At 58.5% G+C, this 112,350-nt stretch carries 112 protein-coding genes and 2 pseudogenes (2 of these 114 cut by a window edge); 71 read left to right on the forward strand and 43 right to left on the reverse strand.

From position 1 onward, the window contains the following. From ACRZ95_RS07095 to ACRZ95_RS07105, 3 genes are all read left to right on the forward strand, one after another. Positions 1-405 carry the end of an MFS transporter gene (locus ACRZ95_RS07095; protein WP_170677021.1) on the forward strand. It extends 828 nt beyond the left edge of the window, so 405 of the gene's 1,233 nt are visible here — the last part of the coding sequence; its start codon lies off the left edge, out of view; its stop codon occupies positions 403-405. Between the two features lie 66 nt (positions 406-471). Further along, positions 472-1,344 carry a 50S ribosomal protein L11 methyltransferase gene (locus ACRZ95_RS07100; RefSeq protein WP_170665744.1) on the forward strand — a complete coding sequence of 291 codons (873 nt, stop codon included), beginning with the start codon at positions 472-474 and terminating at the stop codon, positions 1,342-1,344. A 108-nt stretch (positions 1,345-1,452) separates the two neighbouring features. Further along, positions 1,453-1,797: a hypothetical protein gene (locus ACRZ95_RS07105; protein WP_170677023.1), complete on the forward strand. Its 345-nt coding sequence runs from the start codon at positions 1,453-1,455 to the stop codon at positions 1,795-1,797. Between the two features lie 96 nt (positions 1,798-1,893). Here the strand turns inward: ACRZ95_RS07105 and ACRZ95_RS07110 are convergent, their stop codons facing one another. Next, positions 1,894-2,109, reverse strand: a complete 216-nt coding sequence (locus ACRZ95_RS07110) for a DUF1127 domain-containing protein (protein WP_170677025.1) — start codon at positions 2,107-2,109, stop codon at positions 1,894-1,896. A gap of 332 nt (positions 2,110-2,441) precedes the next feature. Here ACRZ95_RS07110 and ruvC point away from each other — a divergent pair, with 332 nt between their 5' ends. From ruvC to ACRZ95_RS07200, 18 genes are all read left to right on the forward strand, one after another. Then, positions 2,442-2,939 carry a crossover junction endodeoxyribonuclease RuvC gene (gene ruvC / locus ACRZ95_RS07115; RefSeq protein ID WP_170677027.1) on the forward strand — a complete coding sequence of 166 codons (498 nt, stop codon included), beginning with the start codon at positions 2,442-2,444 and terminating at the stop codon, positions 2,937-2,939. Next, positions 2,936-3,613: a Holliday junction branch migration protein RuvA gene (gene ruvA, locus ACRZ95_RS07120; RefSeq protein ID WP_170677029.1), complete on the forward strand. Its 678-nt coding sequence runs from the start codon at positions 2,936-2,938 to the stop codon at positions 3,611-3,613. The genes ruvC and ruvA overlap by 4 nt, the downstream gene beginning before the upstream one ends. 4 nt (positions 3,614-3,617) lie before the next feature. Continuing rightward, complete coding sequence (gene ruvB / locus ACRZ95_RS07125) at positions 3,618-4,637, forward strand: Holliday junction branch migration DNA helicase RuvB (protein WP_170677031.1); 1,020 nt, start codon at positions 3,618-3,620, stop codon at positions 4,635-4,637. A 63-nt stretch (positions 4,638-4,700) separates the two neighbouring features. Then, positions 4,701-5,324, forward strand: a complete 624-nt coding sequence (locus tag ACRZ95_RS07130) for a hypothetical protein (RefSeq protein ID WP_170677033.1) — start codon at positions 4,701-4,703, stop codon at positions 5,322-5,324. Then, positions 5,321-5,704 (forward strand): tol-pal system-associated acyl-CoA thioesterase, encoded by a 384-nt coding sequence (gene ybgC, locus ACRZ95_RS07135; protein ID WP_170472006.1) that lies wholly within the window; start codon positions 5,321-5,323, stop codon positions 5,702-5,704. The genes ACRZ95_RS07130 and ybgC overlap by 4 nt, the downstream gene beginning before the upstream one ends. Before the next feature lie 107 nt (positions 5,705-5,811). Further along, positions 5,812-6,507, forward strand: coding sequence for a protein TolQ (gene tolQ, locus ACRZ95_RS07140; RefSeq protein WP_170377803.1), 696 nt, complete (start codon positions 5,812-5,814; stop codon positions 6,505-6,507). Positions 6,508-6,509: 2 nt separating this feature from the next. Then, positions 6,510-6,980: a protein TolR gene (tolR, locus tag ACRZ95_RS07145; RefSeq protein ID WP_170472004.1), complete on the forward strand. Its 471-nt coding sequence runs from the start codon at positions 6,510-6,512 to the stop codon at positions 6,978-6,980. 15 nt (positions 6,981-6,995) lie between these two features. Further along, the gene (locus ACRZ95_RS07150; protein WP_170677035.1) at positions 6,996-8,099 is read left to right on the forward strand and encodes an energy transducer TonB; all 1,104 of its coding nucleotides are present in this window, start codon (positions 6,996-6,998) and stop codon (positions 8,097-8,099) included. Beyond that, complete coding sequence (gene tolB / locus ACRZ95_RS07155) at positions 8,096-9,415, forward strand: Tol-Pal system beta propeller repeat protein TolB (protein WP_170677037.1); 1,320 nt, start codon at positions 8,096-8,098, stop codon at positions 9,413-9,415. Before ACRZ95_RS07150 ends, tolB begins: the two co-directional genes overlap by 4 nt. Before the next feature lie 84 nt (positions 9,416-9,499). Continuing rightward, complete coding sequence (pal, locus tag ACRZ95_RS07160) at positions 9,500-10,006, forward strand: peptidoglycan-associated lipoprotein Pal (protein WP_170462258.1); 507 nt, start codon at positions 9,500-9,502, stop codon at positions 10,004-10,006. 4 nt (positions 10,007-10,010) lie between these two features. Then, a complete protein-coding gene (ybgF, locus tag ACRZ95_RS07165; RefSeq protein ID WP_170677039.1) occupies positions 10,011-10,835 on the forward strand; it encodes a tol-pal system protein YbgF in 825 nt (274 codons plus the stop codon). Further along, positions 10,826-12,085 (forward strand): tRNA lysidine(34) synthetase TilS, encoded by a 1,260-nt coding sequence (tilS, locus tag ACRZ95_RS07170; protein ID WP_480554729.1) that lies wholly within the window; start codon positions 10,826-10,828, stop codon positions 12,083-12,085. The genes ybgF and tilS overlap by 10 nt, the downstream gene beginning before the upstream one ends. Positions 12,086-12,161: 76 nt before the next feature. Beyond that, the gene (gene ftsH / locus ACRZ95_RS07175) at positions 12,162-14,078 is read left to right on the forward strand and encodes an ATP-dependent zinc metalloprotease FtsH (RefSeq protein WP_170677043.1); all 1,917 of its coding nucleotides are present in this window, start codon (positions 12,162-12,164) and stop codon (positions 14,076-14,078) included. 94 nt (positions 14,079-14,172) lie between these two features. Further along, positions 14,173-14,748 (forward strand): MOSC domain-containing protein, encoded by a 576-nt coding sequence (locus ACRZ95_RS07180; RefSeq protein ID WP_170677300.1) that lies wholly within the window; start codon positions 14,173-14,175, stop codon positions 14,746-14,748. A 165-nt stretch (positions 14,749-14,913) separates the two neighbouring features. Next, complete coding sequence (locus ACRZ95_RS07185; RefSeq protein WP_170471992.1) at positions 14,914-16,590, forward strand: formate--tetrahydrofolate ligase; 1,677 nt, start codon at positions 14,914-14,916, stop codon at positions 16,588-16,590. A gap of 60 nt (positions 16,591-16,650) precedes the next feature. Continuing rightward, complete coding sequence (locus ACRZ95_RS07190; protein ID WP_170471991.1) at positions 16,651-16,956, forward strand: chorismate mutase; 306 nt, start codon at positions 16,651-16,653, stop codon at positions 16,954-16,956. A gap of 51 nt (positions 16,957-17,007) precedes the next feature. Then, the gene (gene folD, locus ACRZ95_RS07195; protein WP_170677045.1) at positions 17,008-17,898 is read left to right on the forward strand and encodes a bifunctional methylenetetrahydrofolate dehydrogenase/methenyltetrahydrofolate cyclohydrolase FolD; all 891 of its coding nucleotides are present in this window, start codon (positions 17,008-17,010) and stop codon (positions 17,896-17,898) included. A gap of 202 nt (positions 17,899-18,100) precedes the next feature. Next, positions 18,101-18,853, forward strand: coding sequence for a LytTR family DNA-binding domain-containing protein (locus ACRZ95_RS07200; protein WP_170677047.1), 753 nt, complete (start codon positions 18,101-18,103; stop codon positions 18,851-18,853). A gap of 24 nt (positions 18,854-18,877) precedes the next feature. Here the strand turns inward: ACRZ95_RS07200 and pdeM are convergent, their stop codons facing one another. The 15 genes from pdeM to ACRZ95_RS07275 all read right to left on the reverse strand — a co-directional run bounded on the left by pdeM (position 18,878) and on the right by ACRZ95_RS07275 (position 34,493). Next, on the reverse strand, positions 18,878-19,540 hold the full coding sequence (gene pdeM / locus ACRZ95_RS07205; RefSeq protein WP_480554732.1) for a ligase-associated DNA damage response endonuclease PdeM: 663 nt from the start codon (positions 19,538-19,540) through the stop codon (positions 18,878-18,880). Between the two features lie 41 nt (positions 19,541-19,581). Further along, positions 19,582-21,993 (reverse strand): ligase-associated DNA damage response DEXH box helicase, encoded by a 2,412-nt coding sequence (locus ACRZ95_RS07210; protein ID WP_170677051.1) that lies wholly within the window; start codon positions 21,991-21,993, stop codon positions 19,582-19,584. A 40-nt stretch (positions 21,994-22,033) separates the two neighbouring features. Further along, entirely contained in the window at positions 22,034-23,341 is a 1,308-nt protein-coding gene (locus ACRZ95_RS07215) for an ATPase (RefSeq protein WP_170471981.1), read from the reverse strand. 117 nt (positions 23,342-23,458) lie between these two features. Beyond that, positions 23,459-24,004 carry a prepilin peptidase gene (locus tag ACRZ95_RS07220; RefSeq protein WP_170677053.1) on the reverse strand — a complete coding sequence of 182 codons (546 nt, stop codon included), beginning with the start codon at positions 24,002-24,004 and terminating at the stop codon, positions 23,459-23,461. 3 nt (positions 24,005-24,007) lie between these two features. Then, positions 24,008-24,859 (reverse strand): tetratricopeptide repeat protein, encoded by an 852-nt coding sequence (locus ACRZ95_RS07225; RefSeq protein ID WP_170377835.1) that lies wholly within the window; start codon positions 24,857-24,859, stop codon positions 24,008-24,010. 30 nt (positions 24,860-24,889) lie between these two features. Then, on the reverse strand, positions 24,890-25,471 hold the full coding sequence (locus ACRZ95_RS07230) for a tetratricopeptide repeat protein (protein WP_480554734.1): 582 nt from the start codon (positions 25,469-25,471) through the stop codon (positions 24,890-24,892). A 10-nt stretch (positions 25,472-25,481) separates the two neighbouring features. Then, the gene (locus ACRZ95_RS07235) at positions 25,482-26,456 is read right to left on the reverse strand and encodes a type II secretion system F family protein (RefSeq protein WP_170639316.1); all 975 of its coding nucleotides are present in this window, start codon (positions 26,454-26,456) and stop codon (positions 25,482-25,484) included. 10 nt (positions 26,457-26,466) lie between these two features. Next, entirely contained in the window at positions 26,467-27,435 is a 969-nt protein-coding gene (locus tag ACRZ95_RS07240; protein WP_170471973.1) for a type II secretion system F family protein, read from the reverse strand. Positions 27,436-27,446: 11 nt separating this feature from the next. Then, entirely contained in the window at positions 27,447-28,877 is a 1,431-nt protein-coding gene (locus ACRZ95_RS07245; RefSeq protein WP_170677055.1) for a TadA family conjugal transfer-associated ATPase, read from the reverse strand. A gap of 24 nt (positions 28,878-28,901) precedes the next feature. Continuing rightward, complete coding sequence (locus ACRZ95_RS07250; protein ID WP_170471969.1) at positions 28,902-30,137, reverse strand: CpaE/TadZ family protein; 1,236 nt, start codon at positions 30,135-30,137, stop codon at positions 28,902-28,904. Between the two features lie 199 nt (positions 30,138-30,336). Beyond that, positions 30,337-30,963: an OmpA family protein gene (locus ACRZ95_RS07255; RefSeq protein ID WP_170471968.1), complete on the reverse strand. Its 627-nt coding sequence runs from the start codon at positions 30,961-30,963 to the stop codon at positions 30,337-30,339. Positions 30,964-30,980: 17 nt separating this feature from the next. Continuing rightward, the gene (locus ACRZ95_RS07260; protein ID WP_170677057.1) at positions 30,981-32,387 is read right to left on the reverse strand and encodes a type II and III secretion system protein family protein; all 1,407 of its coding nucleotides are present in this window, start codon (positions 32,385-32,387) and stop codon (positions 30,981-30,983) included. Positions 32,388-32,580: 193 nt separating this feature from the next. After that, a complete protein-coding gene (gene cpaB / locus ACRZ95_RS07265) occupies positions 32,581-33,489 on the reverse strand; it encodes a Flp pilus assembly protein CpaB (protein WP_170554675.1) in 909 nt (302 codons plus the stop codon). A 236-nt stretch (positions 33,490-33,725) separates the two neighbouring features. Beyond that, positions 33,726-33,962, reverse strand: coding sequence for a hypothetical protein (locus tag ACRZ95_RS07270; RefSeq protein ID WP_170554673.1), 237 nt, complete (start codon positions 33,960-33,962; stop codon positions 33,726-33,728). Between the two features lie 288 nt (positions 33,963-34,250). Beyond that, positions 34,251-34,493, reverse strand: coding sequence for a hypothetical protein (locus ACRZ95_RS07275; protein WP_170471960.1), 243 nt, complete (start codon positions 34,491-34,493; stop codon positions 34,251-34,253). Between the two features lie 353 nt (positions 34,494-34,846). Here ACRZ95_RS07275 and ACRZ95_RS07280 point away from each other — a divergent pair, with 353 nt between their 5' ends. Next, the gene (locus tag ACRZ95_RS07280) at positions 34,847-35,716 is read left to right on the forward strand and encodes a lytic transglycosylase domain-containing protein (RefSeq protein WP_170677059.1); all 870 of its coding nucleotides are present in this window, start codon (positions 34,847-34,849) and stop codon (positions 35,714-35,716) included. A gap of 33 nt (positions 35,717-35,749) precedes the next feature. Here ACRZ95_RS07280 and ACRZ95_RS07285 read toward each other — a convergent pair whose 3' ends face one another. From ACRZ95_RS07285 to tldD, 5 genes are all read right to left on the reverse strand, one after another. Next, positions 35,750-36,376 carry a CoA transferase subunit B gene (locus ACRZ95_RS07285; protein WP_170554670.1) on the reverse strand — a complete coding sequence of 209 codons (627 nt, stop codon included), beginning with the start codon at positions 36,374-36,376 and terminating at the stop codon, positions 35,750-35,752. Further along, complete coding sequence (locus tag ACRZ95_RS07290) at positions 36,376-37,080, reverse strand: CoA transferase subunit A (protein WP_170640390.1); 705 nt, start codon at positions 37,078-37,080, stop codon at positions 36,376-36,378. Before ACRZ95_RS07290 ends, ACRZ95_RS07285 begins: the two co-directional genes overlap by 1 nt. A gap of 101 nt (positions 37,081-37,181) precedes the next feature. Further along, positions 37,182-39,833, reverse strand: coding sequence for a type I DNA topoisomerase (gene topA, locus ACRZ95_RS07295; RefSeq protein ID WP_170677061.1), 2,652 nt, complete (start codon positions 39,831-39,833; stop codon positions 37,182-37,184). Between the two features lie 180 nt (positions 39,834-40,013). Then, a complete protein-coding gene (dprA, locus tag ACRZ95_RS07300; RefSeq protein ID WP_170677063.1) occupies positions 40,014-41,138 on the reverse strand; it encodes a DNA-processing protein DprA in 1,125 nt (374 codons plus the stop codon). 239 nt (positions 41,139-41,377) lie between these two features. Next, positions 41,378-42,799 (reverse strand): metalloprotease TldD, encoded by a 1,422-nt coding sequence (gene tldD / locus ACRZ95_RS07305; RefSeq protein WP_170677065.1) that lies wholly within the window; start codon positions 42,797-42,799, stop codon positions 41,378-41,380. Positions 42,800-42,975: 176 nt separating this feature from the next. Here tldD and coxB point away from each other — a divergent pair, with 176 nt between their 5' ends. The 11 genes from coxB to ACRZ95_RS07360 all read left to right on the forward strand — a co-directional run bounded on the left by coxB (position 42,976) and on the right by ACRZ95_RS07360 (position 52,931). Further along, the gene (gene coxB / locus ACRZ95_RS07310) at positions 42,976-43,887 is read left to right on the forward strand and encodes a cytochrome c oxidase subunit II (protein WP_170471948.1); all 912 of its coding nucleotides are present in this window, start codon (positions 42,976-42,978) and stop codon (positions 43,885-43,887) included. Positions 43,888-43,968: 81 nt separating this feature from the next. Continuing rightward, a complete protein-coding gene (gene cyoE, locus ACRZ95_RS07315; RefSeq protein WP_170677067.1) occupies positions 43,969-44,925 on the forward strand; it encodes a heme o synthase in 957 nt (318 codons plus the stop codon). Continuing rightward, a complete protein-coding gene (locus tag ACRZ95_RS07320) occupies positions 44,922-45,083 on the forward strand; it encodes a hypothetical protein (RefSeq protein ID WP_170377873.1) in 162 nt (53 codons plus the stop codon). The genes cyoE and ACRZ95_RS07320 overlap by 4 nt, the downstream gene beginning before the upstream one ends. Continuing rightward, on the forward strand, positions 45,083-45,658 hold the full coding sequence (locus ACRZ95_RS07325; protein ID WP_170377874.1) for a cytochrome c oxidase assembly protein: 576 nt from the start codon (positions 45,083-45,085) through the stop codon (positions 45,656-45,658). The genes ACRZ95_RS07320 and ACRZ95_RS07325 overlap by 1 nt, the downstream gene beginning before the upstream one ends. A gap of 22 nt (positions 45,659-45,680) precedes the next feature. Continuing rightward, complete coding sequence (locus ACRZ95_RS07330) at positions 45,681-46,496, forward strand: cytochrome c oxidase subunit 3 (protein WP_170471942.1); 816 nt, start codon at positions 45,681-45,683, stop codon at positions 46,494-46,496. A 154-nt stretch (positions 46,497-46,650) separates the two neighbouring features. After that, a complete protein-coding gene (locus ACRZ95_RS07335; protein WP_170639326.1) occupies positions 46,651-47,328 on the forward strand; it encodes an SURF1 family protein in 678 nt (225 codons plus the stop codon). Continuing rightward, the gene (gene thrC / locus ACRZ95_RS07340) at positions 47,325-48,713 is read left to right on the forward strand and encodes a threonine synthase (protein ID WP_170677069.1); all 1,389 of its coding nucleotides are present in this window, start codon (positions 47,325-47,327) and stop codon (positions 48,711-48,713) included. Before ACRZ95_RS07335 ends, thrC begins: the two co-directional genes overlap by 4 nt. Then, positions 48,710-49,972: a M16 family metallopeptidase gene (locus ACRZ95_RS07345; protein WP_170677071.1), complete on the forward strand. Its 1,263-nt coding sequence runs from the start codon at positions 48,710-48,712 to the stop codon at positions 49,970-49,972. The genes thrC and ACRZ95_RS07345 overlap by 4 nt, the downstream gene beginning before the upstream one ends. After that, a complete protein-coding gene (locus ACRZ95_RS07350) occupies positions 49,972-50,556 on the forward strand; it encodes a GNAT family N-acetyltransferase (protein WP_170677073.1) in 585 nt (194 codons plus the stop codon). The genes ACRZ95_RS07345 and ACRZ95_RS07350 overlap by 1 nt, the downstream gene beginning before the upstream one ends. A gap of 102 nt (positions 50,557-50,658) precedes the next feature. Next, complete coding sequence (locus tag ACRZ95_RS07355; RefSeq protein ID WP_170677302.1) at positions 50,659-51,477, forward strand: MBL fold metallo-hydrolase; 819 nt, start codon at positions 50,659-50,661, stop codon at positions 51,475-51,477. Positions 51,478-51,515: 38 nt separating this feature from the next. Next, positions 51,516-52,931 carry an FAD-binding oxidoreductase gene (locus tag ACRZ95_RS07360; RefSeq protein WP_170677075.1) on the forward strand — a complete coding sequence of 472 codons (1,416 nt, stop codon included), beginning with the start codon at positions 51,516-51,518 and terminating at the stop codon, positions 52,929-52,931. Positions 52,932-52,986: 55 nt separating this feature from the next. Here the strand turns inward: ACRZ95_RS07360 and ACRZ95_RS07365 are convergent, their stop codons facing one another. Next, entirely contained in the window at positions 52,987-53,469 is a 483-nt protein-coding gene (locus ACRZ95_RS07365; RefSeq protein WP_170377886.1) for a fasciclin domain-containing protein, read from the reverse strand. Between the two features lie 169 nt (positions 53,470-53,638). Further along, a complete protein-coding gene (locus ACRZ95_RS07370) occupies positions 53,639-54,178 on the reverse strand; it encodes an adenine phosphoribosyltransferase (RefSeq protein WP_170462186.1) in 540 nt (179 codons plus the stop codon). Between the two features lie 324 nt (positions 54,179-54,502). Between ACRZ95_RS07370 and ACRZ95_RS07375 the strand changes: the two genes are divergently transcribed. Next, on the forward strand, positions 54,503-54,676 hold the full coding sequence (locus tag ACRZ95_RS07375; protein ID WP_170377890.1) for a hypothetical protein: 174 nt from the start codon (positions 54,503-54,505) through the stop codon (positions 54,674-54,676). Here the strand turns inward: ACRZ95_RS07375 and ACRZ95_RS07380 are convergent. Beyond that, positions 54,673-55,302 (reverse strand): LysE family translocator, encoded by a 630-nt coding sequence (locus tag ACRZ95_RS07380; protein ID WP_170665669.1) that lies wholly within the window; start codon positions 55,300-55,302, stop codon positions 54,673-54,675. The two genes, ACRZ95_RS07375 and ACRZ95_RS07380, sit on opposite strands and share 4 nt — an antisense overlap. A 167-nt stretch (positions 55,303-55,469) precedes the next feature. On the opposite strand from ACRZ95_RS07380, the gene ACRZ95_RS07385 reads away from it, so the two are divergent. Then, a complete protein-coding gene (locus tag ACRZ95_RS07385) occupies positions 55,470-56,306 on the forward strand; it encodes an alpha/beta hydrolase (RefSeq protein ID WP_170677077.1) in 837 nt (278 codons plus the stop codon). A gap of 2 nt (positions 56,307-56,308) precedes the next feature. Here the strand turns inward: ACRZ95_RS07385 and ACRZ95_RS07390 are convergent, their stop codons facing one another. Further along, complete coding sequence (locus tag ACRZ95_RS07390; RefSeq protein ID WP_170677079.1) at positions 56,309-57,181, reverse strand: S-methyl-5'-thioadenosine phosphorylase; 873 nt, start codon at positions 57,179-57,181, stop codon at positions 56,309-56,311. 218 nt (positions 57,182-57,399) lie between these two features. Here ACRZ95_RS07390 and ACRZ95_RS07395 point away from each other — a divergent pair, with 218 nt between their 5' ends. After that, complete coding sequence (locus tag ACRZ95_RS07395) at positions 57,400-59,034, forward strand: SulP family inorganic anion transporter (RefSeq protein WP_170677081.1); 1,635 nt, start codon at positions 57,400-57,402, stop codon at positions 59,032-59,034. Between the two features lie 141 nt (positions 59,035-59,175). Here ACRZ95_RS07395 and ACRZ95_RS07400 read toward each other — a convergent pair whose 3' ends face one another. Continuing rightward, the gene (locus ACRZ95_RS07400; protein WP_170377900.1) at positions 59,176-59,781 is read right to left on the reverse strand and encodes a flavin reductase family protein; all 606 of its coding nucleotides are present in this window, start codon (positions 59,779-59,781) and stop codon (positions 59,176-59,178) included. A 72-nt stretch (positions 59,782-59,853) separates the two neighbouring features. Between ACRZ95_RS07400 and ACRZ95_RS07405 the strand changes: the two genes are divergently transcribed. The 5 genes from ACRZ95_RS07405 (at position 59,854) to ACRZ95_RS07425 (ending at position 62,898) form a co-directional block, all read left to right on the forward strand. Next, positions 59,854-60,348, forward strand: a complete 495-nt coding sequence (locus tag ACRZ95_RS07405; protein WP_170471917.1) for a GNAT family N-acetyltransferase — start codon at positions 59,854-59,856, stop codon at positions 60,346-60,348. 53 nt (positions 60,349-60,401) lie between these two features. After that, positions 60,402-61,145, forward strand: a complete 744-nt coding sequence (locus tag ACRZ95_RS07410; protein ID WP_170677083.1) for an EcsC family protein — start codon at positions 60,402-60,404, stop codon at positions 61,143-61,145. Positions 61,146-61,266: 121 nt separating this feature from the next. After that, the gene (locus ACRZ95_RS07415) at positions 61,267-61,728 is read left to right on the forward strand and encodes an NUDIX hydrolase (RefSeq protein WP_170677085.1); all 462 of its coding nucleotides are present in this window, start codon (positions 61,267-61,269) and stop codon (positions 61,726-61,728) included. Between the two features lie 72 nt (positions 61,729-61,800). Then, the gene (locus ACRZ95_RS07420; protein WP_170471911.1) at positions 61,801-62,256 is read left to right on the forward strand and encodes a DUF1178 family protein; all 456 of its coding nucleotides are present in this window, start codon (positions 61,801-61,803) and stop codon (positions 62,254-62,256) included. Between the two features lie 3 nt (positions 62,257-62,259). After that, positions 62,260-62,898 (forward strand): SDR family oxidoreductase, encoded by a 639-nt coding sequence (locus tag ACRZ95_RS07425; protein ID WP_170677086.1) that lies wholly within the window; start codon positions 62,260-62,262, stop codon positions 62,896-62,898. Here the strand turns inward: ACRZ95_RS07425 and ACRZ95_RS07430 are convergent. Next, entirely contained in the window at positions 62,892-63,248 is a 357-nt protein-coding gene (locus tag ACRZ95_RS07430; protein WP_170377907.1) for a hypothetical protein, read from the reverse strand. The two genes, ACRZ95_RS07425 and ACRZ95_RS07430, sit on opposite strands and share 7 nt — an antisense overlap. A gap of 165 nt (positions 63,249-63,413) precedes the next feature. On the opposite strand from ACRZ95_RS07430, the gene ACRZ95_RS07435 reads away from it, so the two are divergent. The 6 genes from ACRZ95_RS07435 to ACRZ95_RS07460 all read left to right on the forward strand — a co-directional run bounded on the left by ACRZ95_RS07435 (position 63,414) and on the right by ACRZ95_RS07460 (position 72,235). Further along, the gene (locus tag ACRZ95_RS07435) at positions 63,414-64,652 is read left to right on the forward strand and encodes an aspartate kinase (protein WP_170377908.1); all 1,239 of its coding nucleotides are present in this window, start codon (positions 63,414-63,416) and stop codon (positions 64,650-64,652) included. A 46-nt stretch (positions 64,653-64,698) separates the two neighbouring features. Beyond that, positions 64,699-66,942: a phosphoenolpyruvate--protein phosphotransferase gene (ptsP, locus tag ACRZ95_RS07440; protein WP_170677088.1), complete on the forward strand. Its 2,244-nt coding sequence runs from the start codon at positions 64,699-64,701 to the stop codon at positions 66,940-66,942. Positions 66,943-67,103: 161 nt separating this feature from the next. Continuing rightward, a complete protein-coding gene (gene zwf / locus ACRZ95_RS07445) occupies positions 67,104-68,549 on the forward strand; it encodes a glucose-6-phosphate dehydrogenase (RefSeq protein ID WP_170677090.1) in 1,446 nt (481 codons plus the stop codon). 2 nt (positions 68,550-68,551) lie between these two features. Further along, positions 68,552-70,357 carry a phosphogluconate dehydratase gene (gene edd, locus ACRZ95_RS07450; protein ID WP_170677092.1) on the forward strand — a complete coding sequence of 602 codons (1,806 nt, stop codon included), beginning with the start codon at positions 68,552-68,554 and terminating at the stop codon, positions 70,355-70,357. Positions 70,358-70,360: 3 nt separating this feature from the next. Then, positions 70,361-70,993, forward strand: a complete 633-nt coding sequence (locus tag ACRZ95_RS07455) for a bifunctional 4-hydroxy-2-oxoglutarate aldolase/2-dehydro-3-deoxy-phosphogluconate aldolase (protein ID WP_170677093.1) — start codon at positions 70,361-70,363, stop codon at positions 70,991-70,993. Positions 70,994-71,044: 51 nt separating this feature from the next. Beyond that, on the forward strand, positions 71,045-72,235 hold the full coding sequence (locus ACRZ95_RS07460; protein ID WP_170677094.1) for an aminotransferase class V-fold PLP-dependent enzyme: 1,191 nt from the start codon (positions 71,045-71,047) through the stop codon (positions 72,233-72,235). Positions 72,236-72,317: 82 nt separating this feature from the next. On the opposite strand, the gene ACRZ95_RS07465 is transcribed toward ACRZ95_RS07460, so the two are convergent. Continuing rightward, the gene (locus ACRZ95_RS07465; RefSeq protein WP_170677095.1) at positions 72,318-73,427 is read right to left on the reverse strand and encodes a pyridoxal phosphate-dependent aminotransferase; all 1,110 of its coding nucleotides are present in this window, start codon (positions 73,425-73,427) and stop codon (positions 72,318-72,320) included. Positions 73,428-73,552: 125 nt separating this feature from the next. On the opposite strand from ACRZ95_RS07465, the gene ACRZ95_RS07470 reads away from it, so the two are divergent. Further along, positions 73,553-74,335: a crotonase/enoyl-CoA hydratase family protein gene (locus ACRZ95_RS07470; RefSeq protein ID WP_170677096.1), complete on the forward strand. Its 783-nt coding sequence runs from the start codon at positions 73,553-73,555 to the stop codon at positions 74,333-74,335. Here the strand turns inward: ACRZ95_RS07470 and ACRZ95_RS07475 are convergent, their stop codons facing one another. The 3 genes from ACRZ95_RS07475 to ACRZ95_RS07485 all read right to left on the reverse strand — a co-directional run bounded on the left by ACRZ95_RS07475 (position 74,336) and on the right by ACRZ95_RS07485 (position 79,173). After that, positions 74,336-74,668, reverse strand: a complete 333-nt coding sequence (locus ACRZ95_RS07475; protein ID WP_170677097.1) for a DnaJ family domain-containing protein — start codon at positions 74,666-74,668, stop codon at positions 74,336-74,338. It abuts the gene before it with no gap. Between the two features lie 39 nt (positions 74,669-74,707). Next, complete coding sequence (locus ACRZ95_RS07480; RefSeq protein WP_480554748.1) at positions 74,708-75,871, reverse strand: benzoate/H(+) symporter BenE family transporter; 1,164 nt, start codon at positions 75,869-75,871, stop codon at positions 74,708-74,710. Positions 75,872-76,011: 140 nt separating this feature from the next. Continuing rightward, positions 76,012-79,173: a valine--tRNA ligase gene (locus ACRZ95_RS07485; protein ID WP_170677098.1), complete on the reverse strand. Its 3,162-nt coding sequence runs from the start codon at positions 79,171-79,173 to the stop codon at positions 76,012-76,014. 589 nt (positions 79,174-79,762) lie between these two features. On the opposite strand from ACRZ95_RS07485, the gene ACRZ95_RS07490 reads away from it, so the two are divergent. Next, a complete protein-coding gene (locus ACRZ95_RS07490) occupies positions 79,763-80,839 on the forward strand; it encodes a DUF2235 domain-containing protein (RefSeq protein ID WP_170471890.1) in 1,077 nt (358 codons plus the stop codon). Between the two features lie 1,095 nt (positions 80,840-81,934). On the opposite strand, the gene ACRZ95_RS07495 is transcribed toward ACRZ95_RS07490, so the two are convergent. Beyond that, entirely contained in the window at positions 81,935-82,510 is a 576-nt protein-coding gene (locus tag ACRZ95_RS07495) for a GcrA family cell cycle regulator (protein WP_170377923.1), read from the reverse strand. A gap of 125 nt (positions 82,511-82,635) precedes the next feature. On the opposite strand from ACRZ95_RS07495, the gene ACRZ95_RS07500 reads away from it, so the two are divergent. After that, positions 82,636-83,439 (forward strand): ABC transporter permease, encoded by an 804-nt coding sequence (locus tag ACRZ95_RS07500; RefSeq protein ID WP_170471887.1) that lies wholly within the window; start codon positions 82,636-82,638, stop codon positions 83,437-83,439. Here the strand turns inward: ACRZ95_RS07500 and ACRZ95_RS07505 are convergent. Beyond that, on the reverse strand, positions 83,421-84,311 hold the full coding sequence (locus ACRZ95_RS07505; protein ID WP_170677099.1) for a DMT family transporter: 891 nt from the start codon (positions 84,309-84,311) through the stop codon (positions 83,421-83,423). The genes ACRZ95_RS07500 and ACRZ95_RS07505 overlap by 19 nt on opposite strands. A gap of 302 nt (positions 84,312-84,613) precedes the next feature. On the opposite strand from ACRZ95_RS07505, the gene ACRZ95_RS07510 reads away from it, so the two are divergent. Continuing rightward, positions 84,614-85,801 (forward strand): aspartate aminotransferase family protein, encoded by a 1,188-nt coding sequence (locus ACRZ95_RS07510; protein ID WP_170677100.1) that lies wholly within the window; start codon positions 84,614-84,616, stop codon positions 85,799-85,801. 75 nt (positions 85,802-85,876) lie between these two features. After that, a complete protein-coding gene (gene argF / locus ACRZ95_RS07515; RefSeq protein WP_170677102.1) occupies positions 85,877-86,803 on the forward strand; it encodes an ornithine carbamoyltransferase in 927 nt (308 codons plus the stop codon). Here the strand turns inward: argF and ACRZ95_RS07520 are convergent. Both ACRZ95_RS07520 and ACRZ95_RS07525 read right to left on the reverse strand, forming a co-directional pair. Then, the gene (locus ACRZ95_RS07520; protein ID WP_480554782.1) at positions 86,800-87,396 is read right to left on the reverse strand and encodes a ferric reductase-like transmembrane domain-containing protein; all 597 of its coding nucleotides are present in this window, start codon (positions 87,394-87,396) and stop codon (positions 86,800-86,802) included. The two genes, argF and ACRZ95_RS07520, sit on opposite strands and share 4 nt — an antisense overlap. A gap of 8 nt (positions 87,397-87,404) precedes the next feature. Beyond that, on the reverse strand, positions 87,405-87,884 hold the full coding sequence (locus ACRZ95_RS07525; protein ID WP_170677106.1) for a peptidase associated/transthyretin-like domain-containing protein: 480 nt from the start codon (positions 87,882-87,884) through the stop codon (positions 87,405-87,407). Between the two features lie 283 nt (positions 87,885-88,167). Here ACRZ95_RS07525 and ACRZ95_RS07530 point away from each other — a divergent pair. The 11 genes and pseudogenes from ACRZ95_RS07530 to ACRZ95_RS07580 all read left to right on the forward strand — a co-directional run. Next, positions 88,168-88,320: pseudogene (locus ACRZ95_RS07530) on the forward strand (pirin family protein); the annotation flags it as partial. A 242-nt stretch (positions 88,321-88,562) separates the two neighbouring features. Continuing rightward, positions 88,563-90,194 carry a recombinase family protein gene (locus tag ACRZ95_RS07535; RefSeq protein ID WP_170677108.1) on the forward strand — a complete coding sequence of 544 codons (1,632 nt, stop codon included), beginning with the start codon at positions 88,563-88,565 and terminating at the stop codon, positions 90,192-90,194. 263 nt (positions 90,195-90,457) lie between these two features. Continuing rightward, a complete protein-coding gene (locus ACRZ95_RS07540) occupies positions 90,458-90,589 on the forward strand; it encodes a hypothetical protein (protein ID WP_480554751.1) in 132 nt (43 codons plus the stop codon). 550 nt (positions 90,590-91,139) lie between these two features. Next, complete coding sequence (locus tag ACRZ95_RS07545; protein WP_170677110.1) at positions 91,140-92,096, forward strand: hypothetical protein; 957 nt, start codon at positions 91,140-91,142, stop codon at positions 92,094-92,096. Positions 92,097-92,108: 12 nt separating this feature from the next. Continuing rightward, the gene (locus ACRZ95_RS07550; protein WP_170677112.1) at positions 92,109-92,795 is read left to right on the forward strand and encodes a hypothetical protein; all 687 of its coding nucleotides are present in this window, start codon (positions 92,109-92,111) and stop codon (positions 92,793-92,795) included. Between the two features lie 28 nt (positions 92,796-92,823). Then, positions 92,824-93,588 carry a hypothetical protein gene (locus ACRZ95_RS07555; RefSeq protein WP_170677114.1) on the forward strand — a complete coding sequence of 255 codons (765 nt, stop codon included), beginning with the start codon at positions 92,824-92,826 and terminating at the stop codon, positions 93,586-93,588. A gap of 144 nt (positions 93,589-93,732) precedes the next feature. After that, a complete protein-coding gene (locus tag ACRZ95_RS07560; protein ID WP_170677116.1) occupies positions 93,733-94,059 on the forward strand; it encodes a hypothetical protein in 327 nt (108 codons plus the stop codon). Between the two features lie 7 nt (positions 94,060-94,066). Continuing rightward, positions 94,067-94,456 carry a peptidoglycan recognition protein family protein gene (locus ACRZ95_RS07565; RefSeq protein ID WP_170677118.1) on the forward strand — a complete coding sequence of 130 codons (390 nt, stop codon included), beginning with the start codon at positions 94,067-94,069 and terminating at the stop codon, positions 94,454-94,456. 32 nt (positions 94,457-94,488) lie between these two features. Beyond that, positions 94,489-94,953, forward strand: a complete 465-nt coding sequence (locus tag ACRZ95_RS07570; protein ID WP_170677120.1) for a hypothetical protein — start codon at positions 94,489-94,491, stop codon at positions 94,951-94,953. 165 nt (positions 94,954-95,118) lie between these two features. Then, positions 95,119-95,550, forward strand: coding sequence for a hypothetical protein (locus tag ACRZ95_RS07575; RefSeq protein WP_170677122.1), 432 nt, complete (start codon positions 95,119-95,121; stop codon positions 95,548-95,550). A 239-nt stretch (positions 95,551-95,789) separates the two neighbouring features. After that, positions 95,790-96,110, forward strand: coding sequence for a hypothetical protein (locus tag ACRZ95_RS07580; RefSeq protein ID WP_170677124.1), 321 nt, complete (start codon positions 95,790-95,792; stop codon positions 96,108-96,110). A gap of 67 nt (positions 96,111-96,177) precedes the next feature. Here the strand turns inward: ACRZ95_RS07580 and ACRZ95_RS07585 are convergent, their stop codons facing one another. Next, the gene (locus ACRZ95_RS07585; RefSeq protein ID WP_170677126.1) at positions 96,178-96,798 is read right to left on the reverse strand and encodes a thermonuclease family protein; all 621 of its coding nucleotides are present in this window, start codon (positions 96,796-96,798) and stop codon (positions 96,178-96,180) included. A 391-nt stretch (positions 96,799-97,189) separates the two neighbouring features. Between ACRZ95_RS07585 and ACRZ95_RS07590 the strand changes: the two genes are divergently transcribed. The 3 genes from ACRZ95_RS07590 to ACRZ95_RS07600 are packed head-to-tail and all read left to right on the forward strand — an operon-like array spanning position 97,190 to position 99,668. Continuing rightward, the gene (locus ACRZ95_RS07590; RefSeq protein WP_152457318.1) at positions 97,190-98,470 is read left to right on the forward strand and encodes a hypothetical protein; all 1,281 of its coding nucleotides are present in this window, start codon (positions 97,190-97,192) and stop codon (positions 98,468-98,470) included. Further along, positions 98,470-99,249: a Clp protease/crotonase-like domain-containing protein gene (locus ACRZ95_RS07595; RefSeq protein WP_170677128.1), complete on the forward strand. Its 780-nt coding sequence runs from the start codon at positions 98,470-98,472 to the stop codon at positions 99,247-99,249. The genes ACRZ95_RS07590 and ACRZ95_RS07595 overlap by 1 nt, the downstream gene beginning before the upstream one ends. A gap of 23 nt (positions 99,250-99,272) precedes the next feature. Next, positions 99,273-99,668: a thermonuclease family protein gene (locus ACRZ95_RS07600; protein ID WP_170677130.1), complete on the forward strand. Its 396-nt coding sequence runs from the start codon at positions 99,273-99,275 to the stop codon at positions 99,666-99,668. A gap of 260 nt (positions 99,669-99,928) precedes the next feature. Here the strand turns inward: ACRZ95_RS07600 and ACRZ95_RS07605 are convergent, their stop codons facing one another. The 4 genes from ACRZ95_RS07605 to ACRZ95_RS07620 all read right to left on the reverse strand — a co-directional run bounded on the left by ACRZ95_RS07605 (position 99,929) and on the right by ACRZ95_RS07620 (position 103,255). Further along, entirely contained in the window at positions 99,929-100,756 is an 828-nt protein-coding gene (locus ACRZ95_RS07605) for a hypothetical protein (RefSeq protein ID WP_170677132.1), read from the reverse strand. 126 nt (positions 100,757-100,882) lie between these two features. Further along, positions 100,883-101,824, reverse strand: coding sequence for a pirin family protein (locus ACRZ95_RS07610; RefSeq protein WP_170677134.1), 942 nt, complete (start codon positions 101,822-101,824; stop codon positions 100,883-100,885). A 174-nt stretch (positions 101,825-101,998) separates the two neighbouring features. Then, a complete protein-coding gene (locus tag ACRZ95_RS07615; RefSeq protein WP_170677136.1) occupies positions 101,999-102,907 on the reverse strand; it encodes a hypothetical protein in 909 nt (302 codons plus the stop codon). 36 nt (positions 102,908-102,943) lie between these two features. Then, positions 102,944-103,255 carry a hypothetical protein gene (locus ACRZ95_RS07620; RefSeq protein ID WP_170677138.1) on the reverse strand — a complete coding sequence of 104 codons (312 nt, stop codon included), beginning with the start codon at positions 103,253-103,255 and terminating at the stop codon, positions 102,944-102,946. Between the two features lie 292 nt (positions 103,256-103,547). Between ACRZ95_RS07620 and ACRZ95_RS07625 the strand changes: the two are divergent. Both ACRZ95_RS07625 and ACRZ95_RS07630 read left to right on the forward strand, forming a co-directional pair. Continuing rightward, positions 103,548-104,360: pseudogene (locus ACRZ95_RS07625) on the forward strand (pirin family protein); the annotation flags it as partial. A gap of 74 nt (positions 104,361-104,434) precedes the next feature. Further along, positions 104,435-105,409 carry a 2-dehydropantoate 2-reductase gene (locus tag ACRZ95_RS07630; protein ID WP_170677140.1) on the forward strand — a complete coding sequence of 325 codons (975 nt, stop codon included), beginning with the start codon at positions 104,435-104,437 and terminating at the stop codon, positions 105,407-105,409. Positions 105,410-105,471: 62 nt separating this feature from the next. Here ACRZ95_RS07630 and ACRZ95_RS07635 read toward each other — a convergent pair whose 3' ends face one another. The 3 genes from ACRZ95_RS07635 to hrpB form a co-directional block, all read right to left on the reverse strand. After that, positions 105,472-106,950 carry an inorganic phosphate transporter gene (locus ACRZ95_RS07635; protein ID WP_170677142.1) on the reverse strand — a complete coding sequence of 493 codons (1,479 nt, stop codon included), beginning with the start codon at positions 106,948-106,950 and terminating at the stop codon, positions 105,472-105,474. Positions 106,951-107,031: 81 nt separating this feature from the next. Continuing rightward, a complete protein-coding gene (locus tag ACRZ95_RS07640) occupies positions 107,032-107,490 on the reverse strand; it encodes an NUDIX hydrolase (protein ID WP_170640323.1) in 459 nt (152 codons plus the stop codon). Positions 107,491-107,652: 162 nt separating this feature from the next. Further along, a complete protein-coding gene (gene hrpB, locus ACRZ95_RS07645; RefSeq protein WP_170677144.1) occupies positions 107,653-110,103 on the reverse strand; it encodes an ATP-dependent helicase HrpB in 2,451 nt (816 codons plus the stop codon). A 120-nt stretch (positions 110,104-110,223) separates the two neighbouring features. On the opposite strand from hrpB, the gene meaB reads away from it, so the two are divergent. The 3 genes from meaB to ACRZ95_RS07660 form a co-directional block, all read left to right on the forward strand. Further along, positions 110,224-111,195: a methylmalonyl Co-A mutase-associated GTPase MeaB gene (meaB, locus tag ACRZ95_RS07650; RefSeq protein ID WP_170677146.1), complete on the forward strand. Its 972-nt coding sequence runs from the start codon at positions 110,224-110,226 to the stop codon at positions 111,193-111,195. A 221-nt stretch (positions 111,196-111,416) separates the two neighbouring features. Next, positions 111,417-111,704 carry a 50S ribosomal protein L28 gene (gene rpmB, locus ACRZ95_RS07655; RefSeq protein ID WP_170677148.1) on the forward strand — a complete coding sequence of 96 codons (288 nt, stop codon included), beginning with the start codon at positions 111,417-111,419 and terminating at the stop codon, positions 111,702-111,704. A 397-nt stretch (positions 111,705-112,101) separates the two neighbouring features. Beyond that, positions 112,102-112,350: the 5' portion of a glycosyltransferase family protein gene (locus tag ACRZ95_RS07660; protein WP_170677149.1), read on the forward strand. The gene runs 102 nt beyond the window's last position; only the first 249 of its 351 coding nucleotides appear in the window; it begins with the start codon at positions 112,102-112,104; its stop codon lies off the right edge, out of view.

Below are 112,350 nucleotides of genomic sequence, written 5' to 3' on the forward strand. Positions count from 1 at the left end.
GAACGTCGGACGCTGATCTTCGAATATGCCGGGCTGGCCATCGTTTTCGCAGCCTATGGTGGCATCTACTGGTTTGGGTGGGGCGTGGTTTTAGCCGCGACACTCTATGTGATCGACCATGTACTGTTCGCGCTGGCTTTGGCCCTGAAGACCTATTTCCAGAAAATCGCCGATCCCGCCGATATCGCACCGACGGCCGCCGTGGCGTTTACCATCAACCATATCGCGGCCGTGTTCCTGCCTGCGCTGCTTGGGTTGCTTTGGGTGGCCTCACCGGGTGCAGTGTTTGCACTGGCGGCGGCGATGGCAATGATCTCGCTCGCCCTGTCTCTGCTGATCCCGCGCCATCCTGAACGGGGCAATGAGACGATCCTGACCAAGTACGCGCCGGCCCCCGCCGAATAGGCGCAAGAGCTTGACCTTGGCGGGCCCACGCCCTAGGCGCTGTCGTGACCCAGACAGGAGGCCCCCATGCCCACATTCACCGCTCTTACCACGCTGACCGGCAAAAAACCCGCCGAAGGTCTTGGCGAAGCGATGGAGCGTCTGGATCCCGAACCCACTGGCGTTGGCGTTTTTGAGGTCGAAGATGGCTCAGGCCTGTGGGAGGTTGGCGGGTATTTCACCGAAGCCCCTGATGAGACGGCGCTGGCCGTGCTGGCTGCGGCGTTTGAGGCCAAGCCCTTTGTGGTGTCTGAACTGCCCGAAACCGACTGGGTCGCCCATGTGCGCCGCGAACTGGCCCCGGTCGAAGCGGGTCGGTTCTTTGTCTATGGCAGCCACGATGCCGACAAACTGCCCGAAGACCGCATCCCCCTGTTGATCGAGGCCGCGATGGCCTTTGGTACCGGCCACCACGGAACCACTCTGGGCTGTCTGAAGGCGCTGGATCAGTTACTGGACGAAGGGTTCTCGGCCAGCAAAGTCGCCGATATCGGGTGTGGGACTGCCGTGCTGGCCATGGCGGCTGCGCGTGTCTGGGAAGGCGACATCATCGCCAGTGATATTGATCAAGTTGCCGTTGATGTGGCCGAAGCGAACCTGAAGGCCAATGGCATGTCCGGTCAGGTTCACTGTGTCGAGGCCGCTGGCTTCGATCACCCGGACCTGAACGCGCACGCGCCCTATGACTTGATTTTCGCCAACATCCTGAAGGGTCCGCTGGTCGCTCTGTCGCCGGAAATCTCGGCGAATCTGCGGGCTGATGGCTTTGCGATCCTGTCGGGAATCCTGAACGAACAGGCCGATGATGTTGTGAATGTTTATTCCCAGAATGGCTTCAATCTGCATCATCGAGGTGAGATTGGTGAATGGACGACGCTAATCTTAAGTAAACAGGGCTAAATCGGGGCCATTTACAGGAGTTTTCTAGAGTCGCGCCACGTTTTTGTCGCAATCTATGCTTACCCTTTTTTAATCATTTTGATGGGGGGCGGTTTTGTGGAGGCTGCCATGGCGGGAAAACAACTGGAATTTGATCAGCGCGTTCAGCGTCTGAACAAGAAGCACTCGAAACTCAGCAAAGGCTATCGCGCAACGATGCGCAAAGATGGTCTGGTGGTGATGAAGCCGCAAAGGGTCCGCTCAGCGGTTCCGGCTAAAGTATTGGTGTTTACAATTCTTGCGGTTTTCGGCTTCAAGGCGTTTCTTTTGTCCAGCCTCGGTCCCTCAGGATATCAATACCGCATCGACAGCTTGAAAGAAGGCACCCAAGTCGAACAGGCAGGCGCTTGGATCATGCAGATCGACCCGGTTTCACAGTTCCTCTCGGTTCAGCTCAACAAAGTTCTCTATTAAGCACAAGCTGAAACAGAAAACACCGCGGCCTTTCGGCTCGCGGTGTTTCTTTGCGCCCCACAGGGAGGAGAAAGGGCGTATAGCGAGGGGGTCGTCTTACCGGCGGCCTTCGGCGATGACGTCGATGTCGCCGCGGCACAGGCCGATATCATCCAGTTCGCGGTCGCTCAGACCGGTCAGCACGTTGCGTGTTACGCGGGCGTCATTCCAATCGCCGGCGGCATGTGCAACCGATGTGAAAAATGTGCCGATACGGCCAACGAGGCCGAATGAGCCAGTGGTGGCGATGCGGGTCGAGTCCAGTGCGGCCATATCCTGTTTCCTTCTGGTTTGTGTGAACATTTGATCTTGCGATCTGAGCGGCATCTAGTGTCGAAGATTTGCCCGCGCAATAGCATTTTTTGCATGTGTCCTATGCAGTTTTTGCAACGCTTGCCAAATCTGTAAGCACCTTAAAAACATGGTTAAATTGGGTTCATATAAGTGTCGATTTCAGACTTTTCGAAGTCGCAAACCGTCCTTTGTGTCGCGCACGGGATGGCGGTGTCGTTTTCAGACTTAGGGTCAATTCGCTTGGAAAATGTTCACGCTTCGTGCTATCCGTTGAAAAAAGATCACAAAACCCGAGCGGGCTGAGGCGAAGCATGCGAATTCTGGGCATTGATCCGGGGCTTAGGACCCTGGGATGGGGCGTCATCGAATCAAATGGCAGCCGGTTGAGCCACGTTTCGAACGGTTTGTGCAAATCTGACGGGGATGATCTGGGCGAGCGGCTGCTGTCTCTGTACAATCAGATTGTCGAGGTCATCGCCGAATACAGGCCCGACCAAGCTGCGATCGAGCAGACTTTCGTGAACAAGGATGGTGCCGGGACGCTCAAACTGGGTCAGGCGCGAGGTGTTGCATTGCTGACGCTGGCGCAGGCCGGGCTGCCGGTGGGGGAATATGCTCCGAACCGGGTCAAAAAAACCGTCGTTGGCGTTGGGCATGCCGAGAAAGAGCAGGTCCTGCACATGGTCAAGCTGCAGCTGCCAGGGTGTTTGCCCAAGGGTGCGGACGCGGCGGATGCATTGGCGATCGCGATCTGTCATGCGTATTACGGCAAGACACAGCAGCCGCGTGTGAAAGAGGTGAGGGCATGATCGGTAAACTGACAGGGCGTCTAGATTATCGCGCCGCAGATCACATCCTGATCGACGTGCGGGGCGTGGGTTATATCGTCTATTGCTCGGACAGGACCATGGCTGCGTTGCCAGGCGTGGGTGAGGCTGTCTCGATCTATACTGACATGGTCGTGCGTGAAGATCTGATGCAGCTTTATGGTTTTCTCTCCCTGATCGAGAAGGAATGGCATCGACTGCTGTGTTCGGTTCAGGGCGTCGGGGCCAAGGTCTCGCTGGCTATTCTCAGCGCGTTGGGGTCGGATGGGGTAAGCCGCGCGATTGCTCTGGGCGATTGGGGCGCGGTGAAGGCTGCCAAGGGGGTCGGTCCGAAGACCGCTCAGCGCATCGTGCTGGACCTTAAGGACAAGGCGCCGGGAGTAATGGCGATGGGCGGCACCGTGACCGAGGCGATGGACGGCCCAGCGTTGGAGGTTGTTGAGACCGTCGAGCCGCAATCAGCGCCGAAGCGGACCGCGAAACCGGCCTCGGGATCGGCGGCGGCCTCTGCGGGGGCGTTGTCGGCTTTGTCGAATTTGGGATATGGCCCATCCGAGGCGGCCTCAGCCGTGGCGGAGGCGGCGGCCAATCTGCCCGACGCGGGTGAGGCTGAATTGATCCGCGCGGCGCTCAAGCTGCTGGCTCCGAAAGGGTGATTGAATGGTAGATGCCAATCCCACGCTGCGGCCTGACCCTCTGCCCGAGGACAATGACCGCGCCCTTCGTCCGCAAGGGCTGGATGAGTTCATTGGTCAGGCCGAGGCGCGTGCAAACCTGCGCATCTTCATCCAATCCGCCAAGCAGCGCGGCGAGGCGATGGATCATACCCTGTTCCATGGTCCTCCGGGTTTGGGGAAAACCACGCTGGCGCAAATCATGGCGCGCGAGTTGGGGGTGAATTTCCGTATGACCTCTGGTCCGGTTCTGGCCAAGGCGGGCGACCTAGCGGCGATCCTGACCAATCTGGAAGCGCGGGATGTGTTGTTTATCGATGAAATCCATCGCTTGAACCCGGCGGTCGAGGAAGTTCTCTATCCCGCGATGGAGGATTTTGAACTCGATCTGGTAATAGGCGAAGGTCCAGCTGCCCGTACCGTTCGGATCGAGTTGCAGCCGTTTACGCTGGTTGGAGCCACCACGCGGATGGGTCTGCTGACCACGCCGCTGCGCGACCGTTTTGGTATCCCGACCCGGTTGCAGTTCTACACGGTCGATGAATTGCACGAGATCGTCACCCGCAACGCCCGCAAGCTGGGCGCGCCATCAGACGACGACGGCGCGCGCGAGATAGCGCGGCGGTCGCGCGGCACGCCCCGGATCGCAGGGCGGCTGCTGCGGCGTGTGGTGGATTTCGCGATCGTCGAAGGCGACGGGCGGATTACGCGTGAATTGGCCGATGGGGCGCTGACCCGATTGGGCGTCGATCATCTCGGGTTGGATGGCGCAGACCGCCGGTATCTGAAACTGGTCGCCGAGAACTATGGCGGTGGTCCGGTTGGGATTGAGACGATGTCGGCGGCCTTGTCGGAAAGCCGAGACTCGCTTGAGGAAGTGATCGAACCATATTTGCTGCAGCAGGGACTGATCCAACGCACGCCGCGCGGGCGGATGTTGGCGCAGAAGGCGTGGACGCATTTGGGCATGGCTGCACCAAAGGGTCAGAGCGATCTGTTTGGTTGAAGGCATCACCCAGAAATTTTAAGTCTTCGGTGAGAGCATTGTTAAAATGATGAAAGGCTGGGCGTGACACCGGACGAGATCGAGGCGCTGTTTACGCGCGAAAGCGGAGAGTTCCTGTTTGCGCGGTGGGGTCGTCCCATTGTACCGATCGTTTTCGGTGTCGAGGATGAGACGCTGGCAACCGTCAAAGGCGCGTTCGAGGCCGTGGTGACGCTGGCCGGTCACAAGATGGCCGAAACGGACCCAGAGCTGGGCGCCAATTGCATGGTCTTTTTCTTCCGCGACTGGCAGGAGTTGCTGGAGGTTCCGGATCTGGATCGTCTTGTCCCCGATCTTGCGCCTTTGGTTGAGCGTCTGGTGGCAGCGGATGCCAATCAATACCGCATCTTCCGGTTCGAAGAAGACGGCGCGATCCGCGCGGCCTTTGTGTTTCTGCGCGTGGATAAAGAGCTGTCCAAAGTCCCGGCCGAGACTCTGGCGCTCAGTCAAGTGGTGCAGACCATTCTGCTCTGGTCGGATACGGCGTTTCGAAAGCAATCGCCTCTGGCTGTGGCGGGTGAGGCGACGATCCTGCGCCCGGATATTGCGGGCCTGATCCGGGCCGCTTACGATCCGATTTTGCCGGGGTCGGCGCAGGATGCCTCGTACGCGCTTCGCCTGTTTGCCCGGTTGGAGCTGCCGCAATGAAGCACATCTTTCCAGTTCGCGTTTACTATGAGGACACCGACATGGGCGGGGTCGTCTATCACGCGAACTACCTGCGCTACATCGAACGTGCGCGCTCGGACTGGGTGCGCCGTTTGGGCAATGACCAGAACGCCATGCGGGATGAGGGGATCGTCTGGGTCGTACGGCGGGTCGAGGCGGACTACCTGTCACCCGCCAAGTTTGACGACGAATTGATCGTCGAAACTGAAGTGACCGAGATTTCCGGCGTGCGCCTGACCATGGCGCAGCTTGTGAAACGGGGTGAGACCGATATTTTCCGCGCTTCGGTCACGGCGGTTTGCATCAACAAAGACGGCAAACCAATCCGCCTTCCGGCAGAGATTCGCGCATTGATGTAACATTTTCGCAGCCGGGGGTGGTTCTGTTGGCTTTTCAACCCCAACTGCGTTAGCGTTTGGCAAAACAAGGCCAAACAAACGGCCATCAGGCAAAAAAGAGCAGGTTCATGGAAGCTGAAACGCTGGCGCTGGCGCAGGAGATCGATTTCTCCATGTGGGGGTTGTATGCCCGCGCGACCTTTATCGTAAAATTGGTGATGCTAATGCTGATCGCGGCGTCGATCTGGTCTTGGGGCATCATCATCCAGAAGCTCATCAACTACCGTGCGGCTCGGCGTGAGGCGCAGAAATTTGATGAGAGCTTCTGGTCTGGCAACCCGCTCGATGAGTTGTTTGAGCAGATCGGCTCGCAGCCCGATGGCAGTTCTGAGAAGATCTTTGCGGCAGGTATGATCGAATGGCGCAGGTCGCATCGCACGGATGGCGGTTTGATCGCCGGGGCGACGGCTCGGATCGACCGGTCCATGGATGTGGCAATCGCGAAAGAAGCGGAGACACTGCAGAAAGGTCTGCCGATCTTGGCGACTGTCGGCTCAACCGCTCCGTTCATTGGTCTGTTTGGTACGGTCTGGGGCATCATGAACGCCTTTATCGAGATTGCCGAGCAGCAGAATACCAACCTCGCCGTTGTGGCCCCCGGCATTGCCGAAGCTTTGCTGGCAACTGGTCTTGGCCTGCTGGCCGCGATCCCAGCTGTGATTTTCTACAACAAGCTCAGCGCCGATAGTGACCGAATCGTCGGAGGCTATGAGGCCTTTGCCGATGAATTCGCCACCATCTTGTCGCGCCAGTTGGACAGCTAACCATGGGGGCCGCGGTTCAGCAAAGCTCGGGCGGGAACGGACGTAGGCGCGGACGGCGGCGTGGTCGCGCCCAGCCGATGGCTGAGATCAACGTCACGCCGTTTGTCGACGTCATGCTGGTGCTGTTGATCATCTTCATGGTCGCAGCGCCTCTGCTGACCGTTGGTGTGCCGGTTGACCTGCCCAAGACTGCCGCAAGCGCCTTGCCCGGCGATAGTGAGGAACCGCTGACCGTCACGCTGACCGCCGATGGCCGTATTCAGATCCAGACTACGGATATCGCGCGCGAAGAGCTGATCGGACGTTTGCGCGCCATAGCGGCTGAGCGCAGCAGTGACCGTGTCTTCCTGCGGGCGGATGGGGCGATCCCCTACGCGCAGGTGATGCAGGTGATGGGCGCGTTGAATGCGGGCGGGTTTTCGAATGTGGGTCTGGTGACGGATACCGGCGGGCCGACGCTGGACGATGGGTAAAGGTGGGGTCGCGCGGTGGATACCGGCACCAAGATTTCAGCGATTGCGCATGTCAGCCTGATCGGCTGGGCGTTGTTCGGCGGCACCTTCCGATCCGAGCCGCTGCCGACACAAGTGCAGGATGTTTCCGTGATTTCGGCTGAGCAATTCGCAGCGCTCACGGCGCAGCGCGATGCGCCTGAGTTGCCGGAGTCGCCGGGTACTCTGGAACAACCCGACGCGCCGGAACCTGAGGTCAGCACCCCCGAGGTGACACCGGAAGAACAACCACGTCCTGAACCGGTGACGCCCGCAGAGCCGGAGCCTGAGACTGTCCCCGAAACGGTCGAGGTTCCGCCCGAGCCTGAGCTACCCGAAGAACCTCCGACATTGACGGAACCGGAAACGGCCGCCTTGCCGGTGCCGCCGGGACCTGAAGCGCAACCCAGCCCGGCTGAGCGTGTCGCCCCAGAGGCCATCGCGCCGCCTCCGCCCGAGGCTGAACCGGCCGAGGTGGAAACGCCCCCGGTCTCACTGGATGAAGGCGCTGAGACGCAGCAAGAGCAACAAGATCAGACGGCCCCGGAAGAAGCCGCGCCCGAGATCGTGACTGAGGCCGAAGAGACCAACGAGCCAGCGCCTCTGACCTCGCCGCGTCCGCGTGTGCGGCCCAACCGTCCTGAACCCGCGCCTGAGGTTGCAGAAACCCCCGAACCGGCCCCGGAAAAGCCCACGCCAACGCCTGCGCCGGACAATAGTGACGCCATCAATGACGCGTTGTCCGAAGCATTGGCGGGTGGAACTGAACCCTCCGGCCCACCGCTCACCAGCGGTGAAAAGGACGCGATGCGCGTTGCGGTCTCGCGTTGCTGGAATGTTGGATCGCTGTCGACCGATGCGCTGAACGTGGTGGTAACGGTTGCGTTCTCACTCAATCGAGATGGCACGATTATCAGCGAGAGTATTCGTTTGCTGAATAGCTCTGGCGGCGCTTCGGGTGCCGAAAATCAAGCCTATCAGGCGGCCCGACGCGCAATTTTGCGCTGTGGCGCGCGTGGATATGATCTGCCTGCTGACAAATACAATCACTGGCAGGATATTGAGATTACATTCAATCCCGAGAGGATGCGGATCAAATGATGAAATTTCTGACCAGCCTCTTTCTTGGGCTGACCCTCGTGTCGGCTCCGGTTTACGCTCAGAACAGCCCCCTGCGGTTGGAAATCGACGAAGGCATCATCGAGCCGATGCCCTTTGCGGTTCCCAACTTCGTGCCCGATGGCCCGGCAGCGACGCAGTACGCCAACGATATCTCGCGTGTCGTCGCAGCGGATCTGACCGGAACGGGGTTATTCCGCGAAATCTCCTCGGACGCGTTTATCAGCCGGGTCAGCAGCTTTGACGCTCCGGTCCAGTTTGCCGATTGGAAAGCGATCAACGCGCAGGCTTTGGTGACAGGGGCGGTGAACGTCTCGGGCAAGCGGCTGACGGTTCGGTTCCGGGTCTGGGATGTGTTCTCGGGACAGGAGCTTGGAAACGGCCTGCAGTTGGCGGGCACCACAGATGGCTGGCGGCGCATGGCGCATAAAGTCGCTGATCAGGTTTACAGCCGGATCACCGGTGAGGGCGCCTATTTCGATAGTCGCGTTGCGTTTGTGTCAGAAAGCGGCCCGAAGAACCAGCGCCTCAAACGGTTGGCTATCATGGATTATGATGGGGCCAATGTTCAGTATATGACGGATAGCGCGGCCATCGTTCTGGCCCCGCGCTTTTCGCCGACTGGCGAGCAACTGCTCTATACCAGCTATGAAAGCGGCAGCCCGCGGATCTACATTCTGGATGTCGGTCGTGTGCAGCGGCGCGAGCTGCAAACGCAGGACGGCACCATGAGCTTTTCTCCGCGTTTTTCGCCGGACGGGCGGTCGATTGTGTATTCGCTGATTCAGGGCGGCAACACCGATCTTTGGCGGATGGATCTGGCCTCAGGCCAAAGCAGCCGCCTGACCAACACGCCTGCGATTGAAACCGCGCCCAGCTATTCGCCGGATGGAAGCCAGATCGTGTTTGAAAGCGACCGCTCGGGCACGCCGCAGCTTTACGTGATGGCGGCAAATGGGGGTGAAGCGACGCGGATCAGCTTTGGTCAGGGGCGGTATGGTACGCCGGTCTGGTCGCCACGCGGTGATTTGATTGCCTTCACCAAGCAGAACAAAGGTCGGTTCCATATCGGCGTGATGCGCACCGATGGCAGCGAGGAGCGCCTGCTGACATCGTCCTTCCTCGACGAAGGCCCGACGTGGTCGCCAAACGGCCGCGTCATCATGTTCACGCGCGAGACGCAGGGCGCAAGTGGACGGGCGACGCTCTATTCCGTGGATATCTCGGGTCGAAACCTGCGCCCCGTGCGCACGCCGGATGGCGGCAGCGACCCGTCCTGGGGGCCATTGCAGAATTGATCGCCGCCACTGCGCGGCAAAGTTCACAAGAAACAGTCGCTGTGATAGACAGGCGGCAACAAACAAAACAACGAGGCACTTGAGATGAACGTATTGGGCAAAATCCTGGCCTTGGGCGCGCTGAGCGTGGTCGCGGCCTGTACCAACAATGATCCTTCGGCTTTGGGTGGCAGCGGCGCTGGTGGTAGCGGCTCGATTGTCGCGGGCTCTCCTAGTGATCCGCGCTCACCCGCCTATTTCCAGCAGACGGTCGGGGATCGTGTCCTGTTCGCGGTCGATCAATCCACCCTATCGCCGCAGGCACAGACGGTGCTGCAAGGGCAGGCGGAATGGCTGCTGGCCAACCCGGATTACGTGGCAACCATCGAAGGTCACGCGGATGAGCAGGGCACGCGTGAGTACAACCTTGCGCTGGGCGCACGTCGGGCCAATGCGGCGCGTGAATACCTGATTTCGCGTGGGGTCGCAGGCAATCGTCTGACGACGGTCAGCTTCGGCAAAGAACGCCCGATCGAGATTTGCAGCACCGAAGATTGCTATTCCAAAAACCGCCGCGCGGTGACGGTGCTGACCGGTTCAACCTTGGGGTAAGACGATGAGAGTTGCAGGATGGGTTCTGGCCGCAGTTGTGGCAACAGCGGGCGTGGCGCAAGCACAGGATCAGCAGACCCTGGCGGATATCCGGCAGGAGCTGACGGTGCTTCATGTCGAGATACAGCGCCTTAAGCGTGAGTTTTCGACCACCGGCTCTCCCGCGCCGAACCTGTCCGGAAGCTCGATCCTTGAACGGGTCGATGCGATAGAGGCCGAGCTGCAGCGCCTGACCCGTCAGACCGAGCAACTGAACCAGCGTGTCCAGAACATCGTGACCGACGGCACCAACCGGATCGGCGATCTTGAGTTCCGTCTGGTTGAGCTGGAAGGCGGCGATCTATCGACACTGGGTGAGACCTCGACTTTGGGTGGTGAAGGGGAATCCACCGCTGCGGTAACACCCGCGCCGACGGAGCCGAACACTTCGGACCAGGGCGAGCTGGCCGTTGGCGAGCGAGCGGATTTTGACGATGCGTCGCAGGCGCTGGCCGATGGTGATTTCCAGACTGCTGCCACGATGTTCGCACAATTTGACACTTCATATCCCGGTAGCCCGCTTGCACCCGAGGCGCATTTGAACCGCGGTAAAGCGCTCGAAGGGCTCGGGGATACGCGCGAGGCCGCGCGTGCATTCCTCGCCAGCTTCACCGGAGATTCCGAAGGTGCCGTGGCGCCCGAAGCTCTGTTCGAACTTGGCGCAGCTTTGGGCCGTTTGGGCCAGACCGATCAAGCCTGCATCACCTTGTCCGAGGTTGGCGTGCGCTTCCCTTCCTCGGGTCAAGCCTCAAGTGCGGTGCAGGAAATGGCCTCCTTGGGGTGTTCTTGACCCCGCCACTCGACACACTGACATCCGACCTGCGCGCCCGGTTGCCTGAACGTTTGCCGGAGCGTCTGGGCATCGCGGTCTCGGGCGGAGGGGACTCGGTTGCCCTGATGCACCTTTTGCACCGTATTGCGTCGGATGAGGGGGGGGAACTATTCGCCGCCACGGTCGACCACGGTTTACGCGCTGAGTCCGCGGATGAGGCCCGAACGGTTGCAAAACAGGCCGCCGCGTTGGGTATCCCCCACGACACTTTGCGTTGGCAGGGCTGGGATGGTGCAGGCAACCTGCAGGATCAGGCTCGGCAGGCGCGGTATGCCATGCTGACCGATTGGGCGAAGCGCAACGACATAAAAGCGATTGCGTTGGGCCATACGGCGGATGATCAGGCCGAAACGCTTCTGATGCGACTGGCCCGTTCAGCCGGCGTCACGGGGTTGTCGGGTATGCCAAGCGCTCGGACCCGCGATGGGATCGACCTGTTGCGCCCCATGCTGGGGATCACTCGGGACCGGCTGCGGGCCTATTTGATCGAGATTGGCACGCATTGGGTCGAGGACCCCTCGAATCAGGATACCAGCTTTGATCGGATCAAGGCGCGGCAAGCCGTGTCGGATTTAAAGCCGCTTGGTATTTCGGCCGAAACCCTGACGCGCGTCGCCGACAACCTTACACAAGCGCGTGAGGCGTTGGAACGTTATGCGCAGGACTCCGCCCAACGGGTTGCTACGGTCGATGCCGGGTCCGTTGTGCTGGATCGCGATTGCTTTGCCGCGCTGCCCGAAGAAATCCGCCGCAGGGTTCTGGTTGGCGCAGTGGCGTGGATCGCAGGGGCGGGTTACCCGCCGCGCCAATCAGCAGTGGATCAGGCCTTGCAGGCCATTCTGAACGGAGATTCTGGTGCAATTGGGGGCTGTTTGCTGTTTTCTCAGGCAGAAAAACAGTGGATCTGCAGGGAATTCAACGCGGTTGATGGCCTGACCGCGAAAATCACGGGTACATGGGACGCGCGATGGGTGCTGTCCGGCCCCGATATTCCGGGCGCTGAGATTCGGGCACTTGGTGAAAACGGCTTGCAGATGTTGCCCGACTGGCGCGCCACCGGGCGTCCACGGCTTGCTTTGCAAGCGTCCCCAGCGGTTTGGAGGGGCGACATTCTTGAGGCCGCACCCCTAGCCGGATTCGCCAATGGCTGGCGCGCTGATCTGGTCCCTGATTGGCCTGAGTTTCACGCATCTTTTTTATCGCATTGAACCTCAGCCAATCCTCTCTATTTTAAGAAGCAACCCGGCAGGTCCTTGTCTGCCGAAATCTTTTAGGAGAATTTCCTTGGGCAACGCTCGTAATATCGCCTTCTGGGTCGTTCTGTTCCTGCTGATCCTTGCACTGTTCAACTTGTTCAGCGGACCTGGCGGGACACTTCAGGGCAATGAACGCACCTATTCCGACTTTGTCAGCGCCGTTCAAAGCGGTGAGGTCAAGAACGTCACGCTGGATGGTGAGCAAATTCGCTACACCACACAAAGCGGCGCGAATTACACCACAATCAAACCCGGCGACGCCGAGGTCACGAAACTGCTGATCGATGAACAGATCCCGGTCGAAGCGGTCAAGCAGCAGCAATCAGGCTTCCAGTCGTTCCTGATCACTCTGCTGCCCTTCCTGCTGCTGATCGGTGTCTGGGTCTATTTCATGAACCGGATGCAGGGCGGCGGCAAAGGCGGCGCGATGGGCTTTGGCAAGTCCAAGGCCAAGATGCTGACCGAAAAGCACGGCCGCGTGACCTTTGATGACGTTGCTGGCATCGACGAAGCCAAGGAAGAGCTGGAAGAGATCGTTGAATTCCTGCGCAACCCGCAGAAATTCAGCCGTCTGGGTGGCAAGATCCCAAAAGGTGCGTTGCTGGTTGGCCCTCCGGGTACCGGTAAAACGCTTCTGGCCCGTGCGATTGCGGGTGAGGCGGGTGTGCCGTTCTTCACCATCTCAGGCTCTGACTTCGTTGAAATGTTCGTGGGTGTCGGTGCGAGCCGTGTCCGCGACATGTTCGAGCAAGCCAAGAAGAACGCGCCTTGTATTGTGTTCATCGACGAAATCGACGCTGTTGGTCGCCATCGTGGTGCCGGCTATGGCGGTGGTAACGATGAGCGCGAACAGACCCTCAACCAGTTGCTGGTCGAGATGGACGGTTTTGAGGCCAATGAAGGTGTGATCATTCTGGCCGCGACCAACCGTAAAGACGTTCTGGACCCGGCTCTGCTGCGTCCCGGACGTTTCGACCGGAACGTGACCGTTGGGAACCCCGACATCAAAGGCCGTGAGAAGATCTTGGGTGTTCACGCGCGCAAGACGCCTCTGGGCCCTGATGTTGACCTGCGCATCATCGCGCGCGGTACTCCGGGCTTCTCGGGTGCGGATCTGGCAAACCTCGTGAACGAGGCCGCGCTGATGGCCGCCCGTGTGGGCCGCCGCTTTGTCACCATGGAGGACTTCGAGAACGCCAAGGACAAGGTGATGATGGGGGCTGAGCGCCGCTCGATGGTGCTGACCCAGGATCAGAAGGAAAAGACCGCGTATCACGAGGCCGGCCACGCCGTTGTTGGTCTGGAACTGCCGATGTGCGACCCAGTTTACAAGGCAACGATCATTCCGCGCGGTGGCGCGCTAGGTATGGTTGTCTCTCTACCGGAGATGGATCGCCTGAACTATCACCGTGATGAGTGTGAGCAGAAGCTGGCCATGACCATGGCGGGCAAGGCGGCCGAAGTCATCAAATATGGCGAAGACCATGTCTCGAACGGCCCGGCGGGTGACATCATGCAGGCGAGCCAGTTGGCGCGCGCGATGGTGATGCGCTGGGGTATGTCGGACAAGGTCGGCAATATCGACTACGCCGAAGCCCATGAAGGCTACTCGGGCAACACTGCTGGTTTCTCGGTCTCGGCCCATACCAAAGAGCTGATCGAGGAAGAGGTGAAGCGCCTGATTCAGCAGGGCTATGAGCGCGCTCACCAGATCCTGACCGACAAGAGTGAGGAATGGGAGCGTCTGGCGCAGGGCCTGTTGGAATACGAAACCCTCACCGGCGACGAGATCAAGCGTGTCATGAACGGGGATGCGCCGACCGAAGGCGATGACGAGGGCGACAGCCCGGATCAGGGCAGCGCGCTCAGCGTCACGGCTATTCCCAAGACCAAACCCAAGAAATCTCCGCCCGAAGGTGGGATGGAGCCGGAGCCAACCGCTTAAACATATAAACCCGAGGTCCAGACCTCGGGTTTTTTCTTTTCATCCACCAACTGCTGGTCATTATGCGGGCAAATGGATGAAGAAGGAAAACCCCATGCCGTTCCTGCGTGAAACCGAATACTCTGCCGAGGTCGTCTGGTTGGGGCGCGTCCCGGCCGGTCAGTCGCTGCGCGCTCAGCCCGTTGAGACGTTGGAGTTTGGCTTTGAAGGGGTGCAGGGCGAACGGCACGAGGGGCTCAACCGTGCTTCATGTGTGCGTGTCAGCAATGTCTACCCGAAAGGCACCGAGATTCGGAATGTCCGTCAGGTGTCGATTCTGTCAGCCGAGGAGCTGTCCGAGATTGCCGCCGCGATGGAGATGGACCATCTTGATCCGTCCTATTTGGGGGCCTCGATCGTGTTGAATGGCATCCCTGACTTTTCTCATATCCCGCCGTCCTCGCGCCTGCGGTCCGAGGCGGGTTTGACGATTACAGTGGATATGGAAAACGCACCTTGTGTCCTGCCCGGACGTGAGATCGAGGCGGATCACAGCGGCTACGGTGCCGCCTTCAAACCGGCCGCGCAGGGGCAGCGGGGGGTCACCGGCTGGGTCGAGCGGCCGGGGGACCTGCATATCGGCGATCGTTTGCAGCTGTTTGTTCCCGATCAGCCGCTCTGGCAGCCATAGCGCTCATTCGTTTCCGATTGGAAACGCTTGAAATTAAGCGACGCCGTTTCGCGGCACGAATATGTCGGAATCCTTAGCCACTGCTTGGGTATGCAACTGTATGGGTTTCACAGCACCGACGCGCCGCGTCGGTTTTGCACGGCATTCAATCAGGGACCCTGCCCAATGAGCTACAAATCTGACATCGAAATCGCGCGCGAAGCGAACAAAAAGCCGATTCAGGAAATCGGCGCAAAGATCGGCATCGAATCCGCCGATCTGCTGCCTTACGGCCACGACAAAGCGAAGGTCAGCCAGGACTTCATAAACTCGGTCCAGGACCGCGAAGATGGCAAGCTGATCCTGGTCACCGCGATCAACCCGACCCCTGCGGGTGAAGGCAAGACCACCACCACCGTGGGTCTGGGCGATGGCCTGAACCGCATCGGCAAAAACGCGATGATCTGTATACGTGAAGCTTCGCTTGGCCCGAACTTCGGCATGAAGGGCGGCGCTGCAGGTGGTGGTTACGCTCAGGTTGTTCCGATGGAAGAAATGAACCTGCACTTCACAGGTGACTTCCACGCGATTACTTCGGCGCACTCGCTACTGTCGGCGATGATCGACAACCATATCTACTGGGGCAACGAAGCTGAGATCGATGTTCGCCGCGTTGCATGGCGTCGTGTGGTCGACATGAACGACCGCGCTCTGCGTCAGATCACGGCCTCTCTGGGTGGCGTGTCGAACGGCTTCCCGCGTGAAGCAGGCTTTGACATCACCGTTGCGTCCGAAGTTATGGCGATCCTCTGTCTGGCAAACGACCTGAAAGACCTGGAAAAGCGTCTGGGCGACATCATCGTTGCTTACCGCCGCGACAAGACCCCGGTCTACTGCCGCGACATCAAGGCAGAAGGCGCAATGACCGTTCTGCTGAAGGACGCCATGCAGCCGAACCTGGTGCAGACGCTGGAAAACAACCCGGCCTTCGTCCACGGCGGCCCGTTCGCAAACATCGCGCACGGCTGTAACTCGGTCATCGCGACCAAAACCGCGCTGAAAGTTGCTGACTATGTCGTGACCGAAGCGGGCTTTGGTGCTGACCTGGGTGCCGAGAAATTCATGAACATCAAGTGCCGCAAAGCCGGCATCGCACCGTCGGCCGTTGTTCTGGTTGCCACCGTGCGCGCTATGAAGATGAACGGCGGCGTTGCCAAAGCCGATCTGGGTGCCGAAAACGTCGACGCGGTTCAGTCTGGCTGTGCCAACCTCGGCCGTCACATCGAGAACGTGAAGTCCTTCGGTGTGCCGGTTGTTGTCGCGATCAACCACTTTGTCACCGACACCGACGCCGAAGTTGAAGCGGTCAAGAGCTACTGCGCCGATCACGGTGTTGAGGCGGTTCTGTCGCGTCACTGGGAACTTGGCTCAGAAGGCTCGGCGCCTCTGGCTGAGAAAGTTGTTGAAATCGTTGAAGGTGGCACCGCGAACTTCGCGCCGATCTACCCCGACGACATGCCTCTGTTCGAGAAAGTCGAAACCATCGCCAAGCGCATCTACCGCGCGGACGAGGTTCTGGCAGACAACAAGATCCGCAACCAGCTGAAGGAATGGGAAGCCGCCGGATATGGCAACCTGCCAGTCTGCATGGCGAAAACCCAGTACTCCTTCTCGACCGACCCGACCCTGCGTGGCGCACCGACCGGCCACTCGGTTCCGGTACGTGAAGTTCGTCTGTCCGCAGGTGCTGGCTTCATCGTGGTTGTCTGCGGTGAGATCATGACCATGCCGGGTCTGCCGCGCAAACCTGCCGCTGAGACAATCCGTCTCAACGAAGAAGGTCAGATTGAGGGCTTGTTCTAAGCCGATTTTTAAACCATCTCGTGGTCCGGGGATTACACCCCGGGCCATGAGGAGATCACGATGCCCACTCTGACACCGCCGCAAGACTGTGAGACGATGCAGGACTTGCGCGTTCAGATCGACAAGCTGGACCGCCAACTGATCGAGATGTTGGTGACGCGCGCGGGATATATCGATCGCGCCTCGCAGTTGAAGCCAGGCGAAGGCCTTCCGGCCCGAATCCCGGACCGTGTCGAAGAGGTGGTGCAACGTGTGCGCGCAAGCTCGGATCAGTTGGGGATGGACCCGGATCTGGCCGAAAAGCTTTGGCGCATTTTGATTGATTGGTCGATTGCCCGCGAAGAGCGTGTGATTGGACCCGACTGAACACCCGGGCGCTCTGCGCCCGATCCGTTTTTGGAAAGAAGGGATCACAGGATGGTAGCCCAGGTTATCGACGGCAAAGCCTTTGCGGCGAAAGTGCGCGCGCAAGTGGCCGATCAGGTTGCAAAGCTGAAAGAAGAAAACGGCATCACGCCCGGTTTGGCCGTGGTTCTGGTGGGCGAAGACCCTGCAAGCCAGGTTTATGTACGCTCAAAGGGTAAACAGACCGTTGAGGTCGGCATGAACTCCTATGAGCACAAGCTGGACGCCGACACCTCGGAAGAGGACCTGCTGGCGTTGATCGACGAGCTGAACAACGATCCTGCGGTTCACGGTATTCTGGTGCAGCTGCCTCTGCCCAAGCACCTGAACGAAGACCTGGTGATCAACTCGATCGACCCGGCCAAAGACGTCGATGGCTTCCACATCTCGAATGTTGGCCTGCTGGGCACCGGTCAGAAATCGATGGTTCCCTGTACCCCTCTGGGCTGCCTGATGATGCTGCGCGACTATCACGGTTCGCTGTCGGGTATGGATGCGGTTGTGATTGGCCGCTCGAACATCGTGGGTAAGCCGATGGCGCAACTGCTGCTGGGTGACAGCTGCACCGTAACCATAGCGCATTCGCGCACCAAGGACTTGCCGGACGTCGTGCGCCGCGCTGACATCGTTGTGGCCGCCGTAGGCCGCCCTGAGATGGTTCCGGGTGACTGGATCAAAGAAGGCGCGACCGTGATCGACGTTGGCATCAACCGCATTGAGCGTGACGGCAAAAACAAGCTGGTCGGTGACGTCGACTACGCCAGCGCCGCTGAGCGTGCGGGCGCGATCACTCCGGTTCCGGGTGGCGTGGGTCCGATGACCATCGCCTGCCTGCTGGCCAACACTCTGACCGCGTGCTGCCGTGCCAACGGCCTGCCAGAGCCCGAAGGCCTGACAGCCTGATCACTATCGTGTCGGATCGCTCTTAGCGGTCCGACCCTGACGAGACGCGGGCCGGAGCAGCGGCCTGCGCCCAAACCCATGCATGAATTGTGTTTTACAGGACCTCAATTCATGATATCCGTTATTTCCCAGTCAGTTGCCGAGTAAATACCGTGGCCGTCCAAGATGTCCTGACTGGGTCTTGGGCCGCTGTTCTGTAAGTATGACGTTAAACATCGGGCTATTGCGTTCTCATTGCACTCCACAGCGGGTGGTCGCAGGTGTTGTTTTCCTGCCTTTGCTTGCCTACGTATTCCCTCCATTTCTGGCCGCAGAGCTGTCTTTTCCCCTGCGTTTGCTGTTCTGGGCCGGTGTTATGGTGTTGGCATTGGCCGCCATTTGGGGCGCCCGGAGTGTGATTGAACGACACCAGGTTTTGGAGCAGTTGCCTGCGCGCGATCTGGCCTATGCGGTCGTGATTCTTATGATGTTCACTCCGACCCTCTGGCTAATGGCGTGGTTGCTGTTCACCTGGGGTGGTCATATGGCGCCCGAGATGGCGACTGTTGCCAGTTACGGTATATTGTTTGCCACAGGCCTGTTGCTGGTGCGTCGGGCTGAATGGCATGATGGCCAGGTCGAAGCCGAGCCTGAGCTAAAGCCTATGCCACGGCTCGCGCGCCGTCTGCCCGAGAGTTTTCAGGGTGAGTTCTACCGCCTGACCGTGCGTGACCACAATGTGGACGTCGTTACCTCCGAGGGGACTTTTACGATCCGCTCACGCTTTACCGATGCCATAGACGAGATGGAGCCTGTTGCAGGCCATTGCTCGCACCGGTCGCATTGGGTGTGCGATGAGGCTGTGGCGGGTGGTGTACGGTCCGAGGGCAAGATCTTCCTGCGTCTCGTCAATGGCGATCTTGTTCCGGTCAGCCGTAAGTACCGGCCGATGCTGGAAGAGGACGGCCTGATCTGAGGCGCTGCACGACGTCCTTCCGTCTCAGCGAGGCATTGGGATCATCTGCGGTTTAGGGCCCGTTAGGATTGCCAATGCCTTCGGTCCCATCAGACCAGTCAAAACCTGATCCGAGCTGCGCAACCCGCCTGTGTAGGTGCCAAAGGCGGGCAGGATCAGACGATTTGAATCGAACAGAAAAGCCGGGCGTGTAATGCTGCGGCCACGCGCGCGCAGCGTGGCCTTTGGGTGATAGTGACCCGAAATCTCGCCTTTTGCCTCGGACTGCGCGATATGGCGAAAGGTGAGTGTGGCGCAGTTCCACTCGGCCAGATGCGTGCCGCCGAGCTCCACCGGGCCGGGATCGTGATTGCCTTCGATCCAGATCCAGCGACGCCCGGCTTGCAGGGTGGCAATGCGCAGCCTCTCGGCGCTGGGAAGCGATAGAGAGGCATCCAGATCATCAAAGCTGTCTCCCAGGCAGATTACGGTTGCGGCCCGCGTAAACTCCAGATCTTTGGCCAGCCTGTCCAACGTGTCCTGACTCTCATAAGGCGGCAGGATCGCGCCACCGCGCCGGGCCATGCGTTCGGATTTGCCGAGATGCAGGTCGGAGACACACAGCAATTGCCGCTCGGGCCACCACAATGCGCCTGAGGGTAGGGCGCTCAGGTTCTGCCCGGCAAAGGAAAACTCAGTCTTGTTCATGGAACGTTCTTCGCGCGTTTTGCGTGCCCGCGCAAGGTGGATCAGAGCGTATCCAGCCCGGCCGCCTGCAGCAATCGCGCGCTTTCTTCTGCCAGCAAGCGTTCTTCGGCGACCCCTTTGACCGGGATTTTTCCAACTTCAAGGAACAAGGGCGCGGCCAGAGGCGATACGCGGTCCAGCCGAACCAGATCAATGCGGTCGCCAATCCGTTCCACCATCGCCTCGATCCGGCCAAAATCGACGAGGCCGCGCATCGCTTCTTCTCGGGTGATCTGCATCAAAAGGTGGTCGGGGTCGTATTTCAGTAGCGTATCGTAGAGGATATCTGACGAAAACGTGGCTTGCCGCCCGCTTTTGCGTTGCCCGCCGGTGTTGCGCTCGATCAGGCCCGCGATGGTGGCCGAGGCGCGAAAGGTGCGTTTCATGACGGCATTGCCCGCCAGCCATGTGTCCAACCCGTCGCGCAGCGCATCAAGCCGAAACAGAGGCGTTGGATCGGTCACGGCATCCAATCCCCAGATCAGGGTCGCGTAGTCGGTCGCAACAAATCCGAGAGGGGCAAGGCCTGTTTCCTCCATCCGCTTGGTGAGGAGTAGGCCCAAGGTTTGTTGCGCGTTGCGTCCGGCGAAGCCGTAGACACAAATATGCTCGCGCCCGTCGCTGGGAAAGCTCTCGACCAGCAGGCGGTTGCGTTGGGGCAGGCGAGAGACATGCCGCTGCAACTTCAGCCAGCCGGCCGTGTGTTGCGGCAGCTGAGGCCAGTCGGCCTGCGCGAACATGCGCAGGATACGGTCGCTCAACTGCGTTGAAGTAGCGAACTTGGTCCCCGCAAACGTGGCGATCTTGGGCTTCTTGTCGGCACGGCGGCTGACTTCGACCACAAGCTCGCGCAGGCCTTCGTAGCGCACGATCTGACCACCGATCAGGAAGGTGTCGCCGGGGGTCAGAGTGGCTGCAAAGGCTTCCTCAACCTCGCCCAGCGGCTTGCCGCCCCGACTGCGTTTCAGGCGAACTTTCAGGGTATCGCTGTCCTGAATGGTGCCGAGGTTCATCCGAATGCGGGCTGCAGCGCGGGGGTCTCGTAGCTGCCACAAACCGTCTGAGCGTTGCTGCAACCGTTGCCATCGGTCGTAGGCCCGCAGGGCATAGCCGCCGGTCGCGCAGAAATCGAGACAGTCGTCAAACTCGGGCCGGGTCAATTGCGCGAACGGCCCGGCCGAGGTCATCTCGGTAAACAGTGCATCTGCATTGAATGGCCCCGCGGAGGCTGCGATCAGAATATGTTGGCACAGCACGTCTCGGGGGCCTGCGCCGCGCGGCTCTCCGTCCAGATCATGGGCTTTTGCGGCCTCAAGGGCGGCCACGCATTCGACCACCTCAAACCTGTTGGCAGGGACCAGCAAGGCTTTGGACGGCGCGTTGTAGCGGTGATTTGCCCGTCCGATTCGCTGCACCAGCCGTTTGACGTTCTTTGGCGCGCCGATCTGGATGACCAGATCAACGTCACCCCAGTCGATGCCTAGATCGAGGGAGCCGGTGCAGACGATGGCGCGCAGATCACCTCGGACCATGGCGGCCTCGACCCTCTCGCGTTGCTGGCGATCCAGACTGCCGTGATGGATTCCGATGGGCAGGCTGTCCTCGTTTGCAAGCCACAGATTGTGAAAGAAAATCTCGGCCTGCGCGCGGGTGTTGTGGAAGATCAGAGTCGTCTTGTGTTGGCGGATTTGGTCCAGCACTGCCGGGATCGCATAGGCCGCGCCTCCGCCCGACCATGGCGGCATCTCGGCCGTTTCCAGCATCGCGATGTCGGGATCAGGGCCGGGGTCGGCTTGAATGATCTGACACGGGTCGGGGTGACGGGCCAGAAAGCGGGCAATGGCCTGAGGGTCCTCGACCGTGGCTGACAAGCCCACACGGCGCATGTTCGGGCACAAAGTCTGGAGCCTCGCCAGCGCCAACATCAGTTGATCCCCGCGTTTGCTTTCGGCCAAAGCGTGGATTTCATCGACGATCAAACGCTGCACCCCATCAAACATGCGCGGAGCGTCCTCATATGAGGTCAGCAGAGCCAGACTCTCAGGCGTGGTGAGTAGGATATGCGGCGGGTCGGCGCGCTGGCGTTTTTTCTGCGTGGCTGAGGTATCGCCGGTGCGGTCCTCGATGCGGATGGGCAAGCCAATCTCTTCCACGGGCGTGCGCAGGTTCCGTTTGATGTCTGCTGCAAGGGCCTTGAGGGGCGACACGTAGATCGTATGCAACCCGCTTTGCACACCATCCGAAAGCTCGGCCAATGAGGGCAGAAACCCCGCCATCGTTTTGCCGCCGCCAGTGGGTGCAATCAGCAAAGTGGCCGGGTCTTGCGCCCGGTCGAACATGTCCTGCTGATGAGGGTGGATGGTCCAGCCCTTGGTGCTGAACCAAGTGCCGATCCAGGCGGGAATCTGCGTCATGTGCGCAGACTACCTCTGTCATCCCGGAAATGGCACGACGTTATTTGACGATTTTCTCGTCTTTGACGAACATGTTGGCCCAGGCGCGGTCGATCAGGTCGGGGCTCATCTGATAAGGAATGCCCTCGAACTCACAGATCGAGATCATCTGGTCGATCAGGAAGATCGGCTGGTAGTTCGCATAGATGTTGTCGATGGTCGGGTATTTCACCTTCAACAGATGCACCAACGCGGCCTCATCCAGCGGCATTCCGCGTTTGCGGGCGACCATGGCGAAGATCTTCAGGAAGTTCTCTTGGTTAGGACCATCAATCTTGATCTTGAAGAAGATTCTGCGCAGGGCCGCCTGGTCGAAGATCTCATTCGGGTGGAAGTTGGTCGAGAAGATCACCAGCGTGTCGAAGGGAACCTCGAACTTTTCACCCGATTGCAGACCGAGGATATCCTTGTTCTCTTCCAGCGGAACAATCCAGCGGTTGACGAGGGCCTGAGGGGGTTCGGCCTGTCGTCCAAGGTCGTCCACGATAAAGATACCGCCGGTCGATTTCAGCTGCAGCGGGGCCTGATAAGTCCGCGCGGTGGGGTTGTAGACCAAGTCCAGCATGCTCAGCGACAATTCACCACCGGTCACCACGGTTGGGCGCTCGCACTGAACATAGCGCGAATCGAACCTCTTGCGGCGGCGCAGGCTGTTGGGGTCGTCAGGCTCCTGTTCAATCGCAGTATGTACGATTGGATCATAAACGGTGATTACCTGACCGGCATACTCGATGGCGTAGGGGACATAGACATTGTCACCCAACGCGTCGCGAATACCGTTCGAGATCGAGGACTTACCATTCCCCGGAGGGCCATACATCAGGATCGAGCGGCCCGCGCTGACCGCGGGGCCGAGGTGATCCAGCAGGCTGTCGGGCAAAACCAGATGGCCCATCGCATTGGTCAGCTGGTCTCGCGTGACTTGAATATTGCGGATCGACTGGCGTTTGACCTGCTCGCGATACACATCCAGTGGTACGGGCATCGCACCGAAATACTCCGACTGGCTTAGAGCGTCCAATGCTCGGGCCTTGCCAGCGTCGGTCAGCTGATAGCCCATTTCATTGCCACTATTGGCGTTAAGGGTGCCTGTGGCTTCAAGCAGTTTTTGGTCACGCGCAATGTCGATCAGTTCCTGCGTGACAGAACCGGGCAGGCAGACGGCCTCGGCCACTTCGGTCACGGTGCTGGCGTTCTTGCGAAAGATCGTCTTCAGCAAAATGTCCCGCATCATCACCAGCGGGAGCTGCATTTCACCCAAACCCTTCGGGGCTGGGGGCGCCATAACTGCGGAGGTCTGCATATTCATGAGCGGGACTCGTCTGTTCTGATGTCACACCAAAAGCCCCAAAGCGGGCCAGTTGTGTGAAATCTGGCGCAGCTTTGTGGCGGGACCAAGGCAGTGACAAGGCGCGCAGATGATAGTTTACGATCCGAGAACAGTCCCAAGAATCAGATACATGGCAAGCGAACCGGACAGGGCCAGCCCCATCGGGAACTTTTTGCCTTTGTCCCAGCTCTCCCAATGTGGGGCAATCGTGCGAAGCCTTGTGTGCTTGGCCAAACGGTGGGTCGCTACGGCCCCCAAAGTACAGGCCATCAGAATAGCCATGAGTAGAATCATATCTGCGAACCAGATGAACGGAGCGGCTGCGGCCAGAAATTTGGCATCGCCCGCGCCCATCGCTCCGGCGGCGTTCAGGATGATTCCGGCGAGGAGAACGATGAATATGTGTAGGAATTGCCAGACATAGATAGGCAATGCGATACCAAGAGGGCCGATCTGCCCTCCAATCAGTCCCGTCGACCACGGAGGCAGCACAAACAGCCCAATGACGACATAGACCAGAACCAGCGCCGAGACGGCGTGGTTCTTTATCTTCATTTCACGCATATCCGTGAACGCGACGTAAAAGCAGATCGGCAGCACAAAGGGCAGAAACCATGCTGCCGCATAGGCCGGTATCGCCATGTGTCAGCTTTCCTCGAGCGCGCGAAGCGAGCGGACGGCTTCATCGAAATGCTGGGGATGGGTCGCAATCGCCTCGCGGAGGAGGTTCTTGCCAGTTGTCGTATCCCCTTGTTTCACCGCAGAAATTGCCATCGTATTCAACAGCCGGGCGCGTTCAACCTGTGTCATGGGCACCACCGGCAGGCTGTAATTCCCCTGCGCCGACCGGGCCAGAACCAGATTGTTCTTGGCTGTAAACAGGCTCTTGTCCTGGCGGACGGCCTCGGTGAACAGGCGTTCGGCCTCAGCATATTGTCCGCGGGTCAGCTTGGAATAGCCCCAGTTGTTCATCACACCACCCGGGCGCGTGGTCAGGCCCACGGCCGTTTCATAGAAGTGATCGGCGCGTTTCCATTCCTTGCGGGAATCCGCGACGACGGCTTCAAGCCGGTAGCGCTTGAACGACTCATGAGTCGGGGGGACCGAGTTCAAAACGGTGTGGGCCGTGTTCCAATCCCCATTGCGCACCAGCGCATCCGCGTATTCGACCCGGTCGGCCGCATTGGCGCCGTTCATGGTCGTCACGCGTTTCCACGCGGCGGCCGCCTCGGTCGAGCGTTTGGCGCGACCCAGCGAGATCGCAAGCCCGCGCTGCAGGTCGATCCGGTCGGGGTTTTTGGCGGCGGCATTGTGGAAATAGGTGACCGCCTCGTTGGGGTCGGCCGCGGTCAGAAGCACGTCGTTCAGGTTGGTTTCGTCAATGACGTTCACTTCCTGAAACGTACGTTCAACCTTTTCCTCTTCGGTTTCTTTTGCACAGGCGGACAGGATCAACCCAGTGACCACGAGTGACGGAATCAAGAATTGTTGGCGCATTTTTGCGTCCTTTTACTGCTCTTGCCTCGATTACTGGATTTTGCGTAGCGAAAATTGCCCGTCGCCTAGCTGCTCCAGCGTATATTCTTGTTCTTGGTCAGTATTATTAACAGGATTTTCCATTTTTGCGATAGCTAAGCGAAGATTGTCGCGGATTGCGTCACTTTCGCCATTGTCCAAGGCAAACGCCCGTCGAAACACCTGTTCCGCTTCGGGGTATTGTCGCGTCTCCATCAGCAGGACACCCAAATTGTTCCAGGCGATGGGCCAGTCCGTGTCATCCTCGACCGCGCGGCGCAGAAGGGTTTCGGCCTGCCCCAAACGACGCAGCCCCAGATTTGCCGTTCCCAATGAGGTCAGAACCTGCGGCGTCATCCCTTGTTCCAGCGCGGCGCGGGTAAAGCTGTCGAGGGCCAGCTCATATTCTCCGGCGGCCATCAGGCGGTTTCCTACGGTGATGTTGTCTTCGGCTTGTCCCGTCGGATCTATACCCGGCGCATCGAGGTCATCCGACAGGCTCCCTTCCGTGCAAGAGGCCACCATGGCGAAAACCATGATGGCCTGAAAACTTCGGCGAAGCCTAAGCAAGGCACAGCCTTTTTCTGGGAGCATCGAAGTTACATCATCCTCCGAAGTTCGAAATGACGCTTGCAGAAGGCCCCACCAGAATTATCAATAGAGGCGGTACCGTTAGGGTCATTGTGACCAGAGTCATCTTGGTAGGCAACTTGTTTGCGGCTTCTTCTGCACGCATCACACGTTTGTCACGCATTTCGGCAGCATAAACACGCAGAGCCTCAGCAATAGAGGTACCAAACGTGGCTGATTGGATCATCACGGTCACAAACGCTCTCACATCCTGAACGCCGCAGCGCGTTCCAAAGTCACGCAATACCGTATCCTTGTCCTTACCAGCTTTCATTTCATAGGCAACGACTTCGAATTCCTGCGCAATCTCCGGGTAAGAGCTTTTCATTTCCGATGCAACGCGCACGATCGCTTGGTCGAGGGACTGACCGGCTTCCACGCAGACCAGCATCAAGTCCAACGTGTCCGGAAAGGCAGATGTAATGGCTTCACGTCGCTCTTCAACGCGACGAGTAATCCAGTATTTCGGTATGAAATACCCAATCCCGCCCGGAACCAGAACACGGATCAACAATTGGGTTCCAGTGAACTCCTGATCGCCAGCAAATACCGTGACCCATACAACTCCGAGGAGAATACCCAGGATACCCAGAGCGAATTGAGCGAAGTGAAAGAACCGGACCGCGTCCTTGGATTGATACCCCGCTTGACGCATTGTTAGCTGAATGGCCGACAGCTCTTCTTCGCTTTTGGGCTCAAGGAAAGTCGCAAACTTTTCCAGCTGCTCGTTTCGACCGCTTTGACGCAGTTGATCCTTTTTGGATTTCTTCGGCGTTTTTGGCGGGGCGTTCGAACGTTGAAGTTTTTTGAGGGGATCCTCAGGCTGGTTCAGCATCAACAGAACCGCCACGGCTACCAGAACCACGCCGAGTACACCGACCACGATCAGGGGGCCGAACTCTCCCAGGTGCTGCGCCAAAGTATCATTGATGGAGGCTAGAAATTCCATGACACAGACCTCAAACCTTAATGTTGGTGATCATTTTCATAACGATCAGGTTCAGTGTCAGCATGATGCCAACGATGAAACAGCATGGGATAAACCAGGGGTGGTCAAGAACTTCGTCATAGTAGTCTGGCGATTTTACCAAAATAAAGACCAGACAGAACAACGGGAATCCCGAAAGGAATTTGCCGGACCATTGCGCCTCCGCGGTGATTGCCTTGACACGGCGGAACAGGCGGAAACGTGCACGGATCACCTGGGCCAATCCAGCCAGAATTTCGGCCAGGTTACCACCTGACTGCTGCTGGATGCCAACTGCGACCGCTAGAAAGCGCAAGTCTTGCATGTCCAGTCGCTCTGCCATGTCTTTGAGGGCCTCGCCCACGTCACGACCATAGGCGCACTCATCTGCAATTACACCAAATTCGGTTCCAAGGGGGTCCTGAACTTCGTTTGCAGCGATCTGAATTGAAGACACGAAAGGGTTACCGACGCGCAGTGAGCGGACCATAAGCTCGACTGCGTCGGGCAGTTGTTCTTCGATCATGCTCATGCGTTTTTTGGCTTTGCTACTGACCCACATGAAGACGCCACCAACACCGATGGCGATCGAAATAGCCGCGCGCAGCACAGTTTCAGTTGCCGTGCCAATACTCAAGCCAACAAAGGCAAAAGCCGAAACAAGACCCATGATCATGATCAGTTGTCTTGGCGTGAACGCGATGGCGGCCTTTTGGGCCTTGTCAGCAAGCAGCGAATACAGAGGGATGCTCTGCGTTTTCATATGCTGCTGCATTTCCTTGCGCAGCTGTTCCAGAACTTGCTCGCGGCCCGCGCCCTTGTCGAGCATGTCCAGACGACGGTTGACCCGGCTGTTCAGGCTGATGGATTTGCCGAACGCCACAAGATAGATGCCTTCCACCAGGGCAAGAACGCCCACGAAGATGGCGACATAGATGAGAGCCTCCATAGGCAATTGCATGTCGTAATCTCCTACATTGTGGTTGGGTCGTAGATGGACGAGGGCAGGTCAAAGCCCCACAGGCGGAAGCGCTCGGAATAGTGGCTGCGCACGCCGGTGGCGGTGAAGTGACCGATGATTTTGTTATCGGGTGTCAGGCCAACGCGTTGGAAACGAAAGATTTCTTGCATCGAAATCACATCGCCTTCCATCCCGGTGATTTCGGTGATCGAGGTCATGCGGCGCGAGCCATCCTGGAGACGGCTGGCCTGAACGATCAAGTTCACAGCGCTTGAGATCTGGCTGCGAACCGCCTTGATCGGCATTTCGATCCCCGCCATCGCGATCATGTTCTCGAGACGCGAGATACCATCCCTTGCCGAGTTTGCGTGGATTGTGGTCATTGAGCCGTCGTGGCCGGTGTTCATCGCCTGCAGCATGTCGATCACCTCGGCGCCACGAGTCTCACCCACGATGATGCGGTCGGGACGCATCCGCAGGGCGTTTTTCAGACAATCGCGGGGGCTGACCTCACCTTTTCCTTCAACGTTTGGCGGGCGGCTTTCCATCCGGCCGACGTGAGTCTGCTGAAGTTGAAGTTCCGCCGTATCCTCGATGGTCAAGATACGTTCAGCGTCGTCAATAAAGCTCGAAAGCGCGTTCAGAGTAGTCGTTTTACCGGAACCCGTACCGCCCGAGACGATGATATTCAGGCGTGTCGAAACGGCGGCTTGAAGATAGGCGGCCATTTCTTCGGTGAACGCGCCGAAATTGACCAGATCATCGATACCCAGCTTGTCTTTTTTGAACTTACGAATCGACACCAGCGAGCCGTCAACAGCGATCGGAGGGACCATCGCGTTGAAACGCGAGCCATCGGCCAAACGGGCGTCGACATAAGGGTTGGATTCGTCAACACGACGACCCACTGCGGACACGATCTTGTCGATAATCCGCATTAGGTGTTTTTCGTCTTTGAACGTGATATCGCTGATTTCAAGCTTACCCGCACGTTCGACAAAAATCTGTTGTGGGCCGTTCACTAGAATATCGTTGACCGTGTCGTCGCGAAGCAGGGCCTCAAGTGGGCCGAGGCCTGTGACCTCGTCGTAAAGTTCCTTGTTCAGCTGCGCGCGGTCGTCGCGGTTCAGCACGATGCTTTTGGCTTCCAGTACCTCGCTGGCAATCGCGCTGATCTCAGTGCGAAGCTCGGCCTCACCCGCGTTTTCAAGGGCGGCGAGGTTCAGGTTTTCCAGAAGCTCCCGGTGCAGCTCAATCTTGATCTCACTCAGGCGCTCTTTCCGTTTGCGGTCGCGGTCGGCGCTCGTGACTTCGCCAGTTTTCTTCTGAACGGGCTTGCGTGCAACTGCTGTTGCCGTTGGCGCTGCGGGGGCCGCTTCGGGCGCTTTGGCCGGAGTTTCGACCGGCTGCGCATCAGACGCTTTCTTATATCTGGAAAACATGGCGGCTCTTCCCTTAGGGTTGTATTATGCGGCCTCGGCGTCGTTGCTGCCGAGGCTGTGGAGCGACTTTGCAAGCTTGGCAATTTCGCGACGCAGCGGGTTTTTAGCGGCCGAACTGGCCAATGGCAGGCCATGATCGCCGCTTTGCATCACCGGCTTGCCCCCATCGGGCAATTGCAGGTCGATTGAAATTCCGAGACTTTCGCCCATACGTTTTATGCGCCCCTTGCCGTTTAGATCGGTGAACTTGGGGGCCCGATTTAGGGCGAAGCGCAATTTGTTGAACGGCAGCTCTTCGGCCTGCAAGGCGCGTTTCAAACGCAATGCGTTCTGAGCCGAGCGCATGTCCAGCTCGATCATGGCGAAATAAACATGAGCGGCCTGAAGAACGGTTTCTGACCACAAAACCAATGTCTTGGGCATGTCCACGATCACGTAGTCAAAATGCTTACGCGCCGTATCTATCACGCGCTGGATGTCTTCGGGTGTGATCAAATCCAACGGCACCATGTCGGATGGGGCCGTCAAAACCTGCATTTTTTCTTCATAGCTTTGAAGGGCTTGCGAGAAGACCTCATCATCCATTGACGCTGTGTCGGACAGCATCTCGAACACGGTTTCACGGCGTGGCAGGTCCAAATAGGTCGAAACCGTGCCGTATTGCAGATCCAGGTCGATCAGACAGACAGAAGGTGCGTCCTTGTCCGAGATTGTGGCTAGTTCCCAGGCCAGGTTCACAGCCAGTGTCGTGGAACCAACGCCGCCCGCCAGACCTTGTACAACGAACAGAGCGCCTTCTTTTGATTCGCCACTGGTCAGAGTGGCAGCGGCTGCTTGTGCTGCAACCACAGGATCGGGCTTGTTCATTCGCTCGATCGCTTCGTTCAGTTCGCCTTCGGGAAGCGGGTAAGGGACAAATTCATCCGCGCCTTTGCGCAAAAGCTGGTGTAGCGAGGCGGGGGTCACGTCCTCGGCAATAAGCACCACTTTGATCTTCTTGTCTTTTGCCTGGGTGATGATTTCGCCCATCAACGAGAGGTTGTCTTCATCTTCACCATCAATGGCCAGGGCAACGAATTCCAGTGTTTCTGCCTCAGGTTGGCTGAAAAACGCGAGAGCTTCGGCAAAGCCAAGATCGCCCCAACGCTCACCCAGAATTGTTTCCATGTCTTCGATCAGCAGATCGAAGTTTTGGACGTCCCGGCTGATCGTGCAGGCCAGAATTCCCGAGTCGTTGTCTTGCGGCGTCGCGCTACTCATATACACAATCCTCGTAGAGAGGGCTTGGCATTTCATGCGAACGTGTACGCTCGGGTAGATTTGCTGTCGCCCCAATGCGGTCAATTTTGGCCGCAGGTCACCCTATTGTTCACAATGTCGCTTGGAAGTTGGGCGAGAATTTGGCGCAAAAGAACCAATTGTAGGGAAACGGGCGACGATGTCGCCCGTTCAGATGGGATTATCCACCGCCGCCGCCAGTTGCGTCGACTTGTTCGACTGTAGAACCGGAAGCTGCGCTTTCGACGTATTCGCGATAGATGACATCAGCATACTTGCCGTCCAGCGTTTGTGGTGCGCGATCCACAAAGCCCGAAACCTCGGTCACTGTCCGGCGATTCCGGCGATCGCGGTTCGTTGTAGCAACCAATGGGCGCGTTTTGCCGAAAGAAACCACCGCCTCTAATCGAGACCGCGAGATTCCCTGTTGGGCAAAGAAGGACACAACAGCCTGTGCCCGACGCAAGCCAAGGCTCTTGTTATAGCTGGCTGAGCCCACTGCGTCCGTGTGGCCATACACACGGAACCGTGCTTCAGGGAATTGTTTGATCCAATCCGCCTGCTGCAACAGAATACGTTGGGCCGACGCATCGAGCTGTGAACTGTTGAAGGCAAAGTTCACTTGGCTGGGGACTTCAGCGGCGAACCGGCGGCTCAGAATCTGAGCGTATGTCAGCTCACCGTTCATGACCTGCGAATTGTTCAGCGTCGCGTTGCCAAAGGTTCCCGCATCAATTTCATACCCGGCTTCGCGTGTACATGCGGTAACTGCGACCGAAAGACCTAAGGTGAGTATCAACGTTTTCATTGGTCCTAACCTCCTCATCAATCCAGAATATAGCCGTAAGAACTGCCAAAATCTTGCTTGGCGACTTCCGATGCGCCACCTGCGCCTGCGCGCTCGGTCCGAGCAACGCGACCGTTGATAAACAGATCAAACTCACTGGGGGGTTTTACTCGATCTGTCGGCAAAGCAAGCGTTTCCCCACGGGTCGGTGAGACCAAGTGCGCGGTGATGATGATAACCAACTCACTTTGTTCTCGCTGGTACTGTGCGCTGCGGAACAGGGCGCCCAGAACAGGAACGTCGCCCAACCATGGCACCTGATTGCTCAGATCCGTGAAGTCATCCTGAATCAGGCCTGCGATCGCAAAGCTTTCACCGTCGCGCAGCTCAATTGTTGTTGAGGTCTGGCGGGTAATGAAACTTGGGACCGAATCGCCGTTAATCGTAAAGTCCGAAGACGTATCAATACTCGATACCGCTGTACCAAGTTCCAAGTTGATAAGATCACCGTCGACTACGCGCGGAATGAAGTCGATTTCAACACCGAACGCGCGGTATTCGATCGCGACAACACCGTCATCTGCTGGCACAGGAATCGGGACCTCACCACCGGCGAGGAACGTTGCCTGCTGACCGGACAGAGCGGATAGGTTCGGTTCGGCGAGCGTACGCGCAAGACCTTTGGTTTCGAGTGCCTCAAGCAGTAGCCTAACTTGGGTCGAACCGGCGCCAAAACCGAACAGAATTGCACCCGTATTTGCTTGCGCGATCGGAATGTTATTGGCCAGCGCATTGTTCAACGCACCTTGCGTGTTTAGGGTGTTGAAACCGGCTGTGACGTCGCCGCCTCCAAAGCCAAGAGATGTCGACAGGTTCTTTGCGACCGAGCGGTTCATCTCGGCAAAGCGAACCTTCAGCATGACCTGCTGCACACCGCCGACCGACATCAGGTTCGAGACCCGGTCGGGGGCATAGCGTTCGGCTAGCTCCAATGCGCGGGCTAGCTTGGCCGCTCCTGAAACCGTGCCGGACAAGACGATGCCGTCGTTCGCAGTACGCACTTCGATTTGTTCGTTTGGCAAGATCTGCCTCAGACGCTCTTTAAATTCAGTCACGTCAGGGGACACGCGTACGCGGACATTCGCCAAAAGCATACCGGCCCCATCGAACAGTGTAAGAGTAGTTAGGCCGGGTGCTCTGCCCAAGACATAGATCGTTCGCTCTGAAAGCGACGAGATGTCGGCAATACCGGCATTCGCGATACTCAGTTCGGCAAACGGCTCTTCACTTTCAACAACGATCGCGCGGTTTACAGGTACTTCCAGCGTTTCCACTGTGCCCTTCTTCACCACGCGAAGAGTTTCGGCCCAAGCGGCATCGCCGACTGGGCTAACAACGAGCGACAACCCCAGCAGGGTTGCGCTGATCCAGGAACGTATTTTCATGTGACCTGCCTCTCCGATCACGCCTCGTTTTTATGGGTCTTATGCCCTATAGGCGAAACTCTGCGCGAAAACGGAATTTATTGCAATAATCAAGGGTTTCTGGAAGTTTCCTTATGTGGGCAATTGGCAACATAGGAATCAAATGAGCCGCGCAAAATGCGCGGCTCAGCAGGTGTAACGTCCTGAATAGGCGTCAGTTTGTACAGGCGATCACACTATCGGCAACTTCGCTGTTACCGCGACGAATGCGCGTCTTGCAAACTTGTTGCTCCACACGTTCAGGGACGGGGGCGGCTTCTTCCTCGACGACACCCAGCAACGCGCGTTGATCGATTTCGATGACTTCTGACGACACCGTTTCATCTTCAATCCCGACAAGCGCCAGAGTCAGTCTGCCCGTGTTTTGCGCTTGCGTAAGTACAGCAACCTGTTCACGTGTGACTGCAACGGTGATCGTTCGCGCGATGGTTGTTCCAGTCACGTCCGTTCCTGCGATCTGGTCAACGGCGATAAGTTCAACCCGGGGCTGGATCAGGCGGGTGATCTCGCCATCCGCTTCGGCGGTTGTCCCACGACGCGAACCGGTCCAGTACACGTCCACAAAATCTCCGGGGCGCAAGAAACCGGAAACGCCCGAAGCCACATCAACCCGAATAGCGAAAGCGCGCATACCTTTGTCCAGCTGAGACGTCAGACCCGCCCCTTCGCCGGGCTGAGTGATTTTGACCTCCATCAGCGCTTCATCTTTTTCCATTGTGCGAAGAACGAAACGATCTTTGCTGCCTGACTCGGGGAAAAGAACCGCAAGGTCGGTAAAGCTGCCTTCCGGGATCGCGTTTTCTGGCCATTCAACGACGCGCACGTCGTCTTCTGCCAGGCGTTCTCCGTATTTCAGGGTTCGATTTGATACAATAACACCTACGGTTGGAATCACTTCGATCGCAGCGTTTTCTGCCGCGGCGGCCTCTAACGCGGCGGCTGCTGCTTGCCGTTCGCGTGCGAGTTCCTGTTGATAAGCAGAGATATAGTTCTGCGCCATGTAGACAGCACCACCGGCCAGAGCTAGTCCGACAATCAGGACAAGTCCGAATATCGCTCGCATACATACACCTCTTTCTGTGCTAGTTGGGCAATTTGCGCCCAACAAGAAGTTCTGAAACAGCGACCTGTTTAACGGGGAATTGTGTCGAAATCTGGGGCAAAAGCGTTTTTCGATGCAAAAACTTTTCTGTTCATCTGCGACGCTCGCGCACAAATCTCTGACGTCAAAGCAATCGCGCGCCGGACAGAAAACTCGTTGCAAACTGTCACAGGCGCACGATTTTTAGTTCAAAGATATCATTCGCCGTTTACAGTTCCGGCTGAAGTGATGCCGCCAGCGTTGTCATTGTCACCAGTGCTGACTGTCGCCGTTGACAAGGCTTGGTCCACGTTTCCACCGAAATTGTCCATTCCGGTCCTCATCACAAGTATGAGTGCAGAGCTGAGTCCGATGATCAAAGCAACCAAGACGACCCAATCAACCGTGATTGCGCCCTCTTCGCTTTTCGCAAAGCGGTTGTGAAACTGTTTCATGTGTCGTCCTTCCAAGAGCCTCTTCTACCCAAGCCATTGCCAGCCCAAGTGCAGATAATTCGATCCATACAGTTTTAGCTGACGTGGATGGCGGAAATTGGGCCAGAAAAAGGAGGTCATGCCAAATTGCCACTGCTTTCGCATTGGTCACGGAACAAAAACTCATTTTTGACGGTGACAAAAAGCGCTTGTTAAAATAGCGCCTTGTAGACTTTGGGTGTATTTACCTCAAAAAGAAAAGCCGCACCAAGATCTTGGTGCGGCCTAGCAACTTAGCTGTAAGCTAAATTATTCGTCGGTGCCGGTCGCAGAGCCTGCTGCGGTGATGCCGCCTGCGTTGGTGTTGTCGCCAGTCGAAACAGTAGCGGTGCTCAGCGCGGTGTCTACGTCGTCCGCCAGGCTGGTCGCGCCGCCTTCGATTTGCTGGTATGCAACGGCTGCCAGGCCGATGACTGCTGCGGTCAGAACAACCCAGTCAACTGTTACTGCGCCGTCTTCGTCTTTGCGGAAGTTCTTGATGAACTTGATCATGTTACGTCCCTCCTAAAGGATCTAAAAAAGTATTCTAAACCTCGGCGTCTTTCAGAGCTTCCTCTCTCAGTCCGCTCCCGATCGTCTCGGTATGCATCTATGTTTGCCTGTTGTGCGTGGCAGGAATTGGGCCAAACAGGGAAAAATTCGCCCGATGCCTAACTTTTTGGTTATTTAGTTTTTAAGATATTGAAAATAAATGTAAAAAAACAAATCTGGTTGTTTGGGGTCGTCTTTTAGCGATGCAAATTTGCGGCAAATGAGGCGAAACTGCCCCAATTTGCTTGGTTTTTCTGGCTTTACGCGAAGATTCGAGGTTCAAATCAATCAAAACGAAAACATGAGGCAGGCAAATGAATCTCCGGGACGCAGTTGCATGCGCCGGCGTATTGGCGTTTCTGGTATGCACGCCAGACACCGTGCGCTCGGATCAGGTCGAACCGCGTGGTGTCTATAAAAGGATCAAGGCGCCTCAGCCGGGTCAGCGGCCCAAGGTTAACATTCGGATTACCTCCGAAGAACATGCAGCCCGCCCCTCGGCGCCCAGCACCGGATCTGAGCTTGCGGTCCCCGAGGTCATCAAACGCGCCAAAGTGCCGCCGGCGGAGGACGCCCCCGTAGTCGCGACCAAAGCGCCGCCGAAAGGCGCCTATAAAGCCTTTTGGGAGAAGATCTCTCCCGAACTGGCACAAGCCGGACCAGGTAGGCTGGATTCGGCGATCAACGCCCTGGCCGCTACAAGCGTCTCGACACCCCGTTTGCAGACCCTGCAGGGCATCGTGAAAAATCAGGGCCGCGATATCCTACGCTCGACCATTGGCACCAATGTTTCGCCTGCACTGGTGCTGGCGGTTATCTCGGTGGAATCGGCTGGGCGGGCCGACGCGGTCAGCTCGGCCGGGGCGCAGGGATTGATGCAGCTGATGCCCGCAACAGCCGAGCGGTTTGGCGTGCAGGACAGCTTCCAGCCCTCACAGAATATCTCGGGTGGGGTCAAATATCTGGATTGGCTGATGGGTGAGTTCGACAATGACCCGATATTGGCGCTTGCCGGGTATAATGCCGGAGAGGGGGCCGTTCGCAAACACAGCGGTGTGCCTCCCTATGCAGAGACGCGGGACTACGTGCCCAAGGTGCTTGCGGCTTTTCAGGTCGCGCGTGCGCTCTGCGCAACGCCGCCGGTCTATGCCTCGGATGGGTGCGTATTCCAGACGCTGAACTAGGGCCTGCCTATATCAGCAGGCCCTGATCTTGGTCTAGTTGACGATGTTCGCCTCGGTTGCGGCACGGATCTCGTCTTCGGTGACGCCTTCAGCGATCTCGACGATCTTCAGGCCACCCTCAACCACATCCAGAACCCCGAGGTTGGTGATGATGCGATTCACCACCTTTTTCCCGGTCAGCGGAAGGGTGCATTTCTTCAGCAGCTTGGATTTGCCGTGTTTGTTGGTGTGGTCCATCACAACGATCACGCGGCCGACACCAGCCACGAGGTCCATCGCGCCGCCCATGCCTTTGACCAGAACGCCGGGAATCATCCAGTTGGCCAGGTCGCCTTCTTCATCCACTTCCATCGCGCCCAGTACCGCCGCAGCGATCTTGCCGCCCCGGATCATCGCGAACGAGGTCGCGCTGTCGAAATATGCGGTGCGCGACAGCTCAGTGATGGTTTGCTTACCCGCGTTGATCAGGTCGGGGTCTTCTTCGCCTTCGAACGGGAAGGGGCCCATACCCAGCATACCATTCTCGGATTGCAGGGTGATGTCCTTGTCGCCCACATAGTTTGCCACCAGCGTCGGAATACCGATGCCGAGGTTCACATACATGCCGTCTTCAAGCTCTTGCGCCGCACGGGCGGCCATCTGGTTCCGATCCCAAGGCATTATGCTTCCTCCTTCTTACGGGTGGTGCGCTGTTCAATGCGCTTTTCGTGATCGCCCTGAATGATCCGATGCACATAGATGCCCGGCAGGTGGATCGCATCCGGGTCCATTGAGCCTCGGGGGACAATCTCTTCGACTTCGGCGATGCAGATTTTGCCACAAGTCGCCGCAGGCACGTTGAAGTTCCGGGCGGTCTTGCGGAAGATCAGGTTGCCGGTGTCATCGGCCTTCCATGCTTTGACAATGGCCAGATCGGCAAAGATGCCTTCTTCCAGAATGTAGGTCTCGCCGTTGAAGTCTTTGTGTTCCTTACCCTCGGCGATCACAGTGCCCACGCCGGTTTTGGTATAGAAGCCGGGGATGCCTGCGCCACCTGCGCGCATCCGTTCGGCCAGAGTGCCCTGCGGATTGAATTCCAGCTCAAGCTCTCCGGCCAGGTACTGACGCATGAATTCCGCGTTTTCGCCGACGTATGAGCTGATCATTTTCTTGACCTGCTTGGTTTGCAGCAGGATGCCGATGCCGAAATCGTCGACACCCGCATTGTTTGAAGCAAAGGTCAGGTCCTGAGCGCCCGAGTCCTTGATCGCCTCAAGCAGCAGTTCCGGGATGCCGCACAGGCCGAAACCGCCCGCCGCGATCATCATGCCATCCGACAGCACTCCGTCGAGCGCGTCAGAGGCATTGGCATAGATTTTCTTCATGGAAAACTCCCCCAATGACATGGTGATGGGCAGGTTGTGCCGCCGCGTCAGGGGGAAGTCAACGAATCCAAGGGGCTGGTGGTATTTCTACCTACCCAACCCTAGCTCGCCGTTTTCTTCGTTGTTTTCTTGGCGGCGGCCTTCTTCTTCGGGGCAGCCTTTTTCTTCGTGCCTTTCTTTGCGGCGCGTTCATTGACCAGTTCGATGGCCATTTCCTGCGTCACATCTTCGGGCTTGATGTCTTTGGGAATAGTGGCGTTGACCTTTTCCCACTTCACATAAGGCCCATAGCGCCCATCAAGAACCTGCATGGCGCCACCATCAGGATGTTCGCCCAGCTCTTTGAGGGGGGCGGCCGCCGCGCGCCGACCACGTCCCGGATTGGCGCGTTTTTCTGCCAGCATCTCGACGGCGCGGTTCATGCCGATCTCGAACACGTCATTGGGGTCTTTGACATTGACGTAGACCGGTTTCGCCTCTTCCGGCAGTTGGTGCATGATATACGGCCCGAACCGCCCGAAGTTCGAGCTGATCATACCGCCTTCGGGGTGTTCACCGATTTGGCGGGGCAGGGACAGCAGGGTCAGGGCCTTCTCAAGGTCCATGTCATCCTTGCTCCACCCACGGGGCAGAGAGGCGCGCGGGGGTTTCTTGTTCTCGGGCGTCGGCTCTCCGCGCTGGACATAGGGACCGAACCGGCCGGATTTCAGCCAGATCTCGTCGCCTGCATCCTCACCCAGAAGACGCTCATCCCCTTCGGCCCCTTCGCCCGCGATGGGGCGCGTATAGGTGCATTCCGGATAGTTGCCGCAGCCCACGAATCCGCCGGTCCGAGAGGTTTTCAGATGTAGTTGCCCCGTCCCACATTTCGGGCAAATGCGCGGGTCCGACCCGTCCTCACGAGGCGGATACAATTGCGGAGCCAGCGCCTCGTCGAGCTTATCCAGCACTTCCGAGATGCGCAGCTCAGACGTTTCGCCAATCGCGGCCGAGAAATCGCGCCAGAATTTGCCAAGCAGATCCTTGTAGTCGCGATCGCCGGCGCTGACGTCGTCCAGCTCTTCTTCCAGATTCGCGGTGAACTCATAGCCCACGTATTGGCGGAAGAAGTTCAGCAGAAAGATCGTAACGATCCGGCCCTTTTCCTCGGGGATCAGGCGGTTCTTGTCCTTACGCACATATTCGCGGTCCTGAATCGTGGTCACGATTGAGGCATAAGTGGAAGGACGGCCGATCCCCAGTTCCTCCATCCGCTTGACGAGTGTGGCCTCAGTATAGCGCGGAGGCGGTTGGGTGTGGTGCTGCAACGCCAGAACGGCTTCGTTTTCGGACAGAATTGCTTCTTTCGCGGTTTTTGCGCCTTCTGTGACCTGAGCCTCACCTGTCGACTTTTCGAATTGGCCAATCAGAGAGTCCTTGGCAAACCGCGCGGGATCGCCCTGCATGATCTGAGGCAGGCGCTTTTCGTCGTCATCTGCCACATCGTCGCGGCCCTCTTCGTAGACACGCATAAAGCCGTCAAACAGCACCACCTGACCGGTCGCGCGCAGGCCGACCTGAGCATCGTCGCTACCGATTTCAACGGTTGTGCGTTCCAGGCGCGCAGCAGCCATCTGGCAAGCAATCGTGCGCTTCCAGATCAGATCGTAGAGCTTGCGCTGATCTTCATCGGCCACCTTCAGCTCTTTTGCATCGCGCGTCATGTCCGTCGGGCGGATACACTCGTGCGCTTCCTGCGCGTTCTTGGCCTTGTTCTTGTAGATACGCGGGTTGTCCGGCACATATTCGGCGCCAAAACGGTCCGAGATCGCATCGCGCGTGGCGGCGACCGCTTCGGGGGCCATGTCGATGCCGTCAGTTCGCATATAGGTGATGTAGCCTGCCTCATAGAGACGTTGCGCCACTTGCATCGCGTGCCGCGCACCCATACCGAACTTGCGGCTGGCCTCCTGTTGCAGGGTTGAGGTCATGAAGGGCGCGCTGGGGTTGCGTGCCGCAGGTTTCGCCTCGACCGAGGTGACACTCAGCGCGCGGCTGGTGATGGCCTGAACAGCCAGCTCCGCCTGTGTCGCGTCTTTCAGATCGTGCTTGTCCAGCTTTTTGCCGGCATAGGTGACCAGGCGCGCCTCGTAGGTCTGGCCGCGCGGTGTTTCGAACAGGGCCTTGACCGACCAGTATTCAACCGGCTTGAAAGCTTCGATCTCCATCTCGCGTTCGACGATCAGCCGCAGGCAGACAGATTGCACCCGGCCAGCCGATTTCGCGCCGGGTAATTTACGCCACAGAACCGGCGAAAGGTTGAAGCCCACCAGATAGTCCAGCGCGCGACGGGCCAAATAGGCCTCGACCAGAGGCATGTCGACCTCGCGCGGGTTTTGCATCGCCTGGGTGACGGCCTCTTTGGTGATCGCGTTGAAGGTCACGCGGCTGACTGGGGTATCTTTCTTGATCGAGCGCCGCTTGGTCAGCGCTTCCTGCAAGTGCCAACTGATCGCTTCCCCCTCGCGATCGGGGTCGGTTGCGAGGATCAGGGCGTTGTCTTCTTTCAGCGCATCGGCAATCGCCTTGACGTGTTTTTTACTGTCGTTGCCGACCTCCCACTTCATCTCAAATTCGTGGTCGGTATCGACCGATCCGTCCTTGGGCGGCAGGTCCCGCACATGGCCATAGGAGGCCAGAACCGTGTAGTCGGGGCCGAGATATTTATTGATTGTTTTTGCTTTGGCCGGAGATTCTACAACAACTACGGGCATTTAAAGGGAAACCTCGCTCGACGAATAGGGCGCCTGTTATGGTCGTGCAAAATGTGTGGGGCAAGGCCGGAATGTCAATGCGTTCCTTTTGCAGCGTGGAAAACTCCAATATTTCAGCGTCCTATAGGCCTTTGGGGCAGCCGAAGCCTTACAGGGGTGTCACGTGGCGGCACGCCCATTTCAGCTTGCTAGCGATAAAAGCCCACCGGGTTGGCGCTGGATTCGGCCCTCAAGTTCCAGATCTACCAAAGCCGGACCAAGATCACCGGCCGAAGCAGCGATATCGCGCAGCAGTTGGTCTTCGGCGATGGGCGATGGGCCGAGTCGTTCTAGGATTTGATCGTGCAGCGCCACAGCGGGTGTGGGTGTTGGCGGAGCAGGGGGCTCACTGCGCGTTTGGGAGAGGTCTTCTTCCTTGGGCAGGGCTTCGATCACATCTTCCGCAGATCGGATCAAGGTCGCGCCGTCCCGAATCAACGAATTGCATCCGGAGGCCCTTGCATCGAAGGGATGGCCGGGAACGGCCAGAACCTCGCGCCCTTGGTCCAGCGCGTCTCGTGCGGTGATCAGGCTGCCTGATTTAGCTGCAGCCTCAACTACCACGACCGCCTGTGCCAGCCCCGATACAATCCGGTTGCGGCGCGGAAAGTGGCGGGCTTGTGGTGTCAGCCCCATAGGTTGCTCTGAGAGGCGCAGGCCTGTTTCGCCGATCTTATGCGCCAGGTCCGTGTTCTCGGCCGGGTAGATGACATCAACCCCTCCGGCCATCACGGCGATGGTGCCGGTGTCAAGCGACGCCAGATGGGCCGAAGTGTCGATCCCCCGGGCAAGACCAGAGACAATAACATGGCCGAGATCCCCGAGTTCCTTCGCCAGACCACGAGCCATACGCGCGCCGAGCGAGGAACAATTGCGCGCGCCCACCATTGCGATTGCGGGTTTCTGCAGCATGGAAAGATCGCCAACGGCCCAAAGAAGCGGCGGCGCGTCAGATACATCCTGCAAAGCTTTTGGAAAATCGGCGGACCCAAGGCACACAAGCCGCGCTTTGGCGGCTTGTGCGGCCTTGAGTTCAGCCTCAATCACGCCGGGGGGGCAGATTTCATACCCGTTTATTCCGGCAACGCGTGCCATTTCAGGCAGCGCGGCCAGCGCGTTCTGCGCTGAGCCATGTTCGCTTAGCAGCCGACGAAACGTCGCCGGACCAACCTTGCGTGAGCGCAACAGGCGGAGCCACGAAAACCGATCCTCTTCCGTGGTGGGTGGGAGTGGGGGGTGATTGGAAGAATGCTGCTCTTCGGTCATCCGATGCTCCGCCTAATTGCAGAACTGGTTTACGTGTGTCGGGGTTAACAGCCTGTAAATCGTTGAAAATTAGATGCAATTTTTTGGGCGTGTTCTCCAGGGAATGCTGTTAAGCAATTGTATTGTAAGTATAAAACTTCTGCCAAGGTGAATGAGGCGCAATTCCAATTGACTTCAGCCACTCTAGCGAAAAGGCGCAGTGTTAACCCTGCGCCTTTCCTACTTCAGGTGATTCCGACTCAGGCGGCGGAACCTCCAACGGTCAGTCCGTCCATCAGAACCGTTGGCTGGCCGACGCCTACGGGCACCCATTGACCATCTTTGCCGCAGGTTCCCATTCCCGGATCCAGCGCCATATCGTTTCCCAACCCACGGATGCGGTTCAGCGCAGAGGGTCCGTCCCCGATTAGTGTCGCGCCTTTGACCGGAGCGCCGATCTTGCCGTTTTCGACCCGGTAGGCCTCGGTACAGGAAAAGACGAATTTACCGTTGGTGATGTCGACCTGACCGCCACCGAAACCCACGGCCCAGATCCCGTCCTTGATATCAGCGACCAGAGCAGCCGGGTCGGCATCGCCACCCAGCATCACCGTATTGGTCATGCGCGGCATCGGTTTGTGCGCGTAGCTTTGCCTTCGTCCATTGCCGGTAGGGGCGACGCCCATCAGGCGCGCGTTCTGTCGGTCTTGCATGTACCCAGTCAGGATACCGTCCTCGATCAATACTGTGCGAGAGCTTGGCGTTCCCTCGTCATCCACAGTGATAGAGCCACGCCGATCAGCAATCGTGCCGTCATCCACCACTGTCACTCCTTTGGAGGCAATCTGCTGCCCCATCAGACCCGCAAATGCCGAGCTGCCCTTGCGGTTGAAATCTCCTTCCAGCCCGTGCCCAATGGCTTCGTGCAGCAGGATACCGGGCCAGCCGGGGCCTAGGGCGACCTCCATCACTCCGGCTGGGGCAGGGACGGCTTCGAGGTTGATCAGTGCGATCCGCAGGGCTTCACGCGCTTTGTTCTGCCAGTCAGCGGGGTCGATCAGTCCGCTCAGGCCGACGCGACCTCCTCCACCAGCCGAGCCGCTTTCACGTCGGCCATTCTGCTCGACGATGACCGAGACATTCACTCGAGTCATCGGGCGCACGTCGCGCACCAGCACGCCATCGGGGCGCAGAATCTCGACCTCTTGCACCGCGGCGGCGATAGTGGCGCTGACTTGCACAACGCGGGGGTCAAGATCGCGGGCGAAGGCGTCGATCTCTCGCAGGGTATCAACTTTGACCGGGAAGCTGGCGGTTTCGATGGGATCTTCATCGGTATAAAGGCGTTTATTGGTCGCCATAGGGGCCTCGGCCAGGGTGCCCCCTCCGTCACCAACGGCCAGCCGAGCCGTCTCGGACGCGCGCTTCAATGCGGGAATCGAAACGTCTGTCGAATGTGCATAGCCTGCGACCTCACCCTGTACGGCCCGCAGCCCGAATCCCTCAGACGCATCGTAGGAGGCGGTCTTCAACCGGCCATCGTCAAAGACCAAAGACTCGGATTTCCGTCGTTCGACAAACAGTTCTCCGTCCTCGGCCCCGGCGGTCGCTGATTGTAAAATGGACAGCGCTTCATTATGTGGAAGAGCGCTTTCAAAAGGGCGAAACGGGGCCTGAGTCATGGGTTGTGACCTTTCCGGTTTGATCCAGATCAAAAATAGCGTCTGTTTGACGCAAGCATTTTGCTTTATCTACCCGCAGGAATATGGTTTTTAACGCGGCCAAAGACAACGGGTGTGGTTTCACCGATTCATACCTTTTCGCCAGAGACGCAAAGATCAAACGATCAGGACAAGACATGAAGAATGCTTTGATGCTTTCCGGGCTTGCTACGGCCCTCTCCAGCCTTCCCGCCATGGCTCAGGAGCTTGAGATAATTGGCAAGCCGGTTGACGGTGGAATGGGCTTTCAACCCGCAGCGACCAGCCTTGCAGACGGGATTCACAGGCTGGACGCGATGATTCTGGTGATCATCACCGTGATCTGCCTGTTTGTTGCTGCGCTGCTGGTTTACTGCATTGTTCGCTACAATCAGCGCGCCAACCCGACACCCGCGCGGTTCTCGCACTACACCCCGGTTGAAATCGCGTGGACTTTGGGTCCGATCCTGATTCTGGTGTTCATCGGCGCTTTCTCTTTGCCGGTTCTGTTCAAGCAGCAGGAAATCCCCGAAGGTGACGTGGTTATCAAAGTGGTCGGCAACCAGTGGTACTGGACCTACGAATATGTTGATCACGATTTCGCATTCGACAGCTACCTGCTTGGCCACCCCGCCACGCTGGATGAAGGCGCACGCCCTGCAGACGCGGATGTGACCCCCTTCGTTCTGGATGACGCCATGCGCGCCAAACTGGCTGATGCGGGCTATAGCGACGACGAATGGCTGCTGGCCACTGATACCGCTGTTGTGGTTCCGGTCGGCAAGGTCATCGTGATGCAGGTCACCGCATCTGACGTGATCCACTCGTGGACGATCCCGTCCTTCGGCGTGAAGCAGGACGGCGTTCCCGGTCGTCTGGCCGAGTTGTGGTTTGAAGCTGACAAAGAGGGCGTCTATTTCGGCCAGTGTTCCGAGCTTTGCGGCAAGGACCACGCGTACATGCCGATCACCGTCAAAGTGGTCAGCGAAGAGGCCTACGAACAGTGGCTGAATGGCGCGATCGAAGAATATGCGGGCACGCCGCAGAACTTTCAGGTGGCCTCGAACTGAGCGTAGACTGGGCGTTCGCGCCTTAGAATACTCGTTGGCTGCGCGCTAGAGCGCGCAGCTTTCGCCCCAAAAGGACCCAAGATGACCGACGCAAGCATCAATGCCAGCACATCGACCGCCAAGGCATACGCGGATGAGGCCAGCTTTGGCGATTATTTCGCCCTGCTGAAGCCGCGTGTGATGTCTCTGGTCGTGTTTACGGCTCTGGTCGGCTTGCTGGCGGCTCCGGCGTCGGTGCATCCGTTCGTGGGTTTCTGCGCCATCCTGTTTATCGCCATCGGTGGCGGCGCGTCTGGTGCACTGAACATGTGGTGGGATGCGGATATCGACCGGGTTATGAAGCGGACCAAAGGCCGTCCGATTCCCGCCGGTAAAGTACAGGAAGGCGAGGCGCTTTCCCTGGGCCTGGCTCTGTCGGGCCTGTCGGTGATCATGCTGGGCCTTGCGACCAACTGGTTTGCAGGGGCGTTTCTTGGCTTCACCATTTTCTTCTACGTTGTGGTCTACACGATGTGGCTGAAACGCTCGACGCCGCAGAACATCGTGATCGGCGGCGCGGCAGGTGCGTTCCCTCCGGTGATCGGCTGGGTTGCCGCAACCGGGTCAATGACGCTTGAGCCTTGGTTGATGTTTGCCCTGACCTTCATGTGGACGCCGCCACATTTCTGGGCATTGGCGCTGTTCATGCGCTCGGACTACGACGATGCGGGCGTGCCCATGCTGACCGTGACCCATGGCCGTCGCGCGACCCGTAAGCATATTCTCGTTTACACCGGCCTTCTGGCTGTTCTGGCCGTTGGCACCGCGTTCTCAGACATCGGTGGACCAGTCTATCTGGTAGTGGCCTTGGTGCTGAACGCCCTGTTCCTGCGCGGCGCTTGGCAGATCTCGCGCCGTACCGAAGACGACGCGGAAGCAGACAATTTCAAGGCCGAGCGGAGCTTTTTCAAGCTGTCCCTGCTGTACCTGTTCCTGCATTTCGGCGCGATTCTGGTTGAGGCGCTGCTGAAACCCTACGGTTTGGGAGGGTGGTCATGAGCCTGCGAAAAAGCCACGAAATTCATGAACGCCGTTTCAGCCGAAATCTGGGTGTTGGCCTGACACTTGCGGCCTTCATCGTGATCATCTTCGGCCTCACAATCGTCAAGGTCTCGGGCACCAGCCTGGGACAACCCGTGCAGGAGGTGCAAAACTGATGGCTCTGTCCGGTCCTCAGAAAACTGTTGTGCAAACCGTGGGTGTGGTTGTCCTGATGGGCAGCCTCGCTTGGGCGGCTGTGCCGTTCTATGACTGGTTCTGCCGTGTCACAGGGTTCGGAGGCACGACCGGCGTTGCCGAAGCCGCGCCTGATGATATCCTCGACCGCAAAGTGACGGTCCGTTTCGACGCATCCAAAGCCAAGGACATGGCGTGGGAGTTCAAGCCCGTCGAGCGTGAGATGGAGGTGCGCATCGGTGAAACCGGGCTGGCCTTTTATGAGGCCTACAACCCGACCGATCGCCCGATTGCGGGACAGGCGTCTTACAACGTCGCGCCGTATTCGGCAGGTGGCTATTTCCAGAAAATCGCCTGCTTCTGCTTTGAAGAGCAGGTTTTGCAACCCGGTGAGCGGGTAGAGATGCCGGTCAGCTTCTTTGTTGATCCGGAAATGGTCGAAGACCTCGAAGCGAAATATGTGCATACGATTACTCTGTCGTATACATTCTACGAAATTGACCTGCCCGAGGGCTATGCCGCCCTTGAAACGCAGGAAGACACAAACACGAACTAACGCCTTTAGGTGAGGGACGCTGATGGCACACGCAAAAAACCATGATTATCACATTTTGGCCCCGTCGATCTGGCCGCTGATCGGCGCTGTCGGTGGCTTTGTGATGCTGTTCGGAGCCGTCCTTTGGATGCACGGTGTGACGCCGTGGCTGTTCTGGGCCGGTCTCGTTGCCGTGCTGTACACCATGTTCGCCTGGTGGTCCGAAGTTGTGGTGGAAAGCCGTCAGGGCGACCACACGCCGGTTGTGCGCATCGGTCTGCGCTATGGCTTCATCCTGTTCGTGATGTCCGAGGTAATGTTCTTCTTTGCCTGGTTCTGGTCGTTCTTCAAACATCGGATGTACCCGATGTACGACTATGCGGGCACCGAATACATTCAGCCGGATATCCACGCGGTTGATCCGTTCCACCTGCCGCTTATCAACACCCTGGTCCTGCTGCTGTCGGGCTGTGCGATCACCTGGGCGCACCACGCTCTGGTTCACGACAACGATCGCAAGGCGCTGATCAACGGTCTGGCCATCGGTATCGTGCTGGGTATCCTGTTTACTGCACTTCAGGCGTATGAATACTATGAATTGCTGGCCCATGAGGACTGGCAGTTCGGCGGTGACCAGTTCTACTCGAACTTCTTCATGGCAACTGGCTTCCACGGCTTCCACGTCGTCATCGGCACGATCTTCCTGACTGTGTGTTTGATCCGCGCGATGAAAGGGGACTTCACCCCCGAGAAGCACGTCGGTTTTGAGGCCGCAGCCTGGTACTGGCACTTCGTTGACGTGGTCTGGCTGTTCCTGTTCTTCGCAGTCTACATCTGGGGACAGGCGCCGCTGTTCTAAGCGGCTCTGGTATTGAACTGCAAAAGCCGCTCTTCGGGGCGGCTTTTCCGCATTTTCGAGGGCAGGATTGCGCCCCATACAATTGCGTGGTTGCATTCTCGTGCCTGCCCCCCTTAACAAGACGCCGGTTCCTGCAACGAGCGATAGTCCTTCCATGCGCCGCACTCTGTTTCTGCTGATCTTCAGTCTCGCCGGTTTGGGCGTCTTGCTGTGGCTTGGTACTTGGCAGGTCCAGCGTCTGGCTTGGAAACAAGAGATCCTGTCCGAGATCGACAGCCGCATCGCCGCCGAACCAGTTCCGCTGCCGCAACAGGTGTCAGAGGATGAAGACAAATATCTGCCTGTGACGATCTCCGGTGATATGGAGCCTGGCGAGATCCACGTTCTGGTCTCAGTCAAGCAGGTCGGTGCCGGGTATCGCATCATCCAGTCATTCAGTACCCAGGATCGCACCATTCTGGTTGACCGCGGTTTTGTGCCCACCACGGCCAAGCAGACTGATCGTTTGACCGGCCCGATGGAGGTGACAGGCAACCTGCATTGGCCCGATGAGATCGACAGCTACACGCCCGAGGCCGATATCGACAGCAACATCTGGTTCGCCCGCGACGTGCCCAATCTGGCCGCCGCTCTGGGGGCCGAGCCGATCCTGCTGATCGCCCGGACTCAGACCGATCCGGGCGTGACCCCACTACCTGTCGACACGGCCGGGATTCCCAATGATCACCTGCAATATGCAATCACATGGTTTGGATTGGCCCTCGTCTGGGCCGCGATGACCGGATACTTCCTGTGGCGCAATCGCGCCCCTTCTGAGAGTGACCCGCAATGAAATACATCTCGACCCGTGGCCAAGCGCCTGAACTGAGCTTTGAAGAGGCGATGCTGACTGGACTGGCCCGTGACGGTGGCTTGTACCTACCCGCCGAAATCCCAACGCTCAGCCATGATGAGATCGCCGCCATGGCCGGGCTTTCCTACGAGGAGATCGCGTTCCTCGTGATGTGGCCCTATGTCAGCGGTTCCTTCGCAGAGGATGAGTTCAAACAGATCATCGCCCGCGCCTATGAAGGCTTCGGCCACGACGCCCGCGCGCCTTTGAAGCAATTGAACGAAAACCACTTCCTGTTGGAACTGTTCCACGGGCCCACTCTGGCCTTCAAGGACTTCGCCATGCAGTTGATCGGCCAGCTATTCCAGGTGGCCCTGAAACGCCGCAATGACCGCGTGACCATCGTTGGCGCGACCAGTGGCGATACCGGCTCGGCCGCGATTGAGGCGTTTCGGGGACTGGATGCGGTGGATGTGTTCATCCTCTATCCGCACGGACGGGTGTCTGAGGTGCAGCGCCGCCAGATGACGACGCCAGCGGATAGCAATGTCCATGCGCTCGCCGTGGATGGCGATTTTGACGACTGTCAGGCCGCGCTGAAGGACATGTTCAACGATTTCGATTTCCGAGATGAGGTCAAACTGGCCGGAGTGAACTCGATCAACTTTGCCCGCGTTCTGGCGCAGATCGTGTACTACTTCTCGGCTGCTGTCAGCGTTGGCGCGCCGCATCGCAAGGTCAGCTTCACCGTGCCCACCGGCAATTTCGGGGACATCTTCGCAGGCTATCTGGCCAAACGCATGGGCTTGCCCATCGACCGGCTGGTCGTAGCGACGAACCAGAACGACATCCTGCATCGTTGCCTGTCGGGTGAGGGGTATTTCAAGGGCGAGACCATCCCCTCGATCAGCCCGTCGATGGATATTCAGGTCAGCTCAAACTTCGAACGCGCGCTGTACTATGCCTACGGCGAGGATGGCAGCGCGGTCGCTCAGTTGATGGACGAGCTGAAATCCGGCGGCTTCAACGTCAGCCAAGGCGCGATAGAGGCCCTGCGCGAGAGTTTTGATTCGAGCCGCGTGTCCGAGGATGAGACGCTTGAGACGATCAAACACACTCTGGCCCATAGTGCCGAGCTGGTCTGCCCGCATTCGGCCATCGGCATCAAAGTGGCTGAGGACCACCGCGCAGCGGATGTGCCGATGATCACTCTGGCCACCGCGCACCCGGCGAAATTCCCGGCTGCGGTCGAGAAGGCGAGCGGGGAACATCCGCCTCTTCCATCCCGCATGTCTGATCTGTATGAACGTCCGGAACGGGTGACGCGGATTGCCAATGATCTGGGTGCCCTCGAGGATCATATCAGAAGGCATATAGCTGAGTGACAGTCAGACAAGACCAGCTGAAGAACGGCTTTCGTATCGTCAGTGAACATATGCCGGGGCTGCAATCGGCGGCCATCGGCATCTGGGTGACCGCCGGTGGTCGGCATGAGCGGATCGAACAGAACGGAATCGCGCATTTCCTTGAGCATATGGCGTTCAAGGGAACCGAGCGGCGTTCTTCGCTTCAAATCGCTGAGGCGATCGAGGATGTAGGTGGGTACATCAACGCTTATACCTCGCGCGAGGTGACGGCCTACTACGCCCGCGTTCTGAAAGATGACGTGGCGCTGGCGATGGACGTGATCGGTGACATCGTTCTGAACCCGGTTTTTGATCCGCGTGAGATCGAGGTCGAACGTGGGGTGATCCTGCAGGAAATCGGTCAGGCCTATGACACGCCCGACGATGTGATTTTTGACTGGTTGCAGGAGCAAAGCTATCACGACCAGCCAATGGGTCGCACCATTCTCGGTCCGTCTGAACGGGTGAGTTCCTTCTCGCGAGAGGATCTTTCCGGCTTCGTGGCCGAGCATTATGGCCCTGAGCAAATGATCCTGTCTGCGGCGGGTGCTGTGGATCACGATGCGCTGATGAAAATGGCCGAAGAGATGTTTGGCCACTTGCAACCGCGCAAGGGCCTGATCCCGGAAGCTGCCCGCTTCACTGGCGGTGAGGCGCGGCAAGAAAAAGATCTGGAGCAGGCGCATTTTGCGCTAGCCCTTGAAAGCCCCGGCTATCGCGATGATGGGATCTATACCGCTCAGATCTATTCGACGGCTTTGGGCGGCGGCATGTCTTCGCGCCTGTTCCAGGAAGTGCGCGAGTCGCGCGGGCTCTGCTACACGATCTTTGCGCAGACCGGGGCCTATGCGGATACTGGGACGACTACGCTTTACGCGGGCACGTCTGCCGATCAGGTCGCAGAGCTGGCAACCATCACGATAGACGAAATGAAGCGCGCTGCTGAAGACATGAGCGAAGAAGAGGTCGCTCGTGCCCGTGCGCAGATGAAAGCCGGGATGCTGATGGGTCTGGAAAGCCCCTCGAACCGGGCCGAGCGTCTGGCGCGTCTGGTGCAGATCTGGGGGCGGGTGCCTTCGTTGGAAGATACCGTCGCCAAGATTGATGCGGTCAGCACTGAGGATGTCCGGGCCTTCGCCGAACGCATGGCCGTTAAGGCCCCGGCGGCCTTGGCGCTCTATGGTCCGGTCTCGGGCGCGCCAACACTGGCAGATTTGCAGGAGAGGCGTGCAGCGTGATGCTGTTGGGCAGGCGCAAGCTGAAACTTGAAACCGCGCGGCTAAGGCTGCGCCCGCCTGTGCATTCCGACTTCAACGAATGGGCCGCTCTGCGTCGCGCCTCAGAGGAGTACCTTACCCCCTGGGAGCCGATCTGGGCGAGGGACCATTTAAGCCGCAAGTCTTTCACCAACCGGGTCTATTGGGCGCAGCGCTCGGTCGCCAGCGGAACCGCGATACCGCTGTTTCTGTTCCGCCGTTCGGATGACGTGCTGGTGGGGGCGATCACGCTGGACAACATCCGCCGCGGTCCTGCGCAGGCTGGAACGCTGGGCTATTGGACCGGGCAGAGCTTTGCGCGCAACGGCTATATGCGCGAGGCTATCGGCGCAGTCGTTCATCACGCCTTCACCCGTCTGGACCTCAGCCGGATTGAGGCGGCCTGCTTGCCTGAAAACAAACCCTCACGCGGGTTGTTGGAAAGCTCGGGTTTTAAATACGAGGGCGTGGCACAGTCCTATCTGCAGATCAACGGACGGTGGCGGACGCATGTTCTTTACGCCAGCTTGCGGTCGGACCGGCGGGGCAGGACGGACGCAGGTTAGGGGGCTCTGCCCCCGTCGCGGCAAGCCGCGCCTCCCCCGGGATATTTTTGGCCAGATGAACAAGGGGCATGACTCAGCGGTGGGATGCGCTACACTCCTCCTATGCGCTGGATTGTGGCTGTATTGATATTTCTCTCGGGTGCGGCTGCGGCGCAGGAGCGGCGGCCAAGCCATTGTATTGCCCTCGCCGACGCAGCACCTGGGATTGAATATCTGCACAAGGCCGCGTGGCAGGATCCGGTGCCGGAGTTTTCGGTGCGGATCAGCTATGTCGCGCATGCCTCCTTTCTGATCCAGACTGCGGGTGGGTTGAACGCGGTCACGGATTTCACCGGGTTCATCGGCAGCGCTGATCTGATCCCTGATGTCGTGACGATGAATCACGCACACAGCACCCATTGGACGGCGCATCCGGACCCGGCCATTCCCCATGTGCTGCCGGGGTGGGGTGAGTTTGGGCAGGGGATCGACCATCATCTGGATCTGGGCGAGATGCTTGTTCGCAATGTCTCGACCGATATCCGGTCGTCCTTTGGTGGGGTCGAGGAGAAGGGGAACTCGATTTTCGTGTTCGAGGTCGAAGGGTTGTGCATCGGTCACTTGGGGCATTTGCATCACGTGCCTTCGGATGAACAGTTTGCTGCTTTGGGGCGTCTGGATGTTGTGATGGCGGCCGTGGATGGCGGGACGACCATGCCTCTGCCCGAGATGATCTCGGTCCTCAAGCGGCTGAAAAGCTCGGTGATTATTCCCATGCATTGGTTTTCAGGGTTCTCGCTGGATCGCTTTCTCGTCGATATTCGCAATGACTTCCCGGTTGTACGCGAAGGTGTGTCAGAGCTGACCGTCTCGCTGCGCAGTTTGCCGGACCGGCCCACAGTTGTCGTGCTAGAGCCGCAATATCTGATCGATCTGGAATAGGGCTTGCCGGTCGCGCGCATGTTGGGCAAGGAAGGCGAATGGATTTGAACCCCGCAGATGCCAAGCTTGCTGACGCCATTCGCGCTGAATTGGGCGATGATGTGTTGCGTCCGGTTTCTGAACGTTACCTGGAAGAGCCGCGCAACAGGTTTGCGGGCGAAATTGGGTTGTTGGCCCTGCCGCGCAACGTGCAGGACGTGGCGGCGCTGGTACGGCTTGCCTCGGGTGCGCGCGTGCCGGTTGTGCCCTATGGCGGCGGCACGGGCTTGGTAGGTGGGCAGGTCATGACCTCTGGTCCGGCACCTTTGTTGATCTCACTGGAGCGTATGACCGCCATTCGCGCGGTTTATCCAACTGAAAACGTAATGATTGCCGAGGCTGGGGCCGTTCTTGAGGACGTGCAGGCCGCAGCAGAGGCGGCGGACAGGCTGTTTCCCCTGTCTCTGGCCGCGCAGGGATCGTGTCGGATCGGGGGCAACCTCGCGACCAACGCCGGGGGCGTCAACGTGCTGCGATATGGTAATGCACGTGATCTGTGTCTGGGGCTAGAGGCGGTGTTGCCCTGCGGTGAAATCTGGCATGGGCTGAGCCGGTTGAGAAAAGACAACACGGGCTATGATCTACGCAATCTGTTGATCGGGTCCGAGGGGACGCTGGGGATCATAACCGCCGCCTCCCTTAAGCTGTTTCCACGTCCGGCTGAGGTAGGGACAGCGATGTTTCAAGTGGCCTCGCCCGAGGCCGCGATCGACCTGCTGGCCCTTGCGCGCGATTTGGTGGGCGAGACGGTCAGTTCGTTTGAACTGATCCACCGGCAAGGGTTGGATTTCCTGACCGAGGTGCTGCCCGATGTGCGCCAGCCATTCGATACGCCGCCCGAATGGAGCGTGCTTATCGAGCTTGGATTGGCGGCCGGGCAGACCGCGTCTGAGCGTTTGGAGGCGATTTTCGCTGCTGCGGAGCCTCGGGGTCTTGTCCAAGATGGCGTGATTGCCCAGAGCGAGGCGCAGCGCCGCGCGCTTTGGGCCGCGCGTGAGCGTATCCCTGAGGCTAACCGCCTGATCGGGTCCGTCTCGAGCCATGATATATCGGTCCCGATCTCGACCATCCCCGTGTTCATTCGGCAAGGGGCCGAGGTGATCGGCGCCCTGGGTCCGTTCCGTATCAACTGTTTCGGGCATTTGGGCGATGGCAACCTTCACTACAACGTCTTCCCGCCAAAGGGTCAGAGCCGCGATGCCTTTGATGGCCACCGCAAAGCGGTGAAGAGCGCGGTTCATGATCTGGTTCAAGCGTTTGACGGCTCGGTCAGCGCGGAACACGGGGTAGGGCGGTTGAAGGTCGAGGACCTAGAGCGCTATGGCGATCCCGTCAAACTTCAGGCGATGCGAGGGATCAAGGCTGCGTTGGACCCAAAAGGGATCATGAATCCCGGAGCGATCCTGAAGGCGTAGACACGGCCCGGACGATGGACGACCCGGACCGTGTCTGCTTGCTTTACGACTTGCTTTACGATGCGGGCAGAATGACCTTGTCGATCACGTGGATCACGCCGTTTGATGTCTCGATATCGGCCTGAACGACGTTGGCGTCATTCACCATCACGCCCGAATCCAGATCAATCGTGATATCGCCGCCCTGTACCGTGGCTGCGGTCATGTCGTCAGACAGATCGCCCGACATCACTTTGCCCGGCACCACATGGTAGGTCAGCACGGCGACCAACTGGTCTTTGTTTTCGGGCTTCAGCAGGTCGGCCACTGTGCCTTCAGGCAGAGCTGCGAACGCTTCATCCGTAGGGGCGAACACGGTGAAGGGACCTTCGCCTTTCAGAGTGTCTACAAGTTCGGCGGCCTGAACGGCGGCGACGAGGGTTTCAAAGCTACCGGCTGACACGGCGGTATCGACGATGTCTTTACCATGGCCGTCTGCCATTGCGGATGTGCCCAACAGAATCGTTGCGACGCTGGCGACTGCGAGTTTGCGGAACATTTTGTGGTCTCCCAAATTAGAAATGCTTCAAGCAGCATCAATCGGGATACGGCGCACAACACGTTCGGATCACGCCATCTGCGCAAAGAATTGCCTTGAACGATCGCGAAACAGCGCTAAGCCAACGCTGTTTCAAATTTCAATACAATAATATGTGAGTTTTTTCGGCTCACAGTCCTTCGAATTCACATAGGACATGAACATCCATGCCCATATCCTCAAGCACTTTGCGCCCGCCCAGTTCCGGGAGGTCCACTATAAACGCGCAAGAGATGATCTCCCCCCCCAGCCGCTCGATCAGTTTGATGCCAGCGCCAGCGGTGCCGCCGGTTGCCAAGAGGTCATCGACAACCAAGACCTTCTCGCCGGCTTGGATGGCGTCATCATGGATCTCGACGATCGCTTCGCCATATTCCAATTTGTAGTCCTGGCTGATCGTGGTGCCGGGCAGCTTACCCTTTTTGCGGATGGGAACGAATCCGACGCTCAACTGATGCGCAATGGCGCCACCCAAGATGAAGCCGCGCGCCTCAAGTCCGACGACCTTGTCGATCCGCTCGCCCGCATAGGGGTGCAGCATCTGGTCGATGGCCATGCGAAATCCGCGCGGATCGGCAAACAGGGTGGTGACATCGCGAAACATGATCCCTTCGTGGGGGAAATCGACGATGGTTCGGATGTAATCCTTGACCGAGCTGTTTCTGGACATAAGGCACCCCTTTGGCATCAGAACACGCGGGGGTGTTTGGCCTATTGGGGTCAGCCTTGCAAGGAGAGAATGCCGCCTGCGCCTATCTGCGCCGGTTCGGGACGGCCTTTGATAGCCCGTAGTACCGGTACAGCGTGGCGGGCAGCCACGACAGGTGAGGTTTGCGCCAATTGCGCTGGTCTCTCAAAAGAAATGCCTGAGCCGCATGAAGGTTCATTGCCAAAATCCTTTTTTTGTTGTTAGGTGCCCGATATCTACATCCTATATGCTATGTATATACATTGCATCGCGGAGAGAATCAAGTAGTTTGCGGGATCAAGGCGCGTGGCGAAGAAAGACGGTAAGGGTTCTACCAAGAAAAACAGTCAGTTGGTGTTGCGTCTGGACAAGGACGAACGTGATGCTTTTGTCGAATTGTGCAAAGAGCTGGACACGTCAGCTGCACGCGAAATCCGCCGCTTTATCCGCGGATTCATGAAGGAACACGCAGACGATTAGGCGGGTCGCCGCAGAACAGCCGTTGCCACTCCCATACCGATCAGAGCCAGACCTCCGAACCGTGTCATTGCGTTGATCACGCCAGCGCGGCCTATCATGAGCCGCAGTCGATCAGCCAAAAACGCATAGGCCAGCGCGTTCAGCCACGCGAGACCCACGAAGGTCGCGATCAAGATTGCGAATTGAGGACTCAAGGGCTCGGCCGGGCGCAGGAACTGCGGGACGAAAGCGATGAAAAAGGCGATAGATTTCGGGTTCAGGGCGGTAACCGCCGCTGCATGCCCGAAAACTCCACGCGCAGTGACGTCTCGCCCTGTATCGACCGGGTTCAAACCGCTCGATGGTGCGCTGCGCAATAGTTTGATGCCCAGCCAGACCAGATAGGCGGCCCCGATCCATTTTAACACGGAAAACAACGTGGCAGAGGCCAGAACCAATGCGCCCAGCCCCAATAGAGACGCTGTCATCGCGACAAGATCACCAACGGCGACACCGGTGGCCGAGGCAACCGCCACGCTGCGCCCTTTTGATAGCGCATAGCTGAGAACCAACAGCACGGTCGGTCCGGGAATCAGCAGCAACGCGGTCGATGCGGCCACAAAGGCCAGCCAGAGTTCTAAAGACATGGTTCTTCCTGTTCCTGTTCGCCTCGCAGCAAGCCCTCACACAGGGCAGGCGTCAAGCGGTTTCAGCCTCGCGCAGAAATTCTAAAGGCCGGATTAAGCCTTATACATCTCTCTTGAATCCCGCGCATCAATGCCCAGACTGGTAAGACGGATGAACGGAGGCCCCGATGGAGCAGACTCAAAACCTGACGCACGACCACACAGCGCGGCTGAGAAAAGGCGCGTTTGTCCTGATTGTGGTGATCGCGGCGCTCTATGTGTTGGCCGTGGTTTATATGTATGTGAATCAGCGCGATCTGCTGTTCAAACCATCCGGCGTGTTACCTGAACCCAGCTCGGTCGGTTTGGCGGATGTCGAGGTTCTGTCGCTGCCCATGTCGGATGGCACCGATCTGACGGTCTGGTCCGCGCCTACAGTGGCTGAGGATGCGCCGACCGTTCTGTTTTTCCATGGACAAAGCGGTAACCTGGGGGACCGCGCCGACCGGCTACGTGAAATCCTGAACAGCGGCTTCGGTCTGCTTGCGCCAAGTTATCGAGGGTTCCCCGGCAGCGATGGCACTCCGTCCGAGGCCGCTTTCGTCGCTGACGGTCTGGCCCTTTATGACCAGTTAATCGCACAGGGCCAATCGGTTGTGCTCCACGGTCAGAGCCTTGGAACCGGCGTCGCGGCCGCTGTTGCTGCGCAGCGCCCCGAAGCGGAACTGCTGGTCTTGGAAGCACCCTTTACGGCAACCGTTGATGTCGCGGCCGAGCGCTACCCTTGGCTGCCCGTCTCACTTCTCATGCACGACAAGTTTGCCACACGCGACATTATCGGTCAGATCGAGGTGCCGACGCTGATCTTCCACGGCACCGAGGACATCGTGGTCCCGCCACATCACGGAACAGCGCTTGCCGAAGGAAGCGAAGCGGAATTGTTCATGATCGAGGGCGGCACCCACAATGATCTCTGGTCGCATGGCTTGTGGCAGACCGTACAGGACAATCTGTTGCCACAGTAAGGCTACAGAACCCGGCCCGCCACCGCGTCCAGCTTAGCCAGCACGGTCAGGTCGCGATCTTCCGGGGCCGTCAGGATTGCATGGTCCAGGGCCCTGTCGCACCCATGCGGGCACGGCGTCCGGATCGGACCCAGCAACGCCGGTAGTCCTTTTACCAAAGCCCGGCCCTTTTCTGCATTCCCGGTGAGGGTTGCGATAATCGAGGTCACGTCGACCTCGCCATGATCAGGGTGCCAGCTGTCATAGTCAGTGACCATCGCGACCGAGGCATAGCAAAGCTCAGCTTCGCGGGCGAGTTTTGCTTCCGGCATGTTGGTCATGCCGATCACATCGCAGCCCCACTGTTCGCGGTACATCTTGGACTCGGCCAGGGTCGAAAACTGCGGCCCCTCCATCGCCAGATAGGTGCCGCCGTGATGCACGGTTATGCCTGCAGCTATTCCGGCCTCTTCGCAGGCATTCGACAGGCGCGGGCAGGTCGGATGCGCCACGCTGACATGGGCCACGCAGCCAGTTCCGAAAAAACTTTTCTCGCGTGCAAATGTGCGGTCGATGAACTGATCCACGATTACGAAATCACCCGGTGCCATATGCTCGCGGAACGATCCGCAGGCAGAGACCGAGATCACATCCGTCACCCCCAGCCGCTTCAACGCGTCTATATTGGCGCGATAGGGGACTTCGGTCGGTGAATGGATGTGTCCACGTCCATGGCGCGGCAGGAACACCATGTTGACCCCGTCCAATGAGCCGGTCAGAACCTCATCGGAGGGCGCTCCCCATGGCGTATCGACCCGGACCCACTCCGCATTTTCCAGGCCGTCGATGTCGTAAATGCCTGATCCGCCGATAACGCCGATTTTTGTTTGGGTCACGTTGGGTCTCCGCTGCTCAATCCGTGCGGGAAAACTCTGCGGGTCGCAGGCGAAATTGGCAAGTGGTCTCAGCCATTTGCACCGTTTCGTCGCGAGTTGTGGTGTTAAGCTATGCGGTTGACGCATATCAGGGTCCCGCTGGGCGCGGTATCTCTTGGGTGCTTTGACAGGTAAAAGGCCCTCTTCCGCGCGAACATAAAGACCCACAGGACCGTCCCATGCCCCGAGCCATGCTGGCAAGTTTTGCCAACCGTATTGCCAAGCCCGATCTCCGTTGGGTGCCCGATGAGGGCCTGACCGTGTCACGCCTGCGGATTGAGCTGCTGTCAGGATTGACCGTCGCCCTGGCGCTGGTGCCCGAGGCTGTGGCCTTTGCCTTTGTCGCGGGCGTGCATCCTCTGGTCGGTCTCTACGCGGCCTTCATGGTCGGCCTGATCACTGCGCTAATCGGAGGTCGCCCCGGCATGATTTCGGGCGCAACGGGCGCGTTGGCGGTCGTGATGGTGGCGTTGGTCGCGCAGCATGGGGTCGAGTACTTGTTCGCAACGGTGGTTTTGATGGGCATCCTGCAAGTGATTGCCGGTGCGATGCATTGGGGGCGTTTCATTCGCCTTGTACCGCATCCGGTGATGCTGGGCTTTGTGAACGGTCTGGCGATTGTGATCTTTCTGGCGCAGATGGGCCAGTTCAAGGTCCCTGGAACCATGGAAAACACCGGCCATGGGATGAGTGGGGGCGAGTGGCTCTCGGGCATACAGCTTTATACCATGTTGGGCCTCGTCGCGCTGACCATGGCGGTGATCTGGATCATGCCGCGGATCACACGGATCATTCCGGCCCCGCTGGCGGGTATTCTGGTGGTTGCAGCGCTGGTGATCGGCTTTGGTCTGGACGTGCCACGCGTCGGTGATCTGGCCTCGATCGAGGGGGGCTTGCCTGCCTTCCACATCCCGATGGTGCCGCTGAACTTTGAAACGCTTGAGATCATCCTGCCCTATGCGGTCATTCTGGCCGCAATTGGCCTGATTGAATCTCTGCTGACTCTGAACCTTGTGGGCGAGATCACTAACAAACGCGGTGGTGCCTCGCAGGAATGCATCGCGCAGGGTGTCGCGAACGTCGCAACCGGCTTCTTCGGAGGCATGGGCGGTTGCGCCATGATCGGTCAGTCGATGATCAACGTGAAGTCCGGCGGCCGCACCCGGATCGCGGGTATCGCGGCTGCTCTGTTCCTTCTGATCTTCATCTTGTTCGCCTCGCCGCTGATCGAGCAAATCCCGCTGGCTGCGCTGGTTGGCGTAATGTTCATGGTGGTGATCGGGACCTTCGCCTGGAACTCATTCAAGATCATGCGCAAGGTGCCTTTGATGGACGCCTTCGTGATTGTTCTGGTGACTGTAGTTACGGTGATGGAAGACCTTGCGGTTGCGGTTGTCGTTGGCGTGATTGTTTCGGCCCTGGCCTATGCGTGGAATAACGCCAAGCGTATCCATGCTGTAACCCGCGACTCTGAGACGGAAAAGGGCGCGAAAGTCTATGAAATCCAGGGGCCGTTGTTCTTCGGTTCGTCGGACGGATTTGTTGAGCTGTTCGACGTTCCGAACGATCCTGACGTGGTCATTGTGGATTTCGCCGAAAGCCGCGTGGTCGATCAATCAGCCCTTCAGGCCATCGAAAACGTTGCTGCAAAATACGAGACTGCGGGCAAGCGCGTGATGCTGCGCCATCTTAGCCACGACTGCCATAAGCTGCTGAACAAAGCGGGCCACTTGATGGTCGATAGCGACGATGACCCGGATTACGGCTTGGCCGTGGACTACTCGGTCCGTACCGGCATCCTGGGCGGCCACTGAGGTATTTGCGAGGCTCTGCCTCGCGCTCCGAGATATTTGTTGGCCAGATGAAAGAAGGATCCCTCTGCTTCATCTGGCCAGAAATATCTCGGGGGAGTCGCCCCGCAGGGCGGCGGGGGCAGCGCCCCTTAGGGGCAGGCCTCAATCATCAGGCCTGTTCAGTGAAAACAACTCGGTGACAACGGCATAGTCTCGGTAGCCAAGCCGCGCCAAAGGCTGGAAGGTTGTCACGTCGAATTTGCCATCCTTCAGGCAATCGTCACGCAGATGGACCCCGGTCACTTCGCCAAAGACAACGCGGTTCGCCTCACCGGGTAGAGTCGTGATCTCGGTCAGCTTGCATTCCAGCGCAGCGGGCGCATCTGCTACGCGTGAGCAGGCGATGGTTTCGCACTCGACCGCCGTCAGGCCTGCATGGGCAAATTCGTCGGTTTCCTTTGGCAGTCCGGCAGAACTGGCGTTCATCGCATCCCGGTGGGCAAAGGCTACGATGTTCACGCAGAATACGCCCGTTGCCTCAATATTGGCGATGCTATCCTTGCCGCCGTCCTGATCGTGCTTGGTTCCTGTTGTGGCAAACATCACCTGTGGCGGGGTGTAGGCAACCCCGTTGAAGAATGAGTAGGGGGCCAGGTTGTTGATCCCATTTGCGTCGCGCGACGAAATCCATCCGATGGGGCGCGGGGTGATGATGGCGTTGAACGGGTTGTGCGGCAGGCCGTGGCCGTCTTCGGGGCGATAGAACATATGGTCTCCAAGCGTTTGCCCAAGGCGTAACGAAGTGCTAGGGCGATTGCCAGCTAGGAAAAGAGGGCAGGCGTGCAGCACTTCGCGATCAGGCCGGAAGAGCCGCAGGATTGGTGGGAGGTCGAGGCCCTCTATGATCTGTGCTTTGCGCCGGGGCGCGAGGCGCTTTCCTCTTACCGTTTGCGCGATGATGTGCCTCCGGTAGCCGGTTTGTCTTTGGTTGCCCGCGATGGGCAGGGAATTCTGGCCGGAGCGATCCGGTTCTGGCCGATCCACGTTGGCGATCATGACGCCTTGCTGTTGGGACCTGTCGCGGTTCATCCAACGCATCAAGGCGAGGGGCTTGGCGGTTACCTTATCAACTCCGGCGTTGAAACGGGACGGGAAATGGGTTGGGATCGTGTCATGCTGGTAGGCGACGCGCCATATTACGCCCGGTTCGGTTTCACGCCATTGACGGGGGTTGAGATGCCGCCGCCGACCAACCCAGAGCGTGTTTTGGGCATGGCTCTGAGCCCCGGAAAGTGGGACAATATTACCGGAGCCGTAACCCGCTGGACGCGCTGAGCTATTGAAACACCGCGCCTAAATTCCGATCTTTCAAGGAACGGAGGGTTCGGATGCAGGATGTTATACTGATCGACAGTGTTGACGCGGATGCGGAATTGGATCGCTTGGCGAAACACTACCGCTCGGCCGGTGGGGCGGGTGTAAAACTGCTCAACGCTTTGGGCGGCTCGGCGGAATCCCTGCTGGACCAACTGCCCGAACCCTTGCGCGACGGCTTGACCGGAGCGACCGAACAAGCCCTTTGGATGGCAATGCAGGCGGCACAAGGCTCGCGGCAGGTCGTGCCCGATCAGGCCCCTTGGGTGAACACTGCCGTGACGACGGCGATGGGCGCTGCGGGCGGATTGGGTGGCCTGTCTACCGCTTTGGTCGAGTTGCCGGCGACCACGGCCATGCTGTTGCGCTCAATCCAGGGCGCGGCAGCGCGCGAAGGCTTTGACCCGGCTGAAGAAAACGTGAAATTCGACTGTGCTCGGGTGTTGGCGGCAGCGGGTCCCTTGTCGCACGATGACGGAGCGGATCTGGGGTTCTTTTCCGTGCGCCTGACGCTGACAGGCCCCGCGATGAAGAAACTGATTGCGGCTGTGGCGCCAAAGCTCTCGGTTGTGTTGGGGCAGAAACTGGCGGCGCAATCCGTACCGGTTCTGGGGGCGCTTGCTGGGGGTGGCGCGAACTACATCTACACCCGGTATTACCAGCAGATCGCGCATGTTCACTTTGGTTTGCGCCGGTTGGCGATGGACGCAGATATCTCGCACGATGTTCTGGTTCGCAGGCTGAGTGCGCGTATGTAGCGGTTAAATTTGGTCGCTGCCGCATCATGTGGTATACTGACTTTAACAAGCCGCGATACAAGAGCTTAATAGAAGACGCGGTATACAGGCACTGATCTGATGCGAAAGTGAGTGCGGCGCGATGAAAGTTTCTCGGGCGTCCAGTCTAGACCTAAATGTGGGGCGGGTTCCGGTCCTGCCTCAGGCAGCAGCTGTGTGCTATCGCCTGTCGCGGGGTCGTCCTGAAGTTCTTTTGATCACCTCCCGCAAGGCGCAGCGCTGGATCATCCCGAAGGGGTGGTTGATTGATGGTTTAAGCGCATCGGAAACTGCGGCTCAGGAGGCTTGGGAAGAGGCGGGTGTGATTGGCACATGTGTTCCGTTCAAGCTTGGTCAGTTCTCGATGGCCAAAACCTGCGCCAAGCGTGGACCGGTTCTGTGCGCGGTGGATGTCTACCCGCTGCATGTGGATCAGGTTCAGAATCAGTTTCCCGAGACAGGGCAGCGGAAACGCAAATGGTGTACGCTTCAAAAGGCCGCATCGAAAGTCAACTCGCCCGATCTTGCCGCTATTTTGCGCAAGTTTGCGCCCCGGATACACTAAACTTAATACTGAGAGACTTGATATTGGAGTTTCGGTCGGTATCTATTCGCCAACCGACATTTTGGACGGACCATGATTCAATACGCGTTGAAGTGCAGCAAGGGCCATAGTTTCGACAGCTGGTTCCAATCTGCCGAAGCATACGACAAGCTGGCAGCCTCGGGCATGGTGACATGCGCGGTATGTGGATGTGCGCATGTTGAAAAGGCGATCATGACTCCGCGTGTCCGGCCTGCGCGGGATGCGCAGAAAACGGCGCAAATGCCAAAACCGTCGTCAGATGATATCAACGTGACCAGCACCCCTACTGAAGTTGAACGTGTCTTGGCCGAACTACGCCGCAAGGTCGAAGAAAACTCTGACTATGTGGGCCATGACTTCGCTTCGGAGGCGCGCAAGATGCATCTGGGCGAAGCACCCGAGCGCTCGATCTATGGCGAAGTGAAGCCGGATGAGGCGAAATCCTTGATCGAAGACGGGGTGCCGGTTGCGCCACTGCCCTTTATTCCCAGCAGAAAGACAAACTGACACATGCATATCGTGATTACCGGAGCCAATCGGGGAATTGGACGGGCTCTGGCAGAGCGGTATCGCGCGCAGGGTCGTGAGGTTACGGGAACTGCGCGGGATGGCAGTGCCGAAGTTCAATTAGACGTAGCCGATCCGGCGCATCAAGCGGCCATGGCTGACCAGCTAAAAGGGCAGCCCGTCGACCTGTTGATTTGCAATGCGGGCGTTTATCTGGACAAAGGTCACAGCATTGATGACTACCCCGCCGAGATGTGGGCGCAGAGTTTTGCCGCCAATGTCACTGGCGTTTTCCTGACTGTGCAGTCCCTATTGCCCAATCTGCGGGCGGCTGGCGGACGGATTGCGATCATGTCGTCTCAGATGGCCTCGCACACCCGCGCGCCAGGCGGCAGCTATATCTACCGCGCCTCCAAGGCGGCGGCGTTGAATTTGGGGCGTAATCTGGCGGCCGACTTGAAGGCGGATGGCATTGCAGTGGGCATTTATCACCCCGGTTGGGTGAAGACCGACATGGGTGGCTCAGCGGCGGACATCCAAGTGGATCAGGCCGTCGCTGGCCTGATGGAGCGTTTCGATGCGCTGTCGCTGGACAACACAGGTTGTTTCGAAACCTACGACGGGAAGCCTCACGCCTACTGAGTGTTCAGCGCGGCCTTGGGCAGTTCATACACTTCGCCGGGTTCGATGAAAATCACCATGATGTCGCCCCGAACTTCATGGTTGATCGGTGAGGGCGAGCTGCTGGAATCTGGAATGCCATCGGTAAAGTAAATTCTGCGAACATCACCGCCGGGCAACATCACGGCCAATGTTGCGGTGCCATCATCGCGGCGGCGCAGTTCGGCATTGCAGCTTTGCAGCGGATCTCCGGCTCTGCCGGCGCAGGGAACCGTACCCAGCGCGTTCTGTCCATCGGTGCCAGCCACGCTGGCTTGCTGGGACAGGGCGGGGGATGCGATTACGGCAAGGACGGTTGCGAAACGAAGCATGAATAACCTCTTGGAATTGCTTTAGCGCTAGGCTGACATTGCGTTTTCGGAAAGTAAAGCGGCCCCTTGACGCAATATCTGTTATGCAGCGCCCCTTGCTCTTGGTGTCCCCCTCGCATATGAGGCTCGGGACTTTAAATCCAAGGCGCGGAGACACTTGCCCCCATGCCCGTACTCGTGATGAAATTCGGTGGCACATCGGTTGCCAATCTTGACCGCATCCGCCGCGCGGCAAAGCGCATCGGCGTTGAGGTGGCAAAGGGCTATGACGTCATCGTCATCGTCTCGGCAATGTCCGGCAAAACCAACGAATTGGTGGGGTGGGTTAACGAGACCTCGCCGCTGTTCGACGCCCGCGAGTATGATGCTGTGGTGTCGTCGGGCGAAAACGTCACCGCCGGCCTGATGGCGCTGACGTTGCAGGAGATGGAAATTCCGGCGCGCAGCTGGCAGGGCTGGCAGGTGCCGCTGCTGACCAATGGCGCGCATTCCTCGGCCCGGATCGAGGAAATTCCGACCGACAACCTGAACCAAAAGTTCGGCGAAGGCATGAGGGTGGCCGTGGTTGCCGGTTTCCAGGGTATCAGCCCCGAAGGCCGGATCACGACGCTGGGCCGTGGCGGTTCGGACACGACCGCTGTTGCCTTTGCTGCCGCGTTTGAGGCCGAGCGCTGCGATATCTACACGGACGTCGATGGCGTCTACACGACCGACCCGCGCATCTGCGAAAAGGCGCGCAAGCTGGATCGGATTTCGTTCGAGGAAATGCTCGAACTGGCGTCGCTGGGCGCGAAAGTGCTGCAAACCCGCTCGGTCGAGCTGGCGATGCGCTATAAGGTGAAACTGCGCGTTCTTTCAAGTTTCGAAGAACAATCCGACGAGGCCGGTACACTGGTCTGCGACGAGGAGGATATCATGGAATCCAATGTTGTGGCCGGTGTGGCCTATTCCCGCGACGAAGCCAAGATGACCGTCGTTTCCGTGGCCGACCGCCCCGGCATCGCCTCGATCATCTTCACCGCGCTCAGCGATGAGGGCGTGAATGTGGATATGATCGTCCAGAACATCTCGGATGAGGGGCGCACGGATATGACCTTCTCGTGCCCAACCGATCAGGTTGCGCGCGCCGAAAAAGCGCTGCTGGCGATCAAGGATGCGGGTGAGCTGAACTATGCCGAGCTGGTGGCCGACGAAGACGTCTGCAAGGTTTCGGTTGTGGGCATCGGCATGCGCTCGCAATCGGGTGTTGCGGCCAAGATGTTCAAGGTTCTCTCGGATGAGGGGATCAACATCAAGGTCATTACAACCTCCGAGATCAAAATTTCCGTCCTTGTCGACAGGAAATACATGGAACTTGCTGTTCAGGCACTGCATGATGCCTTTGAACTGGACAAGGCGGCCTAAGCTCATCGGCCAAAGGTTTCGCCTGACGCACTAATTGGGTTGGGCCATGGCGGACGGTACGGAAACAGAATCCCGCAAGCTGCTGGTTCGGCTGCGCGAGGAAATGGCGAGCGAGGCGGCCGGTCAGGAGCGTCTCGACCGCATCACGCAGCTGATTGCGGACAGCATTCGCTGCGAGGTCTGCTCGATCTATCTGTTCCGTGACGAAGAAACCCTTGAGCTTTGCGCGACTGAAGGTCTCTCGCCCGAGGCGGTTCACCAGACCCGGATGCGTCTGGGCGAAGGTCTTGTGGGCCGCGTGGCCAAATCTGGCAAGGTCGTGAATACGGCGGATGCGCCCGCAGCCAAAGGGTTCCGGTTCATGCCGGAAACGGGCGAAGAGCGTTTTTCCTCATTCCTCGGCGTGCCGGTACAGCGGCTCGGTCAGAAACTGGGCGTTCTGGTGGTGCAGTCCCGTGACGCGCGTGAATTCTCCGCCGATGAGATCTATGCGCTGGAAGTGGTGGCGATGGTTCTGGCTGAGATGGCCGAACTGGGTGCCTTTGTCGGTGAAGGCGCGGCCCTGTCTCCCTTGCACCAGCAATCTGTGCAATTGACCGGCGGTCCGGCGCAGGAAGGGTCTGCCGAAGGGCATGTCTGGCTGCACGAGCCGCGCGTTGTCGTGACCAACCCGATTGCCGAAGACCCGCACCGCGAAAGCGAGCGGTTGAATGAGGCGGTCGAGGAGCTGCGTGTCGGCGTCGACAAGATGCTCGAAGTCTCACAGAACGGTGACAAAGAGCAACTAAAAGTTCTGGAAGCTTACCGTATGTTCGCCAATTCCAAGGGCTGGATGCGGAGGATGGAGGAAGACATCGCCCTCGGTCTCAGCGCCGAGGCCGCGGTGGAGAAAGAGCAGTCGCAAGCACGCGCCCGTATGGGGCAGGTGACCGATCCCTATTTGCGGGAACGGCTAGCGGATCTGGATGACCTCAGCAATCGCTTGCTGCGTATCCTGACGGGTCAGGGCAAGACCGACAGTGCCGATCTACCACCTGATCCGATCCTCATCGCCCGCAACATCGGCCCCGGAGACCTTTTGGAATATGGCCGGTCCCTGAAGGGGATCGTGCTCGAGGAGGGCTCGGTCGGCAGCCACGCCACGATTGTTGCCCGCGCATTGGCGATCCCTTTGGTCGTGCATGTCGGGCGGATCACGACCGAGGCTCTGAATGGCGACCACATTCTGGTCGATGGGGATAACGGCGTTGTCCATCTGCGTCCCGAAGACTCGGTGGTCAGCGCGTTTCGCGACAAGATCGCGATGCAGGCCAAGGCGCAGGAACGCTATGCCTCGATCCGGGAGACGCCGACGGTTACGCAGGATGGCGCGCGGATCAACATGGCGATGAACGCAGGCCTGATGGCCGATCTGCCCTCGCTCGGGAACTCGGGCGCGGAAGGGGTTGGTTTGTTCCGGACCGAGCTGCAATTCCTGATCCGTAACCAGATGCCGAAACGGTCTGAGCTGGTGACCCAATACCAGCGGGTTCTGGACGCGGCCGGAGAAAAACGCGTTGTGTTCCGGACCCTCGATATCGGGTCGGACAAGGTTCTGCCCTACATGAAGCACGTGGCCGAACCGAACCCTGCGCTGGGCTGGCGTGCGATCCGTGTTGGTCTGGACAAGCGCGGCGTAATGCGGATGCAGCTGCAGGCCCTGTTGCGCGCCGCCAATGGCCGCCCACTGACCATCATGTTCCCCTTCGTTGCGCAGGCCGAGGAGTTCCGCGAGGCCCGATGGGAGGTCAACAAAACCATCGAGCGTGAAAAGCGTCTTGGCCATATCCTGCCGGAAACGCTCGAAGTGGGGGCGATGCTGGAAACGCCGTCGCTGGCGTTCTCACCGCAAAAGTTCTTTGATGAGGTGGATTTCATCTCGATCGGGGGCAACGACCTGAAACAGTTCTTCTTTGCCGCCGACCGTGAAAACGAGCTGGTGCGCCGTCGATATGACACGTTGAACGTCAGTTTCCTCAGCTTCATCGAACGCATCGTGGAACGCTGCAACATCTCGGATACGCCGCTGAGTTTCTGTGGCGAGGACGCCGGTCGCCCGGTTGAGGCGCTGTGTCTGGCTGCGATGGGGATCCGCACCTTGTCCATGCGCCCGGCTTCGATCGGACCGGTCAAAAGCCTTTTGCTGAGATCGAACCTGCAGGAAGTCCGCAAGATCATCGCGGATGCGCGTCATCGTGGTGAGCAATCCGTGCGCCCGGCGGTAATGGAGTGGTTGCGGTCGCAATCGTGACCCATCAGTCGGCCTATTGGGGATTCCGGGCTTGATTTTTATTTCAAGGTTCCGTATCCAACCGTGGAAATGTTAGCGATAACATTCAGGGCCGCACCAGCGACCCCCATCGCGACTGAGGTTCTGCTTCTTGAGGCAGGAAGCATAAAAGGAAGCTGATCATGGTTTCACGCGTCATCCCGGTAGACCCGTTCGACCTCGTGCTGTTTGGCGCGACGGGCGATCTGGCACAGCGCAAGATCTTGCCGGGGCTGTATCACCGGTTTGAAATGGGTCAGATGCCGGAAGGCGCGCGGATCATCGGGACCGCCCGATCCGACATGGACAGTGACGGGTTTCGGGACCAGTTGCGCGCGTCGATGGACAAATTCGCGCCGAGCTACGACAAGGACACTCTGGATCGATTTCTGACGCATGTTGACTATGTGCCGGTGGATGCGCTGGGCGATGCGGGCTGGTCCGATCTGGCCAAAGCCTTGCGGCCTGACGTGGTGCGGGCTTTTTATCTGTCAGTGGGTCCCAGCTTGTTCTCAGGCATTGCGCAGCGTTTGAACGATCACGGGCTTGCCACGCCTGATAGCCGGATCGTGGTGGAAAAGCCCTTCGGTCATGATCTGGCCTCGGCCAAGGCTTTGAACGAAGGTCTGCGCGCCTGTTTCGAAGAACACCAAATCTACCGGATCGACCACTATCTGGGTAAGGAAACCGTGCAGAACCTGATGGCGCTGCGCTTTGCCAATTCGCTGTTCGAGCCGCTGTGGAACGCGACCCATGTCGATCACGTGCAGATCACTGTGGCCGAGACTGTCGGTGTCGAGGGGCGCGGTGCATACTACGACCAATCCGGCGCGATGCGGGATATGATCCAGAACCATCTGGTGCAGCTTCTCTGTCTGACCGCGATGGAGCCGCCTTCGAAATTCGCGCCCAACGCGGTGCGGGATGAAAAGGTTAAGGTGATCGAAGCGCTGGAGCCGGTCGAGCCGAAGGATATCGCGCGCGGCCAATATCGCACAGACAAGGGGGGCGACGGTTACCTCGATCATGTCGGCGATCCTGCCAGCCGCACCGAAAGCTTCATTGCGTTGAAGGCTCATATCGGCAACTGGCGCTGGGCGGGCGTGCCGTTCTACCTGCGTACCGGTAAACGCCTGAGGGCACGCGAGTCCGAAATTGCTGTGTTCTTCCGCGACCCGCCGCATACGATTTTCCCCAATGTGGGGCCTCTGCACGGCAATGTGCTGGTGATCCGTCTGCAGCCGGACGAAGGCATCACGCTGCGCACCACGATCAAGGAACCGGGGCAGGGCGGGTTCCGTCTGTCCGACGTGGCGCTCGACATGAGCTTTGCCGATGCGCTGGGCGATGGCGCGCAATCGCCAGATGCCTATGAGCGCCTGATCATGGATGTGATCCGCGGCGATCAAACCCTGTTCATGCGCGGGGATGAGGCCGAGGCCGCCTGGGCCTGGGTTGATCCCATCATTCGCGGCTGGGAAGAGCGTGGCGACAAGCCCGCAAAATACGATCAGGGCAGTTCAGGGCCCGAAGAAGCATTGATGCTGATGCATCGCGATGGACGCCGCTGGCGTCAGATCGGAGGGTAGTCATGGTCAATACAGTTATTTCGGACGTCACCAAACGCATCATCGACCGCAGCGCCGACCTGCGCGGCCCGCATCTTGAGCGGATGGAACAGGCCAAATCCAAAGGCCCCGCCCGTGGGCATCTGTCCTGTAGCGGTCAGGCGCATGCTTATGCCGGTGCGGGTGAAGATCAGAACTCGATGGCGACCGGTACGGCTGGGAACCTTGGCATCGTCACCGCCTATAACGACATGCTCTCGGCCCACCAACCGTTCGAGCGGTATCCCGAGCTGATCCGTCAGGCGATCCGCTCGGCAGGTGGCACAGCGCAGGTCGCAGGCGGGGTTCCCGCCATGTGCGACGGCGTAACCCAAGGCGAGGCGGGGATGGAGCTGTCGCTGTTCTCGCGCGATGTGATCGCGCTGGCAACGGGCGTGGCTCTCAGCCACAACACCTATGACGCGGCTGTGTTTCTGGGGGTCTGCGACAAGATCGTGCCTGGACTGATCATCGGCGCGCAGGCCTTTGGCCATCTGCCGGCCGTCTTCCTGCCGGCTGGTCCGATGACCAGCGGTCTGCCCAACGACGAAAAGGCCAAGGTCCGCCAGCAATTCGCTGCCGGAGAGGTTGGTCGCGACGCCCTGATGAAGGCTGAAATGGCAGCTTACCATGGCCCCGGCACCTGTACTTTCTACGGCACCGCCAACACCAACCAGATGCTGATGGAGTTCATGGGCCTGCACCTGCCGGGCTCAAGTTTCGTCAATCCCAACACGCCTCTACGCGATGCCCTGACCGAGGAGGGCGCGCGCCGCGCCCTGTCTCTCAGCGCGTTGGGCAATCACTACACACCAGTTTGTCAGATCCTCGATGAACGCGCCTTCGTCAATGGTATCGTTGGCCTGATGGCCACGGGCGGTTCGACCAACCTGCTGATCCACCTGATCGCCATGGCGCGCGCAGGCGGTATCGTTCTGGATTGGGAGGATTTTTCCGACATCTCCGCAGTGGTCCCTCTGGTCGCGCGGGTCTATCCCAACGGTCTGGCCGATGTGAACCACTTCCACGCCGCTGGAGGCTTGGGCTTTACCATCAGCACGCTGTTGGACGATGGGTTGTTGCACCCCGACACACTGACCGTCGCGGGGCAGGGGCTTCACAACTACACCAAAGAACCCAAGCTGAAAGATGGCGAGTTGGTCTGGGAAGACGGCGCTGGTCACAGCCTGAATGAAAAGATTGTGCGCCCGGCCAAGGACCCGTTCCAGCCTACCGGTGGCCTTTCGCGCCTGACCGGAAATCTGGGCACGGGCGTCATGAAGGTCTCGGCCGTGGCACCCGAACATCAGGTGGTCGAAGCGCCCGTCCGTGTGTTCCACGACCAGAACGACGTCAAAGCCGCCTTCAAGGCCGGAGAATTCACCGATGATGTCATCGTCGTTGTTCGGTTCCAGGGCCCGAAGGCCAACGGCATGCCCGAGCTGCATTCGCTGACACCGATACTGTCGATCCTTCAGGGCAGAGGCCAAAAGGTCGCTCTGGTCACCGATGGCCGCATGTCTGGTGCGTCGGGCAAGGTTCCCGCCGCCATCCACGTCTGCCCCGAGGCGCTGGACGGTGGTGCCATCGGCTATCTGCAAGACGGTGATCTGCTGCGCGTCGATGCGGTCAAGGGTGAGCTTGAAATCCTCACACCCGGCGTCCTTGACCGCAGCCCAGCGACCGCTGATCTGTCTGCAAACCAGCACGGCGTCGGCCGCGACCTCTTCGGCGCGTTCCGCCAGAATGTCGGGTCCGCCGACACAGGTGCCAGCATTTTCGGAGTTTAACCCATGTCCAAAACCCAACGCACCCGCGAGATCTGCGCACTGGCCCCAATCGTTCCGGTACTGGTCGTGGATGACGCCGCCCACGCCCGCCCCTTGGCCGAGGCGCTGGTCGCAGGTGGTCTTCCTGCGCTCGAAGTCACCCTGCGCACCTCTGCCGCGCTGGACGTGATCCGCGCCATGGCCGCTGTGCCCGGAGGCGTCGTGGGCGCAGGCACGCTGGTCACTCCCGAAGACGTCCGCGCCGCCAAAGAGGCAGGTGCGCAGTTCGGGGTCTCACCCGGCGCGACCGACGCCCTGATCACCGCATGTGAAGCCGAAGGCCTGCCCCTTCTGCCCGGCGCGGCCACCGCGAGTGAGGCCATGGCCCTGCTGGAAAAGGGCTATGACATGCTGAAATTTTTCCCCGCCGAGGCCTCGGGCGGTGCACCGGCCCTGAAAGCCATAGGGGCGCCCCTGCCTCAGATCACTTTCTGCCCCACAGGCGGAGTATCGCCCTCAAATGCCCGCGACTACCTTTCGTTGTCCAACGTGGTCTGCGCCGGTGGCAGCTGGGTCGCGCCAAAGCAGATGGTTCAAGAGGGCGACTGGTCCGGGATCGAAGCGCTTGCACGTGAGGCGACCCTCCTGACGGATTGACGCCGCAAGGCGAAACGCTAGGGTAGGCCTCAAGTTAAGCAGGTTACCCTCATGAAAAACCAAACCTCCCTCGTGCATGGGCGCGAGTATCTGGCCATTCCCGGCCCTTCGGTGATGCCCGACGCGGTGCTGCAGGCTATGCATCGCCCGTCGCCTAATATCTACGATGGCGCGTTGATTGAGATGATGCCCGCGCTGACGCAGGACCTAAAGCGCGTGGCCCGTACCCAGCACGACGTCGCTATCTATATCGCCAACGGCCACGGCACGTGGGAGGCTGCGCTTTCGAATGTGATCGCCCCCGGAGAAACCGTTCTGGCCCCAGCCTCGGGTCGTTTCACCCATGGCTGGGCAGAGATGGCCGAGGGGATCGGCGCAAAGGTCGACCTGCTAGACTTCGGATTGTCTTCACCCTGGGATCTCGACCGTATCGCCGAGGCGCTGAACGCCGATAAAGAACACAAAATCAAAGCCGTACTTGCCGTCCACGTGGATACCTCCACCTCGATCCGGAATGACATTCCGGCCTTACGCGCTCTGCTGGATGACTTGAACCATCCCGCACTCCTGATGGCCGACTGTATCGCCTCAATGGGGTGCGACCGGTTCGAGATGGACGCGTGGGGCGTCGATGTCACAGTCACAGCCTGCCAGAAGGGCCTGATGACCCCGGCGGGCACCGGCTTTGTCTTCTTCAACGACAAAGCGCAGGCGAAACGCACTGCAATGCCCCGCGTTTCGCAATATTGGGATTGGCAACCGCGTGCCAACCCCGAGCTGTTTTATCAGTATTTCAACGGCACCGCGCCCACCCATCACCTCTACGGCCTGCGCGCCGCGCTGGACCTGATCCATGGCGAAGGGCTCGAAAACGTCTGGGCCCGCCATGAGCGTCTCGCCAAGGCCATCTGGGCCGCCTGCGATGTCTGGGCGCAAGGCGGAGCGCTTCATTTCAACGTCACCGACCCGACCCATCGCAGCCATGCGGTCACCGCCCTCCGCCTGACCGAGGGGCGTGGCACTCCGCTGCGCAACTACACCGAAAACCAGCTTGGTCTGACGCTGGGCATCGGCTTGGGAATGGAGGATTGGGACGGCTGCTTCCGCCTGGGCCATATGGGGCACGTCAACGCTCAGATGATCATGGCGATGCTAGGCGGCATGGAGACCGCCATGGCGGCACTTGATATCCCCCGCGGTCAAGGCGCGCTCGAAGCCGCCGCCGCCACATTGGCCACATAGCGCCGATCCGCCTCTTCATCTGGCTGAAAATATCCTCGGAGGGAATCGCGCCTTGGCGCGATTGGGGGGCAGACGCCCCCCCCTATACCGCGCGAGCTTGCGCCAAGGCCAAAGGCAGGGCCGCCTCTAAAGCCGCCAACTCTGGCTCTCCACCACAACTCACGCGAATACACCGGTTCTGCGGGGCCGCAAATGGCATTCGCACAAACACACCCTGTTCGACGAGAGAGGCCAGCACGGCCCTCGCAAATACCCCGTCACGCCCGCAGTCAATCGCAACGAAATTCGTGGCCGAAGGCAACGGGATCAAACCGTTGGCCTGCGCAATGCGTCCGATACGCTCCCGAGCCTCAGTGATCCGAGCCTGCACTTCTGACAGCCAGTCGCCATCCTCAAGTGCCGCCAGCGCTCCGGCTTGTGCAGCCCGGTTCATGCCGAAATGGTTGCGCACCTTGTTGAACGCCGCAATCAATTCGGGGGCACCGATGGCATAGCCCACCCGCGCGCCTGCCATTCCATACACTTTCGAAAACGTCCGCATCCGGATCACGCGCGGATCATCGGCGGCAACAGGCGCAGCAGTGCCGCCCGGCGCGCATTCGACATAGGCCTCGTCCAGAACCAGCAGGCATCCTGTGGGCAAAGCCTCCAGCGCGGCCACGATATCGGCGCCCGTATGCCAGCTTCCCATCGGGTTGTCGGGGTTGGCCAGATAGACCAGCTTGGCATCCACCTCTGCGGCCTTGGCAAACAAAGCGGTAGGATCTTCACGATCGTCGCGATAGGGAACCTTGTGCAACTCTCCTCCGAAGCCCGCTACATGGTAGTTAAAGGTGGGATAGGCCCCGTCAGAGGTCACAACCGCATCGCCCGGCCCGATTAACAGCCGCACCAGGTAGCCCAACAGCCCGTCAATGCCTTCGCCCACCACGATATTCTCGGGTGTAACCCCGTGATGTGCAGCCAACGCATGGCGCAGATCGTGATTCTCGGGATCACCATACATCCAGATCTCACTGGCGTCCCGTTGCATCGCTTCGATGGCACGGGGAGAGGGGCCAAATATGCTCTCATTCGCGCCAAGCCGTGCCTTGAAGGGGGCACCGCGTTGGCGCTCCTGCGTTTCCGGCCCCACAAACGGGACGGTTGCGGGGAGGGATTGGGCGAGCGATGTGTAGCGAGGTTTGGTCATAGGCGCAGATAAGCCCACCGTGCGGGTTGCTGCAAGCCCGAGCCTCGACATGCCTCAACGTCGCGGTGGAACTGCAAGCACATTCGGGGCAGTCTTGTAAAGACTGCAAATCAAGGAGGTCCGGAATGGCGCGCGTATCTGTCGAGTACAAGGATCACATCGCTCATGTCACGCTCACGCGCGGCGACAAGATGAATGCTCTGGACGAGGCGATGATCAAGGCGCTGCTGGCCGCTGGGCAAGAGGTTGCGGCCTCAGACGCCCGCGCCGTGGTCCTGTCGGGTGAGGGCAAAAGCTTCTGCGCCGGTCTCGACATGGCGAGTTTCGCGAAAATGGCCCATATGGACCCGACCGAATGGCTCATGAAACGCAGCCACGAGGACGCCAATGAGATGCAAGAACTGGCCCTGATCTGGCGGCGCATCCCTGTTCCTGTCATCTGCGCGATCCAAGGCGCGGCCTATGGGGGCGGCCTGCAGATCGCTCTGGGCGCGGATATCCGCATCGCCCACCCCGAGGCGAAGCTGGCAGTGATGGAGATGAAATGGGGCATCATCCCCGATATGGGCGGCATGGTTCTACTTCCGAAACTGGTCCGCTCAGACGTTTTGCGGCTGCTGACCTTTACCGCGCGCCCCATTGGGGCTGCACAGGCGGCCGACTGGGGCTTGGTCACCAAGCTGTCCGATGATCCACAGACCGAAGCACTGGCCTTGGCTGAAAACATCGCCTCGCAAAGCCCCTCAGCCATCCGCGCCGCCAAGCGCCTCATAGATTTCGCCGAAACCAATCCGCGCGCCGATGTGTTGCTGGCCGAGTCTTCGGAACAGGTGGATCTGATTGGAAAACCCGACCAGATGGAGGTCGTGATGGCGCAGATGCAAGGCCGAAAGCCCGAGTTCAAGTAATCACCGCATGAATGCGCGCCGCGCGTCTCGGGCCATGTTGTAGCGCATTTCGAGATCGGCGATCTTTGACATCGTGGCTCTACGGGTCTCAGGATCGGTCAGCTTGGCATACTCCTTGCGGACCTCGTCCAACTGTTTTTTGATGTCGAACTCCTCGGGAAGTACCCCGGCCTGCGCCATGATCCTATGACCGGCCGCAATGGCGGGGTCGCTTTGCGCTTCTCCAGAGCGATCAGGAAGAGGCGCACCTTCGCCCTGGAGACCCTGCAATTGACCTTCAGCCTGGGCCTTCTTGATCTGGCGTTCAACCAGTTTTCCAAGTGATCCGAACATGGGCGCAGGATAACTTTTTCAGTCGTGGGGAGAAAGGGATCATCGCAGTTTGGTGGTCAAGATGTAGGCGACGCCCCCAGCCATCAAGCCCCAGACCGCAGCGCCCAGACCGAACACCGTGATCCCAGAGGCGGTGATGGCGAAGGTCAGGATCGCGGCTTCGCGTTCAGCGGGTACTTCCAGTGCTGCGAAGGTGGCGTTGGCCATAACGCCAATCAGGGCCACGCCAGTCAGCGTACCCATCAGAAGCGGGTCGGCATGGGCGGCAAAGCCGGTGATCGCCACGGCGAAGATACCGAAGACGCAGTAGAAAACGCCCGCCATGATTGCCGACCAATAGCGCAAACTACGGTCCGGGTGGCTGTCTTCGTTCGAACACATCGCGGCAGTGATGGCCGCCAGACAGGTGGCGGGGGCTCCAAATGGGGCTGACAAAATACTTGCCCCTCCGACGGAGGAGAACAGCTTGCCGGGGGCGGGCGTGTAGCCAAAGCTGCGCATCACCGCGATGCCGGGTATGTTTTGGGTTGCCATTGTGACGACGAACAGCGGCAGGCCGATGCCGATAGCTGACGCAAGCGAGAATGAGGGCATCGTCCAGACAGGCGCGGCCAGATAGGCCTCGGGCCGGACGGACGCACCATCGGCGCTGAACACAACCATCAGCGCTGCTGCGACAACGGCTGCCGGAACAGCAAAAAGACGGTTGAGACGCCCGGCGATGAACCATGTCAGGATCACGGGCAGAGCCTGCCAGGGTAGCTCAACAGCCGCTTTGAACGGGACAATACACAGGGGCAAGAGCACTCCGCCGAGCATCGCCTGCGCCAGAGTGGTCGGAATCGCAGCGGCCAGACGTCCCAGGGGTTTCCAAAGCCCGGCCAAAATCGTCAAGGCTCCGGCGCAGAGGAAGGCTCCAATTGCGCCTGAGAAGCCTGCGACTGGGGTGGCTGAAACCGCCAGCAACGCCGCTCCGGGGGTAGACCAGGCCACGCTGATTGGTTGCCGGTAACGAAGGCTGAGAACAATCGCGGCCAGCCCCATTGCAATCGCAGCACTCATCAGGCCTGAGGCTGCTTGGCTTGGTGATGCGCCCATCGCAGCCAGCCCTTGCAGCACGATGGGAAATGAGCTGAAGAACCCGACAATGGCGACTACCAGTCCGGTTGAGACGGTCTGCATCGGAGGGAAAGGTCGTGCCATAGGGGCCTCGGAGGGTTGTTATTCCGAAGTGCTAACAAGCGCGGGCTGGCGCGAACAAGGGGAAAGCTCTGAAGGTAAAGAAAAACCTCACCACCGGTTCGGGTGATGAGGTCGGGATTTCCGTATTTGGAACAAGAATATCAGGCGAGTTCGGCCAGACGAGCGAGGGCTTCGTTCAATTTGGCCTCTTCTTCTTCGCGGGCGGCGAGGTTGGCTTTGGCTTCTTCCACCACCTCTTCCGGGGCCGAGGCCACGAATTTGGGGTTGTTCAGACGCCCCCGAAGACCGCCGAGTTCTTTGGCCAGTTTGCCCTTGGCTTTCTCCAACCGTTCCTTTTCGGCGCCGATGTCGATGATGTCCGCCAGAGGCAGGCCGAAGCTCGCGCCCGGAGCGGCAATCGAGATCGTGCCTTTGGGCAGCTCGTCGGCCTTGGTCAGACTATCGATCCGCGCCAGGCGCTTGATCAAGGCTTCGTTGCGGTCCCATGCGGCTTGGCCGTGATTGTCGATCTCGGTCACCAGCATCGGCACGTAGAGACCAGCAGGAACTCGCATCTGCGCGCGGGCCGAGCGGGTGTTTTCGATCACCGAGATCACCCAGTTCATTTCGCGATCCGCGTCGGCGTCGATCAAGTCGGCAGCGGCGTAGGTCGGCCAGTTGGCGTGGACAACCATCTTGGGCCGCGTGCCGGTCAGCGCCCAAAGCTCTTCGGTGATGAATGGCATGATCGGGTGCAGCAGGACCATGCACTGATCCAAAACCCAGCGCATGGTGGCGCGGGTCTCGGCCCGTGCCTCTGTGTCGTCGCCTTGTAGTAGGGGTTTCGACAGTTCTACGTACCAATCGCAGACCTTGCCCCAGACAAAGGCATAAAGCCCGTTGGCAGCATCGTTGAAACGATAGCTTTCCAGCGCCGCATCGACCTCTTCCCGCACGCGGGCAGTTTCGCCGATGATCCAGCGGTTCACGGCGGCTTTGGGTTTCAGGTCGGCCACGTCGAGTTGCGGGACAGCGTCGGTGAAGACCTCGTTCATCTCGGCAAAGCGGACGGCGTTCCACAGCTTGGTGCCGAAGTTCCGGTAGCCGGTGATGCGTTCGCGGGACAGTTTCAGCACACCGCCAATCGCCGCCATCGAGGCGTTGGTGAACCGCAGCGCGTCGGCACCGAATTCGTCCACGATCTCCAGCGGGTCGATGACGTTGCCGGTGGTCTTGGACATCTTCTTGCCCTTCTCGTCGCGAACGAGCTGGTGCAGATAGACGGTGTGGAACGGGATCTGATCGACCACGGCCAGTTGCATCATCATCATCCGGGCGACCCAGAAGAACAGGATGTCGAAGCCGGTGATCAGAACGTCCGTCGGGAAGTAGCGCTCCAGTTCCTCGGTCTGTTCAGGCCAGCCCAGCGTGCCGATGGGCCAAAGGCCGGAGGAAAACCAAGTGTCGAGTACGTCCGGATCGCGCCAAACCGGGTAGACTAGCTTGGTCGGGTCTTGTTCGACCGCGTATTGAGCAAGGCTTTCAGCGAACTGATGGATCGCTTCCTGCTTGTCGGCGACTTCGACAACCGTCGCATGGCTCAGCGGGCTGGGGATGTTTGCGTTGTCATCGAGGAATTTCTCGGTGACAGCTTCAAGGCTCGCAGCGCATTCCATGACATTGCCACGATGCAACATGCCGCCTTCGTTCAGCAAACGGCCCAATTCGACCAGATCAAGGTCACCGTCGTTTTCATCGTCATTGAAGTTCTCAGCCGAGAGATCGAGGCCATACCAAACCGGAATCTGATGCCCCCACCACAGCTGGCGCGAAATGCACCAGGGCTCGATGTTTTCCAACCAGTGGTAATAGGTTTTCTCGCCCGACTCGGGAATGATTTTGACCGTGCCGTCCTTTACCGCATCCAGCGCGGGGCCGACAACTTTTGCAGCGTCGACAAACCACTGGTCGGTGAACATCGGCTCGATGACCACTTTGGAGCGGTCGCCAAACGGCTGCATGATCGGTTTGCTCTCGACCAGCGGGACCAGCTTGTCCGCGCCCTCATGATCGGGCTTCAGAGCGGTTGAACCCAGACGCGGATCGTCCGCGCGGGTCATCACGGCTAGACCGTCGGCGGTGATCTCCTCAACGACCTTCGCGCGCGCCTCGAACCGATCTAGGCCGCGCAGGTGGTCAGGGATCAGGTTGATCGCGTCGATCTCGTTCTCGGTGAAATCCTTACCACGCGCGTATTCCTGCGCCTTGTCCGCTTCTTCCGCGTAAGGCGCACCATCGGCCCGCATCGCGCCTTTGGTGTCCATCAGGCGGTACATCGGGATGCCGCCGCGCTTGGCGACCATGTTGTCGTTGAAGTCATGCGCGCCGGTGATCTTCACCGCGCCCGAGCCGAAATCGGGGTCCGGATACTCATCGGTGATGATTGGAATTTGCCGGCGATGCTCTTTCGGACCAACCGGGATTTCGCAGAGCTTGCCTACGATGGGCGCATACCGCTCATCCGAGGGATGAACCGCGACCGCGCCGTCGCCCAGCATGGTCTCAGGTCGGGTCGTGGCGATCGAGATATAGTCGCGCTCTTCCTCAAGCACGATTTTCCCGTCCTCGTCCTTCTCGACATAGGTGTAGGTCTCGCCCCCGGCCAGCGGGTATTTGAAGTGCCACATGTGGCCCGCGACTTCGATATTCTCTACTTCGAGGTCCGAGATCGCGGTCTCGAAATGCGGGTCCCAGTTGACTAGGCGCTTGCCACGATAGATCAGGCCCTTTTCGTACATATCGACGAAAACCTTGATCACGGCATCGTGGAAGTTGGCCGAGTTCTCATGCCCTGTGCGCGGATCGCCTGCTGCCCCGGCCATCGTAAAGGCGTTGCGTGACCAGTCGCAGGAGGAGCCGAGACGCTTCAGCTGCTCGATGATCGTGCCGCCGTATTCGCCTTTCCATTCCCAGACTTTCTCAAGGAATTTCTCGCGGCCCAACTCGCGCCGACCCGGCTGCTGCGTGGCGGCCAACATCTTTTCAACTTGCATCTGAGTGGCGATGCCCGCGTGGTCCTGACCGGGCTGCCAGAGCGTGTCGAAGCCACGCATCCGGTGCCAACGGATCAGGATGTCCTGCAGCGTGTTGTTGAACGCATGGCCCACGTGCAAAGCACCGGTCACGTTGGGCGGCGGGATCATAATGGTAAAGCTCTCGTCACGCGACTTATTCGCGCCTGCCTTGAAGGCTCCGGCCTGTTCCCAGGCCTCGTAGATGCGGGCCTCGGCCTCGGCCGCGTTGAATGTCTTTTCCATCGCCATGGGGTGCGTCCTGCGTCATCAATCTTGGGTTAATGCGTGCAATAGCGAAAGGATGGCAAAAGGGGAAGGCTTTGCACTCAAATCCACAAGGCATTCAGTCCGCCTTAACCGTGAAGCAGGCCACAGACAGCCACTGGGTTGTTCAGCTACACTTGTAGCGTGCAGTCACGAGACGGTGCGACCCGATAAGATGCGGCTTCACTGCTCATTTCGTGATCTGTCGTCAGACGGTTTCGGGAATTTTGCAATGCGTTTGAGCTTTCGTAATATATTCAGACATATGGTGGCTGTAACGATGAGGTCACGCATGCCGCACGCCTTAGTCATGATGATGCCCAAATGCCCGCTTAGGCTTGCAGCTATGCTTCAACGTCTCACGGTTTCGTTGGATCTCTTGTCCGGCATGCTGATGATACCCATCCTTGAGTATACCTCGCCTCTACCGGCGCGCGGGCAAGTGATGGGCCGGCGGTCGAACGGAGGCGGGATATGGACGCATGGGCCTCAGTTGCCGATGCACCGTGAAGGCCAGGGCGGCGCAATGCTGAGACGCGCGCGCACCCTCGAAGAGTACAGGAGTGGCTGAGATATGATTCTGTCACGGTTAAGCAGAAAGGTACTTGGATGGCTCGGGCGGCCCTTACGCTCTGAGCATTCCGCCGAAGCGCTGCACCGTGAGCCGATCAGCCATGTTGTCATTCTGGACGGAACAATGTCGACGCTGGAACCCGGCCTCGAAACCCATGCCGGGCAGACGTTTCGCCTGTGTCAGGAAATGGGGCCTCAGGTTTCCGTGTTTTATGAGGCCGGCGTCCAGTGGGAAAGCTGGAAGTCTTCACTGGACGTGATGATGGGGCGGGGGATCAATCGGCAGATCCGTCGGGCCTATGGCTATCTGGCCTCGCGTTACAAACCCGGAGACCGGATTTACTTCATAGGGTATTCGCGTGGGGCCTACGGTGTTCGTAGCCTTGCGGGTGTGATCGACATGATCGGCCTGCTGAAGGCGGAACACGCGACCGAGCGGAACATCAAGCAGGCCTACCGCCACTATGAATGCAACCCGAGTGGCACGGCGGCCCGCGATTTCCGCCGCAAATTTTGCCATGAGGATGTGGCAATTGAGATGGTCGGGGTGTGGGACACGGTCAAAGCGCTTGGTCTGCGCCTACCGCTGCTATGGCGTTGGGCCGAGGAAAAGCACGCCTTCCACAATCATCAACTCGGCCGCGCAATACGCCACGGATATCACGCGATGGCCCTGAATGAGACCCGCGAGGTCTATGAACCTGTCCTGTGGAGATGCACACCAGAGTTCAAAGGCCATGTTGAACAGGTCTGGTTCCGGGGCACCCATGGCGATGTGGGTGGTCAGTTGAACGGCTATGAAGAAGCACGCGCCCTCAGCAACATCTCTCTCATCTGGATGCTGGACAAGGCCGAGCGGCATGGGCTGCCGCTGCCGGAGGGATGGCGCGCTCGTTTTCCGACCAATGCTCAGGGGGCGTCGGTTGGAACGTGGCGCGGGTGGGGCAAGATTTTTCTTCTGCGCAAAAGACGGATAGTGGGCAAGGACCAGTCCGAACACCTCCACGCCTCGGTCGCGCCGGAGGATGTGCCTGGGTGGCAACCTGAACCAGACCTACCATCCCATCCGGCGCAGTAAAATGCCGATCATGTGCCCGCGGCTCCAAGATCACTGACACTTCAATGTCAGGTTCGAACCCTTTCTAGCTAATGCCACAATGCACGAAGGTTCGGTGTTCGACTCGGAAAGTAGACATGATGAGACTAACCTTGGTTTGCCCAAGGTTTGTAGCACAAGACTTTCCGACCGTTTTGACGATAAACATCACTTCGTCGTTTAGGTTGGACGCGGATGGCAGGGAATAGAGAAGCTGTCGTTACCCTACGCTACAAATATGGTACGAAGGTAGACAGACAAAAGTTATGGAGCAAGCAAGGTGTTTGCAGGATCGGTCTTGGGTTTCGTCTTTTCGATCTGCGCATTTTGTGAAATCGGGTACGGCCATCTTGTGGCGGAAGTTGAAAGAACACAGTCAACGCCGTTTTTAGATGACGTAATAATTTCTCAATTCTCTACTTCGAACGGCTACAAGCCCCAGGTGCCCAATTTATCCGGGAAATGGTATGCGACCCTTCGATGTAGTTTTGGGTCTGGTCGTTATATCTACTATTTTGAGCAAACGCGAAACGGTAGGCTTTCCGGTAAATCACGGGGTGTGAGCTTCGGCGTTAAAAACATAACGGGCTTTTTGGTAACCGGAAGCTTTTCCGCCACAAGTTTCGAGTTTTTTGAGCAAGTCAGCGAAGGTTATTTCTTAGAGGTGTCAGGTTCGACCCGGTTGGCGGGAGGGTACATTTTCGCCACTTACAAGAACACGAGGACTGACAATGAATGTAGTTTGCGAATGAAGAAGATGAGAGATCAAAGACTCATAGAACACTGATGCATGCCTACAATAGCTGTGTAATTCTAGCTGCGATCAGCCGACCTCTGCAGGCTGGGCCTGTTAAATCGACGCAACCATTTGCACCGCCGCAACGAACAGCAACTTCGTCCGCACATCCGACGTCCCGGTCTAAAACACCCTCGCAAAGAGCTGCGAGGGTGTTTTTCTCGTAAGCGCCCGTTACGCCTAGCGTTGTTTTGGCTTCGCAACACTTCCGAAAAGAGGCTCGGAGAAACCGCGCGCCCTTCCCTCATTCCAGAATAGAAATATGGTTCTGGCGTTCCCAATCACCGACGGCGGTCGCGGCGCGAGCTCATAGGTTGGAAGGCCACGCCCACATGCGCCTCGCAATAGGGCTTGCCTGCTTCAACCGGCAGGCCGCAGAACCAAAAATCCTCGGTTGCGGGGTCGCCTACGGGCCATTTGCAGGTCTTTTCGGTCAGCTCCATCAGCGTCAGCTTCTTGGCTTTCTTCTCAACCTCGTTGACCTTGGCCAGCGCCTCGGGGCTGATCTCATTCGCCGAAGGCTGCGGCGGCAGAGGTTGACCCGCCGGGATGATCTGACGGCGAGCGGGAACGGCAGGTTTCGCCTCGGCTGCCGGGGCAGGAGCGGGGCGTGCGGGTTCGGTCTTTGGTGCGGGCTTTGGTTTCGCCTCGGCCTTGGGCGCGGGGGCCGGTTTTTCCTTGGGCTCGGCCTTGGCGGGCGTTGCACCGGTTGCGCGGTTGGACAGGCCCAGACGGTGGACCTTGCCGATCACCGCATTGCGGGTCACGCCGCCCAGTTCCTTGGCGATCTGGCTGGCCGACTGGCCCTCGCCCCACATTTTCTTCAGCAGTTCTACGCGCTCGTCAGTCCAGGACATCGGTTGCCTTTCAAAAGCGGAAAGCGGCCCCGGATTCGGGCCGCCTTGGGAATTCGTCTCAGCGCCCTATTTTAATCACTGCGGGCCGAGTTACAAGCGGTCTTCGAATCAGTTAAGAGGCTCTCATGCAGAATCTTATGGATCAGGACGCGCGCCGGTTTGGCGCGGTCAATTGGATGGGCCTCTACACGCTGGCCAAACGCGAAACCCTGCGCTTTATGGCGGTGTGGACCCAGACCTTGCTGGCCCCGCTGGTGACGGCTGGTTTGTTTCTGTTGATCTTCACTATTGCCATCGGTCCAAGCCGGCCTGACGTTATGGGTGTGCCGTTTCTGATCTTTCTGGCGCCCGGTATCATGATGATGACGGTGATCCAGAATGCCTTCGCCAATACCTCGTCCTCGATGGTGATCTCGAAAGTTCAGGGGAACATCGTGGATACCCTTATGCCGCCGCTGTCCCCGCTAGAGATCCTGCTTGGCTATTTGGCAGGCGGCATTGCGCGCGGCGTTCTGATCGCTTGTGTCGTGGCCCTCGCGTTTCTGGTGTTTCTGTCGATTGCGCCGCAGAACCTTTTCATCACCCTGATTTTCGTCATCTTGGGCGGGGCCTTCATGGGCGCGCTGGGCCTGTTTGCCGGGATTTTTGCTAATAAATTCGACCAGATGGCGGCGATCACCAACTTCATCGTCACGCCCTTGGCCTTCCTGTCGGGTACCTTCTACTCGGTCGAGGCGCTGCCTCCGATGCTGAACAAACTTAGCCATCTGAATCCGGTTTTCTATCTGATTGACGGTCTGCGCTATGGGATGATCGGAGTGTCCGACGGCTCTCCGTGGCTGGGAATGGCAGTTTGCACCGGGGCGACGCTGTTCGTCGGTGCGGTGACCTGGCAGATGTTACGGACGGGCTACCGGCTCAAGGCCTGACGGTGAATGGTTTCGCGCCAGACCAGAATCAACGCGCCTGTCAGGATTATGGATGAGCCGATGATACTGATCCGATCCGGGATCACGCTAAAGATCGCAAAGTCGTAGAACGCCGCGAAGATCAATGTGGCATAGCTGATGGGCGCAACGAACGAGGCATCGGCGCGGGCCATTCCGTTGACGAAACAGGCCTGTGCGCAGGCCATCAACCCCCCGATTCCGGCCAAAGCTGCCCATTGTGCAGGGGTCGGCGCCTGCCACACGGCAATCACCGCGACCGAGGCGATGGTCAGGCCCAATCCGTTGTTCACCAAAAGAATCTGGATCGGAATCTCGCGGCCCGAGAGTTTTTTGATGAAAATCAGCTCCATCCCGATCACCACGGCCGCCGTCAGGGCCAACAGGGCGGCCGGTTGGAAACTGGCAGGCGTCGGGCGCAAGAGAATCAGTGCCCCGGTTAAAGCCACCGCTGCGGCCAGCCAACGCCAAGGGCCGACACCTTCTTTCAGCAGCGGGATGGCCAGAACCATCGCAAAAACCGGGTTAAGGAAGGAAATCGCCGTGGCGTCCGCGATCGGGATATAAGCGACGGATGCAAACATCAGCGTGATCCCCAGCCATCCGAAACTGGTGCGGCCGATATGTAGCCCCCAATGAGGGCGCCTCAGCGCCGGTCGTAGAACAGCCGTGGCGGTCACGATCACCACAAAAGCAAACAGAAACCGCCCGTGGCTGATCTGCATCGGATGCAGCGCAGGACCAAGCGTGTCTGTCCCCAACGCTTTGGCCAGCAATGTCGTACCCGCCAGCAGGGCGCTGGCGGCAAAGATCAACAGGGCCGCAAGGGGCGGATTCTGAGGTGTAGGCGTCATGGTCAAGCGGTGCGCCACAGGAATTGAAATAGCAAGCGTGAAATGGCGGCTTCTCATCTCATTGTGAAATTTCAGGACTTTCCAATTATTGGTCTTCCCAGACAGGTCGAACCTCGCTATACGAGCCGCCATGATCAAAACCGCACATATCCTGCGCCTCCGACGCCGACGCCTGACCGCGTAACCGGCCCGTTTGATCTATTTGCGCTGACCAAATCCGCGCATTCTCCACCAAATCAGTTGACGACCATGGCCCCGGTGTATCACTCACAGGGCTTAAGCTATCTTAAAAGGATGATCCGATGATCCCGTCCGTTCTGCCGACCTATAACCGTGCGCCCCTGACTTTCGTGAAGGGCGAAGGCGCCTGGCTGACCGAGGCGGATGGCCGACGTTTTCTGGATCTCGGAGCAGGCATTGCGGTGAACGCATTGGGCCACGCGCATCCGGCGCTTGTGAACGCGTTGACCGAGCAGGCGCATGCGCTGTGGCATGTCTCGAACCTCTACCACATTCCGCAGCAGCAGGCGCTGGCCGACAAGCTAGTCGAGCATACCTTTGCCAACACGGTGTTTTTCACCAACTCGGGCACCGAGTCCTGCGAATTGGCCGTGAAAATGGCCCGCAAGTATTTCTATGACAAAGGCCAGCCTGAGAAGGTCGAGATCATCACCTTCGACGGCTCGTTCCACGGCCGCTCCTCGGCTGGTATCGCCGCCGCCGGGTCGGAGAAGATGACCAAGGGCTTTGGCCCTTTGCTCCCCGGCTTCGTGCATCTCACGTTCGGAGATCTCGATGGCGTCACCAACGCGATTACCGAAAAAACAGCGGCAATCATGATCGAGCCGGTGCAGGGCGAGGGCGGCATCCGCCCCGTTCCCGACGCCGAGCTCAAAGCCCTACGTCAGATCTGTGATGAAAACGACCTCCTGCTGATCCTCGATGAGGTCCAGTGTGGCGTGGGCCGGACCGGTAAGCTTTTTGCCCATGAATGGGCGGGTATCACACCGGATATCATGATGGTCGCCAAAGGCATCGGCGGAGGCTTCCCTCTGGGCGCGGTGCTGGCCACTGAAGAGGCCGCCAGCGGCATGACCGCAGGCACGCATGGATCGACCTACGGAGGAAACCCGCTCGGTTGCGCCGTTGGCTGCGCCGTGATCGACCAGGTCGCCACGCCTGCCTTCCTCGAAGGCGTCAACCGCCAGGCTGGCTTGCTGCGCCAGAAACTCGAAGGACTAGTCGCCGACCATCCCGAGGTTTTCGAAGAGGTGCGCGGCACCGGCCTGATGCTGGGCCTGAAATGCACAGCGACAAATATCGACGTGGTCAACGCGGGCTATGACAACGAGGTCATCACGGTTCCCGCTGCCGACAACGTCATTCGCCTGCTGCCGCCACTGACCCTGACCGAGGACGATATCGCCCAGGCGATGATCCGCCTCGACAAGGCCGCAGCGCAAATCGAAGCCACGCTCGAAACCGCCTGATCTTCATTTTTTCCCAAATACTCCGGGGGTCCGGGGGCAGCGCCCCCGGTCGCCGACAGACAAAAGCGAAACGATATGAACCATTTCCTTGATATCCACAAAACCGGCGCAGCCGACCTGCGCAAAATGATTGATCAAGCGGGCGCGATGAAGCAGGCCCGCCTTGGACAGCCAAAAGCCGCGCTGGACGATGAACAGCCGCTCAAAGACCACATGGTCGCGTTGATCTTCGAAAAACCCTCGACCCGGACGCGCGTGTCTTTTGATGTGGGTGTGCGCCAAATGGGCGGCCAGACCATGGTCCTGTCCGGCAAGGACATGCAGTTGGGGCATGGTGAAACCATCGCTGACACGGCCCGTGTCCTGTCACGCTATGTGGACATGATCATGATCCGCACCTTTGACGAGACCGTTTTGACCGAGATGGCCGAATATTCGGACGTGCCTGTGATCAACGGCCTGACCGACCGGACCCATCCTTGCCAGATCATGGCCGATATTCTGACCTACGAAGAACACCGCGGCCCGATTGCGGGCAAAAAAGTGGTCTGGACCGGCGACGGCAACAACGTATGCGCCTCGTTCCTACACGCGGCGGGTCAGTTCGGCTTTGACCTGACTTTTACAGGCCCGGCACAGTTCGACCCCGAGGAAGAATTCATGGGGTTTGCCCGTCAGAAGGGCTCGCAAATCGTTGTCGAGCGTGATCCCTATAAAGCCGTTGAGGGCGCAGATCTGGTGGTTGCCGACACCTGGGTCTCGATGCATGACAGCCAATCCGCGAAAGAGCGTCGCCACAACATGCTGCGCCCCTATCAGGTCAATACTGAGCTGATGTCCCATGCCAAGCCGGATGCGCTGTTCATGCACTGCCTGCCCGCCCACCGCGAGGAGGAGGCGACCTCCGAGGTGATGGACGGCCCGAACTCCGTGATCTTTGATGAGGCCGAGAACCGCCTTCATGCGCAAAAGGCAGTGATGCGGTGGTGTCTGGGCGTTTAAGCCCGTCTCCTCACGTCCCAAACACGCAGTTTGGCGAGCGCCCGCCCGCTCGCCAGTAGCACCAATACGCAGAGGGCTGTTTTGGTCATGATCTCCATCGTGCCCTCAATCAACATGGCATGCACAACGCTTCCAATGATCGTCACAGAAGCCAGCGTCGTATGCGTTAGCCGCCAGACGCGAAACCGCAAGGCCAAGCGCTGTCGGTAGAGACCCAGAAACACCGCGAAAAAAGCCGCCCACATGGCGATCACTCCCCACGCGGAAAACGGGGTCGCCGAGACGAAGAGCAACGCATCCACCACATCCGGAGGGCTGGTAATCCAAAGGCCTCCAACATGGATAAAGATCGCCACGATCAACAAAATACCAACCCATCTATGCGCGCGACGGCTGGTCATTGGGGCAAGTCCCGGCAAGATTCTGGCCGCCAATAGAGGTTGCAGCAACAGCAAGCCAAGGCTCAGAACCCCGGCAAATCCTGCCAGGATGTAGATGGGGTCACGCCAAGCCAGATAAGGGCTGGTCGCAGCCGCAATCGACGGAACAAGCAACGCCGCCCCAATCCCCAGCCAAATCAGAGCGCTGCGGATCACGTGGCTCAGGCAGGTTGCAGCACGAAATGTGCGGCTAGCGTTTTGTCTTTCGCGCTGGACATCACGGGCCGCAGGAACACCGTCTGGAACTCACCACTGTCATAGGCCAGATGCCCATGCGGTTGCCCGAAGGCAGGCACGATCTGCGGCATCTCCAGCCGAAACTCGCCATTGGCGTCGGTCAAGGTCGCTCCGTGACTGTGAGGATCGCGCTCATGCCCTTCGGTCGTGTGCGCCCAGATCTGGATGCGTTGACCGGGCAGGGGCGCTCCGTCTCCGGCGCGTCGCACGGTGCCCGTCATCCAGAACCCTCCGCCACCGATCCTGTCGACGATCGGCGCGCCGGGGCGATAGTTGTTGGACCCACCGCGCATCGACGGGGTCGCAGCAAGCCCTCTGGCATGCGCTGTGCCGGACAAACTCGTCGCGAGGGTGCCAATGCCGGCAACTAGAAGAGACCGGCGGGTTATCTGAAGGCGCGTCATGGAAACTCTCCTGTCATGTGGCCCACATTCTAGCCCGACCTGACTGGCCGGGTTCGCCTATCTCAAAATATAGCACGCTTGTTTGGAAAACCGAGCGCGCGCGGTCCAAGCGTGGACGATTTAATGTTCACGGCTATGTGAGGGTGCATGGCCCACCGAACTTCAACGAACCAGACGCCGCACCAAGTATCTGCATAGTTGCGCGATACATGTCGTGAACTCTGCGCTACAGTGCATTCAGGAACGTTAGAAAGTTAGTCCGTCCGACCAAAGGAGATCAGGCATGAGCTGGAACCCGACTCACACCCCCGACTGCGTCACGGAAAACCCGGCGCTTGAGACGTTGATCATCCCGCGTGCCCGTGATCTGGGCGGGTTCGAAGTGCGCCGGGCGCTGCCATCGGTCGAACGCCAACTGGTCGGGCCGTTCATCTTCTTGAAGTAAATTCGATATGACCCTATCAAATACACATGCTGAGGTTGCTTGGTGTGTGCTTGAAGTGGATTGATCTCCTCTTTCGTTCATGTCCTTTCCAGCGTCCTCGGTCAAAGATTGAAACCAAGGGTAACACTGCAGGTACACTTGACCATGATAGGCCTCATCTCCAATAGATCACGCGGAGATATTAGGCCGATCACCCTGAGTGAGCCTGCCGGTGTAAACGGAGAGACACGGACATGGATGCCAACGCATCGCTCGGCAACGGAGGCAAGCCCCTAGCCTTCAGCTACAGGAGGTTCTCCTCGGCTCAACAAAAGGATGGTAACAGCATAAAGCGACAGACCGAGGCCGCACAAGCATGGTGTGATGCTAATGGCTACGAACTGTCGTCGAGTAACTTCGAGGACCTCGGGGTGTCCGCTTTCAAGGGGGCCAACGCTGAGGTGGGGGCCTTACGAGGCTTCTTAGAGGCCGTAGAGGAGGGTTCCGTACCACACGGCTCAACTCTCCTTGTGGAGTCGTTAGATCGCCTGTCACGTCAACACTGGCAGAGAGGTCTTGCTCTGCTTCAAGACATCGTTGAGAGCGGTGTGAACCTCGTGACCTTGTTCGATGGGAAGATGTTCAAGGCGAATGAGCCTATCGACTTCGCAGATGGCATCATGTTGCTGGTTGGCTTCCAAAGAGCGAATGAGGAGAGCGAGGTTAAGTCGAAGCGACTGACTGCAGCTTGGGGAGCGAACACCGACGAGACGCTCGCAGGCAACCGTGTGCGCTCCTCTCAGACACCCGCATGGATCAAGGTGGTCGGTGACCCCAAGACATCCAGAGAGTTCGAGGTCATCAAAGACAAAGCTGCACTGGTCCGCAATGTGTACGAGAGATTTGCCAACGGTGAACGCCCTGTCGGTATTGCCCGTGATCTGGCCGCTCAAGGTGTCCCTGCGTTGGTCCGAGGGCAATGGCGGGGTCAGACTGTAAGTCAGTTGGTACGCTCAGAGGCCGCATATGGCACCCTCGAGATTGGCCGCAAGATCAAGCCCGAGGAAAAGGACGGATCACTACCGATTGCCAAAGGGTTCTACCGCAAAGGTGACCGGGTGATCGTCGACAAGGTAAGGGATTATTTCCCGAGGATCGTTGACGAGGACACTGAACGCCGTGTGAGGTTCCGCCTTGAGCAGCGTGAGGCCGCTGGTGGCGCTGAGGTCAAAACAACATCACCGGTCGAACCCATGCGTCGTCAGACTAAAGCGGCACTGACGGGTGTACTCAAGGTTCCCGGTACAGACCGGAATGCCAAGCGGAAGGCATATGCTCGAACTGCGGCGTACGTCGATCCGGTCTTGAACACCTACATCGGGGCCGTTTCCCAAATCGACGAGGTGTTGATCGACTATTGGCCGGAAATCAGGAAGGCCAATGCGGTTGAGACCACACCGGAGACAGAGGGCCTCGAGGCGGCAATGTCGGATGCTCAAGGTACGCTCGAATACCTCCAATCGAAACCGGCAGTAACGCCCCGTCTACTGATGGCTGCACAGGCTGAGGTCGAGGAACTTGAGGCCGAACTGAAACGGATTACCGAGAGTGCTGGTCTGGGCGCAATCGATCTTCCCCGCGATGTTAGCGACCTCGAGCCTCACGAGTTGAATGCGCTGGTGCGTCGGGTTGTTGCCCGTGTTGATGTCCACAAGGGCGAGGAGATGCGTCTCTCGAAGACACCCCGGAAGCGGGCGAAGGGCATCCGAGTGCCGCACCCTGTCTATGACCTCAGCGTCACCATGCGCAATGGCATCAAGTTGACCGTTGGGAAGGGTTTGAGTGGCCTCGAACCGAGGAGGCCATCTGACGAAGTGATCCACTAGGCGGGTTCAGAGCATTCTCCCTCCCCCCTGAATGAACCCAAAACGTCTCGGCTGGTGATCTGCTGGCCGAGGCTCGGAAACCCCTAAATCAGTGTTTTGCAAGCCACCCTACCTGACCCCTGATTTTGGTCCTTTGTTTCCCAATGAAATCAAAGGCTCATAGGGGCCAAAATCAAAGGTCGAGGGTCGGTGAGGCAATTACTGCTCCCTTCTGAATGAACCCAAAACGCCGACTGACCAAATCCGACCTCAATGCGAACATCATGCGCTCTGACAAACCCAAGGGCCGTGCGTTCCAAGAATGGGTCACTCAGGTTGTCCTCGCGGCCATCCGTATAGACGGCGGATCACCAAACGACCGGCAGGGGAACGACAGTGACAGCACCCCATATTAACAAGGGCTTCTACATTACAGCTCCCTCATAGAGTAAGAAGAAACGAAAAGTTATTACCTATAGTGTACACCTCAGGTATCACCCCAAGTTAACCCCCGGTTTTCCTCAGTGTTGATGGTCGATGATGGTCATTTAACGGTCGATGACATGCTCGGTACACTTCGTTGTAAATCAATGGGTTGGAATTACTGCACCCTTATGAGTAACAGATACCAAGGGATTTACCTCTAGTTACACGATTAGGTTCCTTTCAAGGCTTCACGCTTCCCCGTCTGTGTACATAGGGTGAATGTCCATCACCGATAGCCATCAATCCTAATCCCTATACCGCATCGATCTTGGTCCTTGGTCGATGTTGGTTCAGGTCTCAAGCGCATCCCTGTCTTGTCTGGCGGGTCGAGGTAGTAAGACCTTTTAACCGTTTCAATCCGCCCGTGTCGTCTTTGTGAGCTTGACACATGGGCGGGTTGAAGAGGGCGTTTCTGTTCTTTCCGACTGTATCGCAGGGACACCCTCAGTAACCCCGAACGTACAACCCAATGAGGCCGTCATGACCACCAATCTCCAAGGCGTCTGTGCCTCTGCTACATGCGACAACCCATTGTCAGCCTATGAGATCAGACAACGGCTACCGCAGCGATGGGGGCTGTGTTCCCGCTGCCAGTCGGTCGTTAAGAACCGGGGCGTTCCCCTCGGTGGCTACATTGCAGGTGGTGCGATCAACACAGTCGCCCGGTCGATCTTCAAGCACATCAAGCCGACACCCTCAGAGATCGCCGGGGCCGTTCGTTTTGCCCGAGGAGCTCGCCATCGGGTCGGTGAATGGGATGATCGCCCAACGTACAGAATGGCTCCGCTGAAATACGGTCGGGCAAGGGCAAGGTTGCCGCATCTATTGGTCGGTAGACGGTATGAACCGAACCCGTCAGTTATCGTCAGGGCTTTCGTCCACTACACGCTCGCTCGGGAGTTCCTCGATACTGGTCATCGCTACAACGTCTTCCTTGCTGGTGGCACGTTCATGGGTCGCCAAGGTCTTTGTGTTCCGCCCGGTCAGAAGGATGAGGTGCTGACCGGCGATGTTCGATACTCGAAATACCGTCTGAACTACGCTGACTTTACCATTATCGGTACACATACCCTCAAGGCCGCTGAGAAGCTCGGTCTACGTCGAACGGACAAAGACCTATCGGCATTCATAATCACCACGTACGGTCGTCTCCTAGCCTCTGGTGATGCTCATCCACCGGTCTCCGTACCACTGCGCTCAATGCGTACCGACTTCCTCGGAGATAGCCTGTTCGATCACGTCTTGCCGAGGTCCTCAGCGGTACCCTTTCGATACCACAAGGCAATCCGTCGTTCCTCTGGTCTGATCTCCGGTGAATGGCCTGAGGGCCTCGACCCCGTCTCTGATCTGACAGCCCGACCTTCACCCCTGCCAAAATCCAACGCGGTACTGAAAGCACCCAGGATGCCAGACCCAAGTTGGTTATTTGACACATAAGGAACACCCAACATGCCCCCACCGCAGCGTAGAGCGAAAACCAAGAAGCCACCCCGGCAGATGTACCTCAAGACCTGCAACGCGTGTGGTGTCGAGTTTGAAACCCACAAGCCAAAAGCATCGAGGTGCGACCGGTGCATCTCTGAGAACCGCAGGATCAACTACAAGTCTTGCATCTCGTGCGCTGTGAAGTTCCCGGCTCCGTTCGGCGATGAATACAACTGTCCTTCCTGTGCCGACGCTCATGGGATTGGGCAGGCCGAACTCACCCATGAACAACGCGAGGCTATCAAGGCTGAAGAGACGCTCGCTCGATGGAAGAACAAGGTCGCGATCCTCGAGGCAAAACTCGATGAACGCAGCAACGCAAAACCGAAAAGGACACGAAAGATGGCCACCAAGGTCAAGAAAAGCGCCGTCGGCGTAGCATGGCTCGAGCTTGTAAGCCGCGATGGGCTGGTCTCATCTTTATCCCAACTCCACGAGCGCGAGATCGACGAGGAAACCAAGCTGCGTCTGGCCATGGCGTTCACCCGCCTCCGGCTAAAAGGCTACGCGCTGGACGCACTGGCTCAACTATGCCCCGTCCACCTGATGTCTCTCGATGAGGACAAGGCGATCACTAGCCTGCCCCTAATCGAAAACCCAAACCCACCAACACCGCAAGAGTTGGCCGAGATCGAACTCGGTCTTCGATAACCAACCCATTTCAAAGGACACAAGAAACATGGTTGAAAGAGTAACCCTCGGTGGCGGCGATGCCACCGCACAAACAATGCCATCCTCCAAATCATATGCTTCAAGTGCAGACTACGTGAGCGGGGGCGTCACCGTCCGCGACACCAAGAACACGCAGCGCGATGTTCACTCACAAAGCGATCTCAAAGACAGCGACGTGATCAACGTACAAGGGATGTCAATGAAGGTCGCCCAGGCTAAAGAACTAGGATTGCTCGACGCCGTCTTTGATGAAGGACTGTCGATTGGCGCGGCTCAAAGGGCAGCGCAGGAACATAGTTCGGCGGTAGTCGAGACGCCCGAAGAACCCAAAGGTAGCGAAACAGGCCACGCTGAGTTCGACTCCGTGATCGATGGTCTCAACGCCTCGCTTGATGATAGCATTATGTCGATGGGCGAGGCTCAGACATATGAAGCAGCGTTCGGCCAGATTGCCATGTCTGGCATGACCATCGACCAAGCCGCCGAAACCATGCGCGGTCTGGCTGACGGGTCGGTATCTGAGATCGATGTACCCGGCGATACCCGCGCGATGTTCTCGAATGTCCAAAGCGCGATCACCGAGGCCGCAACCCAGAGCGCACTGCAGGAATTGGGGCAAGATGGCTTCGACTTCTTGAAGCAGGCATCTGAAGCCCACACCGGTGTCGAACGCTGCGTTCGCCAGTTCGCGGTGGACCGCGCGGCAGGCCGTGCCGATGGGATTGCTTGGGCCGAGTTTGCGCAGCATATCCGTAAGCAACTTGGTCACTGACCTTCCGATCGGTGATGGCTTGCTACCATTGCCAACCACGACCCCGACAGGTTCGACCCCAGCCCAGACCAGTGACGCCCGAGGGTGAACTGCGAGGATAACTGTGGGTCACCTCTCGGGGTCACCCGAATGAATGACAAGAACATGACCAGCTTAACCGACATGGTTTGGGACACAGATATCGATCTGGTCCTGAACCGTATCCAACCCCGCACCTGCTCCGACCCCGAGTACTTCTATGCAACCGTCGATCTGATTGAAGACGGTCGTTCACCAACAGGGGCCGGGCAGTTGACGCTCAGTGAACTCAAAGCATGGGCAGAACGTGTGAAGAAAGGAACCAAGGCCGATGCTCAGGATCAAGAGAGCCGACACTTACCTACGAACAACGCTGTTCGCTACGTTGCCCCGCGAGAAGACCACCAGCTTATTTGTCAGGTACACCCATCACCCGCCCGATCCGCGAATTGACGCAGCGATGATCGACGTCGAACACGCCAAGACTGGTCGGCTCGGTATTGGCTGGCACTACTTGGTGTTGGTCGATGGCACGGTCGAACTCTGTAGGCACCCCCTGAGGCGTGGTGCAGTCGGTCGCGAAAACTTCACCAGAAGCCATATCCAGATCGGCGTAGTGGGGGGGCGAGATCGGGAGGCCGGCAAGTTCTCCCAGACCCTCACAACTGCCCAGCGTGACGCACTCGAGGCGCTCTATCAGAAACTTGCGGATACACTCGGTGTACCTCTCGAGATCGATGAGGACCTCGAGAAATATGCCCATCAACAACACGAGCAAGCCGAAGCCGCAGAAGCTGAACTCGAAGAACGTCTCGACCGAACCGAGGCAATGACACAAGGCGCTTACTGACGCTCAAAAACAACCACAAGAAAGCTGACCCAATGGAAAACCAAACCGAAACACCCGACGAAACTCGTAGCTGCCGCCATTGCGCAGGACCAATTCCATCTCACAAGCAACGCAGCGCGATCTACTGTCATAAAAACTGCGCTCGGAAAGCCGGGTATCACCGGAAGACCCCCGAGGAACGCGCTGAGATAAACAAGAGATCAAACCAAAGGCGCTATGTCAAAGACCTGCTGCCCCGCATTCAACTCCTCAAGCGGATCGCCTCAGAGTTACCCTCAGGCAGCGAGGTGGGTTACGCAATTGCCGCGCTTGTCCATCGACAGACGATGACAGACTGGAGGTGGTCGCTTGCCATCGGCTACTCCCAATCTCAGGAAGCGCTGGTTCATCTAGCGAGTGGCGCCGAGTACCTCGACGAGATTATCGAGGAAGAACTCGAAGCGGTCGCGCTTCGCCGAACAGCTTTGCCACGTTTCGCCCGTACTGAGATGCAGTGAGAAGCCATCGCTAAAATCCGCGTTTCCCGGCGAAACGTACAATCCCCCATCCCCACGGAAAATCAGAAAATTGTGGTTGAGAAATCCTGTTTCCTCAGAGGGTTACAGGAGGCGTTCTCACGTCCTCAGCTTTCGCACCACCACCGCAATCAAGGAACCTAGCATATGTCCCTCGAGACAGTCCCTGCATCCGCCAAAAAGGCAACCCAATACTTCATCGACAACAGTAAGCTCCGCAAAGGTAAACGCCGAGATGCACTGCTCGACCAGATCGCACAGGCCAAGCGACCGATGGTACACGCCAAGAGACTCTTGGCTACCTTCGGCAAACCCAAACCTGCCTCACTGACACCCAGAGAGTTTGAACGGTTATTCCTTGAACACGTCGCCAAGTCCGGCATGCCCGACCCCTCGATCCTGCCGATGATCAAGAAGGCAAAGCTCCGCGCTAACCGCCAAGACCTTACGCTCGACCAGGCCAAGCACATCCTCACGATCGCTGGTCGTGCCTTCAACGGTCGCTGCCAAGATGAGATCGACCAGAGCCGGGACGCTGCTCGGCTTGCTCTAGGGTTTGACCCCTATGTCAAACCCTAGATCACCGCAAAGAAACCCAAAGTCAGCCCCCGCGTATTACTCAACATGCCCGAAGACAAGGTTGCTGACGCGATTGGCTACGTCGAGGCCACAGCGTCGGACACGGCTCGACAGCTCTACGCCAAGGCTATCGCTGAGAACGCTCGAGGTGAACTTACGGTACATCGGGCAGACCAGATCGCCAGACTTATCAACCTTCGATGAACCGTCATCACAACCAACAACAAGGACCCAATAGAATGACATCCAAAACCAACCCCACACCGGGACCACTAGCCGACGACACTGAGGTCTGGCAGCGCACCCTTTCTATTCTCGCGGGCATCAAGCAGGTTGCCAGTGAGGTACGCGCCGAAGCTCGCCAGATCGAGGCGGCTTATCCTGATCAGTGGATTAGACCCGGCCATTGGGAGCGGGCTGATCTGGTAAGCGCCCTTAACAATGCCCACACGGTCATGAGCGCCGAAGTTCGCGCAATCGCCCGTAGCCGTAACCTAGCCATGCCTGAAAGTTCAAGGTGGCGGTGGACAAATCCAAAAACCTCAAATCACAGATTTTAAGCGGCTCAGGGTGAACCCTTTGGCCGCTCCTACTTGCCCGACATCAGCTACGGCTTTGGATGTACTGTCAGTTGTCCACTTTCCGAGCGGCCTGCTTTGCGTCGTATTGCTTCCACAGCCCCATATGTCCGTTTTGCCGCGCGTTTGCCAGCCACAGCTTCTTTCGAGCGTCGGGCATTTCCATAGACCGGTACTGTCCACCGGAGAATTTTGGCCAGTCTATCGCTAGACCAAGTTTGACCATTTCAGCGGATAGATCACGGCCATCCTCAAGGTAGCACTTTGCAACAGTCCGTCCGTGGGTGTCTTGCTCGGTCACCTCGGCTCTAATTTTTTGACCCTTGCAAAGCGAAACGAGCGCCCATTTCGCCTTCTTGCCATAGGGATGGTTCATCTCGGGAGCATCGACGCCGAACAGACGAACCTGTGTTTTTTTAATGACCAGTGTATCGCCATCTACAACGTACGCTGAACCCGCTAGGATCGTTACGTCGGGTTTCGGGACCGTATGGCCTGGATCAAAACGCTCTGGCTGCGATGTGCGCTGCCGTTGGTTCGTAGCCAATCTAGGGTTCTCATGCACACCTGACTGACTCGGCGACGTAGTTGTATCGTCTGGCCTGTTACTGCGAATTGCCAAATACACAGCAATAGCCAAAACCAAACCCAAAACTATCAATAATTCCACGAGCTAGGTCTCCAAGAGTTAGGTCAATCAAATTTTTCGCACTGGATCAGGATCGAACCAAGCACACGTTCGGGTTGATATGCTAGGGACACCTCATATTCACTCAGGAAGATGTGACGGATTTACCCCGCTGAGCGAATTCACGCGTGTGACAACGAGGCATCTGATCTATGCTCATTGCCGCTCCCAGAATAGCAACTGGAATTTCAGTTGGTTGATGTTTTTCCCGTCTTCTAGAGCTGGTGATGCAAGTTGGCGAAAACTCACATAGGAATGGCAGCTTCGCGCAAGCAATCCATTCGCAACGTCCAGATGTGCAACCCAGGGTGAAAAGTCTTAATAAATGATTAAGTGACGAACATCGCGTGATGAGTGTGGAGCATGTTGAAATATGACTGAGAACAAGGATCGCTTGACGGCTGAGGAAGCAAAGGGACTTCGGACCGCAAAGGAACTAGAAGGTCATCTCGCGTGGTTGGACACGTTTACCCCCGCAGCCTTGGGTGTCCTCGCCATCGCATCTGGTATCTACACCTATCTCGGTGTGTCCTCATTGCTCGAAGATAACGGTGCGGTATCTTTTTTTGCAGCCGTTGCGTACTCAATCGCGGTCTCTGTCGGCATATTCGTCTTTTGGAGCTATATGCTCCGTCTGCTGCCTTCAATGCGTACGGCTAGTGGCTTCATTGGTTTGACGATCTCCACGATTGTTGGCTCGGTCGCCATTATCGCCATGTCTAGCTGGCTGAACGCCGCCGCACTCGCAGGCTCGGCGGCAGTCGAACAACACTTGGAGAACACTGTTCGTGACTACCAAGCTGCTCTCGAGCAAGCCCACGACATAGCCCTCAGTGGCCAAGCGCTGGGTCGCGAGGTGGAACGCGCCCGCCAGAGTTTTGAAGAACTGGCTGAACTCGAGCAGTCCGGAGACCTCTCAGGAACCGCCGGTCGGGGTGCCGTGTTTCGTGTGCTGACACAAAAAGCTGAGGAGTTGCGAAACCTTGAAGAGCAGATCGCGGCGCAGCAAGAACCTATCGAGGAAGCCTTCCAACAAGGCAACGAAATCCTCGCAAAGATGCGCGAGCTTACTGTAGCCCCCGGTCCAGTGGATCGCCGTTCGGTTCAGTTCTCCGAGGAAAGCGTGAAGCTGGCGGGTGTTATCTCGCGCCTAAACCAGTACAGCGTGGCACCACTGGTTGCTCGTGCTGCTGAGGACCTGCCATCGTCGGTCGTACTACCAGAGCTTGATGGGCGCAGTTCCGACGTACGAGACGCGCAATCGTCCACAATCAACTCCGTTTTGAACGCGCTGGACCAACGCAGCAAGACACTCAAGAACGCTGCTGACGAGGTGTTGGACATGGAGCCGCCCATCGAGACGGCATATAACCCGATTTCCAGCGCCGATGCGGTGATCAAGTACGCCCACAACTTCGTACCTTCTTGGGCTGGAGCTATAGCCATCGACTTGTTGCCCGCCGTGTTGGTGTTTGTGCTGGCTATCACACAAGCCGCAATCCGCAGTGGTAAGGACGGCATGAGCATTGAGGATACTCTGACGCTTTCTGACCTTAGAGCCGCAATGAATGCCATGAAGGACGTAGAGGCGACAATGGGCGTGGCCGACGCAGCTATCCTCAACCGCGCCACTCCACAAAAAGATGAAACGTGATGAACTTACTAAGTCGTCTCGATCCTCGTTCTGGGCTGCGCTACGTACTGATCCTTCAGCTCGCGATTGCGGGCGTTCTGATAGCGTCGGACGTACTTGGTGTAATGCCCAGCCCGTTCAAGGAGCGTGTTGAACTTCCGACTGGCCCGATATCCCCCGGCGATCAACGTCGAGAGTATCGCACTGATCGTAGCGATCCGTCACTTGTGCCGCAGGACGGACCTCTGGACGTACCCGTGCCAGAGGCTTTTCCAAACCGATTGGACTTTTCAGTTCAGGAAGTCGAAGGAATGGGGAGAATACTTCTTCTTAGCGGCCAGATAGAGGTGGACGACTCGGCCCGCTTCGCTTCGTACCTGTCCGACATGCAGGAGAAGCCCGACCTAGTGGCTCTCCACAGCCCGGGAGGAGTAGTTTCTGAGGCACTGTCCATTGGTAAGCAGGTGAGAGGTGCTGAGCTTTCTACAGCCGTTCTAGCTGGCTCAATGTGCGTATCGTCATGTCCTTACATCCTTGCAGGCGGTGAGGAACGCGTCGTCTCTCTTCGCGGCATTGTAGGTATGCATCAGCACTACTACGACCAACCTCGCTTAATACCTGTCGTCTTCGCGGTAGAGAGCATCCAGAAGGGGCAAGGAGAGACGATGCAGCACCTCATCGACCTGGGTGTGGACCCGTCACTGATGCTGTTCTCACTGAACACACCACCCGAGGAAATCTATGCGCTTATCGAGGACGAACTCGTGGATACCCGCATAGCGACCCAAATTATCGATTAACACGAGACACCGAGGACTTCGCCTTGTTCAAGAAGCTAACAATTGCCTTGGCATTTTTCGCCACTACTGCTGCCGCTGGTGGCCTCCAAGTACGCGACGCGGACACGATCGTTGTCGATGGCACTCCGGTCCGTTTGAACGGCGTGGATGCGCCGGAGCTTGGCACTCGTTCTGGTCAGGATGCCAAGCGCTGGATGGTGAACTTCCTACGCGGCAAGAACATCGAGTGCAGTCTCAATGGCGAGCGCACCCATGATCGGTGGGTCGGTGTCTGTTACGCGGACGGACAAGACATTGGTGCTGCAGTGATTGCTGCGGGGCATGCTCTGGATTGCGCGAGGTACTCGGGTGGGCGATATAGGCACTTGGAAACATCTGCGGCTAAGTCTCGGTTGAGACGGGCAGGTTACTGCCGGTAGGTCTTTCCATTCGTCAGTAGAAGCAGCCAACCGACGGATGCTGTTTTGGCAGGTTATGTAGGCACAGGTCCGGTGTAACCGTGAGTTGTTCCCGGTGAATACCGGGGGTGGAACTGTGCGGGTGAAACGCAGGACATTTGAGGATTTGCTTAGAGAGTGACGTTGAGAGAACTTGGAGGGAGCCGCATTGGCTCCTTCCTCTTTGATCTTGAGATGGTCCACACCTCGACGAACGACATCGGATATCTGCACAATTCTTTCTACAGGGTTGGGTCAAAAAATTTCGAAAACCCACCATCGGTTCCATAAAGTGTAGTTACACCTTTGTTCTGCGGTGCTGTGTTCAATCGGATGGGAAAATCCCCAGCTATGTATCTGGCATCGTGCATAGAGTTGTTGCCACCAGAGTCACGCACCCAAACCCTTCGCTGGTTTTGGGTCAGGACATAGGTGGCGTTGTCTGAGCAAGCAACGCTTTTTGCGAGATATTCCTTGGAGCTAATTGGGTCCACAAGCGGTATTGCAAACCACCGTCTCTCACTAGCATCAAAAAATCGAACGAGACCTTCGCGAGTAATGGCCCAGATGTGGTTTCCAACAAAATGTGGCGATACATCTAGATACCAACCCTTCAAATTCTCCCACACACCAGAAAGGGATGACCTGATCTCATAGCCTTTGCCTTTTCCCTCCGCTACAGAGGCTCCGGTAGTAACAACACCGTTTCCTGTACGGGCGGCGGCAATATCAGGCGTTTGGGCATTAGCACTGAGATCCACTTTGTCGCCCCCCGGTGATTCCAATACCCTTATCCAACCACCTTTGCTTTGATCAAAGAAATGCACGTTATTCTTGGCCGCGATTGTCCAGCAGTTACCGGCGTCGTCAATTGAAATACGTTTTGGGCCATAACGCCCTTTTTCTTTTTTGGGTAGCGGAACTCTCGTCCACCTACCGTAGTACTCTGATAAAAAATATGTGTCAGAAGGGCTTTCATTCGATGCAATTGCCCAAGCTTGTCCAGACCTATTGAATGCAATGTCTGCGTACCCAGTTTTTGTTTCTTCTAATGTCTGACCTTCAATCATTGTCACCTCCCAATGCGAGGACCTCATAATACAGCAAACAGCAGTCGCGTTATAGAAGTGACGTCAATAAAGCCATCAAGACAGCGCCAGCGGCTTTACCTTATTTGGATAACACTCGCCCCGCGTTTACCGTTTCGGCAGTGGAATGAACTCCTGATCATCACCGGGCGGAAGATGGAACCGAGGATTGCTTTCCCAAGCCTCGGCCCGCCAAGCCTCTTTAGCTTCCTCAATGCGCTCCTTGGATGACGCCACGAAGTTCCACCAGATATGCCGGGGTCCCTCAAGCGTCTCGCCACCCAACAGCATCACCCGTGCGCCTCTCTCACCGGCTTTCATCGACACCCGGTCACCGGGACGGAAGACCATCATTTGACCCGCTTCAAAGGTATCCCCGGAGACCTCCACCGAGCCATCCACGACGTACACCCCGCGATCCTCGTGGTCATCCGGCAGTGGAATGCTGGCACTCGCTTGTAGCACAGCGTCAGCGTAGAACATCTCCGCAGGCGTCTTAACCGGCGCACGTTCCCCGTAGGCGTTCCCGAGGATCAGGCGCACCTCCTTGCCTTCACCTTCCATCACCGGCAGAGCATCAGCAGGGGCGTGTTCAAAGGTAGGGTCTCGGTCTTCGTGATCCTTTGGTAGAGCAACCCAGGTTTGGATGCCAAAGAATGGCATAGGGTCCACTTGGGTTTCATCGTCGGTTCTCTCAGAGTGGGTGATGCCTCGTCCAGCAACCATCCAATTGACTGCACCCGGTTCGATCCATGAGTCTGTCCCGAGGCTATCCCGGTGGTGCATCCGACCGCGATACAGGTAGCTGATAGTCGCCAAACCAATGTGCGGGTGAGGGCGTACGTCCATGCCTTTGGTGGGCAAGAACTCTGCGGGTCCCATTTGATCGAAAAAGATAAAGCTACCGACCATCTGGCGCTTCGGCGCGGGTAGGGCGCGGCGTACCTCGAAGCCGCCCAGATCGCGGGCGCGGGGGATTATGACGGTCTCAATGGCGTCCACGGCGTCACCTGTGGGGCAGTGGGGGTCTAGCGCAGGGTTCCAAGACATGGGGTGTACTCCTTTGGCTCTGTAGATAAGATGGCGCAAGGAGACAGGAAAGGAACCCCCAAGGGATGCTCAGGGTTTGCGCGGGGTTGCACAACGCTGAGGACGCTTGCTAGTCTTGCAAAGCACGGACTGCCAATAGCAATCCACTATCGGCAGGCATTTTTTGACAACAGTTCAATTACAATCCGATGAGGTAGCAGGGCGTGAGCTATCAACTCTTTGGACGTTCGACATCGTCGTGTTGTGCAGTTGCCCTTTCACTTGGATCGTTCGCAAGTCTTCTGATGGAAGGAAGCGTTTGAGATCGCCGGCAACAATTCTCGTTGCGGGGATTATTTCGTCCGTACTAGGATCCACGCCATAGATTTCAACATCCGCGTCAACAACAATCGCTCCTGAAATATCAACGTATCCATTGCTTCGTTTTGTTCTCAATTTGACCGTATGCACTGTGCGAGGAGGTACAATCACGTTGACGGTCCTGGCGATTGTTTCATCTCTTGTGTTGCTCGTTCCACTCTGGTCTGTATCGGTACGGGAAAAGCTAAGTGCCTGACCAGCTTGTAAGCCAATTGTTGGCCCCTTCTTTCCAAGCGGAATACCTAGCTGTCCAGATATGGTGGACTTCTTCCCTGTTTGGATAACTGTCGAATTTGAAAATGTTGTTCCTTGCGAAATTTTCAACGACATCTGCTCGTTAACAGGCAGTGGATCGTTCAAGCAGTTCACCCAGGAGCGTTCGTCTTCAACGATTTCGCTAGGAATTCCAGCCTGACTTGTTTTCTGTTCTTCGATGTTGCCGCCTACAGACTTTACGTCTTTAAAGTAGACTGTACAGGGCATAGCGTGAACCCTCTCGCCTCTCCTTCCCTGATCGGAAGTAAATACTCTTGAACCATCCCTGAGTTCTCCAAGTCTGTTGCAAGAGTATTTTTGGCCAAAGTTCATATCAGTCACGAATTCATTGTGTTGAAACACTTTCTCTTTCAACAATTCGGATAAATCTACTTCTTGAGCAGCCACAGGCTGAAAGATAAGCAGCATCAGTCCGTTTACGGTTGTTAGAATTTTACCACAGTTCATGTCCGGAATACTTCCTCTTCGCAATGTTAGACGCCACTAATCAAATTCTGGGACAATCGGGCTTTCCAAGTCCATGGGTTCAAGGTCTTCAAGAAGGTTTTCGAGTTCACCTTCAATGAAGGGGTTGTCGAAATCTGTGTCCTGCGGCCATTCCCACGGTTTCTCCCACTGATAGGGATGTGAGTATTCAGGGCAGTGAAACCTTACTCCGTTGACTTCAAGCTCGTAGAACTCATAAAAACTGCAGGCCAGTAAATGGCCCTTCTCCCCATCTTCAAAGTGCGGCTTAGCGTCAGCCGTCGGGCAGAAGACAAATGCCACAGTAACCAAACAACTTAGAGGACGCATGTGGTAACCTCATGTGCTTTTGAAAACAGTGTAATCCTCCTCTCACGGTATTTCTGATCCCCAACCTTTTCAAGACGGTGGCATTTCTTGTGTTTGATGCGCCTAAAAAACGAGAAAAAAATCTGAGTAGTACATCATTGCGCGACCCTTCCCGCTATCCCCCGTGGCCCCTTTGGATCACTAGGGAATAACCTGCAAGGTACTCACGGGCTACTCGGGAAGGCTGTGCTTCGCCTTGGCAACCGCTGATCCATGATCATTTGATAGGACCCAAATCATTTTTCGAATAAAACTCTTCGATCAGATGGGTCCAGCCGAGTTCATCACCGAAGGCGGCATAGATGTCCGCCCGCATCCTCACATCGGGCTGGGGACGGTGACCTATCTGTATCAGGGCGAGTTCGAACATCGGGACAGTCTGGGCACCCACCAAATGATCTACCCCGGTGAGGTCAACTGGATGGTCGCCGGTCGCGGCGTGACCCACTCTGAACGCACAAGTGCTGAGACGCGCGTCCGCGAAAACAAGCTATTCGGGATCCAGACCTGGATCGCCTTGCCCGAAGCGCATGAGGATATGGCACCGGATTTTGAGCATCACAAACAAGGCGCGCTGCCCCATATTCAGGACAAAGGCGTCAGCGCCCGCCTGATCCTCGGCTCGGCCTATGGTGAGACAAGCCCGGTCACCATGCTGTCCGAGACATTCTATCTGGATGTCCAACTGGACCCTGGTGCCTCGTTCCCGCTGCCGGACGACCATGAGGATCGGGGCGTCTATGTCACCGAAGGCTCAGTCGAGATTGCGGGCGACAAATTCGAGGCAGGGCGCATGATGGTTTTCCGTCCGGGCGACAAGCTCTCGGTCACGGCCGGGCCGATGGGCGCGCGGCTTATGTTGCTCGGCGGCGCGACCCTCAACGAAGAGCGCTATATCTGGTGGAATTTCGTGTCCTCGTCGAAGGAAAAGATCGAGCACGCGACGCGCGAATGGAAGAACGCCGACTGGGCGAACGGAGCCTTCCACCTGCCGCCCGGCGATGATCAGGAGTTCATTCCAATCTCGCCGGAACTGGAGCGCACCAAACCCAGACTGGCCCGCTGAACGCCACGTTACCCCGCTCTGGGCTTGCCCCGACACGCCAACCCGGTGATCCTTCCGGCAACGGAGGGATCACCATGAAGATCGTCATTGCAGGTGCGGGTAGTATCGGCTGCTATTGCGGCGCGCTGTTGGCTGATGCTGGGCATATGGTTACTCTGCTGGGCCGCGCCCGCGTCTTGGACCCGATCCGAGAGCAGGGGCTGACGGTCACCGATTTCTCGGGTCTCACTCTTACGATTCCGGACACATCTCTGACGCTCAGCACAGATCCCAGCTGTTTGGCCGAAGCCGATCTGATCGTCGTCACAGTGAAATCAGGCGCAACCGAAGACATAGCGGCACTGATCGCTGCGCACGCTTCGCAGTCGGCTCCGGTCCTTTCGTGGCAAAACGGGATGGAGAACGCCCGAACCCTGCGCGCGGCATTGCCTAACCACGATGTTCGCGCGGGGATGGTGCCTTTCAACGTGGTTCCAAACCGACCGGCCACCTATCACCGTGCCACGTCCGGGGACATTGTCATCCAAGCGGGGCCCGGGTCCTTGGCCGAACAGCTGACCAGCGCCCGGCTTCCAATCACCGAGAGCGACGAGATCGAGGCCGTTCAATGGGGCAAGCTCGTCATCAACCTCAACAACGCGCTGAATGCCCTATCTGGCCTTACGTTGGTCGAACAACTGACGGACCGCAATTGGCGTCGCCTGATGGCAGATCAGATGACCGAGGCGCTTTCAGTTCTTAAAGCCGCCGGTCACCCGGTTACCTCGACCACGCCGCTGCCCGCGTGGATGACGCCGCATGTCCTGCGCCTGCCGACACCTCTGTTCAAGCGCATCGCGTCTAAAATGCTGACCATCGACCCCAGTGCGCGAACCTCGATGGCCTATGACCTCAGCGCCGGCCGCCCCACGGAAATCGACAGCCTGCAAGGCGAAATCATCCGCCTAGGCGAGTCCCTAAACAGACCAACCCCGATAAACAGCCGGGTTGCCGAATTGATCCGTGCAACCCCCACAGAACCCATGCGGCCTGCTCAGATCAGACCCTGATCCGCTCTTCATCTGGCTAAAAATATCCCGGAGCGCGAGGCAGAGCCTCGCAAATCCCCAGCTTACCCAAATGCGGTCAGCATCCAGAATATCACGGCGGACAACACAGCCGCTGCCGGAACGGTCACCACCCAAGCGGCCACGATCGTCATGAAATGCGAGCGGCGAACCAGCTTGCGCCGCTGATGCTCTTCCCGTGCCAGTCGCTGCTCGGGCGGGCGTTGGCGGTTGGAGTGTGCCCAGCGTCGGTCGGAATGCCATTCACGATAGAAGCCAACGCCAAAAACGGCGCCCACGGTGATGTGGGTCGAGCTGACCGGCAGTCCCAACCAACTGGCCAGGATCACGGTGATAGCCGCAGACAGCGCGACGCAGAAGGCGCGCATCGGGTTCAGCTTGGTGATCTGACTGCCCACCATTCGGATCAGTTTAGGCCCGAAAAGGAACAGACCGAATGAAATCCCGAAGGCTCCGATCACCATGACCCATGTGGGAATGGTGACTTTGGCGGCAAAATCTCCGAACTCGGCTGCGTGCACGATAGCGGCCAGAGGGCCGACCGCATTCGCCACGTCATTGGCCCCATGCGCAAAGCTGAGGAAGGTCGCAGAAATTACCAGAGGCAACCCGAACAGAGTCTTCAGCGACCGCGTGCGGTTCTCCAGCCCTTGCGCGCGGCGACGCACCCAAGGCACCGTCACGGCCCATGCCAGCAGACCGGCGGCCAAACCGATCAGAACGGCAGTGTTCAGATCAATCGCAACGATTTTCTTCAGCCCCTTCACCGCCAGATAGGTGGCGAACGCACCGGCCATCAGCCCCACGAGGATGGGCACCCAGCGCTGCGCGGCTGCAATCTTGTCGTCCTGATATTGGATTTTGGCTTTGATCAGCGCCAAAAACAAAGCCGCAATCACGCCGCCCAGAACCGGAGAGATCACCCAGCTGGCCGCGATCGCCCCCATGGTGCCCCAGCTGACCGCGCTCAGCCCTGCCGCAGCGACGCCAGCACCCATGACTCCGCCTACGACAGAATGGGTGGTCGAAACAGGCGCGCCCAGCCAAGTCGCAAGATTGACCCACATGGCCGAGGAGATGAGCGCCGCCATCATCGCCCAGATGAACACATTGCTGTTCTGAACTGAGGCCGGATCAATGATCCCCTTGGAGATGGTTGAGACCACATCCCCACCCGCCAGCAACGCGCCTGCGCTTTCGGCAATGGCCGCGATGGCAATCGCGCCCCCCATGGTCAGGGCATTTGCACCAACGGCCGGGCCCATGTTGTTGGCAACGTCGTTGGCGCCGATATTGATTGCCATATAGGCCCCGAACGCGGCCGCTGCGACGACGATCACGCCGCCATCCGCCTGTCCGAACAGAACCGCCGCCGTCAGCCCGGCCAGTGCCATGAAGGCCAGAGCGATGCCCGGCGCCAGCAAGGGGCGGGCGACATGCGCATTTGCTGTCTCGACCCGCGAGATGCGATGCAGGTCGCTGTCCAGCGCTTTCCAGCGCGGTTTGGAGTTCGTGTTCGACATGGGTGTGATAAGGTCCAAAAAGATTGACGCCGGTCCCTACAGGTTTAACGACCTGAGGGCAACCATGACGCCACTTGACCTTTAAAGATGCCTTAGAAGGGCCTTGAGTTCAGGCTCATCCACACGTTCAGCGGCAATCTTCGGCGTCACCCAGCTCCGCTGACGCTGATCTGCTTCGGGGAAGTCATCCAGCAGTTTCGTCACGCGCAGATGATACACGCTGGTCAACACCGCCTCGACCGAGCCGTCTTTGAGGACTTTGTCATAGGTGAAATGACCCACCGGCTCTTTTTTGGCTTTGGCCTCGCGAACGCCAGCCTCTTCCCAGGCCTCTTGCAGGGCAGTTCCGGCACCGTCCAACCCGTCGATCGGCCAGCCTTTGGGAATGATCCAGCGCCCGGTGTCGCGGCTGGTCACCAAAAGAACCTCGTGGCCCGATTTGGTCTGACGCGTACAGAGGGCGGCCACCTGCACGCGCTTGGGTCGCTGTATCATGGGTCGTCCGACCTCATCCCAGATTCTCTGCAACTGCGCTTTCATTGTTCTGCCGCTCGGAAAACATCTTACCTCAATGCATGTTCAGATAGTCGTCGGAATAGATGAATGCAACGAAACCCCGAAAAAACGTCTTTTCTAAGGGGTTTGGCGGCAATTTTGTCGCAATTTGGGGTAATTCGGCAAAATTCGGTGCTTGGTGATGCCTCAGCCGGGCCTTCGTTTGGCCCGCAACGTCGGATCGGCCAGTGTTGGATCTTCGGGCCAAGGGTGTTTGGGGTATTGCGCGCGCATGTCCTTGCGCACATCCGCGTAAGAGCCAGCCCAGAACCCCGGCAGGTCGCGGGTAATCTGAATCGGGCGCTGTGCTGGGGACAGCAGGGTGATCTTCAGCGGTGTGCCTCCCACCACCGGATGGCGCGTGACACCGAACAGCTCTTGCAGGCGCACCGAGATTTCAGGCGCATTGCCGCCGTAGTCGATGGGAACCTTGCGGCCAAGTGGGGTGACGAAGGATCCCGGCGCACGGCGGTCCAGCTCTTGCGTCTGCGCCCAGTCCAAACGGGCCCGCAGCGCGGGCAGCAGGTCAAAGCGCTTCCAGTCCTCTGCACTGCGCACGCCCGAGAGCATCGGCAGCAGCCAATCTTCCACTGTTTCGATCAGCCCTTGGCCCGAGAAGTCGGGCAGGTCGACCCCATCGGCACGCACCAGTTCGACCCGTGCGGCCAGCCGGGCGGCTGCTCCCTCCAACCGCAGCCCCAGATCGCGCACGCCGTCCAACATGGCACGGGCGATCGCGTCTTCGGGAACGTCTTTCCAGATCCGGTCCTCTAGCGTGATTGCGCCGAGGCGTTCTTGCCGCCGTGCAATGACCCGTCGGTCGCGTTTTGACCAAGCGCAGGTGGTCTCCCATCCGATCTGATCTGCAAACAGGTCTCGGACTTCGTCGTCGCTGATTTGTACAGCCATGCGCGCCTTTGCCTCGCGCGGATTGCCGTCCGTATCTATGACCACCAAATAGGACGCGCCGGCCAGCGTGTCGTCGTTGTCCAGCACAACGCCTTTGCCACCGGACAGCACATAGCGCGGTGCCTCGCCCTTGCGCCTTTGACCAATTCGGTCGGGGTAGGCTAGCGCGGCCATTGAGGCGGGGCTGAGGTTTTCAGCCACAGATCCGGCCTGCGCTCGCAGCCGTTTGGCCTCGGCCTTGACCCGGTCCAACACGCCCATATTGACCTGCCAAACTCGGTTGCGCTGAAACGCACGGGCGTCGCGCAGTGCCTCAAGCCGCAAGGATAGGTCAACCGGAGCGCCCTTTAGCGGGTCACGTTCCGCCATCAGTGCGGCCAGAGGGGCTGCCTGCGCCCCCGCCATCACCAGCATATGACCCAAGCGGGGATGCAGGGGCAGGGCGGCCAGCGCGCGGCCATGATCCGTGATCCGCCCCTTGCCATCCAGCGCGCCCAGTAGAGTCAGCAGCGCCTGCGCCTCAGCCAGAGCGCCCTCGGGCGGAGCCGTCAGAAATGCCAGATCACCGGCCTCGGCCCCCCATAGCGACAGTTCCAGCGCCAGCCCGGTCAGGTCGGCGGCTTCAATCTCGGCAGGCGGGTATGCGGCCAAGGCGCCCTCTTCGCCCTTCGACCACAACCGATAGCACAGCCCGTCTGAAACCCGGCCCGCCCGGCCTGCGCGCTGGGTTGCTTCGGCGCGCGTGACTCGTTCCGTCACCAGCCGCGACATGCCCGAGCCGGGATCGAACCGTGCCCGCCGTGCCTGTCCCATATCGACCACGACGCGGATATCGGGGATCGTCAGCGAGGTTTCGGCAATCGAGGTTGCCAGCACCACCTTCCGTCCGCTTTCAACCGGTGCAATCGCCGCGCGCTGGGCGGCAAAGGGCATGGCCCCAAAGAGAGGGCGCACAACACAATCTTTTGGCAATCGCCCAATCAGCGCAGTTTCGGCGCGGCGAATCTCACCCTCGCCAGGAAGGAACACGAGGATACAGCCGCCGATGGCGCGGCTGTCCCGTTCGGCTTTTGCGACCAGATCAATCAGCGCGTCCAGGCGCCGGGCCTGCGCCCCAAGTGGTTTTTCTAACCATCGCGTTTCAACCGGATAGCTGCGACCTTCCGAGGTCACCAGCGGCGCCTCCATCAACCTCCCCACAGGGTCTGCATCCAACGTTGCGGACATGACCAGCAGGATCAGGTCGTCCCGCAGGGCTCCGGTTACCTCAAGACACAGGGCCAGCCCCAGATCGGCGTTCAGAGAGCGTTCGTGGAACTCATCGAAAATCACCGCTCCGACGCCGGGCAGGTCCGGTTCGGATTGCAACATGCGGGTCAGGATGCCTTCGGTGACCACCTCGATCCGGGTGGATTTCGACACTTTCGCATCGCCTCGGACGCGGTAACCTACCGTTTGCCCGGCGCGTTCGCCCAGCGTTTCGGCCATACGTTCGGCTGCGGCGCGGGCGGCCAGCCGCCGGGGTTCGAGCATCACGATCCGACCGGCGCAAAGTCCGGCCTCTAGCATCGCCAGAGGCACCCGCGTCGTCTTGCCCGCACCCGGCGGGGCCTGCAGCACGGCGCGACCATGGGTTCTCAAGGCCTCCAGCAAGTCCGGAAGGGTGTCATCTATCGGCAAACGGCTCATGCGGCCTTATCGCCAAAGCAGGACCCGACGTCCAGAAGCAGCGCAGTTAATCCCGCGGGGCCTCTGGACAAACCACGCGTCGCACATTCATCTATGGCGGATTCTAGAGGGACCGGACGGATGGACATAGCTGACTTGGGCGATAGGATATTGCAGGGCGAGCGTCGGGCCTTGGCGCGTGCGATTACCTTGGTCGAAAGCCAGCGCGAAGATCACCGGGCGCAAGCGACCGAGTTGCTGGCCCATCTGGCGCACTCCGGGCGGCAATCCCTGCGGATCGGCCTGTCGGGTACGCCGGGTGTCGGCAAGTCCACCTTCATCGAAAGCTTTGGCATGATGCTGATCGGGCAGGGGCTGCGCGTCGCAGTTCTTGCCGTCGACCCCAGTTCGGCTCGTTCGGGCGGCTCCATTCTGGGCGACAAAACCCGGATGGAGCGTTTGAGCCGCGAGAAAAACGCCTTTATCCGGCCATCTCCCAGCCAGAGCCACCTTGGCGGCGTAGCCCGCCGCACCCGCGAGGCCATCGCCCTGTGCGAGGCAGCGGGCTACGACGTCGTCCTGATCGAAACCGTGGGCGTCGGTCAGTCCGAAACCGTGGTTTCGGAGTTGTCGGACCTGTTCCTGCTGCTGCTGGCCCCGGCAGGTGGGGATGAGTTGCAAGGCGTGAAGCGCGGTATCATGGAGATGGCCGACATCATCCTGATCAACAAGGCCGACGGAGACCTGAAAGCGACCGCAACCCGCACTTGCGCCGACTACGCCGGAGCCCTGCGCCTGTTGCGCAAGCGGCCTCAGGACCCCGAAGGTTTCCCGAAGGCCATGCCGGTGTCAGCGGTTGAGGAACATGGGCTGGACAAAGCATGGGCTGAAATCCAGAGCTTGACCGATTGGCGGCGCGAAGCAGGGCACTGGCAATCCAACCGCGCCGCGCAAGCCCGCTATTGGTTCGATCAGGAGGTGCGGCATTCGCTGCTTGCACGCCTCGAAACGGCGCAGGCCAAGGCGCAGATGGCGCAGCTTGATGCCGAAGTGTCTCAAGGTCGCCTCAGCCCTGCCGCCGCGGCCGAGAAAATGCTGGCGAGCCTGATCTGATGACACTTTCATCTTTTCAAAAATACTCACGCCGTAGGCACGGTCCGGTGGGCCGTTCCGTTGCAAGAGGTTTCGGAAAAGAATCCGTCCGCTGCGTCTTGACCCTTCCAGCGATTCCCACTACACGCATCCAACCAGTTTTCGGGCGCGACTTCGGGTTGTGCCCCTTGTGATTTGGCCGCAGGCGTTTTGCCGGGCCTCCAGAAACAAAGGAAGAAACCATGTCGCGCCGTTGCGAACTGACCGGAAAAGGCCCGATGACTGGCAACAATGTCAGCCACGCCAAAAACAGAACTCGTCGTCGTTTTCTGCCGAACCTGAACGACGTCACCTTGCGGTCCGAGACCCTGGGTCGCGGTGTTAAGCTGCGCATCTCGGCGGCTGCTCTGCGCTCGGTCGACCACCGTGGTGGTCTGGACGCGTTCCTGGCGAAAGCCAAGGACGAAGAGCTGTCGGCAAACGCTCTGAAAGTGAAAAAGGAAATTGCCAAGGCACAAGCCGCGGCCTAAGTCCCTACACTTATTAGAATTTCAAAGCCTCGAACCAAAGTGGTTCGGGGCTTTTTTGCTTGGAAACGATTAGTGAGAACCGTGAAGATTTAGGAAACAAAATCCTCTTGAGTGATCTTGTTCACAGACCGGGTCGCCCTATTTTTGCCATTATTGGTTTATCAACAAAGAGTGTTGTCCAATGTCATTTAAGAGTTTTTATTTCTTTCTTTTGCTTAGTAAGCTGGCAAGTAAGACAATTTCCGCATGTTCTCGGATGCAGCGCCAGGTGAACCGGTCTCATACCAGCCTCACAAAGGGAACCGTAAAGCGGCGCGGCCTGGAATACTGAAGCGATTTCGGGCGCGACGGTTTGGCGCTTGAAGCCTGTTTGCTCAGCGGCCTATATCGAGGTCGAATGAAACGTTTCGTGCCTCGAATCCTGCCTGTTGTGATGTGCCTGTTGGTTGTTCTGACAGGGCAGGGATTGGCCGTTTCGAGCGGAGTTGACCGCGCCGTAGGCCAGATGGTGCTGTGTACGGGCACAGGACCCGTTGTCGTCTATATGGATGCGGACGGGCAGCCGACAGCGCCTCCGCACTATTGTCCTGACTATGCTTTGGCTCTGCTGGGGGCGGTTCATCCGTATCCTACGGTTGTGCCGGAT

This window comes from Ruegeria sp. AI3 (assembly GCF_056541245.1).

Excerpts from the sequence above, each read along its gene's own strand:
- ACRZ95_RS07235 (WP_170639316.1), bottom strand. The coding sequence starts at position 26,456 with ATGGAATTTCTAGCCTCCATCAATGATACTTTGGCGCAGCACCTGGGA.
- ACRZ95_RS07475 (WP_170677097.1), bottom strand. The coding sequence starts at position 74,668 with ATGTTCGGATCACTTGGAAAACTGGTTGAACGCCAGATCAAGAAGGCC.
- ACRZ95_RS07420 (WP_170471911.1), top strand. The coding sequence starts at position 61,801 with ATGATTCAATACGCGTTGAAGTGCAGCAAGGGCCATAGTTTCGACAGC.
- pal (WP_170462258.1), top strand. The coding sequence starts at position 9,500 with ATGAACGTATTGGGCAAAATCCTGGCCTTGGGCGCGCTGAGCGTGGTC.
- ACRZ95_RS07640 (WP_170640323.1), bottom strand. The coding sequence starts at position 107,490 with ATGAAAGCGCAGTTGCAGAGAATCTGGGATGAGGTCGGACGACCCATG.
- ruvA (WP_170677029.1), top strand. The coding sequence starts at position 2,936 with ATGATCGGTAAACTGACAGGGCGTCTAGATTATCGCGCCGCAGATCAC.
- ACRZ95_RS07540 (WP_480554751.1), top strand. The coding sequence starts at position 90,458 with ATGCGCTCTGACAAACCCAAGGGCCGTGCGTTCCAAGAATGGGTCACT.
- ACRZ95_RS07465 (WP_170677095.1), bottom strand. The coding sequence starts at position 73,427 with ATGACCAAACCTCGCTACACATCGCTCGCCCAATCCCTCCCCGCAACC.
- ACRZ95_RS07100 (WP_170665744.1), top strand. The coding sequence starts at position 472 with ATGCCCACATTCACCGCTCTTACCACGCTGACCGGCAAAAAACCCGCC.
- ACRZ95_RS07580 (WP_170677124.1), top strand. The coding sequence starts at position 95,790 with ATGACATCCAAAACCAACCCCACACCGGGACCACTAGCCGACGACACT.
- ruvB (WP_170677031.1), top strand. The coding sequence starts at position 3,618 with ATGGTAGATGCCAATCCCACGCTGCGGCCTGACCCTCTGCCCGAGGAC.
- ACRZ95_RS07575 (WP_170677122.1), top strand. The coding sequence starts at position 95,119 with ATGTCCCTCGAGACAGTCCCTGCATCCGCCAAAAAGGCAACCCAATAC.
- ACRZ95_RS07400 (WP_170377900.1), bottom strand. The coding sequence starts at position 59,781 with ATGTTCTATCGCCCCGAAGACGGCCACGGCCTGCCGCACAACCCGTTC.
- ACRZ95_RS07525 (WP_170677106.1), bottom strand. The coding sequence starts at position 87,884 with ATGACGCGCCTTCAGATAACCCGCCGGTCTCTTCTAGTTGCCGGCATT.
- ACRZ95_RS07505 (WP_170677099.1), bottom strand. The coding sequence starts at position 84,311 with ATGACGCCTACACCTCAGAATCCGCCCCTTGCGGCCCTGTTGATCTTT.
- ACRZ95_RS07480 (WP_480554748.1), bottom strand. The coding sequence starts at position 75,871 with ATGGCACGACCTTTCCCTCCGATGCAGACCGTCTCAACCGGACTGGTA.
- ACRZ95_RS07605 (WP_170677132.1), bottom strand. The coding sequence starts at position 100,756 with ATGATTGAAGGTCAGACATTAGAAGAAACAAAAACTGGGTACGCAGAC.
- ACRZ95_RS07425 (WP_170677086.1), top strand. The coding sequence starts at position 62,260 with ATGCATATCGTGATTACCGGAGCCAATCGGGGAATTGGACGGGCTCTG.
- ACRZ95_RS07335 (WP_170639326.1), top strand. The coding sequence starts at position 46,651 with ATGCGCCGCACTCTGTTTCTGCTGATCTTCAGTCTCGCCGGTTTGGGC.
- ACRZ95_RS07495 (WP_170377923.1), bottom strand. The coding sequence starts at position 82,510 with ATGTCCTGGACTGACGAGCGCGTAGAACTGCTGAAGAAAATGTGGGGC.
- ACRZ95_RS07190 (WP_170471991.1), top strand. The coding sequence starts at position 16,651 with ATGCCCACTCTGACACCGCCGCAAGACTGTGAGACGATGCAGGACTTG.
- tolB (WP_170677037.1), top strand. The coding sequence starts at position 8,096 with ATGATGAAATTTCTGACCAGCCTCTTTCTTGGGCTGACCCTCGTGTCG.
- ACRZ95_RS07555 (WP_170677114.1), top strand. The coding sequence starts at position 92,824 with ATGGTTGAAAGAGTAACCCTCGGTGGCGGCGATGCCACCGCACAAACA.
- ybgC (WP_170472006.1), top strand. The coding sequence starts at position 5,321 with ATGAAGCACATCTTTCCAGTTCGCGTTTACTATGAGGACACCGACATG.
- ACRZ95_RS07185 (WP_170471992.1), top strand. The coding sequence starts at position 14,914 with ATGAGCTACAAATCTGACATCGAAATCGCGCGCGAAGCGAACAAAAAG.
- ACRZ95_RS07250 (WP_170471969.1), bottom strand. The coding sequence starts at position 30,137 with ATGAGTAGCGCGACGCCGCAAGACAACGACTCGGGAATTCTGGCCTGC.
- ACRZ95_RS07460 (WP_170677094.1), top strand. The coding sequence starts at position 71,045 with ATGAAAAACCAAACCTCCCTCGTGCATGGGCGCGAGTATCTGGCCATT.
- ACRZ95_RS07320 (WP_170377873.1), top strand. The coding sequence starts at position 44,922 with ATGAGCCTGCGAAAAAGCCACGAAATTCATGAACGCCGTTTCAGCCGA.
- tolQ (WP_170377803.1), top strand. The coding sequence starts at position 5,812 with ATGGAAGCTGAAACGCTGGCGCTGGCGCAGGAGATCGATTTCTCCATG.
- ACRZ95_RS07590 (WP_152457318.1), top strand. The coding sequence starts at position 97,190 with ATGACTGAGAACAAGGATCGCTTGACGGCTGAGGAAGCAAAGGGACTT.
- ACRZ95_RS07290 (WP_170640390.1), bottom strand. The coding sequence starts at position 37,080 with ATGAAGAAAATCTATGCCAATGCCTCTGACGCGCTCGACGGAGTGCTG.
- ACRZ95_RS07395 (WP_170677081.1), top strand. The coding sequence starts at position 57,400 with ATGCCCCGAGCCATGCTGGCAAGTTTTGCCAACCGTATTGCCAAGCCC.
- tldD (WP_170677065.1), bottom strand. The coding sequence starts at position 42,799 with ATGACTCAGGCCCCGTTTCGCCCTTTTGAAAGCGCTCTTCCACATAAT.
- ACRZ95_RS07500 (WP_170471887.1), top strand. The coding sequence starts at position 82,636 with ATGCAGAATCTTATGGATCAGGACGCGCGCCGGTTTGGCGCGGTCAAT.
- ACRZ95_RS07245 (WP_170677055.1), bottom strand. The coding sequence starts at position 28,877 with ATGTTTTCCAGATATAAGAAAGCGTCTGATGCGCAGCCGGTCGAAACT.
- ACRZ95_RS07550 (WP_170677112.1), top strand. The coding sequence starts at position 92,109 with ATGCCCCCACCGCAGCGTAGAGCGAAAACCAAGAAGCCACCCCGGCAG.
- pdeM (WP_480554732.1), bottom strand. The coding sequence starts at position 19,540 with ATGAACAAGACTGAGTTTTCCTTTGCCGGGCAGAACCTGAGCGCCCTA.
- ACRZ95_RS07350 (WP_170677073.1), top strand. The coding sequence starts at position 49,972 with ATGCTGTTGGGCAGGCGCAAGCTGAAACTTGAAACCGCGCGGCTAAGG.
- ACRZ95_RS07200 (WP_170677047.1), top strand. The coding sequence starts at position 18,101 with ATGACGTTAAACATCGGGCTATTGCGTTCTCATTGCACTCCACAGCGG.
- ACRZ95_RS07595 (WP_170677128.1), top strand. The coding sequence starts at position 98,470 with ATGAACTTACTAAGTCGTCTCGATCCTCGTTCTGGGCTGCGCTACGTA.
- ACRZ95_RS07330 (WP_170471942.1), top strand. The coding sequence starts at position 45,681 with ATGGCACACGCAAAAAACCATGATTATCACATTTTGGCCCCGTCGATC.
- ACRZ95_RS07275 (WP_170471960.1), bottom strand. The coding sequence starts at position 34,493 with ATGATCAAGTTCATCAAGAACTTCCGCAAAGACGAAGACGGCGCAGTA.
- ACRZ95_RS07410 (WP_170677083.1), top strand. The coding sequence starts at position 60,402 with ATGCAGGATGTTATACTGATCGACAGTGTTGACGCGGATGCGGAATTG.
- ACRZ95_RS07415 (WP_170677085.1), top strand. The coding sequence starts at position 61,267 with ATGAAAGTTTCTCGGGCGTCCAGTCTAGACCTAAATGTGGGGCGGGTT.
- folD (WP_170677045.1), top strand. The coding sequence starts at position 17,008 with ATGGTAGCCCAGGTTATCGACGGCAAAGCCTTTGCGGCGAAAGTGCGC.
- ACRZ95_RS07270 (WP_170554673.1), bottom strand. The coding sequence starts at position 33,962 with ATGAAACAGTTTCACAACCGCTTTGCGAAAAGCGAAGAGGGCGCAATC.
- ACRZ95_RS07430 (WP_170377907.1), bottom strand. The coding sequence starts at position 63,248 with ATGCTTCGTTTCGCAACCGTCCTTGCCGTAATCGCATCCCCCGCCCTG.
- ACRZ95_RS07610 (WP_170677134.1), bottom strand. The coding sequence starts at position 101,824 with ATGTCTTGGAACCCTGCGCTAGACCCCCACTGCCCCACAGGTGACGCC.
- ACRZ95_RS07620 (WP_170677138.1), bottom strand. The coding sequence starts at position 103,255 with ATGCGTCCTCTAAGTTGTTTGGTTACTGTGGCATTTGTCTTCTGCCCG.
- ACRZ95_RS07545 (WP_170677110.1), top strand. The coding sequence starts at position 91,140 with ATGACCACCAATCTCCAAGGCGTCTGTGCCTCTGCTACATGCGACAAC.
- tolR (WP_170472004.1), top strand. The coding sequence starts at position 6,510 with ATGGGGGCCGCGGTTCAGCAAAGCTCGGGCGGGAACGGACGTAGGCGC.
- ruvC (WP_170677027.1), top strand. The coding sequence starts at position 2,442 with ATGCGAATTCTGGGCATTGATCCGGGGCTTAGGACCCTGGGATGGGGC.
- ACRZ95_RS07535 (WP_170677108.1), top strand. The coding sequence starts at position 88,563 with ATGGATGCCAACGCATCGCTCGGCAACGGAGGCAAGCCCCTAGCCTTC.
- ACRZ95_RS07635 (WP_170677142.1), bottom strand. The coding sequence starts at position 106,950 with ATGTCGAACACGAACTCCAAACCGCGCTGGAAAGCGCTGGACAGCGAC.
- ACRZ95_RS07380 (WP_170665669.1), bottom strand. The coding sequence starts at position 55,302 with ATGTCTTTAGAACTCTGGCTGGCCTTTGTGGCCGCATCGACCGCGTTG.
- dprA (WP_170677063.1), bottom strand. The coding sequence starts at position 41,138 with ATGACCGAAGAGCAGCATTCTTCCAATCACCCCCCACTCCCACCCACC.
- meaB (WP_170677146.1), top strand. The coding sequence starts at position 110,224 with ATGGACATAGCTGACTTGGGCGATAGGATATTGCAGGGCGAGCGTCGG.
- ACRZ95_RS07365 (WP_170377886.1), bottom strand. The coding sequence starts at position 53,469 with ATGTTCCGCAAACTCGCAGTCGCCAGCGTCGCAACGATTCTGTTGGGC.
- hrpB (WP_170677144.1), bottom strand. The coding sequence starts at position 110,103 with ATGAGCCGTTTGCCGATAGATGACACCCTTCCGGACTTGCTGGAGGCC.
- ACRZ95_RS07240 (WP_170471973.1), bottom strand. The coding sequence starts at position 27,435 with ATGCAATTGCCTATGGAGGCTCTCATCTATGTCGCCATCTTCGTGGGC.
- ACRZ95_RS07370 (WP_170462186.1), bottom strand. The coding sequence starts at position 54,178 with ATGTCCAGAAACAGCTCGGTCAAGGATTACATCCGAACCATCGTCGAT.
- ACRZ95_RS07105 (WP_170677023.1), top strand. The coding sequence starts at position 1,453 with ATGGCGGGAAAACAACTGGAATTTGATCAGCGCGTTCAGCGTCTGAAC.
- ACRZ95_RS07220 (WP_170677053.1), bottom strand. The coding sequence starts at position 24,004 with ATGGCGATACCGGCCTATGCGGCAGCATGGTTTCTGCCCTTTGTGCTG.
- ACRZ95_RS07455 (WP_170677093.1), top strand. The coding sequence starts at position 70,361 with ATGTCCAAAACCCAACGCACCCGCGAGATCTGCGCACTGGCCCCAATC.
- edd (WP_170677092.1), top strand. The coding sequence starts at position 68,552 with ATGGTCAATACAGTTATTTCGGACGTCACCAAACGCATCATCGACCGC.
- ACRZ95_RS07210 (WP_170677051.1), bottom strand. The coding sequence starts at position 21,993 with ATGACGCAGATTCCCGCCTGGATCGGCACTTGGTTCAGCACCAAGGGC.
- ACRZ95_RS07630 (WP_170677140.1), top strand. The coding sequence starts at position 104,435 with ATGAAGATCGTCATTGCAGGTGCGGGTAGTATCGGCTGCTATTGCGGC.
- ACRZ95_RS07230 (WP_480554734.1), bottom strand. The coding sequence starts at position 25,471 with ATGCTCCCAGAAAAAGGCTGTGCCTTGCTTAGGCTTCGCCGAAGTTTT.
- ACRZ95_RS07225 (WP_170377835.1), bottom strand. The coding sequence starts at position 24,859 with ATGCGCCAACAATTCTTGATTCCGTCACTCGTGGTCACTGGGTTGATC.
- rpmB (WP_170677148.1), top strand. The coding sequence starts at position 111,417 with ATGTCGCGCCGTTGCGAACTGACCGGAAAAGGCCCGATGACTGGCAAC.
- ACRZ95_RS07285 (WP_170554670.1), bottom strand. The coding sequence starts at position 36,376 with ATGCCTTGGGATCGGAACCAGATGGCCGCCCGTGCGGCGCAAGAGCTT.
- ACRZ95_RS07360 (WP_170677075.1), top strand. The coding sequence starts at position 51,516 with ATGGATTTGAACCCCGCAGATGCCAAGCTTGCTGACGCCATTCGCGCT.
- ACRZ95_RS07180 (WP_170677300.1), top strand. The coding sequence starts at position 14,173 with ATGCCGTTCCTGCGTGAAACCGAATACTCTGCCGAGGTCGTCTGGTTG.
- ACRZ95_RS07385 (WP_170677077.1), top strand. The coding sequence starts at position 55,470 with ATGGAGCAGACTCAAAACCTGACGCACGACCACACAGCGCGGCTGAGA.
- ACRZ95_RS07255 (WP_170471968.1), bottom strand. The coding sequence starts at position 30,963 with ATGAAAACGTTGATACTCACCTTAGGTCTTTCGGTCGCAGTTACCGCA.
- ACRZ95_RS07510 (WP_170677100.1), top strand. The coding sequence starts at position 84,614 with ATGATCCCGTCCGTTCTGCCGACCTATAACCGTGCGCCCCTGACTTTC.
- zwf (WP_170677090.1), top strand. The coding sequence starts at position 67,104 with ATGGTTTCACGCGTCATCCCGGTAGACCCGTTCGACCTCGTGCTGTTT.
- ACRZ95_RS07470 (WP_170677096.1), top strand. The coding sequence starts at position 73,553 with ATGGCGCGCGTATCTGTCGAGTACAAGGATCACATCGCTCATGTCACG.
- ACRZ95_RS07215 (WP_170471981.1), bottom strand. The coding sequence starts at position 23,341 with ATGAATATGCAGACCTCCGCAGTTATGGCGCCCCCAGCCCCGAAGGGT.
- topA (WP_170677061.1), bottom strand. The coding sequence starts at position 39,833 with ATGCCCGTAGTTGTTGTAGAATCTCCGGCCAAAGCAAAAACAATCAAT.
- ACRZ95_RS07570 (WP_170677120.1), top strand. The coding sequence starts at position 94,489 with ATGGAAAACCAAACCGAAACACCCGACGAAACTCGTAGCTGCCGCCAT.
- ACRZ95_RS07260 (WP_170677057.1), bottom strand. The coding sequence starts at position 32,387 with ATGAAAATACGTTCCTGGATCAGCGCAACCCTGCTGGGGTTGTCGCTC.
- ACRZ95_RS07565 (WP_170677118.1), top strand. The coding sequence starts at position 94,067 with ATGATCGACGTCGAACACGCCAAGACTGGTCGGCTCGGTATTGGCTGG.
- ptsP (WP_170677088.1), top strand. The coding sequence starts at position 64,699 with ATGGCGGACGGTACGGAAACAGAATCCCGCAAGCTGCTGGTTCGGCTG.
- coxB (WP_170471948.1), top strand. The coding sequence starts at position 42,976 with ATGAAGAATGCTTTGATGCTTTCCGGGCTTGCTACGGCCCTCTCCAGC.
- argF (WP_170677102.1), top strand. The coding sequence starts at position 85,877 with ATGAACCATTTCCTTGATATCCACAAAACCGGCGCAGCCGACCTGCGC.
- ACRZ95_RS07490 (WP_170471890.1), top strand. The coding sequence starts at position 79,763 with ATGATTCTGTCACGGTTAAGCAGAAAGGTACTTGGATGGCTCGGGCGG.
- ACRZ95_RS07560 (WP_170677116.1), top strand. The coding sequence starts at position 93,733 with ATGACCAGCTTAACCGACATGGTTTGGGACACAGATATCGATCTGGTC.
- ACRZ95_RS07110 (WP_170677025.1), bottom strand. The coding sequence starts at position 2,109 with ATGGCCGCACTGGACTCGACCCGCATCGCCACCACTGGCTCATTCGGC.
- ACRZ95_RS07435 (WP_170377908.1), top strand. The coding sequence starts at position 63,414 with ATGCCCGTACTCGTGATGAAATTCGGTGGCACATCGGTTGCCAATCTT.
- ACRZ95_RS07325 (WP_170377874.1), top strand. The coding sequence starts at position 45,083 with ATGGCTCTGTCCGGTCCTCAGAAAACTGTTGTGCAAACCGTGGGTGTG.
- cpaB (WP_170554675.1), bottom strand. The coding sequence starts at position 33,489 with ATGCGAGCGATATTCGGACTTGTCCTGATTGTCGGACTAGCTCTGGCC.
- ACRZ95_RS07485 (WP_170677098.1), bottom strand. The coding sequence starts at position 79,173 with ATGGCGATGGAAAAGACATTCAACGCGGCCGAGGCCGAGGCCCGCATC.
- ACRZ95_RS07615 (WP_170677136.1), bottom strand. The coding sequence starts at position 102,907 with ATGAACTGTGGTAAAATTCTAACAACCGTAAACGGACTGATGCTGCTT.
- ACRZ95_RS07280 (WP_170677059.1), top strand. The coding sequence starts at position 34,847 with ATGAATCTCCGGGACGCAGTTGCATGCGCCGGCGTATTGGCGTTTCTG.
- cyoE (WP_170677067.1), top strand. The coding sequence starts at position 43,969 with ATGACCGACGCAAGCATCAATGCCAGCACATCGACCGCCAAGGCATAC.
- thrC (WP_170677069.1), top strand. The coding sequence starts at position 47,325 with ATGAAATACATCTCGACCCGTGGCCAAGCGCCTGAACTGAGCTTTGAA.
- ACRZ95_RS07355 (WP_170677302.1), top strand. The coding sequence starts at position 50,659 with ATGCGCTGGATTGTGGCTGTATTGATATTTCTCTCGGGTGCGGCTGCG.
- ybgF (WP_170677039.1), top strand. The coding sequence starts at position 10,011 with ATGAGAGTTGCAGGATGGGTTCTGGCCGCAGTTGTGGCAACAGCGGGC.